Here is a 115,343-nt window from a genome sequence, read left to right as displayed (position 1 = left end):
ACGAGTTGGACGGTGCCCACCCAGCGGGTGCCGGCCAGGTTGGCGAGCGCCGGGAGCCACTGCATGGCCAGGGCCGCCAGGCACATGGACCACGTGTGGGCGCCGATGGCCGGGAAGAGGACCGAGAGGTAGCCGACCGATGCGACGGCGAGGGCCGCGTTGGACACCCAGGAGGTGATCCAGTAGGTCCAGGCCGCGAGGAAGCCGGCGAAGTCGCCGAAGGCGGCGCGGGCGTACACGTACGGGCCGCCGGTCTGCGGGAGGCGCTCGGCGAGCCGGCCGAAGACCAGGGCGAGGGCGATCGCGCCGAGCGTGAGCACGCCGAACGCGACCAGGCTGATGGTGCCGAACGGTGCCACGGAGGCCGGCAGCAGGAAGATGCCGCCGCCGATGATGTTGCCCATGACCAGGCAGGTCGCGATCGGGAGGCCGAAACGGCGGGCGTGCGGGCCGCCCGTGCTCCCCTCGCTGGTGTCGGGGGCGGGGGCGGGGGCCTGGGGGGCCGGGGCTATGGCAGGGGTGGTGCTCAAGGGGTCGCGCCTCGGGTGTTTCACATGCCGGACAGGTCGACACATGCTCCGGTACGGGGCAGGCCCCGCAAAATCAGCGGCTTTCGTCCGGTACGGACACCCCTGCGGACGGAAGGGTTCCGCTATGCGGGGCCTGTGACCGCGGATCCTTCACCAGACGTCTCCGCGACCCCGGCCGGCTCCCCCGGCTCTGCAAGCTCCGCAGGCTCCGCAATCGCTGCCGCCGCTGCCACTGCTGCCGCCGCTGCCGCCGCTGCCGTCTGCACCGGTCCCAGCGGCACCTGCGGCCCGTCCAGCTCCCGCAGCCAGCCCCGCAGGACGCGGTGCACGGCCTCCGCGCCCACCGGGCACGGCGGGTCCGGATCCGACAGCTCCACCGGCCACATCAGGAACGCCTGCCCCTGCTCCCCGCCCAGGCCGCCGTGCGAGCCGACCTGCTCCTCGAAGGCGTGCACCTGCCCGGTCTCCGGGTCGTACGCCGAGTTCACCATGATGTCGGGGACGTGCGGGAAGCCGTCGGTACGCCGGACCGCCTCGGCCGCCCCCGGCCCGAACGGGGCCAGCAGGGCCTCCGCCTCCCCCGGCTCGGCCAGCCGGGCCGTCGCCCCGCCCGGGCCCAGCACCTCCCCGTCCACCAGCAGGAACCCGATGCCCGGATGGTTGGCCAGAGTGGGCAGCAGGGCCGGGTGCGCCCGCTCGATCCGCTCCCGCGAGGCCCGGCCGCGCAGGTCCGGGAAGGAGATCACCCCGAGGTTGCCGGAGGCCAGCACCACCGGCTCCCGGCGCCCCGGCCGGGGCCGGTCCTCCTCGCCCTCCTCCACCGGCCGGTGCAGGGCCGCCAGCACCGCCGCCCGGGCCTCGGCCCCGCTCGGCGTGCGGCCGGCCCGGCGGGAGACGGGCAGCCCGCAGCCCGCCCGGACCAGGTCCTTCAGGGTCAGCCCGTACCGGCTCAGGAAGGTCTCCCCCGGGCTCTGCCCGTGGTCCGACAGCAGCACGATCCGGTAGGTGCGCGGCGCGTGCTCGGCGACCCGCGCGAGGAGCGCGAGGCTGCGGTCGAGCCGGGCCAGCACCTGGTCCGTGTCCCGACCGCGCGGGCCCGAGTGGTGGGCGACCTCGTCGTACCCGACCAGGTCGGCGTAGATCGCGGAGCGGCCGGCGAGCATGTCGCCGATCACCGCGGCCACGACCACATCGCGCTCGACGACCGTCGCGAAGGCCCGGATCAGCGGGTACAGGCCGCCCCGGGACACCCGGGGGCCGTCGCCGCGCAGCCGCGCCCGTACCGACTGGACGATCTCCCGGCCGACCTCGGCGACGAAGGAGACCGCGGTGCGGACGGCGTTCGCCGGGTCGGAGAAGTACGCGAAGTAGCCGGCCCGCGAGCGGTTCGCCCGGCCCCGGCGGGCCGAGACCGACAGCACCAGTGCCAGCTGGTCGGCGCCGCCGCTGAACAGATTGCCGCGGCTGGCCCCGTCCAGGGTGAGCAGCCCGCCGTCCCCGGTGCGGGCGACGGCCCGGCGCTGGAGTTCCGCGGCGCTGGTGGGACGGTTGCAGACCATCACCTCGCCGCTCTCCTTCTCGTACCAGCGGAAGGCGGGCACGTCGAAGGCGGAGCCGTGCAGGATGCCGAGCTGGCTGGAGCCGGTCTGGCTGGACCAGTCGGTGCGCCAGGGCGTGATGCGGTGGCTGCGCTCGAGCCAGTCGGCCACCGTCGGCATCACCCCGCCGGCCGCGGCCTCGCGCAGCACCCGGTGGCCGACGCCGTCGAGCTGGAGGAAGACCAGGCCCGGCGGCGTCGGCCGGGCGCCGGCCGCGCCCGCCCCGCGCCGGCGCCGGCGCCTCCGGTCGGCGAGCCGGTAGAGGCGCCGCCGGTACGCCTCGTCGTCGCGGACCGCGAGCGCGGTCGAGGTCGCCGAGGCCACGGCGGACATGACCGCGGCCACCACGACCGCGGTCTCGGGGGCCGCCTCCCCGTGCCCGGACGGGATCAGGCGGAGCGCCATCAGCAGCAGGGAGCCGTTGAGGAAGAACACGAGCAGGCCGAGCACCAGGGCCGGCACCAGCAGCAGGGCCCGTACCAGCAGCGGCCACACCAGCGCGCTCAGCAGGCCGAACGCCCCGGCGCCCCAGGCCGCGGTCAGGCCGACCTGGGTGATGCTGTCGCCGTCGCCGGACTGGAGCCGGAAATCGGGCAGGATGCCGGCCAGCGCCAGCATCGTCAGGGTGGACACCGCCCAGACCACGATCACGCGCAGCAGGGCGCCGCCCGAGCTCCGCAACCGTCCTCGCCGCACGCCGCACCCGCCTCGTGTCGCCCCCGGCCACGGCCGGGAGGCACCCCGGGCCCGCGCGCGTCTCCCGCGGTCCCCGCCGCCTCGTCCAGCGTCGCACAGCGGGCGCCCGGGCGTGGCGGGGTGGGCCGGGCCGGTCGGGTGCGGCCCTGCCGGTCAGGTGCCGCCCGGCCGGTCAGGTGCCGCCCGGCCGGTGAGGTGCCGCGCGGCCGGTCAGGTGCCGTCGTAGCCGGCGGTGGGCATGGAGAGCCGGCGGTGCACCTCGGCCTTCATCGCCGAGGTGTACTGCGGCTCGTCGAGCCCGGCGGTCTCCAGCCGTACGCCGCGCCGCCGGCACTCCGCGGTGAACTCCTCGACGGAGCGCAGTGCCCGGGCGAGCACGCGGTGGTTGGGGGCGACGAACAGGTCGACCTGCCCGGCGTCGACGTCGCTCCACAGCGCGCAGTGGTCGGGGCGCAGCCCGTAGACGAGCAGCTCCCTGGTGACGACGTAGCCCTGGTCGGCGGCCCAGCGGTCGCACATGGCGCGCTGGCTCCGGGTGTCCACGGCGAAGGGGTCGGTGTCCAGATCCTCGAGCGGGGCCAGGCTGGCGATCGCGGCCACGCGCAGCTCATCCATGCCGCCCGACCCTACTCCGATCCGCGGCCCGGGAGGAGGGGTGCGGGCGGTTTCGATTGCGGGCGCCCGTACCGGGCAGCATCCAGGCGGGGCCGCGACAGGACGGGGGTGCCGGGTGCCGGTGGACATCACCTGGTGGGGGCATGCCGCGTGCACGGTCGAGGACTCCGGGGTGCGGGTGCTGACGGACCCGCTGTTCGCCCGGCGGCTGGCGCACCTGCGGCGGCGGCGCGGGGCTCCGCCGCCGCCGGAAGCGGCCCGGGCGGACGTGGCGGTGGTGTCGCACCTGCACGCCGACCACCTGCACCTGCCCTCGCTGGCCCGGCTGGCGCCGGGGACCCGGCTGGTCGTGCCGCGCGGGGCGCGGCGGGCGGTGCCGGGGCTGGCCCGGCTGGCCGGGGTGCGGTCCCTGGCGGTGACGGAGGTGGCCCCGGGGGACGAGGTGGGCGTGGGTCCCGGGGTGACGGTGCGGGCGGTCAGTGCGCGGCACGACGGGCGGCGGCTGCCGTTCGGGCCGCATCTGGCGCCGGCGCTGGGGTACGTGGTGCAGGGCGCGCGGCGGACGTACTTCGCCGGGGACACGGGGCTGTTCGCGTCCATGGCCGAGGAGGTCGGGCCGGTGGACGTGGCGCTGCTGCCGGTGGGCGGCTGGGGCCCGTACCTGGGGCCGGGGCACCTGGACGCGGTCCGGGCGGCCCGGGCGCTGGCCTCGCTGGCGCCGGCCGCGGCGGTGCCGGTGCACTACGGGACGTACTGGCCGATCGGGCTGGACGCGGTGCGGCCGCACGAGTTCCATGCGCCGGGCGAGGACTTCCTGCGGCATGCGGGGCGGCTGGCGCCGAAGGTGGCGGTCCGGGTGCCCGGCCACGGGGAGCGGGTGCGGCTGCCGTGATGTGGCCCGGGCTCGCGGCGGCGGCAGCGGCGGTCGGGCAGGTTCCGCCGGAGACCACCCAGCAGGCGGTCGGCTACCCGGCGCTGTTCGTGCTGGTGGCCTTGGGCGCGCTGGTGCCGGTGGTGCCGACGGGGGCGCTGGTGAGTTCGGCGGCGGTGGTGGCGTTCCATCAGCAGTCGCCGCCCCTGGGGGTGCTGCTGGTGTTCGGCGTGGCCGCGCTGGCGGCGTTCACCGGGGACGTCGTCCTGTACTGGCTCGGGCAGCGCGGGGTGCGGTCCCCGGGCGGCTCGCGGCGGCTGGAGGCGCTGCGCGGACGGGCGACGCCGGAGCGGCTGGAGCAGGCCCGGCGGCGGCTGGACGAGCACGGGGTGCTGGTGCTGGTGCTGTCCCGGCTGCTTCCGGCGGGCCGGATCCCGGTGATGGTGGCCTGCCTGCTGGCGCAGCTGCCGCTGGGGCGGTTCGCGCGGGGCGACCTGCCGGCCTGCCTGGCGTGGGCGGCGACGTACGGGCTGATCGGGATCGCGGGCGGGGCGCTGTTCGCGGAGCCGTGGAAGGGTGTGGTGGCGGCGGTCGCGCTGGCCCTGCTGGTGAGTGCGGCGCCCGCGGCGTGGCGGCGGCTGCGGCCGCCGGAGGCGGAGTAGCGGCGGCGGGCGGGGCGGGCGGGGGCGGTCACCAGGTGCGGGACGCCCCGATGGGTCATCCGGGGCGGGGTGGCGAGGATCCGGCGGGCGTGGCCGCGGTCCTTCGCCGATCGGCTCGGGGGACCCGGTCAGGTGGCCAGCCCTGCCAGGACCGAGTCGAGGAGGTCCAGGGAGGCGCGAATCTGCGGGAGTTCGAGGGGGTGCGGGGCGGTGAGCGCGGCGAGCCGCTCCTCCGGGTCCGTGCCGAGCAGCGGGCCGGTGGACAGGCGGACCCGCAGTTCGCCCAGCTCGTCCGCGAAGCGCTGGCCGCCGGGGGTGGGGGCGCCGAGCCGGGCTCCGAGCCAGTCCTCCAGCTCCATGGCGTCGCGGACGCCGTGGCGGGCGAGCCCGGGCCGCAGCGGCGTCAGGTCGGCGTATACGTGGCGGCCGGCCTGCGGCGGGCGGGCCAGTACTCCGGCCGCCAGCAGGTGACGGTGGACGGCGGCGGCGACCGCCCCGTGCAGGGCGGCGGCGGCGCGGGTGCGTTCGGCGACGGAGTCGGGTTCGTGGAGGGCGTGGGCCGCGGCGGCGGCGACGGGCGCCGCGACCAGGGCGCCGGTGGCGGCGAGGATGTCGAGGGTGCCGGCCCGCAGCCAGGAACCCTGCGGAGTGCCGGGAAAGCGGGCGACGGCGGCGGGCCAGCCGGCGGGCAGCAGCGCACCGGACAGGTCCAGGAGTACGGCGGCCCGGTCGGGCAGCATCTCGGCGGGGCTGAGGACGAGGGTGTCGTGCGGCCGGTGCACGGTGTCGCGCCAGCTCTCGTCGCTGACGACGAACAGGTCGGCGGTGACGGCCGCCTCGCAGGCCTCGAGCAGCAGTTCGGGCGGCGGCACGGTGGCGGTCGGGTCGTCGGCGACGGACAGCAGCAGCACCCGCGGGTCGCCGCCCTCGGCCCGCACCCGGCGTACGGTCTCCAGCAGGGCGTACGGGTCGGGGACGCCCCCGCACTCGGCCGGGGTCGGCACGTGGTACGCCCGCCGCCCCAGCATCCGGACCTGCGGGGTCCACCACGCCGGGCACGGCCGGGGCAGCAGCACGTCGCCCCCGTACGCACCGATCAGCGCCACCAGCAGCGCGGGGGCGCCGGGCGCGGCGGCCACGTGCTCGGGGTCGACGGCGAGGCCGCGCCGCTCCCAGTACCGGCAGGCGGCCTCGCGTACGGGTGCGCCGCCGCCCGGGGGCTCGGGGGCGGAGCGCTCGGCGGCCGCGGCCATGACGGCGGTGAGCTCGGGCGGCACGGGCAGCCCGGGCGGGGGCGCGAGCGGCCCGAACCGGACCGGCCCCCGGCCCTCCGCCGTGCGCCGCATCCCCTCCACCTGGCCCTGCCTTCCCCGGCTCGCCCTGACGCGTCCGTACTGCTCCGCCGACCGACCGCACCCTTCAACCGATCACGCCCTTTATATGATTGTCTGCTGGAATCTGCCCGTTGTGTCAGCCCTTCCGGCCGACCAGCGCCAGCAGCCTGGTCTGGGCGTCGGCGCCCGACGGGACCTCCAGCGGCGGCGCGTACATCCCGCCGGCCGCGAGCCCGTCCGCGTACGGCATGACCTCCTTGAGGGAGAACTCGACGAGCCCGGCGGGCAGCCGGTCGTCGGCGCCGATGGCCCGCGCGAGATCCCAGGTGTGCACGACGCAGTCCGCGGTCAGCTCCGCGCAGTACGCCGCCCCCTTCGCAGGCCCGTACGACAGCGCGACGGTGCGCTCCAGCGCCCCGGGCGCGGCGAACGCGGCGTGCGCGGCCTCGGCGGCCCGCTCCCAGGCGGCGACCGGGTCGTCGCCGAGCACGTCGCCGGAGAAGCGGTCGCCGACTTCCGCGACGGTGCTGCCGTCGGTGACCAGCGGCGGGATCCACAGCTGCTCGCCGGTGACGTGGTTGACGAGGTCGCGCACGTTCCACTCCGTGCACGGGGTCGGGGCGCCCCACTGTTCGTCCGCGACGGCGCGCACGCGCTCGCCGAAGAGCCGGAGCGCGGCGGCGTGCTGTTCGAGCAGCGTCTCGGGCATGGGTCTCACCGCCTCCTGCGTGGGCGTGCTCCCCTCCAAGCCACTCTCCTCGCCCCCGTCCCGCCCCGCCACCCAAGGGCGGGCACACGGCCCCGGCTTGCGGGCGGCCCGCCGCCGAGGACGCCGGAACGCCCCGACGGCCTACCTCAACGCGGCGGGCGCATGCGGAAGTTGTACGCCGGCGGCAGCGGGCGGTCCGTGATGCGGGACCAGACCTCCGCCAGGACCTCGTCGCCCTCCCTCAGGTCCGGGAGTTCGAAGCCGTCCTCGAAGACGCGGCGGGCCGCGGCCATGTGGCCCTCGGCCGCCAGCAGCAGCGCCGCCAGCAGGCGGAAGCGGGGCTGCTCGCGCAGTACGGGGCGCAGCCGGTCCCACACCGCCCTGGCCTCGGCCGGGCGGCCGGTCTCCAGCAGGGCGGTCATCACCTCCCGGCCCAGCGCGGACTCGGCGGCCTCCCGGACGGTGCCGCCGCGGCTGTCCTGCGCCAGGTCGGCGAAGGCCTCCGCGTAACGCCGGGCCCCGCGCACCGGGTCGCCGGACAGGGTGTCCGCGGCCGCCAGGCAGCGCAGCAGCGGCCAGCGCGACGCGGCCCGGCCGAGGCCGCGCTCCCAGCTGCGGACCGCCTGGGCCACGTCGCCCGCATGCCACTGGGCCACGCCCAGGTGGTACTCGGTGAGCGGGTCGGCGGGGGCCGTCTCGAGCGCGTCCCGCCAGTGCGGGGCGACGAGGCTGGGCCCCGGGGGCGCCGTACTGCCCGGGTCGGGGAAGACGCCGCTGCGCCACAGCTCCAGCCAGGGCCGCTGCTCCTCCCCCAGGTCGGATTCGGCGAAGGGGGTGCCGGGGAGCTTGTGGCCGCCGCACAGGACCTCCAGGGCTCCCCATCCCGAGCCCCGGGCCAGCCGCTCCCCCGGCTCGGTGTCGGCCGCGCCGCGCCAGGCCGCGTACGCCTCCTCGACCCGGTCCCGGGGCAGGGCCGCCTCCAGGGCCCGCCCCGCCTCGGCGCGGGCCGCCGCCCAGTCGGATCCGTGCACGGCCGCCGGGTCCGCGGTCAGCGAGCCGTACGCCTCCAGCCAGCTCAGCTCCGCCCCGGCGTCCAGGCGTACGTGTTCCAGCTGGGTCCGGGCCAGCCCTGCCTGGATCTCGGCGTAGCCGCCGGTGCCCGGCTCGGTCAGCCAGTCCTGCCAGCGCCGGCCGCCCGCGCCCGCACCCCACACGAAGAGCTTCCGGCCGCGCAGCCCGTCCGTGGACGTCTGGACGAGGCCGCTGCCCGAGGCGTCCAGGGCGGCGATCCAGGGGCGCGTGCGGGCCCCGCCGGCCGGGTCCACCTCGTAGAAGAAGTCCGCCGCGTACTCGCTGCGCAGCGGGTACGTGCGGTCCACGCCCTGCCATTCGGGGACCGGGATGCGGCGCAGGGTGCGCTCGTGGCCGACCGGGGTGCCTCCCGCACCCTCGGAGCCGTGGGGGAGCCAGGCCTCGTCGGCGGGGGCGAGGACGCGGGTGGAGTGGTCCTCGGGGACGGCGGTGTTGGACCACCAGTAGACGGGGGCGGGCCGCTCGTGCGGGTTGCGGACGCGGACGCCGACGTACAGGAACTCCGAGTCCTCCGGCAGCCACAGGTCGACCTGGAACGGCAGGTCGCGCAGCCGCTCCCATTCCCACAGCCGCAGCATCACCCCGCCGTCCGGGGCCGGTACGGTCGCGGCGTGCAGCGGGGCGCAGGACAGGGTGGTGTGGCCGGTGGCGCCGATGTTCCATTCGATGCCGCCGGAGAACCAGGCGCCGTTCAGGGCGAAGTTCGCGGGCTGGAACACCGGGTTGCGGTAGAGCAGTTCGCGGCCGGTCGGCACGTGGACGAGGGAGTGGACGCGGCCGCCGAGGCCGGGCAGGACGGTGGCCCGCAGGTGGGCGTTCTCCAGGACGAGCGCCTCGAACTCCCGCTCCTGCCGCCGGCGTCCGTACCCGTCGAGGATCCGGACCGGCAGCACCGAGCGCAGCGGCCCGTAGCCGACCTGCCGGGCCATGTCGCGCGGCAGGCCGGCCCGGGTGCGCTCGTCGAGTACGGGTACGCCGGCGGGCGCGCCGAGCGCAGGCAGCGGGTTCTCGGGCCCCAACGGGGCGGCGGGCAGGGTCAGTACGGCGCGGCGGACGATGGTGGCCATGCGGCACATGGAACACGCCGCGGCAGCCGGTGCACAGGGATTCCGCGGATCACCACCGGTCAGGATTACGCAAAGCCGTGGCCAGGGCCGTCCAGCGAAGGCACCGGCGCCGAGCCGGCTCGGCCGGCCCTGCCCGCACAGGGCTCCGGCGGGCTCGTACCCGCCGGGCACGGTGCCGGGTGCGGGCGGGCGCAGTCCCGGGTGTGCCCTCATCCTGCGCCACGGCGGGCGCGGGGTGAAGGCGGGCCGGCCGGGCCGGGGACGGTCATCTCGGCGGTGATCGCCCAGCGTTCGTGGTCGCGCCAGGCCCCGTCCACGAAGAGGAAGTCGGGCGACAGCCCCTCCAGCCGGAAGCCGCGGCCGCGGACGAGGGCGATGGAGGCGGTGTTGCCGGGCTGGATGTTGGCCTCCAGGCGGTGCAGGCCGAGGCCGGACCGCTCGGGGGCGAAGGCGTGGCCGAGGACCAGGTCGAGGGCCTCGCCGAGGAGCCCGCGCCCGGCGGCGTGGGCGAACGCCCCGTATCCGAGGGCGCCGCACTGGAAGGCCCCGCGGACGATGTTGTTGATGTTGACGAATCCGGCGATGGCACTGGTGGCGAGCTCGCAGACGAGGAGTCCGGCGCAACTGTCGCCCTCGGCCAGCCGGGCCGCGTACGGCTCGTACTCCTCGAGGGTGGCGGGCGGGAACAGCCAGGGGCGGTGCAGGTCCCGGCTCTCGCGCGCCCGGGCGGTGAACTCGGGGCCGTCGGCGGTCCGGAAGGGGCGCAGCCCGACGCGCTCCCCCTCCGCGACATAGGTGGGAATTCGCATAGTGCCAGGCTAAGCGGTGTGTGATCATGCCCTTGTGATCACCATCCCGAACACCGAGGAACTCCTGCACGCGGCGGCACGCAACAACGCCGCGTGGTGCGCCGCGGTCTGCGCCGGCGGCGAGTTCACCGCGGACGCCTGGACCAGCGCGCGCCGCACCCCGCCCTACTACCCGGACGCGGTGACCCTGACCCGGGACGTCCCGGCGGCCGCGCTCGCGGCCGCGCTGGACACGGACTCCCCCGGCTGCTCGGTCAAGGACAGCTTCGCCGTGCTCGACCTGGCCCCGGCCGGCTTCGAGGTGCTGTTCGAGGCGCGGTGGATCCACCGCGCGGCGGGCGCCCCGGCCCCGGCGGGGACGGCCCCGCCGGCCCTGGCCTGGTCGCGGGTCGGGGACGCCGCGGAGCTCGACCGGTGGGAGGCCGCCTGGGACGGGGAGCGCAGCTCGGGGCTGTTCCACCCGGGGCTGCTGACCGGGGACATCGCCTTCCTCGCCGGGCGGGGCGCGGACGGGCGGATCCTGGCCGGGGCCGTGGCGAACGCGGCCGCCGGCGTGGTCGGGGTGTCCAACGTGTTCGCCGCGGACGGGGTCGGGGACGACGAGGCCTGGGCGGGTGCCCTCGCCGGGATCGCGGAGCTGTGGCCGCGGCTGCCGGTCGTGGGTTACGAGAGCGGGGAGGACCTCCGGACGGCCGCCCGCCACGGCTTCACCGAGCTGGGCACGCTCCGCGTCTGGCTGCACACGGCGCAGACGGCCGCCTGAGAGCCGCCTGAGGGCCGCCCGAACCGCGACCCACGGCCGGGGCCGGGCCGGGAGCGTCAGCTGGTGTCCAGGCGGAGCGGCGGCACGTCCGTCCGCTCGATGCCGAACACCTGGGCGTACAGGGCGAGTTCCGCCTCCAGGGCGCGGATCATGGTGTCGGCCCGGCGGAAGCCGTGCCCCTCGCCCTCGAAGGCCAGGTACGCGTACGGCACGCCCCGCCCCCGCAGGGCGGCGAGCAGCCGCTCCGCCTGGGCGGGCGGGCAGACCGCGTCGTCGAGGCCCTGGAGCAGCAGGAACGGTGCGGTGATCCGGTCGGCGAGGGCCACCGGGGACCGCTCGCGGCTGCGTACGGCGAGGGTCTGCGGCGGCCCGGCCAGGGCATCGACGTAGCGGGATTCCAGGTCGTGGGTCTCCTCGGCGAAGCCCTGCAGGTCCAGGACCGGGTAGCGGATCGCCGCGCACGCGTACACGGAGGTCGCGGCGAGCGAGGCCGCGGCCGTCCAGCCGCCGGCGCTGCCGCCGCGGATGGCGAGCCGGTCCGGGTCGGCGGTGCCCTCGGCGGCCAGGGCCCGGGCCACCGCTGCGCAGTCCTCGACGTCGACCACGCCCCACTGCTCGCGCAGCCGCTCCCGGTAGGCGCGCCCGTAGCCGGTGGAGCCCCCGTAGTTGACCTCGGCGACGCCGATGCCCCGCGAGGTGAAGTACGCGATGTGCAGGTCGAGTACGGGCGGCACGTGGTCGGTGGGGCCGCCGTGCACCCAGATGACGTACGGGGGCAGTTCGTCGGCGGGGGCCCGGCGCGCCGGATGGTGCGGCGGGTAGACGTGGGCGTGGATCTCGCGGTCGTCCGGGCCGAGGAAGGTGCGGGTCTGCGGTTCGGGGTAGTAGGCGGGGTCGACCGGGTCGACGCCCGCGGCGCCGACCACGCGGGCGTGGCCGCTCTCGGTGTCGAGCTCCACCACCTCGTAGGCGCTGCGCGGGCTGGCGGCGACCCCGTAGACCCGGTGGCCGCGGGCGGCGAGCGTGGGCTGCCAGGCGGTCCAGGGGCCTGCGGCGTCCACCAGGTCGCCGCTCTCCGGGTCGAGGACGCCGAGGACCGAGGAGCCCTGGCCGTGCAGGACGGCGACGAGCCCGTCGGGCAGCGGGGCCAGCCAGCTCAGCCCGGGCTTCCACAGCGGGCCGCCGAACTCCTCCTCGCGCGGGCACAGGTTGACGGCGGCGCCGCTGTCCGGGTCCACCCGGTACGGGTTCCACCAGCCGCTGCGGTCGCTGACCGCGAGGAGGCTGCCGTCGGTGCCCCACGCGACCTGGGCCACGGCCTCCGCGGGCCCGCCGAGCACGGTGCGGGTGCCGGTCAGGGTGCCGTCCGCGGCGATGGCGGCGAGCCGCAGCTCGGTCCCGTCCCAGGGCATCCGCGGATGGTCCCAGACCAGCCAGGCCGCGTGCCGCCCGTCGGGGGACAGCCGGGGCCCGGTGCTGAACCGGTGCCCGTCGTCGGTCAGCTCCCGTACGCGGGAGCGGTCGCCGGCGGCCGACCCGTCCAGCGGTACGGCGGCCGGCACGCGGCGGACGTCGGTCGGCGCCGGCCCGGTGAACTCCTCCAGGACGCACCACACCTCGGCGCCCCGCAGCACCGGGTCGGCCCAGCGCAGCCCGCCGCCGACCGGGGAGAGCGGGGTGAGCGGGCGCGGGGCGGGACCGCCGGGCGCGTCCGGCTCGTACGCGTACATCCGCTGGTCGGCGAAGTGGACGAAGACCACCAGCGGTCCGCCCTCGGGCCGCTCGGTACCCGCCCAGGGGCAGCCGCCGTACTCGGTGAACCCGCTGCGGACGTTCCACGGGGCGGGCAGGGCCTGGGCCCCGGGGCCCCCGTCGGGCCGGCGCACCAGGGTGCGGCGGCCGGCCTCGGCGGGCCGGGGCTCGGTCCACCACACCTCCGGGCCGATCGTGCCGACGTACTCGGGCCGGCCGTCGAGGGCGGCGGCGAGCTCGGCGCCGAGGGGCGAGGGCCAGCTGCCGTAGGGCTCCTGCGCGGCCGGCGGCGGGAGCGGAGCCGGGGATGCGGACGCGTTCGCGGACGGGGACGGGGATGCGGACGGGGGCGGGGATTCGGAAGCGGCGCCGCCCGCGGCGTCCGGCCGGGCGGGCCTCACGGGCTCCCCATCACAGCGTCCGCAGCGCGTGGTCGAGGACGCGCACGCCGAAGTGCAGGGCGTCGACCGGGACCCGCTCGTCCACGCCGTGGAAGAGGGACCAGTAGTCGAAGCCCGGCGGGAGTTTGAGCGGGGAGAAGCCGTAGCCGGTGATCCCGAGGCGGGAGAACTGCTTGGCGTCGGTGCCGCCGGCCATGCAGAACGGCACGACCCGTCCGGCCGGGTCGAAGCGCTCCACGGACTCGCGCAGCACGGCGAAGGTCCGCCCGTCGACGGGGGCTTCGAGGGCCACCTCGCGGTGGTGGAACTCCCAGGTGACGTCGGGGCCGGTCAGCTCGTCGAGGGTGGCCAGGAACTCCTCCTCGCCGCCGGGCAGCGTCCGGCCGTCCACGTACGCCGCGGCGGTGCCCGGGACGACGTTGACCTTGTAGCCGGCGTTCAGCACGGTCGGGTTGGCGCTGTTGCGCAGGGTCGCCTCAACGAGCGCGGCGGCCGGGCCGAGTTTGGGCAGGAGCCGGTCGAGGTCGGTCCGCGGGCTGTGCGGGTCCACCGACAGGCCCTGGAGGGCGGCGAGTTCGGTGATGCAGGCGGCGACGGTGTCGGTGAGGCGGACCGGCCACCGGTGCTCGCCGATGCGGGCGACGGCGGCGGCGAGTCGGCTGACGGCGTTGGCCGGGTTGGGCTTGGAGCCGTGCCCGGTGGTGCCGCGGGCGGTCAACTTCAGCCAGGCGGTGCCGCGTTCGCCGGCGGCGATGGGGTAGAGGGGCTGCCGGGGACCGGTGTGCACGGTGAAGGCGCCGGATTCGCCCAGCCCTTCCGTGCAGCCCTCGAAGAGGCCGGGGTGGTGGTCGGCGAGGAAGCCGGAGCCGTCGACCGCGCTGTCCTCCTCGTCGGCGGTGAAGGCGATCACGATGTCCCGGCGGGGTGCCGCTCCGGCCCGCGCCCAGGCCCGTACGACGGCCAGCACCATCGCGTCCATGTTCTTCATGTCGACGGCGCCGCGGCCCCAGACCACCCCGTCGCGGACCTCCCCGGAGAAGGGGTCCACGCTCCAGTCGGCGGCCTCGGCCGGGACCACGTCGAGGTGGCCGTGGACGAGGAGGGCGTCGGCGGACGGGTCGGTGCCGGCGATCCGGGCCACCACGTTGGTGCGGCCGGGGGTGCGTTCGAGGAGTACGGGCTCCAGCCCGGCGGAGGCCAGGAGGCCGGCGGCGTACTCGGCGGCGGGGCGCTCACGGCAGTCGCCGCCGCCCCGGTTGGTGGTGTCGATGCGGATGAGCCGGGAGGTGAACTCGACGACCTCGTCGAGGGCCACCCGGTCGACCGGGGAGCCGCCGACCGGGGACCTGTCGGCCGGTGGCCCGCCGGCCGGGGACCCCCCGGCAGGCGGCTCCCCGGCCGGGGTCTCCCCGGCCCGGTGCTGGGGCGTGGCTACGGACATGTCAGCCATACTGCTCCTCCACGGCCGCGGAGACGACCGTCGTGACCGCCTTGAACGTCCGGATCCCCTCGTACATCGCATTACTGGTGTACGCGACCCTGCGCTCCCCGCTGCGTGCGACGCCCGGGACGAGGGTGGCGGACATCGCCAGGTGCTCGGCGTCGAACTCCAGCTCCACCGTGTACGGGCCGCCCCGTACCGGCTCCCGGCGCACCGCGAGGGACGCGGCCTCCTTGGCGGCGGCCCGGATCTCGGCAGCGGTGCGGGCGGGGGTGCGGCAGACGGCGGCGTAGCGGGAGACGTGGTCCTTCACGGCGACGGTGACCGCGTCAGGGGCGTACCCGGCGGCGTCACGGCAGGTCAGGTCGTCGCCGGTGACGAGGACGACCGGCACCCCGTACTCGGCGACGACGTGGGCGTTGAGCAGGCCCTCGCTCGCGCGGACGCCGTTCAGCCAGACCCCGGTGATCGAGTTGGCGAGGTAGGTGTGGGCGAGGACGCCCTCGGCTCCGGCGCCGGTGTGGTAGCCGACGAAGGCGATCCCGTCGACGTCCCCGTGCTGGACACCCTCGACCATGGACAGGGTCTTGTGCCGCCCGGTGAGCATCTCGGCCCGCTCGTCGAGCTGTTCGAGGAGGAGGTTCCGCATGGTCCAGTGGGCCTCGTTGACGAGGACCCGGTCGGCGCCGCCGTCGAGGAAGCCGAGGACGGCCGCGTTCACGTCGGAGGTGAACATCGGGCGGCAGCGCTCCCACTGGGGGGTGCCGGGCAGGACGTCGGCGGGCCAGGTGACGCCGGTGGCGCCTTCCATGTCGGCGGAGATGAGGATCTTCATCGGGCCCCCGGAGGTCGGGTGCGCACAGCGCGGCGGCGGCGCGGACGACGCGGATCGGTGCCGTCCACGCGGGTTTCCACCCTAGCTTTCCGGGCGCGCCGGGGCCCGCCGGGCGCGCAGACGCTCCGTGATCCGTGTGCAGGTGTCGGAGACGGGGCAGCCGGGCGGCACGACCCGGCCGAGCTCCGGCCAGTACAGCGCGGACGCCTTCAGCCGGTTCTCCTCGCGGAAGTGCATGTACGGGTAGTACAAGCCGTGCCGTAGCACTGTCGCCCCCGGCCGGCCGTGCTCGATTCACCCGATGTGGTGAGGCCGTTCCCGGCCTCACCGGCCACCCTATGGCTCAGGCCTCGACTTCGCGGGCCAGGTTCTCCAGGACCGCGTCGTAGATCCGGCCGAGGCCCTTGGGGGCGAAGGTGCGCTCGAAGAAGCCGCCGATGCCGCCGGCGCCGTTCCAGACGGTGCTGACGACGGCCTTGGACCTGCCCTCGCCGGCCGGGGTGACGGTCCAGGTGGTGACCATGGAGGAGTTGCGGTCCTTCTCCACGAGCTGGCCGTCGGTGGGCTCGGTGACCTCCAGCAGGCAGTCGCGGACGCGCTTGCTGGTGGCCTGGAGCTTCCAGTGGACGAGGGTGCCCTCGCCGTCGCCGCCCTCGCGCACCTCGTACTCGCTGAAGTGCTCGGGCAGCAGCTTGCCCCGGGTGCCGGTGTAGTCCGCCAGCGCATCGAACACGGTGTCCGCGTCGGCGGCGATGATGCGCTCCGTGGTGGCCTCGACCTGCGCCATACCTGTTCCTCCAGCAGTTGTGTTGCCTCGTCGGCGGCAAGCCAACCACTTCGGGGGCGGCGTCCCAAAATCGGCCCCCGGGGGGCGGCGGACGTCACCTCTCCCGGCGCCCGGATCGGCCGCCTCCTCGCCGCGTCCGGGGCGACCTTCCGTGACACCCCCGGTACTCCATCTGCGGCCGGGGGCGCACGAGTGGTTCACCGCCCCCCGGGGCGGTATGCGCGGGTGTACGCGGGCGGGGCGTACGCGCCCGCCCGGTGCCGGGGCCGGACCGTCCGCCAAGTCCAGGAGCTCGCGGCGGAATTCGGCGGCGGCCCGGCCCGGCGGGGGGACGCCCGGACGATCGCCCGGTCGGAGCGGCCGGCCCGGCGCCCGCCCACCCTGCCGTGAGCGCCGGCGGCGCCTGAGCGGCCGTCACCCCGCCTCATCCCATCGGGCCAATCAGGGGCCCAATCCCGTTTTCCGGGCCGCGCTTCCGGGACGATTCCGCCCAGAACCCTCGGCTGGGAGGCCCCATGACCCGTCCCTTGAAGAAGCGCGCCACCGTCCTGCTGTCGATCGCCACCGCCACCGCCGCCGCGGTGGCCGGCCAGCTCGGGGCCGCGCCGGCCCCCGCGACCGCCGCCACCACGCCGGCCCCCGCATCCGCGGCGCCCGCCGCGCTGCGCTGGACCGGCTGCGCCACCAGCCGCTACCCGACGCTGCAGTGCGCCTCCCTCAAGGTCCCCCTCGACCACGCCCGGCCGTCCGGGCGCCAGATCACCCTGGCCCTGACCCGCGTCCCGCACACCGCCGCCAAGAGCCAGGGCCCGCTGCTGGTCAACCCCGGCGGCCCCGGCGGCAGCGGCCGGGGCCTCGCCCCGTACGTCGCCTCCGCCCTCCCGAAGGACGTGGCCGCCCAGTACGACGTGATCGGCTTTGACCCCCGCGGGGTCGGCGAGAGCGAGCCCGCCCTCGACTGCGCGACCGGCCACTTCACCCCCGTACGCCCCGACTCCGTGCCGTACGCGGGGCAGACCGAGCAGGCCAACCTGAAACGGGTGCAGGCCTTCGCCGAGGCCTGCCAGGCGAAGCACGCGGATGTGCTCCCGTACATCGACACCGTCTCGACCGCCCGCGACATCGAGGCGATCCGCACCGCCCTGGGCGCGCCGAAACTCAGCTACTTCGGCTACTCGTACGGCACCTACCTGGGCGCGGTGTACGCCAAGCTGCACCCGGACCGCGTGCACCGCATGGTCCTGGACTCCGTCGTCGACCCGGGCGGGGTCTGGTACGACGACAACCTCGCCCAGGACCGCGCCTTCGACGCCCGCCACAAGGCGTTCCTGGCCTGGGTGGCCGAGCACGACACCGCATACCGGCTCGGCACCGACCCGGCCGGGGTCGAACAGCGCTGGTACGCCATGCGCACGGCCCTGCGCGCGGAGCCGGCGGGCGGCAAGGTGGGCCCGGCGGAGCTGGAGGACACCTACATGCCGGGCGGCTACTACAACGGCTACTGGCCGAACCTGGCCGAGGCGTTCTCGGCGTACGCGGTGGACGGGAACGCCGAGCCGCTGGTGGCGGCGTACGAGCGGTTCGGCGCGGTGGAGCCCGCGGCGGGCAACGGGTACAGCGTGTACGCGGCGGTGCAGTGCCGGGACGCCGCCTGGCCGAAGGACTGGAACACCTGGCGGACCGACATGTGGCGCACGCACGCCGAAGCACCCTTCATGACCTGGAACAACGCCTGGTACAACGCCCCGTGCGCGTTCTGGAAGGCGGAGCCGCTCCAGGCGCCGGACGTGTCCAACGCCGACCTCCCGCCGGCGCTGCTGCTCCAGGCCACGCAGGACGCGGCGACGCCGCTCGGGGGCGCGCTGACCATGCGGGACAAGCTGAAGGGCTCGGCGCTGGTGGTGGAGGAGGGCGGCGGGAACCACGGGGTCTCGCTGAGCGGGAACACCTGCCTGGACGAGAAGGTGTCGGCGTACCTGCGCACGGGCCGGGCGGCGGACGCGACCTGCCCGGCGCAGCCGGACCCGAAGCCGGCGTCGGCCGGCAGCGCGGCGGCGCCCTCGGCGGGCGGCGCGGCCCTGCACGGGCTGCTGGGCTTCCGCAGCTGACCCGGCGTCCGGGGCGGGGACGCGGCGGGCCGCCGCCCCGCACCGCCCCCGGCCCGGGCCGGGCCGGGCGCGCCCCGGAAGCCGCCCCGGGTGGTCGTGCCGACGGCACCACCGGCATGATCATCCACCATGACCGACCACCAGATCACCCGCATCGCGGCGCCGGAGGGCGTCGCCCCCGGCACCGGCTACGCCCATGTCGTCATGGGGACCGGGACCTTCGTCGCCGTGTCCGGACAGTGCGCGTTCGACGAGAAGGGCGGCATCGTGGGGGCCGGCGACCCCGATGCGCAGGCCCGGCAGGTCTTCGAGAACCTGCGCCGGTGCCTGGCCGCCGCCGGGGCGGGCTTCGGCGACGTCGTGAAGCTGACCTACTTCGTCACGGACATGGCCCACCTCGACGCCCTGCGGGCCGCCCGCAACGAGGTGATCGCCCCGGACCGCCTCCCGGCCTCCTCGGCGGTCCAGGTCGCGGCCCTGGTCCACCCGGACCTCCTCATGGAGGTGGAGGCCTTCGCCGTGGTCCCGGGGCCCGCACACTCCTGACAGCCGCCGTCAGGGCAGTGCGCGCAGGGCCTGGGTGGCGGCCACCGCCAGGCGGGGATGGGCCTGGGCGCGGGTGAGGACCTCGCGGGCACGCGGGTCGGACAGTGCGCCCAAGCCCTCCACGCAGGCCAGGGCCACCCGCCAGTACGGGTCGTGCGGCGCGAGCCGCCGGGACAGGGTGCGGATCAGGGCCGGGGCGGACTCGGGGGCGCGGAGCGCCACCAGGAGGCGGACCGGCTGGAGGGCGTACGCCGTGCGCAGCTCGTTCGTGGCCAGGGCCGCGGCAGCACGCGCGGTGCGCGGGTCACCGAGCGCCGCCAGCGCCTCGGCGGCGGCCGCGCAGCGCGCCGGGTCGCGGTGGTTGAGCAGCAGGACCAGGGGTTCGAAGGCCCGGCGGTCGCCCGCGAGCCCCAGCCGGTACGCGGCCAGCTCGCGGGCCCACAGCGGCAGTCCGGCCGACATCAGGGAGGCCGCGAGCGCGTCCGGGTCCGCGTCGAGCAGTTCCCGGTAGCGGGGGGAGCCGTCCGCTTCGGCCCGCAGGCGTTCCAGTACGCCCTGTCCGCCCTGTCCGTCCCGTCCGTCCTGTCCGTCGCTCACGCGGCCCACCCTAGGGGCTGCCGGGGCGGCCCGTTCGGCGTTCTCCCGCATTGGCTGCCATCCCATGGCCAAGGCGACAAAGGGGACCTGACGGCACGACGGCCCGACCGGCCCCGATCCGAATCACCCCGGCCCGTCCCCTGCCGCCCGGGATGAGCATCCCGCCCGGGTGGGCGGCGTACGTCACACCGGCCGTCTCCTCCCGTGCTCTGGCCAAGGAGTTACCGACGAGTTAGTCTCGCTGCAACACGTACGAGGCCGGCCTGGTGACGCAGCCGCCTCGTGCAGTCGGTCCGGTACCCAGGTACCGCACAGCAGCACCGGTACCGCCAGGTACCGCTCGCAGCACGCGGCCGTCAGCCGTCCGCGGACTGCGCTTCACGTACGGCGTGGCCCCGGGACAGGGTCCGCCGCTCTCCGCCCCGCCCGATCACGGCGCTCCGTGCGGACATCTCCCGCTTCTCCTGTTTTCTTGCGCTTTTTCGTTCCTGCGTTCTTCCGGCCGTGCGTCGTGCGCCGCGCGCCACCCTCAGTCGTCACCCTCATCCACTGGAGTCCCGCGATGGACCTTCCGTCCACGTCCAGTCAGTCCACCCTCCAGACCATCGCCGTCGTCGGCCTCGGCACGATGGGCACCGGCATCGCCGAGGTCCTCGCCCGCGCCGGCCGCGAGGTCGTCGGCATCGACAGCAGCGAGAGCGCCATCCGCCGGGCCACCGCGTCCCTGGCGGCCGCCACGGCCCGTTCGGTGGCCCGCGGCCGCCTCACCGAGGAGGAGCGCGAAGGCGTGCTCGCCCGGCTGCGGACCTACACCGAGCTGGAGGCGGCCGCCGGCGCCGACCTCGTCATCGAGGTCGTCCCGGAGGACTACGAGCTCAAGCACCGGATCTTCACCGAGCTGGACGCGATCGTCCGCCCCGACGCGATCCTGGCCACCGGCACCAACGCCCTGTCGGTGACCCGGCTCGCCGCCGAGTCGCAGCGCCCCGAGCGCGTCCTCGGTCTGCACTTCTTCAACCCGGCGCCCGCGATGAAGCTCGTCGAGGTGGTCTCCAGCGTGCTGACCGCCCCGCCGGCCGTGGAGGCGGTCACCGCCCTCGCCCGCGAGCTGGGCAAGGAGCCGGTGTCGGTCGGCGACCGCCCCGGGTTCGTCGCGGACGGCCTGCTCTTCGGCTACCTCAACCAGGCCGCCGCCATGTACGAGTCGAAGTACGCCTCCCGCGAGGACATCGACGCGGCGATGCGGCTGGGCTGCGGTCTGCCCATGGGCCCGCTCGCCCTGCTCGACCTGATCGGCGTGGACACCGCGCGGACCGTCCTGGAGGCCATGTACGCCTCCTCCGGCGACCGGCTGCACGCCCCGGCCCCGATCCTGGGCCACCTGGCCGAGGCCGGCCTGACCGGGCAGAAGTCCGGGCGCGGCTTCTACACGTACGCGGAGCCGGGCAGCTCCGAGATCGTCCGCGACGCGCAGACCCCGCTGGAGGGGGCCCGGCTCGGCGACGGCCGCCCGGTCTCCTCGGTCGGCGTGGCCGGCTCGGGCACCATGGCGAGCGGTATCGCGCAAGTCTTCGCGCAGGCCGGCTACGCGGTGGTGCTGGCCGCCCGCAGCCAGGAGAAGGCCGAGGCGGCGAAGGCCGCCATCGGGAAGTCGCTGGGCCGCGCGGTGTCGAAGGGCCGGCTGACCGAGGAGGCGGCGGCCGGGACGCTGGCGCGGATCACCCCGGCCGGGTCGCTGGAGGCGTTCGCCGAGGTCGACCTGGCCGTGGAGGCCGTCGCGGAGGACCTGGCGGTCAAGCAGGAGCTGTTCGCGACCCTGGACAAGGTCTGCAAGCCGGGCGCGGTGCTCGCCACGACGACCTCCTCGCTGCCGGTGATCGCCTGCGCCCGCGCGACCTCGCGCCCGCAGGACGTGATCGGCATGCACTTCTTCAACCCGGCGCCGGCGATGAAGCTCGTCGAGGTGGTCCGGACCGTCCTGACCTCGGACGACGTGCACGCCACGGTCCGCGCGGTCTGCACGAAGGTGCGCAAGCACCCCGTCGACTGCGGCGACCGGGCCGGCTTCATCGTGAACGCGCTGCTCTTCCCGTACCTGAACAACGCGATCAAGATGGTGGAGCAGCACTACGCCGGCATCGACGACATCGACGCGGCGATGAAGCTGGGCGGCGGCTACCCGATGGGCCCGTTCGAGCTGCTCGACGTGGTCGGCCTGGACGTCTCCCTGGCCATCGAGAAGGTCCTCCACAAGGAGTTCCGCGAGCCCGGCCTGGCCCCCTCCCCGCTGCTGGAGCACCTGGTGGCGGCGGGCTGCCTGGGCCGCAAGACCGGCCGCGGATTCCGTGAGTACGCCCGCCGGTAAGCCGAGCCCGGCCCACGGGGCCCCCGATCCGGATGCGTGGGGAGGGCTGCTCGGGTCTGCCGCACCCTCACGGCGGACCGTTCCCTCCGAGCCCAGTGCGGGCCCTCCCCCGCATCCACCCCCGTACCGCCCCCCTCAGGCGCGCGCCCCGGCGCGAATGAAGTACTTTCGCTCTATGTCCCAGCCCGCCAAGACCTCACCCCGCGCCACAGCGGCCTCCGACAGTCCGGAGAGCGCGGCCGGCAGCAAGGCGGCCGCGCAGCGGCTGAAAATGCGCCGCGAGCTCGCCGCCGCCGCGATGGAGCTGTTCGCGACCAAGGGGTACGAGGCCACGACGGTCGACGAGATCGCCGCGGCCGCGGGGGTGGCGCGGCGGACCTTCTTCCGCCACTTCCGGTCCAAGGAAGAGGCGATCTTCCCGGACCACGACGACACGCTGACCCGCGCCGAGGCCGTGCTGGACGTGGCCCCGGCGCACGAGCACCCGCTCGACACGGTGTGCCGCGGGATCAAGGAAGTCATGAAGATGTACGCCGCCTCCCCGGCGGTGTCGGTGGAGCGCTACCGGCTGACCCGGGAGGTGCCGGCGCTGCGGGAGCGGGAGATCGCCTCGGTGGCCCGGTACGAGCGGCTCTTCACCCGCTACCTGCTGGCCCACTTCGACGAGACCGAGCCCCACGACGGCAACGACGACCCGCTGCTGGCCGAGGTGGCCGCGTCGGCGGTGGTGACGGCCCACAACCACGTGCTGCGGCGCTGGCTGCGGTCGGGCGGCCAGGGGGACGTGGAGGCGCAGCTGGACCACGCCTTCGCCATCGTCCGCAAGACCTTCGGCACGGGGATCGGCGCCGGACGGGCCCTGAGCTCCGCTCCCGCCCCGGCGGCGGCTCCGGCGGCCGCGGTCCGCGCGCAGGACGAGGTGCTGGTGGCGGTGGCGCGGACGGACGCACCGCTGGAAGAGGTCATGCGGACCATCGAAGAGGCGCTGCGCAACACGTAGCGAGCAACACCTGGCGCGCAACGCCTGGCGCGCAAGACCCGGCCGGCCCTACCCGGCCAGTCGAGTTCGGCGTCCAGAGCGACGCGGAGAACCACGCGAAGCGACGCTCGTCACAGCGGCCGCTCCCTTCCCGGGAGCGGCCGCTTCTCTTTGTCCGAGTTGCCCCTACTCACCGGTAACTCTGATCGATCATCGCTCATCTGCGCAGGTCAATCGGCAAATGAGAGAAAGTTTTGGCACGCGGTGCCTTGCTGAGTGACACGGGGTGCCATACGTTGAATCCCGTCCGGATGTCCCCGCGGTCCACGCCCACTCGGCACGGAACGCGCCCCGGACGCCTGCGTCACCAGGCACCCGCGCGCCGCACCACAGGCGCCGCTCCCGCACCACCGCTCCGCCGGACCGACGGCACCACAGCACCGCCCCACGTATCCGAACGCACTCCGCGCACCCCTCAGGCGCACCCTCATCCCGTGCTCTCCCCCCGGCTCCGCCCGGGAGGTCCCCCAGGAGGCAACACCGTGAAGGACATCCTGGACGCCATCCAGTCCCAGGCCGCCACCACCGCCGACTTCGCGGCCCTGCCGCTCCCCGACTCGTACCGCGCGATCACCGTGCACAAGGACGAGACGGAGATGTTCGCCGGGCTCCCGTCCCGCGAGAAGGACCCGCGCAAGTCCCTCCACCTCGACCAGGTCCCGGTGCCGGAACTCGGCCCCGGCGAGGCCCTGGTGGCCGTCATGGCCTCCTCGGTCAACTACAACTCCGTGTGGACCTCGATCTTCGAGCCGCTGTCCACCTTCGGCTTCCTCGAGCGCTACGGCCGGCTCAGCGAGCTCACCAAGCGCCACGACCTGCCGTACCACATCATCGGCTCCGACCTCGCGGGCGTCGTCCTGCGCACCGGTCCGGGCGTCAACTCCTGGAAGCCGGGCGACGAGGTCGTCGCGCACTGCCTCTCCGTCGAGCTGGAGTCCTCCGACGGCCACAACGACACGATGCTCGACCCCGAGCAGCGGATCTGGGGCTTCGAGACCAACTTCGGCGGCCTCGCCGAGATCGCGCTCGTCAAGTCCAACCAGCTGATGCCGAAGCCGGCCCACCTGAGCTGGGAGGAGGCCGCCTCCCCGGGCCTGGTCAACTCCACTGCCTACCGCCAGCTGGTCTCCCGCAACGGCGCCGGCATGAAGCAGGGCGACAACGTCCTGATCTGGGGCGCGAGCGGCGGCCTCGGCTCGTACGCCACCCAGTTCGCCCTCGCCGGCGGCGCCAACCCGATCTGCGTGGTCTCCTCCCCCGAGAAGGCCGACATCTGCCGGAGGATGGGCGCTGAGGCGGTCATCGACCGCAACGCCGAGGGCTACAAGTTCTGGAAGGACGAGCACACCCAGGACCCGCGGGAGTGGAAGCGCTTCGGTGCGAAGATCCGCGAGCTGACCGGCGGCGAGGACGTGGACATCGTCTTCGAGCACCCGGGCCGCGAGACCTTCGGCGCCTCCGTCTACGTCACCCGCAAGGGCGGCACGATCGTCACCTGCGCCTCCACCTCGGGCTACAACCACGAGTACGACAACCGCTACCTGTGGATGTCGCTGAAGCGGATCATCGGCTCGCACTTCGCCAACTACCGCGAGGCGTGGGAGGCCAACCGCCTCATCGCCAAGGGCAAGATCCACCCCACCCTGTCGAAGGTCTACTCCCTCGAGGAGACCGGCCAGGCCGCGTACGACGTCCACCGCAACCTGCACCAGGGCAAGGTCGGCGTGCTCTGCCTCGCCCCCGAGGAGGGCCTGGGCGTCCGCGACCAGGAGATGCGCGACAAGCACATCGACGCCATCAACCTGTTCCGCAACGTGTAGCGGAGCGGACCCATCCAGCCAGCCGCACCATCTGACACCTGAACCGTCGTCGGACCGATCAAGGGCCAAAGGGACAGCCTGAGATGACAGAGCGCCAGAAAGACCGTCCGTGGCTCATGCGGACATACGCCGGCCACTCCACGGCCGAGGCGTCCAACGAGCTCTACCGCCGCAACCTCGCCAAGGGCCAGACCGGCCTGTCGGTCGCCTTCGACCTGCCGACCCAGACCGGCTACGACCCCGACCACATCCTCGCCCGCGGCGAGGTCGGCCGGGTCGGGGTCCCGGTCTCCCACCTCGGCGACATGCGGCGGCTGTTCCAGGACATCCCCCTGGAGCAGATGAACACCTCGATGACGATCAACGCCACCGCCATGTGGCTGCTGGCGCTCTACCAGGTGGCCGCCGAGGAGCAGGGAGCGGACGTCTCCAAGCTCCAGGGCACCACCCAGAACGACATCGTCAAGGAGTACCTCTCGCGCGGGACGCACGTCTTCCCGCCCGGGCCCTCGCTCCGCCTGACGACCGACATGATCGCGTACACGGTCAACCACATCCCGAAGTGGAACCCGATCAACATCTGCAGCTACCACCTGCAGGAGGCGGGAGCCACCCCGGTCCAGGAGATCAGCTACGCCATGGCCACCGCCATCGCCGTGCTGGACTCGGTGCGCGACTCGGGCCAGGTGCCCGAGGACCGGTTCGGCGAGGTGGTCGCCCGTATCTCCTTCTTCGTGAACGCGGGTGTCCGCTTCATCGAGGAGATGTGCAAGATGCGCGCCTTCGGCCGCATCTGGGACCGGATCACCCGCGAGCGGTACGGCATCGAGGACCCCAAGCAGCGCCGCTTCCGCTACGGCGTCCAGGTCAACTCGCTCGGCCTGACCGAGGCCCAGCCGGAGAACAACGTCCAGCGCATCGTCCTCGAGATGCTGGCCGTCACCCTCTCCAAGGACGCCCGCGCCCGCGCCGTGCAGCTGCCCGCCTGGAACGAGGCCCTGGGCCTCCCCCGGCCCTGGGACCAGCAGTGGTCGCTGCGCATCCAGCAGGTCCTCGCCCACGAGAGCGACCTGCTCGAGTACGACGACATCTTCGCCGGCTCGCACGTCATCGAGGCCAAGGTCGACTCGCTGGTGGCCGACTGCCTCGCCGAGATCGACCGGATCCAGGAGATGGGCGGCGCCATGGCCGCCGTCGAGTCCGGCTACCTCAAGTCCCAGCTGGTCGCCTCGCACGCCGAGCGCCGCGCCCGGATCGAGACCGGCGAGGACAAGATCGTCGGTGTGAACTGCTTCGAGCAGACCGAGCCCAACCCGCTCACCGCCGACCTGGACACCGCGATCATGACGGTGGACGGGGCGGTGGAGGACACCATCGTCGAGCGGATCGTGCGCTGGCGCGCCGAGCGGCAGGAGTCCTCGGACCGGCAGGGCGGCGGCGACCCGTTCGTCTTCCCCACCGCCGGGCAGGCCCTGGACCGGCTGAAGGAGGCCGCCGCCGGGACCGAGAACCTGATGGAGGCCACCCTGGAGTGCGCCCGGGCCGGCGTCACCACGGGCGAGTGGGCGAACGCCCTGCGCGAGGTGTTCGGCGAGTTCCGGGCGCCGACCGGGGTCTCCTCCGCGCCGGTGGCCGTCGCCGCCGAGGAGGGCACGCCGCTGGCCCTCGTCCGCGAGAAGGTCAGCCGGACGGCGGAGGACCTCGGCAGCGGCCGGCTGCGCCTGCTGGTCGGCAAACCCGGCCTGGACGGGCACTCCAACGGCGCCGAGCAGATCGCCGTCCGGGCCCGCGACGCCGGCTTCGAGGTGGTCTACCAGGGCATCCGGCTCACCCCGGAGGAAATCTCCACCGCAGCCCTGGCCGAGGACGTGCACTGCGTGGGCCTGTCCATCCTGTCCGGCTCGCACAGCGCGCTCGTCCCGGAGGTGCTGGAGCGGCTGCGCACGGCGGGGGCGGGTGACATACCCGTCGTCCTGGGCGGCATCATTCCCCAGGCCGACGCCGCAGAACTGAAGGCGGTCGGCGTCGCCGCCGTGTTCACCCCCAAAGACTTCGGCATCACGGAGATCATCGGCCGTATCGTCGACGAGATCCGGAAAGCGAACAAGCTCGCCCCCCTCATCAGCACGGAGGTCCTCGCATGACCACGCCCACGTCCCCGTCCCCGGTGAACCGGCTGCGGCCGCGCCGCTCCTGCCTCGCCGTCCCGGGTTCGAACCCGCGCTTCCTGGAGAAGGCCCAGGGCCTGCCCGCGGACCAGGTCTTCCTGGACCTGGAGGACGCCTGCGCCCCGCTCGCCAAGCCCGAGGCCCGCCACACCATCGTCAAGTTCCTGAACGAGGGCGACTGGACCGGCAAGACCCGCGTGGTGCGGGTGAACGACTGGACCACCCACTGGACCTACCGCGACGTGGTCACCGTGGTCGAGGGCGCCGGCCAGAACCTGGACTGCATCATGCTGCCCAAGGTGCAGAACGCCGAGCAGGTCGTGGCGCTCGACCTCCTGCTGACCCAGATCGAGAAGACCATGGGCTTCGAGGTCGGCAAGATCGGCATCGAGGCGCAGATCGAGAACGCCCAGGGCCTGAACAACGTCAACGCGATCGCGCAGGCCTCCCCGCGCGTCGAGACGATCATCTTCGGCCCGGCCGACTTCATGGCCTCCATCAATATGAAGTCGCTGGTCGTGGGGGAGCAGCCGCCCGGCTACCCGGCGGACGCCTACCACTACATCCTGATGAAGATCCTGATGGCGGCGCGCGCCAACAACCTCCAGGCGATCGACGGCCCCTACCTCCAGATCAAGAACGTGGACGGGTACCGCGAGGTCGCCGGCCGTGCCGCGGCGCTGGGCTTCGACGGCAAGTGGGTGCTGCACCCGGGCCAGGTCGAGGCGGCCAACGAGGTCTTCTCCCCCTCCCAGGCGGACTACGACCACGCCGAGCTGATCCTGGACGCGTACGAGTGGTGCACGTCCGAGGCGGGCGGCAAGAAGGGCTCGGCGATGCTCGGCGACGAGATGATCGACGAGGCGAGCCGCAAGATGGCCCTGGTCATCGCGGGCAAGGGCCGGGCCGCCGGCATGCAGCGCACGTCCAAGTTCGAGATCCCCGGCAACTAGAAAGGCCCTGACCCCATGCAGTTCGGACGCACGTACGAAGAGTTCGAGGTCGGGGCGGTCTACAAGCACTGGCCCGGGAAGACGGTCACGGAGTACGACGACCACCTCTTCTGCCTCCTCACCATGAACCACCACCCGCTCCACATGGACACGAACTACGCCGAGAAGACGACGGACTTCGGCAAGAACGTGGTCGTGGGCAACTACATCTACTCGCTGCTGCTCGGCATGTCCGTGCCGGACGTGTCCGGCAAGGCCATCGCCAACCTGGAGATCGAGTCCCTGCGGCACGTCGCCCCGACCTTCCACGGCGACACGATCTACGGCGAGACCACGGTCCTGGACAAGACCCCCTCGAAGTCGAAGAGCGACCGCGGGATCGTCTACGTCGAGACCAAGGGCTACAAGCAGGACGGCACCCTCGTCTGCGTCTTCCGGCGCAAGGTGATGGTCCCGACCGAGACGTACATCAAGGAGCGCGGCGGCGAGCAGCCCGGCCGGCCCGAGCTGAAGGAACAGGGGAAGTAGCCATGGCACGACTCGCCCAGACCGCCGGGCTGACCGACGTCCAGCAGGAGATCCTCAAGACCGTCCGCGAGTTCGTGGACAAGGAGATCATCCCGGTCGCGACCGAGCTGGAGCACCGCGACGAGTACCCGCAGCAGATCGTGGACGGGCTCAAGGAGCTCGGCCTGTTCGGGCTGATGATCCCGGAGGAGTACGGCGGTCTCGGTGAGTCGCTGCTCACCTACGCGCTGTGCGTGGAGGAGATAGCGCGCGGCTGGATGTCCGTCTCGGGCATCATCAACACGCACTTCATCGTCGCGTACATGCTCAAGCAGCACGGCACGCAGGAGCAGAAGGACCACTTCCTGCCGCGCATGGCGCTGGGCGAGGTCCGCGGCGCGTTCTCGATGTCCGAGCCGGGGCTGGGCTCCGATGTGTCGGCCATCACGTCCAAGGCGGTCAAGGAGGGCGACGAGTACGTCCTGAACGGCCAGAAGATGTGGCTGACGAACGGCGGCACCTCGACGCTGGTGGCCGTGCTGTGCCGGAGTGACGAAGGACACCCGGAGGGCACGGCGCCGCACAAGTCGATGACGACCTTCCTGGTGGAGAAGGAGCCCGGCTTCGGCGAGGTCCGGCCGGGCCTGACCATCCCGGGCAAGATCGACAAGATGGGCTACAAGGGCGTCGACACGACCGAGCTCATCATGGACGGACTGCGCATTCCGGCCAATCGGGTCCTGGGCGGGGTCACCGGCCGAGGGTTTTACCAAATGATGGACGGCGTCGAGGTCGGCCGGGTCAACGTGGCGGCGCGTGGCTGCGGCGTCGCGCAGCGCGCCTTCGAGCTGGGCGTCTCGTATGCCCAGCAACGTCATACTTTCGGCAAGCCGATCGCCCAGCACCAGGCGATCCAGTTCAAGCTGGCCGAGATGGCTACCAAGGTCGAGGCCGCTCATGCCATGATGGTCAACGCAGCTCGCAAAAAGGACTCCGGGGAACGAAACGACCTCGAAGCAGGGATGGCGAAATACCTCGCCTCCGAGTACTGCAAGGAGGTGGTGGAGGACGCGTTCCGCATCCACGGCGGCTACGGCTTCTCGAAGGAGTACGAGATCGAGCGCCTCTACCGCGAGGCTCCGATGCTGCTGATCGGTGAAGGTACTGCCGAGATCCAGAAAATGATCATTGGGCGACGCCTGCTCGAGGAGTACCGACTCCAGGGCTGAAAGTCCCTTTTGCGGCGAATCCTCCGAGGGTTCGCCGCAAAAGAATCACTTGCAGTGACTGGCTGACGGGCATCGACTCGGCTTCTGGCTTGCCCAGTTGTCGCGCGCAACCGATAGCATTCCAGAAAAGCCGCCGTCCCGTCCCCCTGTTTGCGGCGCGGCAATCCACCGCTACGAAGGTCATCCATGCCCCACAGCCAAACCTCTGCACCTCGCGACAGCCTCCTGGGCGTACGCCTCGCGCGCGGAGCATCGCCGTGGCTCCTGCCGACCGTCGCCACCGCGGCGCTCAGCCTCGCCCGGGCCCGCAAGTCCGGACGCTGGGCCGCCGCGGCCGTGCCCGCCACCGCGCTCGCCGCGGGCATGCTGTGGTTCTTCCGCGACCCCGAGCGTGAGATCGCCCAGGGCCGCGTCATCTCGCCCGCCGACGGTGTGGTGCAGAGCATCATGCCGTGGAAGGACGGGCGGACCCGCGTCGCGATCTTCATGAGCCCGCTGAACGTCCACGTCAACCGTGCGCCCCTCGCGGGCACGATCACGTCCGTGGAGCACATCCCCGGCGGGTTCGTCCCGGCGTTCAACAAGGAGAGCGAGAACAACGAGCGCGTCGTCTGGCACTTCGACACCGAGCTCGGCGACATCGAGATGGTGCAGATCGCGGGTGCGGTCGCGCGCCGCATCGTCCCCTACCTGCCGGCCGGAACCAAGGTGGAGCAGGGCGAACGCATCGGTCTGATCCGCTTCGGCTCCCGCGTCGACATCTACCTCCCCGAGGGCGTCGAGGTCGCGGTCGAGGTCGGTCAGGCCACCACCGCGGGGGTGACCCGAATTGACCGTGACTGACCCTGAGACTCCTGCCGCGGGCTGGGTGCCCGAGGCCGCCGAGGAGGAGGCCGCCGAAGACGACATGCCGCTCTCGCTGCGGCTGTCGATAGCGGACACCCTCACCCTCGGCAACGCGACCTGCGGATTCATGGCGGTGTACTTCACCACCACCGGAATCCTCATCCCGCACCTCACCGGCAGCGGCGAGTCCGGCATGGCCCGGCACAGCGCGGCGACCGCGGTGATACTGATGCTGCTCGCGGCGGTCTTCGACCTCTTCGACGGCATCGTCGCCCGCAAGCTGCGCAGCTCCCCCATGGGCGCCGAGCTGGACAACCTGTCCGACCTGATCAGCTTCGGCCTCGCGCCGGCGTACTTCGTGCTGGTCTACGGCATGGTCGCCGACGACGCCCACCAGAAGGTGTCGGCGCTCGCGGCGATCGTCGTGCTGCTGGCCGTGGTGCTGCGGCTCGCGAGGTTCAGCTGCGTGACGATGAAGGACGGCATGTTCCAGGGCATGCCGAGCCCCTTCGGCGCGCTCACGGTCGTCTCGGTCGTACTGCTGGAGCTGCCCTTCGTCCCGACGCTGCTGGCGATCATCGGCGTCGCGTGGCTGATGGTGAGCCGGGTCGAGTACCCGAAGCCGCGGGGGGTCCTCGCGGTGGCGATGCTCAGCTGGATCATCTCGGCCATGGGCCTGCTGGCGGCGTGGGCGTTCGACGCCCCCGGCGGCCAGCTGCTCCTCCAGACCGGCTGCGCCCTCCAGATCGCGCTCGCGGCCACCATCCCGCTGTTCGCGACCACCCGCCGGGCGAACACGTTCCGCCACAACCGGCGCGAGGCGCGGGCTGCCCAGCTGCCATAGCGCTGCGCCGGCTGTACCCGTACGAAGGCCCCCGAGCCACCTGGCTCGGGGGCCTTCGCGCTACCCGGCCCGGCGACCCCGGCCCAGCCGAAGCGGAGGTCCGGGCCCGCGCCCGGGCGCCCCGAGCATGCCCCGTACGGCTTCGGGGCGACACGCCGGCGCCCCGGCCGGGCGGCGCCTCTGACCGGGCCCGCCCGACGGCAGCGCGGACGCCGCAGGGCCCCAGGCGGCCGGGGTGCTCGGGCCGGGGCGCCGGCCGACCCGAGCCCGTACGCGGGACGCGCGCACCCCGCCACGCGGGCGACCCCGGCGGGCTCGGACGGCGGCGCGGCAGTGTGCCGGAGCCCCGCCGGGCGCTTCGGGCGGGGCCGGGTGCGGCGGCGGGAGGTGCCGTCGGGGGGAACGCTGCGAGCCGCCGACCGCCAGCCGCCGGCCGGGGCCTTCGGGCCTGCGGCGAGCGGGGGCGGCGGCCCGGGCCCTTGCCCATCGCGGCGAGGCTGACAATCCGTGGGCTGCATCCGTCCGCTGTCCGGGAGGGCCCGGGGTTGCGGCCCTCGGCGGGCTTGCGCAAGGGCGGGCGGGTGTCGGGGATCCAGATCCGGCTGCCGCGGTGGGCGGGCCGCCGGCCCGGCGCCCACGGCGGGGTCCCCGAGGTCGGCGGCGTAAGGTTGGTGTCGGAAAACCGCCAGCCCGGGTGGCCGGGGGCCGGGATGCTGGAGCCATGTACACCGACACCGAGCGCTGTGTGCGGGCCGTGCAGTCGAAGGACGCCCGGTTCGACGGGTGGTTCTTCACCGCCGTCCGGACCACCGGGATCTACTGCCGGCCCAGCTGTCCCGCCGTGCCGCCGAAGGTCGAGAACATGACCTTCCTGCCCAGTGCCGCCGCCTGCCAGCAGGCCGGGTACCGGGCCTGCAAGCGGTGCCGGCCCGACACTTCCCCCGGCTCCCCCGAGTGGAACGCCCGCGCCGATGCCGTGGCCCGGGCCATGCGGCTCATCCGGGACGGTGTCGTGGACCGCGAAGGCGTCCCGGGGCTCGCGGCCCGGCTCGGGTACTCCACCCGGCAGGTCGAGCGGCAGCTGAACGCCGAGCTCGGGGCGGGACCGCTCGCCCTCGCCCGGGCCCAGCGCGCGCAGACCGCCCGGCTGCTGATCGAGACCTCGGCGCTGCCGATGGGCGACGTGGCGTTCGCCGCCGGGTTCTCCTCCATCCGGACCTTCAACGAGACCGTGCGCGAGGTGTACGCCCTCGCCCCCGGTGACCTGCGCGCCCGTGCCGCCGGCAGGGGCGGCCCGCCGGAGCCGCGGATTCCCGGGTCGATCAGCCTGCGGCTGCCCTACCGGGCCCCGCTCAACCCGGACAACCTCTTCGGCCACCTCGCCGCCACCGCCGTCCCCGGCGTCGAGGAGTGGCGGGCCGGCGCCTACCGCCGGACCCTGCGGCTCCCCTACGGCACCGGGGTCGTCGCCCTGACCCCGCAGCCCGACCACATCGGCTGCCAGCTGGCCCTCACCGACCTGCGCGACCTCACCCTCGCCATCAGCCGCTGCCGCTGGCTGCTGGATCTCGACGCCGACCCCGAGGCGGTGGACGGGCAGCTGCGCTCCGACCCGCTGCTCGCCCCGCTCGTGGACAAGGCCCCGGGGCGCCGGGTCCCGCGGACCGTCGACGCGGCCGAGTTCGCCGTACGGGCCGTCCTGGGCCAGCAGGTGTCCACCGCGGCGGCCCGAACGCACGCCGCCCGGTTGGTGACCGCGCACGGCGAACCCGTGGCCGACCCCGACCCCGAGGGGGGGCTGACCCACCTGTTCCCCTCACCGGAGGCGCTGGCCGCCCTGGACCCGGAACAGCTCGCCCTGCCGCGCAGCCGCCGCACCACCCTGACGACCCTGGTCGCGGCGTTGGCCGACGGCTCGCTGCCGCTGGGCGTCGACAGCGACTGGGAGGCCGCCCGCGCCCGGCTCGCCGCCCTGCCCGGCTTCGGCCCGTGGACCACCGAGGTCATCGCCATGCGGGCGCTGGGCGACCCCGACGCCTTCCTGCCGTCCGACCTGGGGCTGCGGAGGGCCGCCGCGGAGCTCGGGCTGCCGTCCACTCCCGCGGCGCTCACCGCGCGCGCGGCCGGCTGGCGGCCCTGGCGCGCGTACGCCGTCCAGTACCTGTGGGCCACCTACGACCACCCCGTCAACCACCTGCCCGCCTGAGGAGCACGCAGCACCATGTCGCACATCAAGCAGCACACCGTCGTCGACAGCCCCTACGGGCCGCTCACGCTCGTCGCCACGGACGGGGTCCTCAGCGGCCTGTACATGACCGGGCAGCGGCACCGCCCGGCCGAGGAGTCCTTCGGGGAGCGGGTCGCCGCCACCGAGGAGCCCTTCCCGGAGGTGGCGCGGCAGCTCACCGCCTACTTCGCCGGGGAGCTGACCGAGTTCGACCTGCCGATGCGCCTGGAGGGCACCGAGTTCCAGCGCAGCGTGTGGGCCCAGCTGGTGCAGATCCCGTACGGGCAGACCTGGTCGTACGGGGAGCTCGCGGCCCGGCTCGGCAAGCCGAGCGCCTCGCGGGCGGTGGGTCTGGCCAACGGGAAGAACCCGATCGGGATCGTCGTCCCCTGCCACCGTGTGATCGGCGCCTCGGGCAGCATGACCGGCTACGGCGGCGGCGTCGACCGCAAGGTCCGCCTGCTGGAGTTCGAGTCCGGCCGGGACGCCGCCGCGGGGCCGCAGGGCCTGTTCTGAGCCGGCCCGCGCCTCAGCGCGGACGGCCGATCCGCGCCTCCAGCACCGCGCCGAGCAGCGCTTCCTCACCGGGCGCGGTCAGCAGCCGCTTGGGCAGCGCCAGCGCACAGCGCTTGCCGCCGGCGCGGCCCACGAGCACGAACAGCCGGTCCGTCTCGTGGTGGCGGGTGAAGCCGCTCCACGGGATCCTCAGGGGCTCCACGCCGTCGCGGGCGGTGACGACGCCGGTGTCGTCGATCGTGTAGCGGTGGGTCCCCTTGGCCCGCTCCGTGCGGAAGGAGCGGGCGGCGAGCGCCGGGGGAACGAGCAGCCCCAGCACCGCGTACGCGGCCCCTGCGCACAGCAGGGCGGCCACGGTGTACGGCGAGTCCCCGAGGGCGAAGAGTGCCATGCCCGTCGCCGCGAGTGCCAGCGCGGTGGCGATGACGGAGCTGCGCCAGCTGCGGAACAGCCCGGACGCCCGGACGCCCTCGCGGTACTCGTCGTCGTTCAGGTTTCCGGTGAGGGTGAGGGTGACCGTGAGGCCGGTCTCGCGTATGTCGTGCACAGGGCGAACGCTACCGCCGCGGCGGTTAGACCACCGCCAGGGGCACCAGCAGGGCGAAGGCCGCGCCGGCCTCCACCGCGTACGTGAACAGCGAGGGGTGCTGGACGGGGGCGGCGAGCAGGACCACGCTCTGCCGGGCGGTGGCCGCCTCCACCCAGTCGGCGTCGGCCCCGAGGTTGCCCTGGTACCAGCCCTCGCAGGGGCCGGGGCCGGAGACGGCGAGCAGGTCGTCCTCACGGCGGTAGAGGGCCCGCCAGCCCTCGGCCGGGGTGGCCCAGCCGTCGAAGTCGGTGAACAGGGCCCAGCCGCCCTCGCGTATCGCGGTGTCGAACAGCCACACCGGCGTTCCGTCGGGGGTGACCTCGCCGCCCTCCTGGCGGTCGGTGGTGAAGTGGACCATGGGCAGGGCGTCCGGCCCGTCGGCCGTGCTCGGCCAGGCGTACATCGTGATCATCAGCTGATTGTGTCCTGCTCTGGATAAGCCCGGTGTCACCGACCCGGTGTCAGGAGGCGTCCGGACGGCGGCCGTTCTCCAGCTCCACGGTGCCCTCGCCGGACTCCAGGACCCGGCAGGCCTCCAGGACCCGCAGGCCGAGCGAGCCGAGGAGGTGGGCGGGGAGCTCGGCGGGCTCGACGAGGCGCCAGGAGAGCAGCTCCTCCTCCTGGAGCCGGATCGCGGCGAGCTGGGCCTCGTCGAGGACGCCGCCGTCGTAGAGGTAGGCCACCAGCGGCGGGCGTCCCGGGCCGAGCGTCCAGTCGACGGCGAGCAGCCGGCCGAGCGGCACGTCGAGGCCGATCTCCTCGGCGGTCTCACGGCGGGCGGCCGCCCGCGGGGACTCGCCCCGGTCGGACTCGACGGTCCCGCCCGGCAGTGCCCAGCCCTCGCGGTAGTTGGGCTCGACGATCAGCACCCGCCCGTGCGCGTCGCGGAAGAGGGCGGCCGAGCCGGCCAGGACCCGGGGCAGGCTCGCGATGTACGTGGCGTAGTCATCGGTGGTGGTCACCCGGCCACCCTACCGAGCGCCGGGCGTACGGGATCACGGCTGCGGCCGCGGATCGTCCCGTGGATCCGGACCCACTCAACCCGGTATGCAGATGTATGTCCTCATTTACTGGCATCACATGCCTGATGTGACCCAGGCCACCCATGGGCATAGGAGGATCCTCCGGATAGGCTCATGGGGGCGCGACTGCACTGTTCGAAAGCAAGGGATAGCAAGGTGACGGACGGAGCAGTAACTGAGGCCGCGCGCGTGCTCATCGCCGCGGACAAATTCAAGGGCTCGCTCACGGCCGTTCAGGTCGCGGAGCGGGTGACGGCCGGCCTCCGCAGGGCCGTACCGGGCGTGGAGGTCGAGACCCTCCCCGTCGCGGACGGCGGCGACGGCACGGTCGCGGCCGCCGTGGCGGCCGGGTTCGAACGCCGGGAGGTACGGGTCACCGGGCCCCTCGGCGAGCAGGTCACGGCCGCCTTCGCGCTGCGCGACGGTACCGCCGTGGTCGAGATGGCGGAGGCCTCCGGGCTCCAGCTGCTGCCGCCGGGTGTCTTCGCGCCGCTGACGGCGACGACGTACGGCTCGGGCGAGGTGCTGAAGGCCGCGCTGGACGCGGGCGCGCGCACGATCGTCTTCGGCGTGGGCGGCAGCGCCACCACCGACGGCGGCGCGGGCATGCTGGCCGCCCTGGGCGCGGTCTTCCTGGACGCGGAGGGCAGGCCGGTGGGCCCGGGCGGCGGCGCTCTGGCGTCGCTGGCCTCGGCGGACCTGTCCGGCGTCGACCCGCGCTTCGCGGAGGTGGACTTCGTCCTCGCCGGCGACGTGGACAACCCGCTGACGGGCCCGAAGGGCTGCGCGGCCGTGTACGGCCCGCAGAAGGGGGCCTCGCCGCAGGACGTGGCGACGCTGGACGCGGCGCTGGCGCACTACGCGCTGGTGCTGGAGGACGCGATCGGCCCGAAGGCCACCGAGCTCGCCGCCTCCCCGGGTGCGGGCGGCGCGGGCGGCATCGGCTACGGGGCGCTGCTGCTCGGCGCGAGCTTCCGGCCCGGCATCGAGCTGATGCTGGACGTACTGGGCTTCGCCCCGGCACTCGAGCGGGCGACGCTGGTCATCACCGGGGAGGGTTCGCTGGACGAGCAGACCCTGCACGGCAAGGCCCCGGCCGGTGTCGCGGCCGCGGCCCGCGCGGCGGGCAAGGAGGTCGTGGCGGTGTGCGGGCGGCTGCTGCTGGAGCAGTCGGCGCTCCGGGCGGCGGGCATCCGCCGGGCGTACCCGCTGACGGAACTCGAACCGGACCCGGCGAAGTGCATCGCGAACGCCGGTCCGCTGCTGGAGCAGGTCGCCGCCAACATCGCCGCCGACCTGCTCTGACCAGCCGTCCCGCGTATCCGCCGGAGCCCGGCGTCCCCGTCGGGGGCGCCGGGCTCCGGCGGATACGGCCCGCCCGCCGCAGGCGGTGGCGGATACGGGTGCCCGGCGGCGTCGGCGGCGTTGGGCGGCAGGCTGGGCGGTCCGTGGCCGCGGGCCCGGTACGAGGCCTCCCCCGGCACCGGCCTGGGTCTCGGTCTCAGGCGCGGGGTGGTCGGCGGCGTCGGTGGGGTTGGGCGGGCGCTTTGTTCGGCGAGCCCGGTCAGGGCGCGGGCCCGGTCAGGGCGCGGGCCGGTCAGGGCGCGGGCCGGTCAGGGCGCGGGCCGGTCAGGGCGGGGGTCGTGGGGCGTAGCCCGACCGGCCCACTGGTGGCGCGGGCCCGTCGTCCGGGACACCGGGGGCGGGCCGGAGAGGGCCGCGCCCTGCCTGGCCATGCCCCATCCGGCCTCGCCCCATCGCCTCACCCCATCCGGCCGTGCCCCATCTGTACGACCGGGGGCGGTCGCCGGGTCAGGCCGGGCTCGCGGGCGGGCGGGGCGGGCGTGCGGGCGTGCGTGCCGGCGCGGTCGGTGGCACGGTGGCACGCAGTTTCTGCGGCGTCGCGGGCGCGGCCCCGTATCGCCCCCACTGCCCGGCCCGCCGCCGGAACCACCCGCAGCCGGTGGGTTCCAGCGCGGGGCGGGTCACCGGCGCGGCGCGGATCTCCGGCGGGGCGAGTCGCCGACGCGGGGCGGGGCTCCGGCAGGGGCGAGTCGCCGGCGCGGGGCGGGGCTCCGGCGGGCGGGGCTCCGAAGGGGTGCACGGCCGGTTACCGGCGGGGGGTCGGCTTGTGGCGGAGGGGGCGGTGTGTGGGGCCGGGTCCGCGGCCACGCGCGAAGCACCATGACAGTGTTAGAAATGGCTCATGGCCGGACGTTTTGGTCGACCTCCCGGGGAGTCACCGCCCCGGCTGTCGGCCGAGCTCGACCCGGGACTGCTCGCGCGCCTCTCCCGGGGTGCCCACAGCGTCGCCGGTCAGGTCTTCGCGCTCCAGGCTTCCCTCGTGCTGCTGCTGATCACCGCCGCGGCGCTGGCGCTGGTGTTCCAGGCGCGCTACGACAGCGAGCGCGACGCCAGGAACCGGTCCCTCGCGGCCGCCGAGGCCTTCGCCCATGCCCCCGGCCTGCCGACGGCCCTCGACTCGCCCAACCCCACGCGCACCCTCCAGCCGCTGACGGAGGCCACCCGCCAGGGCGCCGGCGTCGACTTCATCGCCGTGATGAGCACCAACGGAATCCGGTACACCGACTCGCGGCCGGAGCTGATCGGCGCGCGCGCCGGCGGCGACCTCACGCGCGCCGTCTCCGGGGAGTCCTTCACCGAGGTGTTCCGCGGCGAACCCAGCAACGCGGTCCGGGCGGTGGTGCCCGTACGGGACGCGCGCGGGATGGTCGTGGGCCTGGTCGCGACCGGGATCGAGGTCGAGAACGTCTCGGACGCGGTGGAGGGCCAGCTGCCGCTGCTGCTGGGGGCGGCGGGGGCCGCTCTGCTGCTGGGCACGGCCGGCGCGGCGCTGGTCAGCCGGCGGCTGCGGCGCCAGACCCGGGGCCTGGGCGCGGCCGAGATGGCCCGGATGAACGAGCACCACGAGGCGGTGCTGCACGCCGTCCGCGAGGGCGTCCTCATCATCAGCGCCGACCACCGCCTGCTGCTGGCCAACGACGAGGCGCGGCGGCTGCTGGACCTGCCGCCGGAGGCCGAGGGCCGCTACGTCACCGATCTCGGCCTCGACGCCCACACCACCTCGCTGCTGTGGTCGGGGCGGGTCGCGACGGACGAGGTGCACCTGGCGGGCGGCCTGCTCCTCGCGATCAACGTGCGCCCCACCAAGCCGTACAAGGGGCGGCCCACCGGCAGCGTCATGACGCTGCGCGACTCCACCGAGCTCGCCGCGCTCTCCGGCCGTGCCGAGGTGGCCCGGGAGCGGCTCCAGATGCTGTACGAGGCCGGGGTGCGGATCGGGACGACGCTGGACGTGGCGCGCACGGCGGAGGAGCTGACGGAGGTCGCCGTGCCCCGGTTCGCGGACTTCGTGACGGTGGAGCTGCTGGAGCCGGTGCTGCACGGGGACGATCCCGAGCTCGCCGCCGGCATGTACTCGGAGATGCGGCGGGCGGCCCTGGGCGGGGTCCGCGCCGACCACCCGCTCCAGCCGGTGGGGGACCTCATCCGCTTCGACGTGCCGACGGCCCCGATGGCCGCGGCCCTGGACGCCGGCCGGGCGGTGCTCGCGGCGGACCTCGATGCGGCGATGGGCTGGCGGGCCCAGGACGAAGCCGGCACCCGGGAGGCCCTGGAGTACGGGCTGCACTCGCTGATCTCGGTGCCGCTCCAGGCCCGCGGCGTGGTGCTGGGCATGGCGAACTTCTGGCGGGCCGCCGCCACGCCCGACGCGTTCGACGAGGAGGACCTGTCGTTCGCGGAGGAGCTGGGGGCCCGGGCGGCGGTCTCCATCGACAACGCCCGCCGCTACACCCGGGAGCACGCGACGGCCGTCACCCTCCAGCGCAGCCTGCTGCCGCGGGTGCTGCCCGACCAGAGCGCCGTGGACGCGGCCTTCCGGTACCTGCCGGCGAAGGCCGGGGTGGGCGGGGACTGGTTCGACGTGATCCCGCTGGCGGGCACCCGGGTGGCGCTGATCGTCGGCGACGTGGTGGGCCACGGGGTGCACGCGGCGGCCACGATGGGGCGGCTGCGGACGGCCGTGCACAACTTCTCCACCCTCGACATGCCGCCGGACGAGCTGCTGGGACACCTGGACGAGCTGATCGACCGGATCGACCAGAACGAGTCCGCGGCCGCCGCCGGCCCGGACGGCGAGGACGCGGCGGCCGCGGGCGAGGCGGCCTCGGTCACCGGCGCGACCTGCCTGTACGCGGTGTACGACCCGGTGTCCGGGAGCTGCACGATGGCGAGCGCGGGGCATCCCGGGCCCGCGCTGGTGTGGCCCGACGGCCGGGTGGAGTTCCCGGAGGTTCCGGTCGGCCTGCCGCTCGGGGTGGGCGGCATGCCGTTCGAGGCCGTGGAGCTGCGGCTGCCGGAGTCGAGCCGGCTGGTGCTGTTCACCGACGGCCTGCTGGAGGGCCGCGACCGGGATTTCGACACCGGCCTGGCGCTGCTGGCCGAGAACCTCGCGCGGCCCGGCCGCAGCCCCGACCAGGCCTGCGGGGACGTGCTGGACGCGCTGCTGTTCCCGGCGCCGAGCGACGACATCGCCCTGCTGATCGCCGACACGCGGCTCCTGGAGGCCGACCGGATCGCGGAGTGGGAGGTGCCCGCGGACCCGGCGGCCGTCTCCCGGGTGCGGGGGGCGAGCGCGGGGCAGCTGGCCGCGTGGGGGCTCGAGGAGATCGCGTTCACGGCCGAGCTGATCCTCAGCGAGCTCGTCACCAACGCCATCCGGTACGGGAACGCGCCCATCCGGGTGCGCATGCTGCGGGACCGCAAGCTGATCTGCGAGGTGTCCGACGCCAGCAGCACCTCCCCGCACCTGCGGTACGCGGCCACCACCGACGAGGGGGGCCGGGGACTGTTCCTGGTGGCCCAGTACGCGGACCGCTGGGGGACCCGCTACACCGAGCGCGGCAAGGTGATCTGGGCCGAGCTGCCGCTCACGGACGGCGCCGAGCCCGCCGTCCCCGCGCCCGACCTGGACGCCCTGGAGGACCTGGCCTGGTGACCCGCCCGACGCCCCCGGCCGGTGCCGGGCGGGCCGCGGCCGCGGGCGGTGCTAGGCGGGCGGCTGGGGCCGATCGGGGGTGGTGCGGGCCAGCAGGAGGGCCACGTCGTCCTGCGGGGCGGTCGGCAGCAGGCGGGTCAGGACCGCGTCGCACAGCCGGTCCAGGGGCACGGCCGGGTCGCGCAGGACCCAGCCGAGCTGGGCCATGCCCTGGTCGAGGTCGCGGTCGCGGGCCTCGATGAGCCCGTCGGTGTAGAGGACCAGGAGGCTGCCGGCCGGCAGGGCCACCTCCTCGGTGCGGAAGTCGTGGCCGCCGGCGCCCAGGGGGGTGCCGGGCGGGCCGTCGAGGAAGGTGACCTGCCCGCCGGCGGCGGCCACGGCCGGCGGGGGGTGGCCGGCGCGGGCGATGGTGCAGCCGCCCGATGCCGGGTCGTGGACGGCGTACACGCAGGTGGCCATCTCGTCCTCGCCGAGGTCGGCCACGACGGCGTCGAGGGAGCGCAGCAGCCGGTCCGGGGGCACGCCGTGCCGGGCGAGGGTGCGGACGGCCGTGCGGAGCTGGCCCATGACGGCCGCGGCGTGGATGCCGTGCCCCATGACGTCCCCGATGACCAGGCCGGTGCGGCCGCCGGGCAGCTGGATGGCGTCGTACCAGTCGCCGCCGACGTCGTGGTCGCTGGCGGGCAGGTAGCGGCCGGTCAGCTCCAGGCCGGTGACCCGGGGCAGCGCGCTGTTGCTGAGGCTGCGCTGGAGGGTGAGGGCGGCGCGGCGCTGGTTGGTGTACATCCGGGCGTTGTCGATGTTGAGGGCGGCGCGGGCGACGACCTCGTCGATCAGGATGCAGTCCTGCTCGTCGAAGGGCTCGCGGCTGGCCAGCCGGGTCACGGTGACCGCGCCGAGCACGGTGCCGCGGGCGACCAGGGGGATCAGCCGGGCCGAGCCGAGGGTGGCGAGGTAGGCGCGCAGCGGCTCGGCGCGCGGGTCCGGGATGAGGGCGGGGATGTCGGCGCGGTACAGGTTCATCGGCCGGCCGGCGGCGATGACCTGCTCGTACACCGTCCCGGCGGGGATCTTGAAGGTCTGGCCGGGCAGCAGCTTCGCGGTGGGTGCGCCCGGGTCGGGGAAGACGGCCGCGAGGCGGCGCAGGACGCCGTGGTGCGAGCCGGCCGCGTCGTCGGGGGCGAGGACGGCCTCCAGCAGCTGTACGTCGGCGGAGTCGGCGAGCTGCGGCACGAGGACCTGGGCGATCTCCTCGGCGGTCTGCCGCAGGTCGAGGGTGGTGCCGATGCGGGTGCCGGCCTCGGCGAGCACGGCGAAGCGGCGCCGGGCCCGTTCGGCCTCGATCTGGGCCTGCTGGCTGTCGGTGATGTCGATGAGGGAGGCGATCACGCCGAGCGGGCGGCCGGAGGCGTCGAGGAGCGGGGCGTACGAGCAGGACCAGGTGTGGTCGTGGTCGGGGTCGGCGGGGGTGCGGCCGGTGCGGCGGACGTCGACGACGCCGGTGCCGCGCTCCAGGACCTGCCGCATGGTCGCCTCCAGCGCGGCGGCGTTGACGCCGGGGACGACCTCGGTGAGCCGCTTGCCGAGGTGGTCGGCGGGGCTGATGCCGTTCATCCGGGCCAGGGCGTCGTTGACCCGCAGGAACCGCAGGTCGGGGCCGAGGGTGGCGAGCCCGATGGGCGACTGGGTGAACAGGCTCTGGAGGGCGGCGAGGGAGTCCCGCATGCGCAGGACCTCGGAGGTCTCCACGGCGATCAGCATGGCCCCGGTGCGTCCCCGGGCGTCGGCGGCGGGGACGATCCACATCTCCATCGTGACGCGGTGGCCGTCGCGGTGGCGCACGGGCAGGGTGCCGACGACCGTCTCGCCCGCCTGGACGCGGCGGGTCAGCTGGTGGGCGAGCTCCTGGTTGGCGTCGGGGACGAGCACTTCGGTGCCGGGGCGGCCGAGGATGTCCTGGGGGCGGTGGCCGAGCAGGTCCTGGGCGGCCAGCGACCACTCCACGACGCGGCCGTCGGCATCCTCCCGCCACAGGGCGATCGGCAGCAGTTCCCGGAGCACACCCGCGTACCCGACGGCCGCGGCCGGCTGCTCCGGGACCTCGCTCGTCGACTGGTAAGTGTCCACCGCACCGACCTCACCCCGGGGGGTCCAATTCGTACCGGTTCACCCTATCCGAGCGTCAAGGGGAGGGCCCTGCGTCCTCACCCCGGGGGCGCGGCCGGGGGTACAGCCAGGGCAGGACGAACGTCACCCAGAACAGCACGGCGTACAGGACCAGCGCGCCCCACCAGCCGCCGAGCGGGCCCCGGCCGAACTGGATCAGCGCGGCCACCGCGCCCGCGGCGCCCGCCGCCGCGAGCAGCTGCTCCCGCCGGTCGGAGCCGACGTCCAGCAAGGCCCCCGCGGCCAGGGTGAACGCGGCGCCGACGATCACGGTGCGCCAGCCGCCGCCGACGTCCGGCGGATGCTGCCCGCGCAGCAGCCACAGGGCCAGCGGCGGGCCGGCCGCGAGGACGAGCGCGGTGATCCTGCGCGGCGAGGCCGGGCGGACCAGCCGCCACGCGGCACCCGCCAGCGCAGCCATGGCGTACAGGCAGACGGGGACGTGCCCGAGGAGGGAGGACCACCGGCCGGTGCTGAAGGCGACGCCGGTCCACATCAGCGCGGCGGCGGCCAGCATGTGCCAGGGCGCCAGGACCGCGCACAGCAGCGGCAGGCAGACCAGCGGTTTCAGCGCCCCGAGCACCGTCTGCACCAGGCGGGCGCCGGCCCGGCCGGTCGGCTGGAGGGCCGGCCAGGCGATGAGGCCGGCGCGCAGGGCGGCCCGGCGCGGGTCGCGGGCCCGGAGCAGCCGGCCGACGCCCTCGGCGCCGATCTCGCGGAAGGCGCCGAGCGCGCCGTCGAAGGCCCCGGGTTCCAGGGGCGGCGGGGCGGGCGGCGGGTCCGGCGGGCGGTTGCCGCCGTGCTCGCCGGCGCGGTGCAGGTCGGCGATGAGCGGCAGCTCCTCGTCGAGGATCTCGCGCTGCCTCAGCTGGGTGAGGACGCCCCGTACGCGGTCCCAGGGCGGCAGGTCGGGGGCGGTCACGACGTCCGCGGCCCAGGCCTCCATGAACGCCGATCCGAGTCCGGTCGCCTCGGCGACGCTCTCCCCGAGGGCCGTGAGGTCCTCGATGCCCCCGAAGCCGTCCTCCAGGCGCCGGTCGGTGGCGACCACGGAGACCAGCGAGGCGGCGCCGTCGAGGCGGCCCCAGGTCCAGTCGCTCATCCGCCAGCGGGCGCTGAGGAACGCGGCGAAGTTGTTGAGCTGGTTGCCGCTGAGCTTGGCCCTGACCAGGTCCTTCGGGGAGTGCGGGGCCACCCCGCGCAGGACCGTGGCGGTCGCCCAGCTGGTGTTGGCCGCGGAGACGGTGTGGAAGGAGATGTCCGTGGCCTCGGCCAGCGGGCCCGGGCGCAGCGGGCCGAGCAGCACCTCGGCGAAGGCCAGGGCGTCGGCCATGGTCGGGAACCCGGCGACCGCGGCCTCGTCCAGGGCCTCGTAGCCGTCGATGCCGGCCGGCAGGGCCGCACCGATCGCCTCGGCCAGCTCGGCGAGCCGCTCCCACAGGCCGGCGTAGACCTCCGCGAGCGGGACGGGGGCGGGGGCGGCGCCCGGCGCCACGGGAACGGGTGCGGGGGCGGGGGGCGGCGGGCCGCCGGTCGCGGCCTGGGCCAGGTTGACCGCCCAGGTGTCCCACTGCGCCGGGTCGGCACCGGGCGGCGGGAGGGCCGGCATCATGGCGCCGAGGCTGCTGGTGGCGGCCCGGTACGGGGCGGCGGCGTCGGCGGGGACCAGGCCCAGGGCGAGCTCGTCGCGGTAGGCGGCGAGGAGCAGGCGGTCCCGCGCGGCGATCAGCGTGGCGACGGCGAAGCGGAACGCGTAGAGCCGCCGCCGCAGGTCCTCGGCGACGGCCGGGTCCACCGGTGATCCGCCGGACTCCCAGGCCCGTACCCAGTCCATGAGCAGCCGCACCGTACGGGCCAGGGGCAGCGGGGAGTGGCCGGGTTCGGGGAGCGCGCCGGGCCCCTCGGGCAGTACCAGCCCGCCCGCGGTCTCCGGCCGGCGCAGCCGCCCGAAGAGGGTGACCGAGCCCTGGCCGACGGCGTCCAGCGGCTCCAGCGGGCCGGGGCCGGCCGGCAGCGGCAGCGCATCCGGGCCGGTGACCTCGGCCGGGTCCTCCAGCAGCCGGATCAACCGGGTGGCCTCGGCCGCTCCGACCTTCACGCGGTACGCGGGGAGCCGGGCCAGCGCCGCGCCCTGGAGCTCCTCCAGGGCCAGGGGCAGCACCCCGCCGGCGCTCTGCCGCTGCTGGGCCGCGGCCTCGGCGGCCCGCAGTTCGAGCGCGTCGTCGCGCAGGGACTCGGTGCCTGCCTTGACCGCCAGCGAGGCCACGGCGGTCCGCACGAGCCGCGGGACGCGCCGGCCGGTGCCCCGCTCCGGGGGCGGCGGGAACGGCGGGACGGGCTGGAGGAACAGCAGCCACCGGTCGGCCGGGCGGTCCGCGGGGGCGGCGGCGACGGCCCGGACCGCCCAGGCGACGGGGATGTTGTCCAGCAGTCCGCCGTCCATGAGCTCGATGCAGCCGCCCAGGTTCTCGTCCGGGTAGCCGGTCTCGCTGCTGACCCCCCGCATGTCCACGGGCAGCGGGTCGGTGAACGGCTGGGCGCCGTTGCCGACGTACACCCGGCCCGGTTCGAAGGCCCCGGGGAAGGAGGAGGTGGTGCGGGCGGCGTAGGCCAGCCGGTGCAGGGCGGTCTCGCGGGCCGCGCCGGTGGCGTCGTCGGGGAAGTCCGTCAGGGCGCTGCGGTGCCGGAAGCGGAAGTAGGCGTGGGACCGGCCGACCAGCAGCGGCCGTCCCAGGGTGGGGCGCACCCAGTCGCGGCGGGGCCGCAGCCGGGTCGCGGTCAGGATCAGCCGGAGCGAGGCCGGGGCCTTCCAGCCCGGCGGGGCCTGGTCGACGAGCGTGCCGAGGGAGGCGCGCAGCTCCCGGTAGAAGACCTCGTCGCCGCGCAGGAGCGAGGCCGGTACGCGGAACGGGATCGAGTGGCGGAGCAGCCCTTCGAGGTCGCCGAGGCGCAGCCACAGGTCGCGGACGCCCTTGCCGAAGGGCATTCCGTACACGAGGTGGCAGGCCATCAGGACGCCGTTGAGCCCGCCGGCGCTGGTGCCGACGAGGACGTCGACGTCGACGTGGTCGTAGCCGCAGGCCTTCAGCAGGCCCCGGTAGACGCCCGGCCCGGGGCCCTGCGCCGGGGCCGGGTCTTGGTCCCGGCCTTGGCCCTGGTTTCGGCTCTGACCGCGGCCTCGGCTCTGGTCCCGGCCTCGGCTCTGGTCCCGGCCAGGGTTCCCGCCGTCCGGGGTGCCCGGCTCCGGGGCGGCCTCCGGCTCCGGCGCCGCCGCCGGAGCCGCCGCCCTCAGTGCGGCCGTCTCGCAACACGCCCCGCCCATCCACACGGCGAGGCTGACCCCGCCCCGCATCGCGAGGGCGAGCCGCAGCTCGGAGCTGCGCCCGCCCTGTGGGTCGTCGCTCATGCCCCCAGCTTGGCCCGGGATCAGGCGTGCCGCACCCGGGCGGCGAGGACCTCGCGGGAGCGGGTGGCGGTGCGGCAGAAGTCGCGTATGAGCGCCGAGAGTTCACCCCCCGGGTCCACACCGAGTTCGCGCCGGAGGAGGTTGCGGTAGGTGTCGTAGGCCCGCATGGCCTCGACCAGGTTGCCCTCCGCCAAGTGCGCCTGTATGAGGGCCCGCTGGGCGCTCTCGCGCAGTGGCTCGGCACTGACCGCGACCAGTGCGGACTCCACCGCCTCGGCGTGCCGTCCGACACGGCCCAGTTCGCGGCTGAGCGCCTCCAGGGCGTGCAGCAGCCGCTGGCGGACCCGTTCGCGTTCGAGCAGCACCCAGTCGTCGTACCAGCCCGGCAGCAGGTCGAGGGCGTCGGTGCGCCATTTCAGCGCGGAGAGGTCCTGGGCGGTGGCGGTGCCGTTGATGAGCCGCCCGGCCCACCCGTACAGCACGTACAGGTCGACCACCGTGTGCTCGCGCACGGAGAGCGAACACTTGTCGGAGTCGAGCAGATCTATGCCGGCGGCCTTGAGCCGCCACAGCGCGGACCGCAGGTTCCCCGCCGCCCTCAGGTCGTCCCCGGACGGCCACAGCGTGCCCGCGGCGTGCCTCCGTTCGACCCTGCCCCCGTTGAGCGCAACGAACGCGAGCAGTCGCTTCCCCCCTTCCGGAACGTCCAGCCATCTCCCCTGGTGGACCACGCGCGGGCCGCCGAGGAGATGGAGCATCGGCGGCTCACCCGCCCCGGGGGCACGGGACGGAGACTCGAGGAACTGCTGGTTCATAGGCGGTCCTCCCGCAGAGAAGTCCGACCGCCATGCTATGCGCAGACCGTCACGGATCAGTCACCGAGTGCAACAGTTCACCCCCGGTCTCCGGCTGCCCCGTCTGCGGCCTCCCCGGCCGCGGGCCGCCCGCTCGCGGATTCCGCGGCGGCGGCCGCCGTGCCGCCGGGGCTGTAGCAGATGCGGCGGCGGCTGCGGACGAAGGCGACCCAGTCGCCGGCGGGCTCCCCCTCGTCGTCGACGGGCACCAGGATGTCGAGGGAGGAGGGGGCGTCGAGCCGGATCCGGTCGCGGTTGCGGGCCTCCTCGACGGCCTCGGCGATGTCCGCCGGACCGCACCGGCAGTACCGCAGGTACGCCTGCTGCCCCAGCAGGGTCTCGATCCGGCCCGGCACGCTGCGGTCCCCGCCGCCGTCTCCGTCCCCGCCGCCGTCTCCGTCCCCGTCTCCGTCTCCGTCTCCGTCTCCGTCCCCGTCTCCGTCCCCCTCCTCGGGTTCGTCGGCGCGGACCGGCAGGTAGCCGGCGGGCGGCAGTTCGACGATGCCCAACTGCTCAAGGGAGTACGGGCCTTCGGCCGCCGCCGCGGCAGCCGCGGCGGCCATGGCGGGGCCGCCGTGCGCGCCGAGGCCCGCGACGATCCGGGCCACTTCCCGGCCGAGCTGGTCCTTGGTGTGGGTCCTCAGGAACTGCCGGTCGCCGAGCAGGGCGAGCTGCTCCAGCAGCGGCTCCAGTCCGGGACCGGCGGCCGCGGGCCCCGCCCCCGTCGCCTCCCGCGACCCTTGGGCCCCCTGCGCCGCCTGCGCCTCTCCGGCCGCTGCCTGAGCCCCCAGCACCTGCGCCAACTGGCTCTGGAACTGGAGGATCTGGGCGGTGTAGACGTCCCAGGGGCGCATGCCGAGCCGCGACTGCCAGTACCGGTACGGCGGGGCCGCGCCCCGGTCCCGGCGGGCGGTCCACACGTCGGCCTCGAAGCCGTCGGCCGTACCCGGGACGCGCAGCAGCACCGCCAGGCGGACGGCCGTCGGCCGGCTCGGGGCGGTGGCCGGCGGCCCCCAGGTGCGCGGCAGGGTGGCGGCTGCGGTGCCGTGCGGCCAGCCGGAGTGCGCCGTGCGCTCGGCCCGGAAGACGCGTGAGGCCAGGAAGTTGCGGCGGGCGGCGGGGAGTTGGCTGTCGAGGCCGCGCTCGCTGTCCTCGACGAGCCGGATCCGCACCCCCTCGGCGGTGTACGGGTGCCGGGTCGTGCCCGTCCCGGAGCACGGGTCGTCGCAGTAGCTGCCCTGGACCGGGGCCTCCCCGTGGTCCCGGGTGGCGGGGACGACCTCGACCCACCAGAAGCCGTCGAGCCCCGGCGTGAGGCCGGTGAGCGGGAGCGTCACCAGCCGGTCGGAGCGCAGCGGCCGCCCCTCGGCGTTGACGGCGAGGCCGGCGCCGACGCGCAGCGTGCCGTCCTGGACGGTGACCTCGTAGCCCTCGACGGTGCCGGGGCCTGCGCAGGCGCCGACGGCGAGGGCGAGTTCCCGGGCGTAGTCCTGGATGAGGTTGAGGTGTTCGGCGCGCAGGAACAGGCCGTCGAAGGCGTTGAGCCGGTCGATCCCGCCGTCGGCGGTTCCTTCGGTGATCGTCATTCCTCGGTCCTTTCGGGGGCCGTCCCGCGCGGGAGATGGACGGTGACGACGGCGTCGTGGCCCTCGTCGAGGGTGCCCGGCGGCCCGCCGACCGGGCCCGCGAAGGGTGCGCGGGGGGCGTCTCCGTACAGCGGTGTGGGGCCGGTGCCGCGGATGCGGATGCGTACCGTCTCGTACGCGGGCCGCTGGTCGAGGTCGACCCGCACCCGGCGGCCGTCGGCGGAGATCCCGATCCCGGCGACCTCGTCGGTCGCCCAGCCCCGGCCGGTGTCGGAGAGCGAGGTGATCTCGACGCCTCCCGGTTCCGCGCAGCCGGGGGCGAGGGGGGCGCTGACGTCGAAGGTGAGCACGGTGTGCTCGCGGCTCCAGGCGACGGAGTCGCGGATCAGGCGGGGGCCTCCGGCATCCGCCTCGGGCAGGGCGCCGACCAGGCCGGGGGCGAGCCCGCAGGCCAGTTCCTGGAGGGTGGTGGTGGGCAGGACGGCGGTGCGCACGGAGGGGTCGACGCTCACCTCCTCGACGCGTACGCAGCCGTCGTACTCGGTGAACTCGACGGTGAGGCGGGCGAGCACGACCGCCGCGTGGTCCTCGGTCACCGGCGCCCGGGGCGGGCAGGCGTCGCCCTCCTCGCACTGCGGCGCCTGCTCGGTGGCGTCGGCGGCGGCGAGCCGGCGGAAGGCGGCGAGCAGGGCCGGGGCCCGCAGGTGGGCGGGGACCCGGGCGGCCTCGGCGGCCTCGCGGAGCGCCTCGCGGCCGGCGGCGTCGCCCTCCCCGGCCGCGTCGAGGCCGAGGAGGACCCGTACACGGTGGTACGGGCGCCAGGGCTCGGGCGGACGGGAGCGGAGGGTGATCGCCGCCGTCTCGACGGTACGGGAGTAGTCGTCGTGGCGGCGCGTCACGTCGCAGGGGTCGGCGAGGGCCGGTACCGGGCGGTCGGGGCAGGACGCGAACTCGGCGACGATCCAGGCCTCGGCGATGCTGCGGCACGGCGGGCAGGGCTCTGCGTCCACGACGGGCCCGGCGGGACGGGCAGCGGGCCCGGCGGCGGGTTCGGCCGACGGCTCGGCGGGGCGGGCGGTGGGTGCGGCCGGCGGCTCGGCCGGGCGGGCGGTGGGTGCGGCCGGCGGCTCGGCCGGGTGCTGCTCGGCCCAGTCCCTCGCCCACCGGCTCAGGGAGAGGCACCACCGCGCCTCCAGGTTGAGTTCGCGGCCCAGCCCGTCCACGGCCAGCCCGGGCAGTACGGCCAGTTCGTCGCCGTCCCGGGCGACCCCCAGGCCCCAGATGACGCCCGGGCCGTGCAGCCAGGCGTTGTGGAGCATGAGCTTGCCGCGCGGATTGCCCATCAGGACGCGGAAGTCGTCCTCGCCGAGGAGCATGCCGAAGGCCACGCGCAGGGCGAGGAAGGGGTTCGAGGGCAGTTCCTCCCCGCCGCAGGGGCCGGGTCCGCAGGGGCCGGGCCCGCTTCCGGGCGAGGGTCCGGTGGGCAGGTCCGGGGCGGACGCGCCGCCGCAGCCGCACGGGGTGCCGCCGGTGCCGAGGGCCGTCATGGAGACTCCTTCCGGGTGAGTGTGTCGCTCGCCGTGTCTGCCGCCGCGGCCAGTGCCTGCGCGGCCCGGCGGTCCGCGCCGGCGCCGCCCGGGGTGACCGGGTCCCCGGGGAAGGGCCGGCCCGCCTTGCCGTACTCGCGCCGCATCGCGTCGGCCAGGTGGGCCTGCCGGACCTGCCCGGCCTCGTCGGCCGCCCGGAACGCCGCCCCGATCGCGGCGTTGCGGATCCAGCCGCCCGGTACCGGGTAGCACTGCGCGAGGGCGGCCAGGTCGACGTCGGCGTGCCGCAGGGCGCGGGGCAGGTGCAGGTCCCACATGCGGTGCCGGCCCGCCTCGTCGGGCAGCGGGAACTCGACGACGAAGTCCATGCGGCGGATGAAGGCCGCGTCGATGTTCTGCCGCAGGTTGGTCGTCAGGACGGCCAGACCGTCGAACCGGTCCAGCCGCTGGAGCAGGTAGGCGGTCTCCATGTTCGCGAAACGGTCGTTCGCCTCGGAAATCTCGGTGCGGGAACCGAACAGGGCGTCGGCCTCGTCCAGCAGGAACACCGCCTGGGTGCGCTCGGCCGCCTCGAAGCAGGCGGCGAGGTTCTTCTCCGTCTCGCCGATGTACTTGGAGACCAGCTCGGAGCCGTCGACGACCAGCAGGTCCCGGCCCGCCTCCGTGGCCAGCACCTCCGCGGCCAGCGACTTGCCGGTGCCGGGCGGCCCGGTCAGCAGGAGCCGTACGCCGCGCGCGGCCCGGGCGGCCTCCCGCAGCCGCCAGTCGTCGAGGACGAGCGCCTGGTGGCGCAGCCGCGCGACGGCGTCCCGCAGCTGGCCGTCCGCCTCGGCGGAGAGCACGAGCCGCGACCAGCGGGCCCGCGGGCCGACCAGGTCCACACCCGGCGGCAGCAGGGCCCCGGCCCGGGCCCGGATGGCTCCGGACACGTCCGGGCGACCGCCGTGGCCGGGGCCGGCCAGGGCGGCGCGGCTGCGCACGTCGAGGGCGACCTGCGCGGTGAGCGCCGGGTCCAGGGGGTGGCGGGCCGCCAGCTCCGGGGCCTGGTCGGGTACTTCGGGCAGCGCCGCCTGCCAGGCCCGGCGCCGGTCCGCCACCCCGACCGGACCGGGGGGCACGGTGAGCACGGGCCGCTGCGGCCCGGGGCGTACGGCACCGGGCGCGGCGCAGACCAGCAGCGGGCCCGGGATGCGGTCCACGGCGGGGGTGACCGGGCCCGCTCCGGCCGGCGGCGCGGCCACCGCCAGCAGCGGCACGGCCCCCCGTACGGCGGCGTGCAGCCCCAGCAGGCCCATGGCCGCGTGGTCGTCGGGGCGGGCACGGGCGGCGAACACGCCGAGCCCGGCGGCTTCGGCGAGGGCCGCGCAGCGGCTGAGGGCGACGGTTTCGTCGCGGGCGCCGACGAGGAGGGTGCGGGGCTCGCGGGAGCGGAGCGCGGCGACCGCCCGGACGCTCTCGGGCAGGGCGAGCCAGCCGTCGAGCCCGGGGACGGGCGGGCCGGCGTCGACCGGCTCCAGCGCGGCAGGCCGGGCGGGGTGGCCGTGCAGGGCCTCCCACAGCTGGTCGGCGAGGGTCAGGGAACGCTCGTGGAAGGGGCCGTCGCCGGTCAGCGCGAGCAGCCCGGCGCGCACGGCGGGGCCCTCGTGGAGCAGCCGGCGCAGCGCGACCCGGTCCGGGGCGGCGGTACGGGCGCCCGCGGCAGCGGTGCGGGCGGCGCAGTCGATGAGCAGCCCGGCGAGGCCGACGCTGGGGTGCGGGGCGCCGGCCGGGTGCATGGTGCGGAACGTCCGGGCGAGGCCCTCGTGTTCCTCGGGGAGCCCCGCGAACAGCACGAGTTCGGTCTCCAGGGCGCCGAGCCCGTAGCAGCGCACGAGCCGGTCGAGCGGGGTGCGGTCGGGGGCCTGGCCGGGGGCGCGGCGCTCGGCCGCCGCGGCCCAGTCGCGCAGGAACGCGGCGGGCTCGGCGCCGGCCTCCGCGCTGCACGTGGTCTCCAGCAGCTCGGCGACCCGCACGGCGACGGCGGCGGCCCGGACCGACAGGTCACGGCTGATGCGGTCAGACATAGCGGTACCTCACGACGGCCCCGAGCCAGCCGACCCAGCCCGGATCGAGGTCCAGCCCGGCCCGCCGGACCCGCGGATCGGCATCCCCGGCGGCCAGCACCGCCTCGATCCACCCCGCCTCGGCCACCACCCGCCCCCGCCGCCGAGCCACCGCCGCCACCACCCGAACCGCCTCCGCCGCGGCGGACGGTGCAGGCCGCCCCGCAAGCGGCCCGGGCGGGCCGGCCGTTCCCGGACCCGCCGGTGCGGCCGCGCCGGGCGGTGGGGTCGTGGAGCCGGGGGCCGCGGTCGGCCGTGCGGGTCGGGGCGGATCGGCGGGCCCGGACCCCGCCACAGGCGCGGTCGGCCCACCGGCCGAGCCCGGACAGGCGGCCGTGGAGGACGGGGCCGTGGTCGGCGGTGCGGGGCGGGCCGGATCAGGGGGGGCGGACGGCGCAGCAGGGGTGGCGGGCTCGGCCGCCGCGGCCAGGCGGGCGGCGGTGGCCCGGGCCCAAGCGGTGGCGAGTGCGCCGATCCGGGCCTGCTCGGCCGGTGCGGCCGGCTCGGCGCCCAGGACGCGGGCGGCCCGGGTCCGGTCGAGGCCGGCGAGGGCCAGCGCGGCCGGGTCGCCCACGGGAACGGCGGGCACGAGGGCGCGCGCGGCGTGGTACAGCACCCAGGGCAACGGCCGTGCGGCCAAGGCGGGGTCGTCCAGGACCCGGTGCGGCAGGCCGGCCTCGCCCGCTGTCGCGAGCAGGAACAGCAGCCCGGCCCAGTCGGTCGGCACGCCCTCGGCCGAGGGCCCTGCTGCCGACTCGGGGGCGGGCTCCCCGGACCGCTCCTCCGCCGGGGGTTCCTCGGGCCCCGGGGTGTGTACGGCTGCCCGCTCGGCGGGGGCGTCGGGCACCGGGGTGCGGCGGCCGCCGCCGACCGCGCCGGGCACGGCCGGCGGGGCGGGCGGGGCTCCCGCGGCCTCCTCGACCGCGTCCCGGGACGGCGCCTCGCACCCCGTCGGCCCGGCAGTCGAGGGACGGGCGGCACCTTCCGGCTCCCACTCCGCTGCCGACCGCCACGGTTCGGCGTCACGCCGCGCAGAGGTGCCGCCAGGCGCGCCCAACGCCTCGGTGAGCAGGCGGTGCAGGCCGGGGCGGGCCCCGGGCCGGTCGAGTGCGGCGGGGTCGGTCTCGGCGAGGACGAGCACGGCCCAGGCGGCCGCGGTCGGTTCGGCCGGGCGTAGCCGGGCGGCCCGCAGGAGGGCGGCGAACCGAGATCCGGCCAGCAGGGTCCGGGCCAGCGCGCGGGTGGCGGGGGCGGGGGCCGTGCCGCCGGGCGCGGCAGGGGCGTTGCCGGTCGCGAGTGCGGCCAGCCGCTGCCAGCCGCGGCGCCCGAGGGCCCGGTCCAGGGGGGCCGCCCCGCACCGTTCGGCGGCGCGGAGAACGGTCGCGGCGGCCTGCCGCGGGTGGCGTTCCAGCACCGCGAGCACCGCCTCGCCGGGTGCCGCCCCGGGCGCGGGGTCCTCGGGGCGTACGAGGCCGGTCTGGCGCCAGGCCCACAGCCGTTCGAGGCGCCCGGTGGCGAGGCCGGTGACGGCGTCGGCGAGCAGGTCGGCGTCGCTTCGGTAGTGGACGGCGGCGCCGCGGTCCTCCCGCACGGTCCGCGCGATCGCGGCGGCGACGGCCCGGGACCAGTCGCGGGCGAGCGCCGAGTCGGGGCGGTCCAGGTCGAGGGGCAGGGTCAGGTCGAGCCGGGCGAGGCACCAGTGCCCGGGCGGCAGCGCGAAGGCGCGCAGGGCCGCCTCCAGCTGGCCCTCGAAGGCATGCCGCAGCGGCCCGCGCAACCGGTCCGCCGCGGGCGGCACCGCTCCCGGGTCGTACCGCAGGGTGGCGGACAACCGCCCGACGACCAGCTCGGGCCCCGCCGCAACCCCCGGCTGCCCCTCGCTCACCGCACCCACCCCGCCCCGGCCACCGCTTCGGCTCCGACGACTCCCCCGCCCGCCCGAACTGCCGCGCGCATCAGGCCGGTACGACACGAGCCCGCCGAGCACCCCGAACACTCCGCCCCCGGAATCCCGCACGTCCGGCCCATCCGGTGGACACCGCAGGCCTCCCCCGGGCCGCCGGGTACGCCCGCGCACCGCGAACCGCCCCACCCGGTCGGCACGCCCGGCACGGAGGAGCACCCGCCTGCGGCACTCACAGAGCCCGCGCCGGTCACCTCACGCTGCCCGCCGAGTCCGTCCGCGCCGCACTCACCCGAGCGGCACCCCCTGCCCGGCGTATCCGGGCCGCCCGACACGGGCAGGGCGCGGAATCCGCCCGCGCCGGTTGCCTCGTCCGGCCCACCGTGCCCGTGGGCAGAGCTCGGCATGCAGCAACTTGCAGTCCTTGCAAGCTCGTTCGGCGGAAGGGCTGCCGCCGGCCGGTCCGGCGCGGCCGGGCCGTGGGCGACGTGGCCGACGCGTGCGGCCGTGCCGTGTGGGCCCTCCGTGGCCGGTCGGCTCGGGCCGGCTGCGCAGCCTGCGTCCGAGCCGGCGGAGCCGTGCGGGGCGCGGGGCCCGCACGCATCGCCGGGCAGCGGCGTACCGGCCGCCCCCTCCCCCGGCCCGGCCGGGGTATCGGTGCCGCCCCGCACATCCGAGGGGGAGCCGTACCCGCGGCCGGGCAGCCGGGCAGCGGCCTGCTGCCCCGATCGGGCCGGGACGGGGACGGGGACGGGGGCGGTTGCGGTTGCGGCGTCGCGGGCGGCCGCGGCGCACCGGTGGGGGGTCATCCGACGCGCACCGCCCCGGGGATGGTGGTTTCGCCGATGCGGGAGCCCTGGGCCGGGACGCCGACGACGCCGTTCGCGCCCAGCGTGATGTGGCCGGCGACCGCCGGGGCCCAGGCTGCGCCGGGGCCGACGACCGAGGTGAGGCCGAGGTGGAGGGTGCGGCCGATGCGCATGCCGGTGCCGAGGGGGCAGATGTCGACGCGGGTGTGGGCCGGTTTGTGGGCTTCCACGATGGCGCGTACGACGTCCAGTTGGGCGGAGGTCGGAGCCGCGGGGATGAGGACGCTGAAGCGGTGCGCGGTGGCGGTGTAGCCGTCCTCGCCGGGCCGGGTGCCGCCGACGGTGAACCGGCCGAGCGCCCCGGAGGTGGCGGCCGCGCCGCCGACGGCGGGGGCGGGCGGCCCGCCGGGGTCGGTGCCGAGGACGGCGCCGGCGAGTCCGCGGAGCCGCCAGTGCTCCACCACGCTGACGGGGACGGGCAGGTAGAGGCGCAGGATGCGTTCCAGGCAGGCGGCGGTGCCGCGGATGCGGAAGAGGTCGTACGCCTGGGCGATCAGCTCGCGGCGGGCGGCCACGGGCCAGCGCCGGTCCAGGGCGAGGCCGAGCAGCCCGGCCAGCCAGCCGAGGGCTTCCTGCGGGGTGGTCCGGGGGTCGAGGAGCAGGGTGCGCAGGGCGGCGCGGGAGTCCATCTCGTGCAGCAGTCCCTCGGCGGGGGCGAGGAAGCGGTGCAGGAAGGCGGCGTCGGCCTCGTCGCGGCTCCAGGCCCGCGGCAGGGTCGCGGACAGCCGGTGTCCGGGCCGTTCGACGCGCAGGGCCCGGACGCGGGGGGTGAGGCGGAGGGTGCCGGTGAGCCGGAGCACGATCCACAGGTAGCGGCCGGGCGGGGCCTGGACGGGGGCCTCGTACGTCTCGTAGGCGTCGTCGGGGTCGATCTGCGCCCAGGGCAGTTCGCGTCCGGTGGGCCGCCGGTACAGGGGGGCGGGGGCGGGGAGCCGGGCGGAGTGTCCGGCGCGGGAGGGCAGGGGCGGGGTGAGGTCGGGGCGGTGGACGGCACGGGGTCCGCGGACGGGGGGCTGCCAGGGCAGGGGGTCGGGGACGGTGTCCTCGTCGTCGGTGAGGAAGCTGACCCGGACGTCGGTGCCGGGCGGGATGCAGGCGTCGAGGAAGAGGCGGCCCCAGCGGGTGCGGTACTCGCCGGCGTCGAGGCGGTAGCAGATCACGGTGCCGGTGGGGGTGTACCGGGCGGCGGGTCCGGCGGTACGGGCGGTGCCGGCGACGGTGGTGAACGCGGTGCGGCCGTCGGGGTCGACGGTCATGGCGCCGCCGTCGTAGTCGGGGGCGCGCAGGGGTTCGAGTTCGGCCCAGGCGGTGGTGCCGTCGGGACGGAAGCGGTGGAAGGGCCGGCCGGGGGTGCGGGCGACGACGAGGGTGCCGTCGGGGGTGAGGTCGAGGTCGGTGGCGCCGTCGACGGTGAGCGGGCGGGTGCCGTCGGCGCGGGCGATGACGGCGCGGCCGCCGGCGGGGCCGGTCCACAGGACGTGGAGGTGTCCGGCGTGGTCGGCGATCCGGGTGGGGCGCAGGCCGTCGGCGCCGGGCGGGCGGTGCAGGGCGGGCCCGCGCAGGGGGCCGCGGCGGCCCTGGAGGAGGACGATGCCGGCGGGCCGGGTGACGAGGACGGCGACGGCGCCGCAGTGGGCGGTGATGTCGAGGGGGCGGCGGTGCGGGTGGGCGGGGGTGCGGAGGGGGACGCGGCGCAGCAGCCGTTCGCCCCACAGGTCGACCACGTGGACGGCGGCGCCGCCGGATTCGGCGATGTGGAGGCGCTGGCCGGCGTCGACTGCGAGGCCGCGGGGGACGCAGAGGGTGCCGGGCCGGTGGGGGGCGGGGCCGGGTGCGGGGGCGGCGGCGGTGGCGCCGCGGGGGATGACGTCGACGCGTCCGGCGCGGGGGTGGGAGCGGTAGGCGCGGCCCCAGCGGTCGAAGGCGAGCCCGGCCGGGCCGTACCCGGGGCCGGCCCCGGCCGCCGCGGATGCGGGCCCCTCCGCGCCGGTCCCGATCCCGGTCGCGGTCCCGGTCCCGATCCCGGTCGCGGCGGTCCCGGTCGCGGGTTCGGTCTCCGGTTCCCAGGCCAGTTGGACGCCGCCGCCGCCGAGGAGGGCGGTGGACTCGTGGCGGCAGCGCACCCACTGGTCCGGGTCGGCGATCAGGGCGGTGGTGCGGTCGCCGTGCATCAGCACACCTCCGGGGGAAGCGGTACGACGACGGGGTCTCCGGGCGGCGGGGGCGGGGTGCCGTAGCCGGCGCCCACGGGCAGCGGGCTGCCGGTGACCACGGTGATCTCGGCGAGCCGGGGCACTTCCCACGGGTTCAGCGGGACGAGCGGCAGCGGGGTCCAGCCGGCCGGGCCGCGCCGGGCCAGGGCGAGTTCGCCCTCGAGGTACTCCAGCCCCTCCACCTGGACGGCGACGGCCTCCAGCTCGGCGCGCCGCACGGCCCGGCCGAGCGGCCAGCCCGCGCCGTCGGGCCCGTACGGCGGCAGCGGGGCCAGGTACTGGCGCAGGATCAGCTCGGTCCAGCGGCGTACGGCGTCGGGCTGGTAGCCCTCCCGGGTCCGGATGCCGGCGGAGACGGCGATGTCCACGTAGGTGGGCGGGATGACGTACAGCTCGGCGGTGACGAGGCGCCGGGGGTTGAGGTACGCGGCCACCTGCCGCAGCAGCGCGAGGTCGGGCAGCGGGGCGCCGGGGTCGCGGAGGTCCTCGGCGGGGAAGACCAGCACGCTGACGACGCCCGCGGCGGGCTGGGCGGGGGTGTCGGGGTGGAGCAGGGGCAGGGTCTCGGCGCGCCGTACGCCGGGGACTTCGAGGGCGAGGGCGCGGTAGTCGTCGGTGGTGACGGCGCGGTCGCGGCGGTGCACCTCGGCGGGAAGGGCTTCGAGGGCGTCGGCGAGGGAGGCGGGGTCGGCGCCGCCGGCGGCGGGCAGCGGGTTGCCGGCCCGGACGCCGGAGACCCCGGTGAGGGCGGTGATCGCGCCGGCCGGGACGTTGCCTGCGGAGCCGCCGCCGTACCGGTAGCCGAGGACCCGGATGCGTTCGCCGATCCGGGGCAGCCGGCAGCGGGTGCCGAAGCGGACGGTGCCGGCGTCGGGGTCGAGGGTGTAGTGCCGGTCGAGGGGGCCGCTGGCGGCGAAGTCCTCGACCTCGGTCCAGGGCTGCCAGCCGTCGGGCTCCTCGACCTCCAGGCGGACGCTGCCGGGGAGGACGGGACGCTGGGTGAGCCGGTGGACCTGCCCGGCCTCGGCGGTGCCCGTGCCGAGGAGTTCGGGGGCGGCGCTGCGGGCCTGGACGGCGCCGACGGCGTTGACGCCGACCCAGCGGATGCGGTGGATGGCGTCGTTCTCCCCGGCGGGACGGCGTACCCGCAGCCAGCCGAGGACGCGGGCGGCGGTCCGCTCGTCGTCCAGCAGCGGGGGGCTGTGGAGCCCGCCGGTGCCGGCCTGGCCCTGCGGGTGGGCGGGGAAGGCGGCGGGCAGGGCGACGCTGACGACGCCGGCGGTGGTGAGGCCGCGGGTGGTGTCGCCGAGCACGGCGAGGGGGGTGAAGGGGGTGCGGGCGCCGGGCCCGTTCCACAGTTCCCACTGGAAGCCGGGCGGGGCGCTCAGCAGGTCGCCGGCGCGCAGCCGGGCGGGGTCGCGGGGGTCGCGGGCCACCAGGTCGTAGGGGCGGCGGAGTTCCTCGTCGGGGACGACGCCGAGGAAGACGGTCTGGCCGCGCAGCCGGGCGGGGTCGGTGGTGGGGCGGGCGAGGAGGGCGATCCACAGGCTCTGGTCGAGGGTGGTGCTGACGTCGAGGGGCGGCCGGTCGGGGTCGAGCGGATCGGCGGGGACCTCGGTGGTGGTGTAGAAGGTGACGGGCGCGCCGGCGGCGACGCGGTCGCGTTCGGGCTTCGGGAGGGCCTCGACGGCGTTGTCCCGGCGGCGGCTCTCCCCGCTGCCGGGCGGGGCGGGGGCGAGGGGGGTCTTGCCGGCGGCGAGGGTGTCCAGGGGCCAGGCGACGGTCTCGTTGTCGGTTTCGAAGGGGACGGCGCCGGCCCGGGCCTCGGTGCCGCGCAGCACCTGGACCCCTTCGGGGCGTTCGGTGCGCAGGGCGAGGAGGGTGCGGGCGGTGAGCGCGGGGCGGGGGCGTACGCCGAGCAGCCGGAGGAAGGCGACCTTGGTGGCGTCGGGGACCTGGTTGAAGCGGAAGAGCAGCGACTCGCCGAGGTGGGCGAAGAGTTCGAGGAGGGCGATCCCGGGGTCGCCGGCGTTGTGGTCGGTCCACTCGGGGGCGTAGACGGGGATCCGTTTGACCAGCTCGTCGCGGAGCTGTTCGAAGGTGCGGTCGTCGAGGATGGGGCCGATCAGCGGCATTCCGTCGTCACCCGGCCTCTATCGCAGGTAGAACGGGTAGACGAGGTTGTCCGGGCGCAGGTCGAGCAGCCGTACGTAGGCGATGTCGATCCACACCAGGGTCGGCTCCTCGCCCGGGGTCACGGAGACCTCGGTGACCTGGATGCGGGGTTCCCAAGCGGTGAGGGCCTCGCCGATCTCGGCGGCGATCGCGGCGCGGGTGGCGGGGGTGTTGGGGGCCATGAGGTGGCGGCGCAGGCCGCAGCCGAAGGTGGGGCGCATGACGCGTTCGCCGGGCTCGGTGTCGAGGATGGTCTCCACGGACTGGCGGATCGCGGCGGTGCCCGCCACCCAGCCGAGCCGGCCGCCTGAGCCGCTTCGACCACCTGGTCCGCCGGGGCCGGCGTCGCCGCCCTGCGGCCGCAGCGGGAACCGGATCCCGGTCCCGGACCAGGCCTCGCCCGCGGGCCCGGCCGCGGGGAGCGGGCCGCCGCCGGGGGCGGATGTCAGGGCGTCAGATGCTGCCATGGCTCCATGCTGCGCGGCGGGCGTCACCGCGCCGTCTCCCCCGCTGCCACGGGCCGCCACCGGTCACCACCAGCCCTCGGCGCGCAGGGCCGGCTTCATCTCGTTGAGGGCGCCGTCGTACTTGGCGCCGAACTTGGACCGGATGTCCTTGATGTCCAGCTGGACGGCCTGCTTGAACCGTTCGGCCTCCATCAGCTCCAGCTGCCGGGCACGGTGCTCCTTGGACTCCCTCCAGCTGCCGGTGCTCAGCGTGCGCGGCTGGGAACTCCAGTTGCCGTCGGGGTTCTTGCGGCCGCGGTGGTCCTGGCGGTCCATCTGGATGGCCGGGCCGCGGCCGTACGGGAGGCTGCCGACCTGCTTGGTGACGCTGTGCGGGGGGATGTGGTTGATCTCGGTGCCGGCGTGGTTGAGGCCGGTCTTCGGGTTCTTCAGGTCGTCGTAGCGGCCTCCGCGGAAGGCGGGCAGCTCCGCCGGGTCGCGGCGGTCGACTCCCACCTTGCCGCCCTCCTCCTGCGAGCCCTTCGCGGCGCCCTTCCCGGCGTCCTTCGCCGCATCCTTCGCCGCATCCTTCGAGGAGCCCTTCGAGGCCGCGTCGATGGGCGGGAGCCGGTGCGCCTTCGGGCTCATGGCGGCCGTGACGTGCCACTTGCCCTCGTGCAGCTCGGGTTCCAGCACGCTGAACCCGTACGTCCTGCGGACCCCGGCGAGTTCGGCGCGCAGGTCGGCCTCCTCGTACGGGTGGGCGTGCGACTTCTCCGCGATCCTCCCCAGGGCCTGGAGGCCCGAGAGCCAGCGGGCCTGCTTGGCCGGGGACGGGATGTCCGCGGGGTCCTTGCGGGGCGCGGCCGGAGCGGGGCCGGGGCCGGCGGCCGGGGCGCGGCGGGCGGTCGGCCGGGAGGGGGCCGCGGGGGCCTTGGCGGGGGCGGCGGCCGGGGCAGCCGGGGCCGGGCCGGCACCCGGAGGAGCACCGCCGGGGGTTGCCGGGGTGCCGGGCTCCTTCCAGGCGCCCTTCTTCTGGTCGTCCTTGGCCGACTTCGCCGGGACCTTGTCGTTGACCAGGTCCGTCATGAACTTCTCGGGGCTGAACCTCACCTCGCCGAAGGCGATCTCGGGGACCTTCCCGGAGCCGAGGACGTGCTCGACGTCCGCGCCGATGCCGAACTCCCCGGGCAGCGGGTACTCCAGCTGCCCGACCGGCCAGTTCCACCGCTTGTCCGGGGCCGGGGACCACCACGGGCTGTCCAGTTCGACGAAGAGCTCCCCGCCGAGCGCCAGGAACGGCTGGGCGGCGATCTCCATGTGCCCGGCGAGGAAGAACTCCCCGCGCTTGCCGGCCTTCGGGTCGGCGACCTCGCGGAATCCGATCCGGGGCGTGGCCTCCACGTAGCCGCGGACGCCCGCGAGGGCGTGCAGCCCGACGCCCGCCTTGATGTCGTGGCCGAGGAGCTGGAGGCCGGCTCCGCCCTCGGCCTTCAGGCGCAGCCCGGCGAAGGCGGAGACGTTGAGGGTTCCCGTCAGGCCGAAGTCCTTGAGGACCTCGGGTTTGGTGGACCAGGTGCCGGTGAGCTCCATGCGGTCGAGGGTGGCGGGCCCGATCTTGGCGATGGCCTCCAGGCCGATGCCGGCGAAGAGGAAGACGTTGCCGACGAGCGGGATGCCGTAGAGGGTGCGGACCTCGAACCGGGCGAGCTGTTTGACGTACTCCTTCTGCTCGAAGAGCGGTTTGTCCATTCGCGGCACGATCTTGCCGACGACGGTCACGTCGCCCCGGTGGTCGACGACGACCAGGGCTTCACCGCTCAGCCAGTCGGCCAGCCGGACGGTGACCGTGCCCCAGCCGGCCAGCACGCGGGGGGCGGGGCGCGGCCCGGCGGCCCCTTCGGGGGCCCCGGCGGCGGCCGCCCGTGCGGGAACCGGCTCGCCGGTGACCGCCCTGGCGGTCTTCACCTGCTCGGCGAGCCGGCTGTCCGTCAGTTCCCGGGCGGTCGCGGGGTCGGTGGCGACGAAGGTCACCTGGCCGTCGAACCGGTCGTTGGAGTAGCCGGCGGTGCCCCGGACGTCCACCGCCCCGCCCGCGTACGCGGCCGTCACCTGCCCGGTGAAGCCGCGCAGGACCACGTCCACGGCCGCGCTGCCGGACAGCGCGCCGTCCGGGCCGCGGACCACCGGGACCTCCACCGAGCCGAGGCCGGCGACCGTGCCGCGGGCGACCGCGTCGAAGGTGACGGTGTCGCCGGCGAGGCCGAAGCTGCCGGAGGCGGCGAGGAAGCCGCCCAGGGTGAAGCTCATGCCGGTGGCCTTCACGACCAGGGTCGGGCCGCGCAGTTCGTTCTCCGTGCCGGGCAGCTTCAGGCCGCTGACGCCGAGCCAGCCCAGGGCCCGGGTGCAGGTCTCGATCCGGTCGAGGAGGGCGCGGGGGCCGCCGAGCAGGGCGCCCTGCACCACCGCCGAGGCGTGGCCCTGGAGGACGCCGTCGTGGACGCGGACGGCGAGGACCGGCTCCACGCCGGCGTTCCGCAGCGGCAGCAGGAACGGGAGCAGCAGCGGGACCGGCTGGAACGCGCCGCCCGCGGCCGTGGCCGGGCCCCGGTCGGTGCTGCGGAGGTGCAGGATGCCGGCGGCGGAGTGGCCGAGGCGGACGCGGACCGGCCCGCCCGCCGGGCCCTTGCGCTCCAGGTACGCGGCGACGGCGGGCGGCGGGGTGAGCGGGGCGCCGCCCTCCAGGGCCAGCTCCTCCTTGGGCATGTCGGGGGCGGGCAGGGCGCGGGCCAGCTCGTCCGCGAGCCGGGCGGGCGGTGCGGCCCGGCCGGGGGCGGCGGGCGCGGGAGCCCCCGGCGCCGGGAGCCTGGGTGCGGGTGCGGGTGCGGGTGACGGTATCGGCGCCGGTACGGGGGCCGCCCGGCCGCTCATCCCCCGCTCCCGCACAGCGGGTCGCGGACCGGCGGCTCCGGTTCGGGGCGTACGGGCACGGGGGCCGGGTCGGGCGGGGTCACGGTCTCGAAGAGGTCCCTGCCGTCCTCGTCGCGGAAACCGCCCTCGCCGGCCTGGAGCCGGGCCGCGGCGCCCCGGGCGCCGAGGAGTCCGTCGAGGGCCTCCCGTTCGGCGGCCCCCATGTCGCGCAGCGTCAGCCCCGCGTCGAAGTGGGCCTTGAGGGCGGCGATCGCCGTGGCGGAGGGCGGGAGGCAGAACCGCAGGGCGAGCAGCCACCACAGCTGGAACAGGAACACCACGATCGGCAGGAACATGCTGAAGAGGAAGAACGCCACGATCATGAAGAGTTCGAGGGCGAAGGTGCAGATCCGGGGGGCCGTGCCGCCGACCGAGCCGCCGCTCGGGGTGCCGCCGCCGGGGTCGAAGGACAGCTGGGATCCGGGCGGGCTGGTGACGGCGACCCCGCCGGGGCCGGGCGGCGCGCCGGCCCGGGCGGCCAGCGCGCGCAGGTCGGGCAGGGTGATGGACGTCCGGCGGTTCTTGGTGCCCTCGGGGTCGTAGAACGGCGCGAGCCTGAACGGTTCGGTGGGCTCGCTCCACGAGACCTGCGGCGGGCAGTGCGCGTGTCCCGGCGCGGGGGTCCGGCGGACGAAGCAGCGCAGCTCGTACACCGACCGGTCGTCGAGCTTGGGGGCCCCCTGGTCGTCGTGGTCGCCGGAGCAGGTCGGCACCACCCCGAACCACAGGGACCGCTCGGGCGGTTCCGGGCCCTGCGGGCAGTCGCCCGACCGGGGCGGCAGCCGCCACATCGGGAGTTCCTGCTCCCGGTCCGGGGGGCGGCCCCCGGGCGGCGGGGCGCCGACCCTGCGCCATCCGGCGCCCGCCGGGCCCTCCATCCACGCCTGGACTTCCGTCTCCAGCCCGACCCGGTCGATCAGTGCGCGGTTCGCGTCCTCGAAGTCCGCCCGGTGCGCGAGGTCGGCCCACAGGATGTCCCGGACCTCCGAGGCGTACGGGGCCGCCCCGGGCGGCGGGGCGTCCGGCGGGCCATGCGGCGGGGCGTCCGGCGGTCCGTCCGGCGCTCCCGCCGCGCGCTCGGCGGCGGCCAGTCCGGCCGTCAGCCGGTGCGCGAGCCGGCGCAGCACCGGGGGCGGGGCGGACATCTCCACCTGCCGGCGCCGCATCACGAACCCGACCTCCAGCCCCTCGGCGGACTGCGGGCGGGGCCACCCGGGCCGGTCGCAGAAGAGCTCGACCACGACGGCGTAGAAGCGGTCGTGGCCGGGCTGGTACAGCTTGCGCAGCCGGGTGCGGTACAGCCGGTGCGTGGCGAAGCGGGCGCGGCCCGGGCCGCGTTCGGCGACGGGGACGGGCACGGGGCAGGACCACACGTCCTCGGCCGGGTCGAAGCGCAGCGAGTCCCTCGGGTCGGCGACGAGGGCACGGACGAACTCGGGCGAGGCGTACTTCTGGAGGGCGGGGGTGCGGGCGGCGGGGGCGAAGCGGTCGAACCCGCCGCGCTCGCACACGTACCAGGGGGCGAGGAGCTTGAAACCGTGCCCGGCGGCGGTGCCCGCGCTCACCAGATGTTCCCGGCGCCGGGCGTGTAGGCCGGGGAGACCACCATCTGGTCGGTGACCAGCGTCGCGCACTTCACGAGTCCGGTGAAGGTGGACAGCGGGGCGTTCACCGTGACGGTGGGCGCCTTGACGTCGACGGAGGCGTTGGCCTCGACCTGGACCGCGGTGGGGGTGAGGCGGACGGTGCAGCCGCCGCTGTGCCGGACCACGACCTGCCGGGCGGCGTCGTCGAGGACGACCTCGTGGCCGGAGGCCATGGTGATCCGCACCCGGGCGGCGCCGGCCGTGTCGTCGAACTCCAGGCTGCTGCCGGCCCGCGACCTGAACTGGCGCAGGTTGTTGGCCGGTTCGGGTTCGTGCGGCAGGGCGGCGCGGCCGTTCCAGGCGGCGCCGAGGACGTACGGGCGGCGCGGGTTGCCCGCCTCGAAGGCCACCACGACCTGGCTGCCCACCTCGGGCAGCGCGAGCAGTCCCTGCCGGTCGTCGGCGTACGGGGAGCAGAGCGTGGCCCAGGCCCGGACGTCGCGGTCGCCGTCCCGGCCGAGCCAGGGGAAGCGGACCTCGATGCGGCCGAGCCGCTTCTCGTCCACGATGTCGGTGACGAGCGCCGGGTAGACGCCGAAGTAGCCGGGCGCGGCGCCGTCCGCGGGCGTGGGCAGGGACATCACAGCACCTCGTTCAGGGACGGGCGTTCGGCGTCGAAGCGGGTGCGGAAGCCGTGGTCGGGGTCGAAGGTGTGCCGGACCCGGGTGACGTGGTAGCCGTCCCCCTCGAAGGGCCCGCCGACCGAGCGGAGGGTGAGCCGGCCGCCGACGACGAGGTCGGGGCTGCCGTTGGTGGTGCCGGCCACGGTGACGAACCGGCGGCCGCGGCGCAGCATTTCGGCGCGCGCCCAGCTCTCGGCCTCCTCGGTGGTCAGGGCCGCCTCCCGGACCCGCAGGCTGGTGGCGGGCCCCATCGCGCGGGCCAGCAGCCGTGCGCCGGTGCGGCCGCCGCCGGCCGTCTCGGCCTCGACGACCTCGGGGCCGGCCCGTTCGTCGATGGGTTCGCGGCGTTCGGCGTCGTAGCCGGTGACGACGACCTCGCTGCGCTGGTGCGCCAGGTCGGCGGCGAGCCGCACCGCCATCAGCTGGTTGCCGTAGACGAGGGTCTGGGCGGGGGCGGCGCGGCTGCCGCGGGGCCGGAAGTGCACGGTGGTACCGGTCGCCCACAGCTCCGCCTGGACGAGCCGGGCCCGCTCGCGCAGGAAGGCCAGGTCGCTCTGGTTGAGCTGCTGGACGACGTCGTAGCGGGGGCCGGGGACGTCCGCGTCGGCGTCGAGGCCGTGCTCGCGGGCCACTTCGCGGGCGACGTCGGCGTCGGTGGCGTCGCGGTACGTGCGCAGGCGCCGGGTCATCCGCAGCCGCATCAGCGCGTCCTCGGCGTGGACGAGGACCAGCGGCGGCTCGCCGTCGCCGAGGACGAGCTCCACCGCCGAGACGACGCCCTCGAAGACGTACCGCCGGGCCGAGGGCGGGCCGAGGGACACCCTGAGGGTGCTGCCGAGGCCCGCCGTGGACCCGTCCAGGTGCAGCAGCCGGTCCTGCGGGCCCGTCGCGCCGGGGCCGACGGCGAGGAAGTGGGCGCGCAGGGTGCGCAGTCCCGCCGTGCCCTCCGCCACCTCCAGGCGCACGCAGTCCCGGGCGAGGTCCCGTACGAGGGTGCCGCCGACCTCGAAGACGGGCGAGACGGCTGCGACGGCGGCATCAGTCATCGAAGCCCTCCGCGGCGGTGCGCGCGGTGAGCCAGGCGGCCCGCTCGGCGGCCTCCCGGTGGCGTTCGGCGGCCGCCCACCTGCCGCCGGAGCCGGAGCCGGTGCCGTCGCCGCGGGCGGGGGCGGGCGGGCCGCCGCTGCCCGCGGGCACCACTTCGGTGTGCAGCTCTCCGATGTACACGCTCATGGCGGGCCTCCTCGCGGTGTCCACCCCAGGGTGGTGGGGCCCGCGTCACGGCCGCGTTGCTCGCAGTCGGCCGCGGCCCGGCCGGGCGGGTCGGGCGGCAGCCGCTCCCAGGGCGCGGCCCCGGGGTCCGGGGCGGGGACCTCCTCGCGGCGGGCCCGGTCGGCGAGGCTGCGGCCGCCGCCGGCGCGGACCTCGGCGAGGGTGCCGGGGTCGGCGCGGGCGCGCAGGGGTATGCCGCGGCCGTACGTGGTGGAACGCGGGTCGGGGCCGTCCGGCGCAAGGCCCGGCGCAAGGCCGGGCGGAAGGCCCGGCGGAAGGCGTCCGGGCAGGGGCGCGAGGCCGGCGGCGGGCACCTCGAAGGAGCCGCGGGCGCGCCCGGTGGCGAGATCGACCGCGGCGGCGGCCACCGCCTGCGCGGCCGCGGCGATCCCGCCGCCGGCGCTGAGCACGAAGCCGGCCCGGGCCGCCGCGTCCGGGCCGCCCGGGGGCACGGTGCCGGGGCCGCCCGGGGCGCCGGGGCCGCCGCCCGGGACGCGCGGGCCGCCCTGCGCCGCCGGGCCCCCCGAGACGGCGCCGGCCGGTGCACCCCCGGCCGGCGGGCCGGCCCCGGCTCCGGCCGTGATACCGAGGGCGGCGGCCAGGCCCGCGGTGGAGGTGGCCGCCGCTTCCCCGGCGTACCCGGCCGACAGGCCGATGCCCGCGGACGCGGCCAGGCCCGCCTCGGCCTCCGCGCCCAGGACCACGCCGGCCCCGGCCGCCAGGCCGAGCGGGCTGTCGAGTCCGCTCATCGCCCCGCGCCAGGCCGCCGGGTCGAGTCCGGCCCGGGACAGCAGCTGCTGGGCGGACTCCCCGCCGAGCGCCCGGACCACCTGCCGGGGCCGGCTGGTGCCGGCGGTGCCGGGCGCGGCCCCGGCCCGCCGGTCGCCGGCCTCGGTGGCGGCCCCGGCGTCCCGGGCGCCGGGGCCCTCGGCGTTCGCCTGGTAGGCGAAGTTCTGCTCGACGATGGTCACCGCGACCTTGGCGCGCAGCGGCGTGCCGTCGGGGGCGAAGTGGTCGAGCTCCTCGTTGACCTGGGTGACGATGCCGTTGTAGCGGAGCGTCCCCCACACGAAGCGGACGGGCGGCGGCGGATCGGCCGGGCGGTCCGGCGGCGGCTCGACGAACTGCCGCACCAGGGCGGTCCACTGCCGTACGTCGGCGTACCGGCCGGCGCCTCCCTGCTCGGCGGTGTCGAATTCCAGGTCGAAGGTGAGCGTGGACCCCTCCTGGGCGGGGTGCTGCACCTTCTGGGTGCGGGTGGTCGCCCCGCCCCGGTCCACGTTGTTGTTGCGGGAGATGCGCAGGGTGGTGGGGTTGAACTGCACTTCGAGGGGGATGCCGACCTCCTCGGCCCGGGGCGTGCTCTGCGGGCCCTGCCGGCCGGTCACCTTCAGGCGGGTCAGGGTGGCGTGGGCCGTGGCCGTCACGGGGTGCGCTCCAGGCGCAGGCCCTCGTGGGCGATGTGCAGTTCCTCCACGGCGATCTCCCCCGTCCTCGCGTGGAGCGCCGGCCCGGTGATCTTCAGGGGCAGGCCGCGGGTGAACGTCCAGCGCGCCACCGTCCGCCGGCCGGTGGCGTCGAGCACCGCCACGTCGCCGTCGTAGCGGGGCACCGGGGCACCGCCGGCGACCATGCCGTGCAGCCAGTCCCACAGGGCGGTGTCGGCACTCCCGCCGTCGGTGGCGACGAGCATGCCGCGCCGCAGGACCAGCGGCTGGAGCCGGACCCGGCCCACGCGGCGCACCACCGCGTCGTTGGCGCCGCCCTCCGCGTACTCCCGCAGGTCGGCTTCCAGGCCCAGCCCGGAGCACTCCTGGAACCCGCCGTCGCCCAGCCGGTCGGGGGCGCGGTCCGGCCCGCCGGGGCCGGCGGGCCGGCCGGCCGGAGCCGGTGCCGCCCCGCGCCGGTCGGGGCCGCCCTCGGAGAGCGGACCGGGGAGGCGGGGCGGCGGCAGTGCGGTGCGCCCGGGCGCGGTGCTGCGCAGGAGGCGGATCCGGAACCGGAAGGCCTGGACGAGTTCGGGCGGGTGCTCGGGCACGGCGGGTCTCACCTCACGTCAATGGAGCCGTCGGCGTCCTGCGCGATCCGCAGGACGAGGTATTCGAGGGGCTGCGCGGGTGCCACGCCGATCTCGGCGACGAGCCGGCCGAGCCCCTGCGACCAGGCGGGGTTGAGGCGTTCGTCGCAGCGTACGAAGAAGGCCTCGTCCTCGGTGTCGCCGGCGAAGGCCCCGGCCCGGTACAGGCCGCGCAGCAGTTGCACGACGGAGCCGCGCAGTTCGTCGCGCAGTTGCGGGGTGTGGGGTTCGAAGGCCAGGGCCTGCGCCTGACGGTCCAGGGTGAGGCGGAGCGCGGTCATCAGCCGGCGCACGCCCAGCTGGCGGTGGTCGGGGTCGTGGGAGAGGGTGCGGGCCGAGGCGAGGCGAAAGCCGTCGCGCTCGGCGCGGAACACGTCGATGCCGAGCAGGTGGAGCTCGTCGCAGTCGGCGTCGCCGAGCGGCTGGACCGCGGTGACGGCGTCGGCGGCCAGGGCGTTGGCCGGGCCCCAGGGCACACCGAGGCGGCGCTCGCGCTCGGCGATGATGCCGGCCGCGAAGCCGGAGGGCGGTACGGGGACGGCGCGGCGGTCCGGGTCGTCGGGGGCCACGACGCCCAGCCAGGGGTGGTAGGCCGCCGCGTACGAGCTGTCGAAGGCGGCGCGCCAGCGGGCGACGGCGCGGACCGGCAGCCCGGGCGGTACGTCGAGGAGGGCGACGAACCGGCGCCCGTGCTCGGCGAGGGCGACGAGCCGCTGCTGGCGGCGCAGGATCTCGGGCAGCCCGCCGGCGGAGTCGAGCAGCAGGGGGCGCGGCCGGGCCGGGGCCAGGGTGAGGGGGGCGGCGGGCGGCGGGCAGGGCGCGAAGCGGCCGCCGACGGGGCGGGGCGGCGTCTCGGTGGCGGGGGCGTTCTCGCCGTACTGCCACAGCAGGTCGGGGGCGGACAGCAGCCCGATCTCGGGGACGAGCGCCATCCGGTCCGCACCGACGGCCGCGCCCGCGGTGCCGCCGTCCGCGTCGGCGGTGCCGGGCAGCAGCTCGACGGGGAGCGGGCCCTGGAAGCTGTCGGCGCCGATGGAGGCGTACCGGTCCGCGCCGGGGCGGACGGGGCGGGAGAGGGCGGAGGTGAGGAAGGTGTCGGGCGGGAGCAGGGCGTCGGGCCACTCCCCGTCGGGGGTGACCAGCAGGGACTCGGCGGCGAGTACGCCCGCGGCATGGCGGGGGTGCCCGCGGCTCAGCCCGAGCCCGGCGAACCGCTCGCGGCGGGGGTGGGCGGGGTCGCCGTCGGCCACGGTCACCTCGGCGGTGACGACCTCGGCCTCGACGGCCGCCGCCCGGGACCCCCCGCCGCCGTAACCCGCGCCCGCGCCCGCGGCGGGGGCGGGGGCCCGGTCGAGCAGGGCGACCACGGCCGGCGGCCCGAAGCCGTTCCTCCGCTCGGCCAGTTCGAGGATGCGGAAGAACGACCCGGCAGGCGGCAGCCCGGCGCCCCGGACCCGCAGCACCGATCCGGCGGGCGGGGTGCGCCCGGGCGGCAGGGCCAGCTCCCGCCCGTCGGCCGCGGCCTCGAACCGGTCCGAGGCGGTGAAGTCCCAGCGCACCGACAGCCGTCCGCCCCAGCCGCCCTCGTCGCGGGCGCGCAGCCCGAGCTCGTACGGCGCCCCGCCCGGGCCGGCGCCCGCGGGCCCGTCCGCGCGCACCAGCGCGACCCGGTGCAGGGCGCAGGCCTCCAGCGCGGCGGGGTGCGGGGCCCGCGGCAGCGGCGCCACCCGCAGGACGTACGCCAGGGCCCCGCCCTGGGCGAAGAAGGCCCGTACCGCGTATGGCAGCAGCCCGGGCCCCTCGAACCCGCCGAACCGGCGCACGTAGTCGGACCAGCGGTCGACGGGCACCGGTTCGTCGACCGGCCCGCGCGGGGCCACGCCCACGAAGCCCGCGATGTCGAGCCGGACCGGCGCCGGTGCGGGCGGCGCAGGCCGGGCGTCGCGGTACACGCCCGGGGCCCCGAGCCGCAGTCCGGACCCGGTCACAACGACTGGAAGTCGATGCGTTCGGCGACGAGGTGGAGTTCCTCCATCGCGACCTCCCCGCCGCCCTTGCCGGTGAGGGTGGGTCCGACCCACTTCTTCGGTTGGGCGGCGTGCAGCACCCAGGCGCAGACGGGGGTGCGGCCCTCGTCGTGGAGGGTGACGGTGACGGTGCGGGCGTCGTGCGCGCCCTCGCGGACCGCCTTGATCCAGTTGAAGAGGCGCAGGTCGCCGATGATGCCCCGCTTGAGGGTGACGTCGTTCGTCGTGTTGGTGTTGGCGATCTTGCGGACGTGGTTCTCGGGATCGTTGCCGTTGCGGTACTCGGAGTACTTGACCTCGTTGCCGGCTCCGCTGAAGTCGGAGAAGCCGCCGGCGATCTGGTCCTCGCCGCCGGTGTCGCCGAGTTTGACGAGGAAGTTGAAGGCGCCGTACGGGTTGTTGCGGGTGGCCATGGGGGTGTGTCTCCCGTTCTGGGGCGGGCGGGTCAGCTGCGCCGGGCGTCGGCGGTGAACTGTCCGATGCGGAACACGACGAACTCGGCGGGGTAGGTGGGGGCCACGCCGACCAGGCAGATCAGCCGCCCGTTGTCGAGGTCGTTCTGGGTCATGGTGGTGCGGTCGCAGCGGACGAAGAAGGCCTCCTCGGGCTTGGTGCCCAGCAGGGCGCCGGTCCGCCAGGTGGCGAACAGGAAGTCCTCGACGGACTGCCGGACCGACGCCCACAGGCGTTCGTTGTTCGGCTCGAAGACCGCCCACTGGGTGGACTTCTCGATGGAGTGCTCCAGGTAGATGAAGAGCCTGCGGACGTTGACGTACTTCCACTCGGGGTCGGAGCTCATCGTGCGGGCGCCCCACACGCGCCGGGCGCGGCCCTCGAAGAAGCGCAGGGCGTTGATGCCCTCGGGGTTGAGGACGGACTGCCGGTCGTAGGTGACGTTGACGGTGAAGTCGTCGACTCCGAGGAGGACTTCGTTGGCGGGGGCCTTGTGCACCCCGCGCTCGGCGTCGCTGCGGGCGTAGACGCCGGCGACGTACCCGGAGGGCGGGACCTCGAGGACGGGGGCGGGGGCGCCGGGGTCGGGGCGCCGGGTCGGGTCGGTGATCCTGACCCACGGGTAGTAGAGGGCGGCGTACTTGCTGTCGAACTGGGCGCGGAACCTGCGGACTTCGGAGATCGAGCTGCCGCGGGGCGGGTCGACGACGGCGATCCGGTAGCGGAGCTTCTCGCAGTGCCCGATCAGGTGGTCGACCGCGGTCTTCTGGTCGGCCGGGGCGAGGGTGACGGTGTCCGGGGCGGCGACGACGGCGATGTCGTCGATCTCGGCGAGCGCGCCGAGCCCGAGCGCCGGGTTGGCGAGGCTGTCGGGGTCGGCCTCCCGGCCGGCCAGGTCCTCGGCTCCCAGCGGGTCCCCGTCGCCGCCGTCGGTGAGGTGGAGGCCGCCCTGCCCGGGCAGGAGCAGGGCGGCGAGCCGCGCGCCGGGGGTGATCGCAGGCGCCCCCGGCGCGGGCGGTACGGTCTCCAGCCAGACGAGGGAGAACTCGTCGGCCGGATCGGCGGCCTGGAGGACGTTGCCGACCGAGCGCGGGTGCCGGTCATCGAGTTCGAGCTCGTTGTACACGTCGGCGCGGCCGTCGAGGCGGACGGTGACGGCGAGGGTCAGGTGGAAGGCGGCGGTGCCGGCGGCCACGGCCTCGAAGCCGCCCTGGGCGTCCCGGTATCCGAGCACGCCGTCGGCGCGGCGGGCGACGACCCGGACGTTGCCGGGCTGCGGCGGGACCGTGTCGGCGATGACCGGTGGTGCTCCGGCGGCCAGCGGCGCGACCTCCACGGCGGCGCCCTCCTGTACCCCGGTGAGGCGGGGGGTGCCGCCGGGGCCGGTGACGAGGATGTTCTTGCCGCGCCGGAAGGTCACCGCGACGCCGATCCGGGCGCCGGCGGAGCCGGGCCAGCGGGCCCGCCAGCGCAGCAGCGGGGTGCCCTGGGCGGGCAGGGCCAGGGAGGCGAAGCTGCGGGGGACGTCGACGGCGCCGGCGGCGGTGCGGGGGAAGCGGAAGACCCGGGAGACGTAGAGCCGGCGGCCGCCGTTGGCGAAGAAGGCGCGGGCGGCGAGGGCGAGCGGGCAGTCCCCGTCGCCGATCCGCAGGCCGCCGAAGGCCCGTTCGTACTCGGTGAAGCCGGTGACGAGGACCGGTGCGGGGAGCACGGCGGGGCCGCCGGGCAGGGCGTAGGGCACGGGGCCGTACTCGGTCCGCCCGGCCATGCCGAAGGTGCTGGTCGGCACCCCCTCGATGGAGCGGGATCGGAAGCTGGTCTCCTCGACGTACACGCCGGGGGTCAGGTACTCGGGCATCGGGCGGCTCTCCTCGGTCGCGGGTCAGGCGGGGGTGTGGGGCAGGTCGGCGGCGTGGACCACCTGACCGACGGTGAGCGTGCGGACGGTGTCGGCGGCGCCGGTGCGGTACCCGGCGGGCCGGGCGGTCCCGCGCAGCACCGCGTTGTCGAGGTCCTGCGGCCGGGGCGGGGAGGTGCTGCGGACGACCGGCTCGGCGACGAGGCCGGCGAGCGGGTCGGGGGGCGGGCCGGCGGCCGGGGCGGCGGGCCCCCCGGCGGGCGGGGCGGCGGCCGGGTCCGGAGCGTGGGTGCGCAGTGCGATGTCGAACCGGGACGGCGGCGGCGAGGGCAGGACGCCCACGCCGTCGATCAGCAGCAGCACCTGGCCGTGCTCGTCGCCGTGCGCCCAGCCGAGCGGGACGCCGCCGGGCCCGAAGGCGTCCACCCGCGGCCAGCGCACCGGCGTCCCGGCGGCGGTGACGCGCAGCCGGATGCCGGTCGTGCCGAGGGGCACGGGGTAGGCGGGGCCGGGCAGCAGCCAGGGCACCAGCAGCCGGGCGTCGGCGCGGACGTACGGGGCGGAGGGCGGCCGGGCGTCGGCCCCGGCGAGTTCGGGCCGGGTCCACAGCGGCACGCGGAAGCGGCGCGGGATCCACCGCCGGGCGGGGTCGTCGACCCGTACGGTCACGGTGTGCGGCAGCCCACCGGAGGTGCCGTGCCGCAGGACGAACCCGGTCGCTCCGTGGCCTTCGAGGGGCCGGAGCAGGGCGCCGGGGCGCGGCCGGCGGCCCGGGACGGGGTCGTACTCGCAGCCGACGCGCAGCCCGGGCCCGGCCGGGGCGCGGGTGCGGGCGTCGAGCGGCCGGACGGCCAGGGCGAGGCGGTGCAGCACCTCGGCCGTCCCGGCGTCGACGGTGATCGGGTCCTCCCGCACCGCCGGGAGGCCCTCCCGCTCGGCGGCCCGGCCGGTCATCGCGCGCGCTCCGCGGAGACGGGGCCGGCGGCGACGGTCGTGACCGCGCCGGGAGCGGGGCCGGCCGGGCCGTCGATGCGGACGACCCGGGCCAGGTAGGGCAGGCAGAGCCGGTAGTCGGTCGTCATCGCCTGGAAGGCCTCGCTCATCGAGTCCATGGCCAGCTCGTCGGGGACGATCTGCACCGAGTCGCCCGGGAGCCAGTCCCCGCTGGGGTGCAGGAGCGGCCCGGAGAGCAGGGCCTCGGCCTCGAGGATCCGGGCGACGAGCCCGAGCCATTCCAGCTCCGCCTCCACGAACTGGTCCCAGGCGGCGACCATCAGGTGCATCCGCAGCGGCAGCCGGGGCAGCCCGTCCTGGGCGGCCAGCGCAGCGAGGGCGGGCCGGGTCTCCCGGTCGATGCTCAGGCGGTAGCAGTACACGGAGACCGCGGGGTTGCGGATGACGGAGCCCGGGGTGTCGACCTTGTCGAAGTCGACCGGCCCGGCGAGGACTGCCTCCGGGCGGCGCCCCACGGGGATCTCCTCGGCGAAGCGCCGGTTGAGCAGCGCGACGACGCTGCGCCCGACGGCGGCGAGAGCCCGGTATCCAGCCATGGGCCGATGCTGCGGCCCGCCGCGTCACGCCCGCGTTGCCGGCCCGGGCCCGGGCCCGGGCGCGGGCCGGCGGCGCCCGGTGCGCGATGGCCGGGCGACGAACCGGTGACACCGTCCGGCGCACACTCGGGTCGCGCCTGCCCGCATCGACCAGGAGAGCCACATGAGCAGCACCGCGCACACCCGACCGGCCGGCAGCAGCACGGGCGGCTGCGACCCCGGCGCCATCGACGAACTGGCCTGCATCGCCACGGGAATCCAGCGCCGGGCCGAGGTCACCCAGGAGCACCTGCCGCAGCTGCGGGAGTTCCAGGAGAAGTTCAACGGGGCCCGGACCCGGTACACCCGGGCCCGGCTGGCCGCGAAGGCGGATCTGGACGAGGCGGCCGCGACGCTCGGCAAGGTCCGCGAGCAGATCCGCTGCCGGGTCGGGCACGAGCAGCGCCACTGCCTGGCGCAGGCCGTGGACCGGGTCTTCGACGACATCCGCAGGTGCGCGGGCGGTTGGGGCTGCTGTGCGGACGACTGCGGGTGCGATTTCTCGGACACGGTCCACCCGGACGACACGGTCGCCTCCCTCGCGTCCCGGATCGCCCGGTACACGCAGGACACCCAGAAGGCGGCGGCCTGTTTCACGGCGCTGGAGGGCGAGGTGGCGGCGCTGCCCGAGCGGGCGGTGAAGATCAAGGCGGATGCGGTGCAGCTGCTGGCCGACGTCTGCGACCCGGTGCTCGGCCAGGACGTCGTACGCCTCTACGCGCGCCTGCTGGTGCTGCTGCGCCGGATCGCGGAGGCCTTCCGGGGCTTCGCCACCGTCTCGGAGTTCGTCGACTGCCTGTGCAAGGCGCTGCTGTGCGTCCTCAAGGGCTGGCAGGCCATCGCCGTGCTGGAGGGCGCCCGGGCGGAGCTGCTGTGCAAGGAGGAGACCCGGCGCGCGGCGTGCGAGCGCAAGCAGCGGGAGACCGTCGAGGAGGTGATGGCCGAGTACACCCGCCTGTGCCCCCCGCCGTGCCCGGCCCAGGGCGAGCCGGCCCACGAGGACGCCACGGACTCCGAGGAGGCGGAGCCCGCACCGGCCGCGGCCGGGTAGCCGACCCTCGCTCCCGCCTCCCGGTGTGCGAGCCGGCCGCCGGGGGACCGCGTCCGGGTGGGCCGGCCGGGTCACCTCCCGGGACGCCCGGCCCCACCCGGCGCGTGAAGCCCGGGCGCGTTAAGATACATGCATGCATGTACGTAATGAGCAACCGGGCCGACCGGCCGTGCCGGTTACGGCAACGCCTCGCCGCCCCCGACAGGCCGAGCGCAGTGCCGCGTCCCGCAGCGCCCTGCTGGAGGCCGCCGCCCGCGGCCTGTCCCGGTACGGCTATGGCAATCTCGTCCTGGCGCAGGTGGCCGCCGACGCCGGTTACACCCGCGGCGCGCTGTACCACCAGTTCAAGGGCAAGGAGGAACTCACCCTCGCCGCCCTGGGCTGGGTCCTCGACACCTGGGAGCGGGAGGTGGGCGTCCTCGTCGGACGCGAGCCGGAGCCCGTCGCGGCGCTGCTGGCCATGGCGCGCGGTCACGCCGTGTTCTGCCGGCGCGACATCGCCCGCATGGCGCTCGCGCTGCGGCTGGAGTTCAGCGGACAGGACCATCCCGTGGGGCGCGCGGTGGAGGAGGGCCATGCCTCGCTCGTCGCCGACTGCGAGCGCCTGATCGGGTCCGGCCGGGCGTCGGGAGCGATCCCGCCCGGCCCGCCGGCCCACACCCTCGCACTCGCCTTCGTCGGCGCCCTCGAAGGAGCCGTCGTATCGCTGGCCGGCCAGACGCCGTACGACGAGGTGCTCGCCGAACGCGCCGCGGCCGGCGTCCTGGGGATCCGCCCCACGGGCCGGACGGAGGAGCAGCGATGAGGATCCCGAGGACCGCCCACGGGTCCCGCCCCTGGCGCATCCACGACCTGGCCCGGGACTTCCGCGTCGAGGACGTCTGGGCGCTGCCCACGCCCGGCGGCCCCGGCGACCTTCCGCTGCTGGTCGAGTGGTTCACCGAGGACGACGGCCCGAACCCCTTCTCCGGCGCCGCCCGTGTGCTCTTCTCGCTCCGCATGCGCCTGGGGAAGCTCCTCGGCTGGGAGGCGGACGGAGCGGGTGTCGGCTCGCGGGTGCCGTCGCTGCGGACCCGGCTGCCCGAGGACCTGCGGGCGGGGCCGCGCGGCCCGGACCTGCCGTCGCTTCCCTTCACCTCCGTCTTCCTGACGGACACCGAGTGGGCGGCCGAGAGCGCCAACAGCACCGTGCACACCGTGCTGCACGTCGGTTGGGTTCCGGACGGAACCGGAGGCCACCACGGTGAGATGACGGTACTCGTGAAGCCGAACGGCCTGCTCGGCAGGGCCTACATGACCGCGATCGCGCCCTTCCGGCATCTGATCGTCTACCCCGCGCTGATGCGCATGGTCCGACGGGACTGGCGGGCGAAGACGGCGCCGGCAACCGGCCGGCCGGCAGCCGCGCGGGCGGCCGCCGCGCCACCGGAGGTCCGCCGACAGTACGAGATCCCCGCGGAAACACGGGCCCTCGCCGGTCCCGGGAAGGCCGGCTACGCCGACGTCTTCACCCTCACCACGGACGGGACGACCTCGTCACCGGAGCACTGGGCCCGCGCCCTGTTCGAGGACGTCGCCGGACTCCAGGGCCAGTTCGTCTGGCGGGTGCTGCTCGGCCTGCGGCTGCGCCGGCGGGCGTCACCGCAGTACGTCGCCGGCTGGCGGATCGCCGAGCGCCGCGACGGCCGGATCCGGCTCGAAGCCCATTCCCGGATGCTGACCGGCCACCTCGTCGTCCAGGTCGACGACGACCGGGTCTCGCTGGCCACGGCCCTCCGCTACCGCCGGCCGCCGGCGGCATGGGTCTGGCCACCGCTGGCGGCCGTCCACCGGCGGCTGGCGCCCGGCCTCCTCCGGGACGCCCACCGGATCCTGCACCCCGGCGTCGCCCGGCAGGCGCCCCGAGGCGAGTCACAAGATCCGCCGCACGCCCCTGGCTGAGCGGCCTCGGGGAGGCCGCTTAGTCCCAGTCGTCCCAGGGCGGGTCCGTCTCCTCGGGGTCGAGGGGCGGCTCGTCGTCCCACGGCTCCTGTTGCCCGGTCCGGCCCGGGCCGGCGGGGGCGGCGGCCGCCGCCGGCCCGGCTGCCGCTGCGGGTGCGGCGGCCGGGGCCGCGGCCGTCGGCGTGTCGGCGGCGGATTCGGCGAGGGCGTCGAGGATCCCCTCGGCGTACTTGGCGAGCTTCGCCTCGCCTACCCCGCTGATCGTGCCGAGTTCCGCGGCGGTGGCGGGCAGCCGCGTCGCGATCTCGCGCAGGGTCGCGTCGTGGAAGACCACGTACGCCGGTACGCCCTGCTCGCGCGCCGTCGCGGCCCGCCAGGCCCGCAGGGACTCGAAGACCGGTACGGCGGCCGCCGGCAGATCGGCCGGGACGCGGGCGCCCTTCCCGGAGCGGGCTCCGGACTCCTTGCGGGCCCGGCTCGCGGCGGGCGCGGTCTCCTTGCGCATCGACACGGTCCGCCGACCGCCCAGCACCTCGCCGCTGGCGTCCGTCAGCACCAGCGTGCCGTAGTCGCCCTCGACCGCCAGCAGGCCCTGCGCCAGCAGCTGCCGTACGACGCCGCGCCATTCGCCGGCGCTCAGGTCGGCGCCGACGCCGAACACCGACAGCGTGTCGTGGTCGAACTGGATGACCTTGGCCGTCTTCTTGCCCTGGAGGATGTCGATGATCTGGCCGGCGCCGAACTTCTGCCGCCGCTCCCGGGCCAGCCGCCACACCGCCGACAGCAGCTTCTGCGCGGCGACCGTCCCGTCCCAGGACTCGGACGGGGTGAGGCAGGTGTCGCAGTTGCCGCAGGGCCCGGACTCCTGCCCGAAGTAGGCGAGCAGCCGCACGCGGCGGCATTCGACGGTCTCGCACAGGGCGAGCATCGCGTCGAGGTGGGCGGTCAGCGAGCGGCGGTGGGTGTCGTCGCCCTCGGAGCCGTCGATCAGCTTGCGCTGCTGGACCACGTCCTGCAGGCCGTACGCCAGCCAGGCGGTGGCCGGTTCGCCGTCGCGGCCGGCGCGGCCGGTCTCCTGGTAGTAGCCCTCGACCGACTTCGGCAGGTCCAGGTGGGCGACGAAGCGGACGTCGGGCTTGTCGATGCCCATGCCGAAGGCGATGGTCGCCACGACGACGATGCCGTCCTCGCGCAGGAAGCGGGCCTGGTTCGCGGCGCGCGTGGCAGCGTCCATGCCCGCGTGGTAGGCGACGGCGTCGATGCCGTGCTCCACGAGGGCGGCGGCGGTCTTCTCCACGGAGGCCCGGGAGAGGCAGTAGACGACTCCGGCCTCCCCCTCGTGCTCGGTGCGGATCAGGTCCAGCAACTGCTTGACGGGGTTGTTCTTGGCGGCGATCCGGTACTGGATGTTCGGCCGGTCGAAGCTGGCGACGAAGTGCCGCGCATCCTGGAGGCCGAGGCGGGCCGCGATCTCGGCGTGCGTGGCCGGGGTGGCCGTCGCCGTCAGGGCGATCCGGGGCACCTTGGGCCAGCGCTCGTGCAGCATGGACAGCGCGAGGTAGTCGGGCCGGAAGTCGTGGCCCCACTGGGCGACGCAGTGCGCCTCGTCGATGGCGAAGACGGAAATCTCGGCGCGGTCGAGGAGCCGCTGGGTTCCCTCGGTGCGCAGCCGCTCGGGGGCCAGGTACAGCAGGTCCAGCTCGCCGGCGAGGAGGAGCTGCTCCACGGTGCGCCGCTCGTCGAGGCCCTGCGTGGAGTTGAGGAAGCCGGCCCGCACGCCGAGCGCGGTCAGCGCGTCCACCTGGTCCTGCATCAGCGCGATCAGCGGCGAGATCACCACCCCGGTGCCGCCTCTGACGAGGGCCGGGATCTGGTAGCAGAGCGACTTGCCGCCGCCGGTCGGCATCAGCACCAGGGCGTCGCCGCCGTCGGCGACGTGCTCGATGATCTCCTTCTGCTCGCCGCGGAAGGAGTCGTACCCGAAGACGCGGTGAAGCACCTGCAGGGCATCGCTGGTCTCGGGGGACGCGTCCGAAAGGGTCATGTCCGGCAGCCTACCGACCTCCTGCGACACCCCGCTCCGCCCTGTGGAAAACCAGGCCCGCGGGACGGTGGCCGCGCGGGCGGTCGACGGCCGCGGCGGGGCACCACAGGCGGGCCGCGGCGGCGGCCGAGACGGCGGCGACCGCACCGAGGACGGCGACGGCGGCGGTCAGGCCGGCGGCGGCGCCGGCCCAGCCGGCCAGCGGGTAGGTCAGCAGCCAGCAGGCGTGGGAGAGGGAGAACTGGGCGGCGAAGGCCTCGGTGCGCCGCTCGGCCGGAACGGTCTGGCGGATGAGCCGGCCGGCGGGGGTGAGCACCAGGGCGCCTCCGGCCCCGAACGCCGCCCAGGCCGCCAGCAGGGCGGGCCAGCGCCAGCTGCCGGAGCCGGCCGCGGTCAGGGCTCCGGCGGCGGCGAACACCGCGGTCAGGCCGAGGGCGCCGCGCAGCATCACCGTTCGGTCGGCGACCCGGTCCAGGACGCGGGGCAGGAGCAGGGCCACGGCCATGGAACCGGCCCCGTAGGCGCCGAGGGCGAGGGCCACGTCCCCGGTGGGGCGGCCCAGGTGGCCGGCGACGTAGACGACGGTGTTGACGATGACGAGCGCGCCGGCCGCGGCCACGGTGAGGTTGAGCAGCAGCAGGGCGCGCAGCTGCGGGGTGGCGAGGAAGAGCCGGGCGCCGGCGGTGGCGGCCGCGTACGCCCGCCGGCCGCGCCGGGAGGCACCGGGGCCCGCGTCGGAGCCGGCAGCGGCCGCCCCCGTGCCCGCTGCCCCGGCCGCTGCCCCGGCAGTCGCCCCGGCCGTCGCCCCGGGCAGGACGACGGAGGCGACCAGGACCGCGGAGCCGAGGAAGCCGGCGGCGGTCCCGAGGAAGAGCCGGTCGTAGCTCACGACGGAGAGCAGAGCGGCGGCCAGGGCGGGGCTGAACAGGCTCTCCAGGTCGTAGGCCAGCCGGGACAGGGACAGCGCCCGGGTGTAGTCGCGCTCCGCGGGCAGCACCTCGGGGATCACGGCCTGGAAGGCCGGGGTGAACACGGCCGAGGCGGCCTGGAGCACGAAGACCAGGACGTAGACCTGCCAGACCCGGTCGACGAACGGCAGGGACGCGGCCACCGCGGCGCGCCCCAGGTCGGCGCCGATCAGGAGGGTGCGGCGGGGCAGCCGGCGGGCGACGGCGCCGACGGCGGGCGCGATGGCGACGTAGGCCACCATCTTGATCGCCAGCGCGGTGCCGAGGACGGATCCGGCCCGGGGGCCCGCGATGTCGTAGGCGAGCAGGCCGAGGGCGACGGTGGCCAGGCCGGTGCCGGTCAGGGCGACGGCCTGGGCGGCGAACAGGTGCCGGTAGGTGCGGTTGCGCAGGACGGAGAGCATGCGGCGGCGGCCTTCCGCGCGGCGGTGGTCACCCCTCCACCGTATCGTCATGTGCGCAGATGCGCACATGACGAAGGGGCAGCTGCCCGTCCGCCCCCGGCCCGAACCCCACCGCCCCGCTCCCGCTGTCTACGCTGTCCCCATGCCCCTGAGCGATCCCCTGCCACCTGCGACCGCCTCGCACCTGCGCGCCCCCGACGGCGCCCGGCTGGCCGAGGCGGCGTCGGTCTTCGCGCTGCTCTCGGACCCCACGCGCCTGCACCTGCTGTGGCTGCTCGCCCAGGACGAGTCCGACGTCGGCACCCTCGCCGAGCAGTGCGCCGCCTCGCGCACCGCGGTCAGCCAGCACCTGGCCAAGCTGCGGCTGGCCCAGCTGGTGGAGTCCCGCAAGGAGGGGCGCCACGTCCACTACCGGCTCCGCGACGGCCACCTGCGCCGCCTGGTCCTGGAGGCGCTGAGCCACGCCGACCACCGGGTGAGCGGAGAGGCACCCCACGACTGACGGCCGCCGTGGCAGGCTGGGGCCATGCCGTCCCGAGATGTGGTGCCCGCGGTGCCCGAGCTGGTACAGCTGACGACGCTGGCCGGCGTGCCGCCCGACACCGCACGGCAGCTGACGGACTGCTGGACGGCCGTGGTCAACGCGGGCGGGGCGGTGATCGCCCCCGAGCTGCCGATGCCGCCCGTGACCGCGGCCGATGTCGCGCCCGCGGTGGACCGGCTCGTCCGCGGACTCGATCCGGTGCGCTGCCGGATCCTCCTCGCCGTCAACGACGGGACCCTGTCCGGCTGGCTGGTTCTGCGCCATGACCCGCACCCGCTGGTGGCCCACTGCGGGGTGGTCAACCACCTCCAGACCCTCCCCGGGCTGCGCGGCCGCGGCATCGGCACCGCCCTGATGACCGGCGCGGCCGGCATCGCGCGCGACGAGCTCGGCCTGGAACGGCTGCAGCTCAGCGCCCGGTCCGGGAACGGGCTGGAGGAGTTCTACCGGCGGCTGGGCTGGGTGGAGGTGGGCCGGTGGCCTGGCGCGCTGCGCGTGGCGCCCGGGGACGACCGGGACGACGTCCTGATGAGCCTCACCCTCTGAACCGGCCGTCCCGATCCGGCCAACCGCCCCCGCGTGCTCCCACGCCCCCTTCAGCTGCGGCAGGCGGGGAGCGATGATGGGCGGAGCCGTACGAGTGATCGCGGATGCGGGTCCGCACGTGTCGTCGGGGAGGGACGGCCGGGATGAGCGACGCCCCTTTGTACCTGGAACCGCGGCTCACCTCGGGCCCTGCGGCCCTGCTGCGCTCCGGGCCGTTCCTGCACGGCCTCGTGGACGCCCTCGGGTCGCCCCTGAACGTCGTCCTGCCGGAGGAGCTCGAGCGCAACGCGGAGGCCTTCGCCGAGGTCCTGCGGCGGCACCGGCTGCCCGGCCGGATCTGGTTCGCCCACAAGGCCACCGGCTCCAGCGCCCTGGTCCGGCACGCGGCCGCCACCGGCACCGGGCTGGACGCCGCCTCCGTGGAGGAGCTCCAGCACGCCCTCGGCGCCGGTTTCACCGGCGCCGACATCATGGCGACCGGGCCGAAGGACCCCGCCTTCCTCTGGCTCGCCGCCCGCTGCGGGGCCATCGTGAACGCCGACGGGCCGGGCGAACTCGCCGAGGCCGCCCGGCTGGTGCGCACGTACGGCCTGCCCCGGCTGCGCGTCGTCCTGCGCCTGTCGGAGTTCGGTGCGGCCGGACCCCGCACCCTGGCCCGGCCCACCCGCTTCGGCACCCCCGAACGGAACCTGGCCCGGCTGCTCGACCTGCTCGACACGCTGCGGGACGCCCTGGAGCCCGTCGGCGTCGGCTACCACCTGGACACCACCAGCGCGGACGAGAAGGCCGTCGCCCTGGAGGGCTGCCTGCGGGCCGTGGACGGGCTGCGGCTGCGGGGCTTCCAACCCCGGGCGATCGACGTCGGCGGCGGCTTCGGCGTCAGCTACCTCGCGCACGCCGCCCAGTGGGAGCGCTGGACGACCGCCCTCACCGAGTCCGTGCTCGGCCGCCGCGGACCGCTGGCCTGGGGCGGGAACGGCTACGGGCTGCGCGTGGAGAGCGGCGTCCTCAAGGGCGCGCCCGCCCTGTACCCCGCGTACCGGCCGGCCACCGGCGCCGCCTACCTCGACGAACTGCTCTCCCGCCCGGCGCCGGGACTGGGCCGCCCGCTCGGCACGCTGCTGCTGGAGAGCCTGTGCGACCTGTACGCCGAACCGGGCCGCGCCCTCGTCGACCAGTGCGGGCTGACCCTCGGCCGGGTCACGGAGGTCCGCGACGACGCCGGGGGCCCGCCGCGGGTGCGGCTCGCGCTGAACGCGGGCGACGTGGGCCTGGAGGAGCACGGCGTGCTCGTGGACCCGGTCCTCGTCCCCCGCGGCGGCGGCCCGGCCCTCATCGGTGGCGCCGACGGTGGCGCCGACGACCCCGCCGCCGGCCCGGCCCCCGGCCCGGCCCCCGGCCCCGTCGGCGTGCACCTCATGGGCAGCCTCTGCCTGGAGGCCGACCTGATCACCCGCCGGACCGTCTTCCTGCCCCGCCTGCCCCGCCCCGGCGACCTGCTGGCCTTCCCCAACACGGCCGGGTACTGCATGGACTTCACCGCCACCCGGGCCCAACGCCAGCCCGTGGCCCGCAAGGTGGCCGTCAGAGCCGCCGCAGCCGGCACCGCAACCGACGCCGGAGGGGAGGGCGGAGCCTGGCGCTGGTGCCTGGACGAGCAGTACTGGCCGGTCACGGAAACGGGGGGATGAGGCACATGAGGTACGACAGCATCACCGACGCCATCGGCAACACCCCGCTGGTGCGCATCGATCCGGACGTGCACGGACTGCGGAACATCGATCTCTACGCCAAGCTGGAGATGCTCAACCCGTTCGGCTCGCTCAAGGACCGGCCCGCCTGGAACATGGTCCGCCAACGGCTGGCGGAGGCCGCGGCCGGCGGCGAGACGGTGGTCGAGCTGTCCAGCGGGAACACGGCGAAGGCCCTGGCCCTGATCGCGGGCCTGCACGGGTTGCCGTTCAAGAGCGTCACCAACCGCATGCGCGTCCCCGAGATCAAGGACCTGCTGCTCCTGCTGGGCGCGGAGATCGAGGAGCTGCCCGGGCAGAGCGAATGCCTGGACCCGACCGACACCGCCGACCCGCTGACCCTCTTCCACCGGGAGCTCAGCCTCCCCGGGAGCTCCCACCTCCACACCGACCAGTACTTCAACCCGCTGAACGCCGAGGCCCACGCGCAGGGCACCGGCCCGGAGATCATCGCCGACCTGGACGGCCGCGCACCCGACTGGTTCATCGCCTGCGTGGGCACGGCCGGCTCCTCCACCGGGGTCGCCCGGGCGCTGCGCGCCCACGACCCGGCCGTGCGCGTGATCGGGCTCGTCGGCGCGAAGTCGGACTTCATCCCGGGCATCCGCACCGCCGACGAGGTGCAGGAGGTGGGCCTGTTCGACCCGGCCGCGTACGACGCGATCGAGGCGGTGAGCGCGGACGAGGCCCTCGACGGGATGCTGGTCCTGCTGCGCCGCTGCGGGCTGCTGTCCGGCCCGACGGGCGGGGCCGCCTACCAGGGTGCGGTCCGCCACCTGCGGCCGCTGGACGCCGCACTGACCGAGCGCCGGACGGCCGTGTTCATCGTGTGCGACCGGGCCGAGAGCTATCTGGGCTACGTCCGGCAGCGGCGGCCCGAGCTGCTGGGCCGGCCCGCCGTGCGCAACTCCGCCGCCACCGTCACCGCGGCCGAACTGGCCGCCGTCCACGCGATGGACGTGGCCGAGGCCCGCAAGTGGGTCGAATCGGGGCAGCCGCTGGTGGTCGACCTGCGCGGGCCGTTCGCGTACGGGGCGCTGCACATCGACGGCTCGGTCAACATCGTGGACGAGCTCTTCGCGGAACTCGTGCGCGGCGGGCTGCCGTTCAGCACCAGTCGGCCGGTGCTGCTGGCCTGCCCGGTCGGCGAGCAGTCCCAGCGGTACGCGGCCCTGCTGACCCGGATGGGGCATCCGGACGTACGCAGCCTCGCGGGCGGCATCATCGCCTGGCGGGACGCCGGCGCCCCGCTGGTGCGCGACTGATGGCCGGCCCGCCGACCGCGCCGGCCACGCCGGATCCGCGGGCGGAACTGCGGGAGCTGGCCGCCTGGCAGCGCCCGCTGCGCGCCGGGTTCCCCATCGTGGCCGGGCACCCCGGCCAGGCCTACCTCGACAGTGCCGCGACCGCGCAGAAGCCGCAAGCGGTCCTGGACGCCGTGCACGCCTACCTCACCACCTCCAACGCCAACTCCGCCCGCGGCTCCTACCCGTGGGCGAACGCGACGACGGCGCTGGTGGAGGACGCCCGCGAGCAGGTGAAGGCGTTCCTCGGGGACCCGGACCCCGAGCGCTCGTCGGTGCACTTCACCAGCGGGGCCTCGGAGGGCCTGCGCACCGTCGCCCGCGACTGGCTGCCGGAGCTGCTCGCCGACGGCGACGAGATCGTCGTCCCCTTCGGCGACCACCGGGCGAACCTCGACCCCTGGCTGGAGGCGCGGGACCTGCTGGCCGCGCGCGGGGTGCGGATCACCGTCCGGGAGCTGCCCTGCCAGGCCGGGTCCGGGGACTACGACCCGGCGGCCCTGGCCGGTCTCGCGGGCCCGCGCACCCGGTTCGTGGCCGCGACGCACGTCCACCACGTGTACGGCGCCGACATGAACGTGCACCGCGTCCGCGAGGCGGTGGGGCCGCACGTGCCGATCTGCCTGGACGCCGCCCAGAGCGTCGGCCACCAGCCGGTCTCCCTCGCCGAACTGGACGTGGACTTCCTGGTGTTCTCCGGGCACAAGGCGCTCGCCCTGCCGGGGACCGGCGCGGTGTGGGCGCGGGGTGCGCGCGGCCCGGCGTTCCGCCCCGGCGGCTGGCCGGGTACGCCCAACACCGCGGGCATCGCGAGTCTCGCGGCGGCCCTGGACTGGCTCCGGGCTGCCGACGTGGGGCGGATCGCGCGGTGGACGACGGCACTGGCGGCCGTGCTGACCGACGGGCTGGCCCGGCTGCCCGCGTACGAGGTCCTCGGCTGCCGGACCAGCCTGGCGGCCGAATCCCGCGTGCAGCGGCGCTGCGGCATCGTGACCTTCCGGCACCACGGGATCGGCTCGCAGGACCTGGGGTTCATCCTGTACAGCCACGGGTTCATGGTGCGCTCCGACGAGCACTGCCAGGCCGGGCGAAGTGTACGGGACGGGTCGGTACGCGTGAGCCTTCACGTGTACAACACGCTCGAAGAGATGGAGGAGTTGCTGACGGTGCTCGCCAACCTGCAATGATTTTCACTATGGATATGAGCGCAGTCACGGCCGCGCGCTGGGTGGAGCGCTGGGAGTGCCAGCAGCAGCGGTACGCGGTGGACCGCGAGGAGCGGTTCACGGTCATCGCGGACGTGGTCGAGCACGTCACGCACACCGCGTCCGGCCGCCGCCTCCTCCTCGATCTGGGCAGCGGTCCGGGCACGCTCGCCGCGCGCCTGGCCGACCGGCTGCCCGGCTCCGAGGTGCTGGCCGTCGACGCGGACCCGCTGCTGCTGGAGCTGGGCCGGGCGCACTTCGGGGACCGGCTGCGGTACGTGCGGGCCCTGATCGGCGCGCCCGGCTGGCTCGACGCGCTGGGCCTCGACCGGCCGGTGGACGCGGCCGTCTCCACCACGGCACTGCACTACCTGGACCGGGCCACGCTGGGCGGCGTGTACCGGGACCTGGCCGAACGGCTGCGCCCGGGCGGGGTGTTCGTCAACGGCGACAACATCGCACCCGACGAGGCGCCGCTGCGCGCCCTCGCACACGACATCGGCCGCCGCCACAGCGAGCGCAACCTGGCCTTCACGCACGAGGACTGGTCGTCCTGGTGGTCGGGGGCGGCCGCCGACCCGGAGCTGGCCCCGCTGCTGTCCTCCCCCGGCTCCGCCGGCCATCCGCCCTGTGCCGCCGACGACCTGCCGGTGTCGGCCCATGCCGCGCTGCTGCGCGAGGCCGGCTTCCGCCATGTGGGCACGGTCTGGCAGTACGGCAGCAGCCGGGTCCTGGCCGCCGTACGCTGACCCGCGCGCGGGCGCGGGCCGCGGGCGGGGGCGGAGGTCCGGGGGCCGTCACGGGCCGGGGGCCGGGGGCCGTTGCGCGGGCCGCACCAGGTCCCCCGCCCCGCCCCGGGTGACCGCGGTGACGGGGATGCCGGCCCGGTCGAGGAGGCTGGCCGCGATGGTCGCCCGGCGGCCGCTGCCGCACACCGTCCAGACCTCCCGGTCCCGGGGCAGTTCCCCGAGCCGCCGGGGCAGTTCGGCCAGCGGCACGGCGAGGGCGCCGGGGACGCCGCCGTCGGAGCGCTCGGGCCGGACGTCCAGGATGCGCTGGCCGGCGAGGTGCCCGGCGAGTTCGGCGGCGTCGGCGGTCCGGAAGGACCGCAGGGGGCGGCCGGCGGCGGCCCAGGCGTCGACGCCTCCCGCCAGGTGCCCGGCGATGTTGTCGTAGCCGATCCGCAGGAGCTGGCGCACCGCCTCGCGGCCCGCCTCCCCGGGCGGCTCGGGCAGGACGAGGACCAGGCGCGTGCCGAACGGGACGACCTCGGCGACCAGGCTCGCGAACCGGTCGTCGAGCTCCTCGCAGATCGATCCGGGCAGGTGGCCGGCGGCGAAGGAGGCGCGGTCGCGGCCGTCCACGATCTGCGCGCCGCCCCCGGCCAGCCCCTCCACCGCGGCGGGGGTGAGCGGCCGCAGCGCGGGCAGGCCGCCCAGGACGGGCGGGCCGGACCGGTTCACCGGGGCCATGTGGTGGTAGTAGGCCGGGTACGGCGACAGGCCCGCCATCCGCCCGCTGACGAACTCCTCCTCGTCCGCGGCGGTGAGCGCCGGGTTGGTGCGCCGCTCGGCGCCCACGGTGCTGGTCCGCTCCGCCGCCGCCGGGCCGGCCGAGCAGGAGCTGCCGGCGCCGTGGGTGGGCAGGACGCGGGTGGTGTCGGGCAGCAGGGCCAGCCGGCGCAGCGAGCGGTACTGGGCGCGGGCCAGCTCCTCGGTGTGGTCGGCGCCGGAGAGGTCGGTGCGGCCTGCGGTGCCGACGAGCAGGCTGCCGCCGGTGAACACGGCCGCCAGGTCGGGGCGGGGGCCGTCGAAGACGAGGTAGGAGGTGTGCTCGGCGGTGTGGCCCGGCGTCTCCATCGCCCGCACGGTCGCGTCCCCGATCGTGATCTCGTCGCCCTCGGCCAGTCCGAGGTGGTCGAAGGCGTACGGCGCCCGGGCGGGGCCCGCCACGGTGGCCCCGGTGGCGGCGCGGACCTCCAGGGCCCCGGAGACGTAGTCGTTGTGGACGTGGGTCTCCAGCGTGTACCGGATGCGTACGCCGCGTTCGGCGCAGGACTCCATCAGCTCCCAGCTGTCGCGCTGCGGGTCGACCAGGGCGGCTTCGTCCCCGCTCACGAGGAGGTAGCTCGTGTCGCCGAGCGAGGCGGTGGTCATGATCTCGATCTCGGTCATCGGGTCACCGGTCCTTCAGACGACGACCACGTCCACGCGGGCCACAGGGTTGCAGCCGTAGCCGTGGGCGTTCCAGGGTGCACCGTCCGGCTGGGTGTCGCCGCGGGCGTCGGTCGCCCGGGACAGCAGCCGGTAGGGGCCGGGCCGTACGGGTGTCCACCGGTACGACCAGGCGGTCCAGGCGTAGGGGCCGGCCGGGGCTTCGAGGCGGGCGTGGTGCCAGCCCGCGCCGGGGCCCCGGGCTCCGGCATCGCCGGCGGGGCCCTCGGCGTCGGCGTCGTCCCCGGCGTACTCCGCCCGCACCACCACCCGGCGCACGGGCACGCCGCCGCCCGACCAGGCCCGCCCCTGCACCAGGGTCTCGTGGCCGCGGCGCAGGTCCGCGTCCGGTTCGGGGGCGGTGATCAGCGATTTCACGCGGACGGTGGTGACGGGCCCTTCCGGGGTTCCGCGGGAGTCGGTGTACAGGTACTCCTCGGCCTGGAAGAGCCCGGTGAACGGTTCGGTCACGGCGCGGGCGCCGACCAGCCACTTCACATCGGCGACCGCGTACCGGCCGGGGACTACCAGGCGGACCGGCGCCCCGTGCTCGGGGGTGAGCGGCTCGCCGTTCATGTGCGTGGCCAGCAGGGTGTCGGGGTGGAGGGCCACGTCGAGGGGGAGGCTTCGTTCGAAGGCGACGGGGCGGCCGTGCACGGTGCCGGAGTCGGCTCCGGTGAAGACGATCTCGACGGTGCGCGGGTCGAAGCGGGCCCGGGCGGCCAGGACCGCGAAGGGCACCCCGGCCACGCGGGTGCAGCCGACCGCCCGCTGGTCCCACGGGAGGCCGGGCGGGCGGGGCGTCATCAGGGCGCGGCCGTTGCCTGCACACTCCATGAGGACGTCGAGCTCCCTGCGCTCCACGGCGAGCAGTTCCCCGTATCCGAGGCTGAAGGGCGCGGCCGCGGCGCCGCCCAGGTGCAGCTGCCAGCGGTCGGGCGCGGTCTCGGGGATGCCGAAGTGGTCGCGGACGAACAGGGCGGCGACGGGCGTCACCGGTTCGGCCAGTGCCGCCGCCGGCGTCTGGGCGTTGTACGGGTCGGACGTCACCGTCTCCGGAGCCCAGCCGGTGGCACCGGACCCGAGCGGAATGGACCATGCCGTCATCGCGGAACCTCCGTCGGGCCGCTGACCTGACACGACGCGGGTCGCCTTCAGTTTACGTCCGGGGCCGTCGGCCGAAAATTCCGGCATAACTCTTGACTCATGACAAATCGGGAGGAAAATATTCTCTACACCGGAATACCAGAAAGAGCCACACCGCCTCTCGGAGACGTCCGGGAGCCCGCGTGACACTTGTCTAGGCTCTGGCCAGGCCCCCGGCAGAGACTGCCGACCAGGGAGTCATCGGCGACGGCTGATGCTCTCAGGATCGACAAGGCTGCCGGGGACTGCTGTGTGCGCCTGCCTGCTGTGTGTGCGCCTGCCCGGGGCGGCGGCCCCGCTGTCAGGCGTTCTGCCGGGGGGCCGTGAAGGTCGTGAAGGCGCTGCGCTTCGGAAGCCGGAAGGCCTCGCGGCCGGTGACGGCGTTCAGGATCGTGGCGTTGCGCACCGCCCCGATGTCCAGGTTCGGCGCCGAGACGCCGTGGCTGTGCACCTCGGCGTTGGCCACGAAGATGCGTCCCGCGATGCCCTCGGCGAGCTCCACGGAGTGGTCGAGGCGCACCCGGTAGCGGCCGCGGCCGTCCCGCAGCAGCAGGTGCTCGACGGGGTCGAGGAAGGCGGGCGGGCGGTTGCGGTAGCCCGTCGCGGCCACCACCAGGTCGGTGGTGTGCTCGAAGACCGCCCCGGTGTCGCGGTGCCGGCAGGACAGCACCGCCCGCCCCGCCGCGTCGACGGCGGCGGACTCCACGGTGATGCCGAAGCGCAGCTCCACGTCGGCGAGGCCGTGCTCCAGCTGGCGCCGGTACAGCAGCTCGTGGATCTGGTCGAGGGTGTCGGTGGAGATGCCCTTGTAGAACTGCCACTGCTCGCCGGCCAGCCGGTCCCGTACGTGCTCCGGCAGGGTGTGGAAGTACTGCATGTACGCCGGCGTGGTCATCTCCAGGACCAGCTTGGTGTAGTCCAGGGGTGCGAAGGAGGGGGTCCGGGTCAGCCAGGCCGCCGCCGGGCCGCCGTCCACGTTGCGGCCCAGCAGGTCCACCATGACCTCGGCACCCGACTGACCGGAGCCGACCACGGTGACCTTGCCGGCGTCCTGCACGTCGGCCGTCCGGTACAGGTACTCCGACGTGTGCAGCAGCCGCTCCCGGGGCAGGCCGGCCAGCGCCTCGGGCACGTGCGGCGCGGTGCCGATGCCGAGGACGAGGTTGCGGGCGGCCAGGTGCAGCCGGGTGCCGTCGCCGCGTACCACGTCCACGGCGAAGAGCTCGGGCCCGGGCTCCCAGCGGACCTCCTCGACGCGGTGGGAGAAGCGGACCGCGGGCAGGCGGGCCGCGGCCCAGCGCAGGTAGTCCTCGTACTCCCGGCGGGAGGGGAAGAAGTTCTCCCGCACGGTGAAGGTGTACAGCCGGTCCATGTCGTGGAGGTAGTGCAGGAACGACAGCGGGTGGCCGGGCGCGACGAGCGTGACGAGGTCGGCGAGGAAGTTCACCTGCATCGAGGCGTCCGCGAACATCATCCCGCGGTGCCAGGTGAATTCGGGCTGTTCCTCCAGGACCAGCAGGTCGAGGCCGTCCACGGACCGGGCGAGGGCGGCGAGGCCCAGGTTGAAGGGGCCGCAGCCGATCGCGATCACATCGTGTGCGGTCATCGGGGCAGGTCCTCCTCGCGGCGTGGCCGGCAGAGCAGGACGGCGGTCTTCTCGGGGAGCGTGATCTCCCGGACGCGGCGGTAGCCGGCGGCGCCGAACGCCCGGAGGGAGGCCGTGTTGGCCACGTCCGGTTCGGCGACCACCCGGCGGCAGGCGGGGTCGGCGGCGAGCAGCCCCTCGGCCAGGGACCGCAGCAGCGTCCGGCCCAGGCCCTTTCCGGTGCGGCCCTCCTCTCCGACGGCGATGTGCACACCCAGGTCGCGGGGGTGGTACGCGTAGTGCTCGGTCAGCCGGTCCCGGAGCACGCGGTACACCTCGACGTAGGCCAGCGGCTCGCCGTCGAGCGCGACGAGGACGGGCCTGATGGCGACGCCCTCGAGGTGTCCCGCGATCTCCTCGTGCCAGCGCTCGCGGGGCCAGGCCTGGTGCCAGAAGGCGTCGATGTGCGGGGACTGCATCCAGCCGTGGACCAGGTCGAGGTCGGCTCCGTCGGCGCGGGCGGTGCGGGCGGACCAGGGTCCGGGCAGCAGCGGCAGCGGCGGGCCGGGGACCTCGGCGTCCGGCCGGTCCGTCTCCGGCGGCAGCGGATGGGCGGACGTCATACGGCGGCCTCCTGAAGCGGGTTGGGGGCGTCGAGGTAGACGGACTGGGCGTCGAGCGGGGCGAGGACCTCGTCGATGCCGTGCAGCCGGGTGAGCAGGTTGGCCTTGCCGGGCAGGGTGGGGGCCGTCAGCCAGCGGCGCGCCAGCCGGTCGCCGTCCGGGCCGGCGGCGGCGAGGGCGGGCAGGGCGGCCCGCAGCCGGTCGGCGAGCACGGCCAGGAGGTCGGGTTCGGCGGCGAGTCCGTCGACGGCCAGGCTGCCGACGACCGACAGCGCCTGGTTGCGCAGGAGGTAGTAGGAGAGGCGGTCGTCCACGAGGGCGTCGTCCACGACGGCGAGGGTGGAGGAGTCGGCGCCGCTCCGCTTGAGGAGTTCCGGCAGGCGGGAGGCGGCCAGGTAGTAGCCCTGGTTGTCGCGGAAGGCGCTGCCGGCCACCCGGCCCTGCGCGTCCAGCCGGACCAGGGTGTTCTGCTGGTGGGCCTCCAGGCCGATGCCGGTGGCGGCGTACAGGTGGAGCATGGGCACGAGGACCCGGTCGGCGTAGTCGGCCGTCCACTGCTCGGCGGCGCCGGGACCCTGGGCGGACACCAGCTCGCCGAGCGCGCTGCGGCCGAGGCCCGGGCGGGGGGCGACCAGGCCCACGAGGCAGCGCAGGTCGGCGATGCCGTGCGGGACCTCCCGTACGGCGACGTCGAGGCCGGTCACCTCCGGGCCTTCCGGGCGGCCGGGTTCGTCCACGGCGATCCAGGCGGGGTCGCGGGTGATCGTGAACCCGGGGTGGGCGAGGAAGGTGCTGTCGGCGTGTCCGGCGTCGAGCAGCCGGTTGACCTCCAGGCCGCGGCGCAGTTCCGTACGGGTGGACTCGCGGCGGGAGTTGGTCAGCCGCAGGCCGAGGGAGAGCTTCAGCATGACCTCGGCGCCGGGCCGGTACACGGTGCGCAGGCTGGACGTCGGCCACCAGGCGGGGCCGAGCTCGCCGAGCGGTTCCAGCGCGCCGGAGGCGACGAGGGCGGCGATGCGCGGGCGGTGCAGCAGGTCGCGGGCCTGCCAGGGGTGGGCGGGGATCAGGATCCGGCCGTCGGTCCGGGGCTGCCCGGCGAGGTCGGCGAGGAGGGCGGCGGTGTCCCGGCCGGCCAGGGAGGGCGCCCCTGCGACGGCGTCGTGCGAGACGACCGACGGGTCGGCGGCGAACCAGTGCAGGCGGAACGAGCCGCGCAGTTCGGGCGAGAAGGCGGCGGTGTCGTGGTCGGAGATGCCGTCGCGGCTCTTGGGGGCCGGGTGGTTCAAGTGGCCGAGGAGGAGGGCCTGTTCGGAGTCGAGGAAGCCGTCCGTGCCGGGTGGCGGGGCCGGGTCCGCGCGGCGGTGGGTGAGGAACGCGGTGACGCGGCGCACGGATTCGGCGGTGCGCTCGACCAGGTCGGCGGCCTCGCCCGCGGGGACCCCGCCGGGGCGGGCGCCGCCCCGTACGGCCGCCTCCGCGGCGAGCAGGGCGACGGCCGTCACCGGGTCGGCGGGGTTGCCGAGCGGGCCGCCGGGGCCTTCGAGGCGTACGGGGGCGAAGCGGTGCCAGCCGGTGGGCGAGCAGTGGGTGACCTCGGTGACGAGGGCCAGTCCTGCGGTGGGCAGCTCGACCCGCAGCGGGCCGGGGCGGACGGGGGTCGCGGTCTCGAGGAGCCAGCAGCGCAGCAGGGCCTCGGTGTGGGCGTGCTCGGCGGCGGTGCGGGCGTCGGGGGCGTGCAGGGGGTCGGCGGTGTGCGGGGGGCCGGCCGGTGTGGTGGGGGTTGCAGCCGCGGCGGTGGTCGTCATGCGGCGGTCTCCTCGTTGAGTCGTTCACAGGTGCGTCCGGCCTCGAGGACGGTGTCCACGAGGCCGTCGATGTCGTCGGCGGTGGCGGACGGGTTGAGCAGGGTGAACTTCAGGCAGACCCGGTTCGGGGCGCCGGGTCCGTCGACCGGGGCCTCGGTGCGGCCGATGAGGGCGCTGCCCGACTGGAGCAGGCGGCGGCGGACGGCGCCGTTGAGGGCGTCGGCGGCCGCCGGGTCCGCGCCGCCCCGGTAGCGGAACACCACGGTCGTCAGCTCGGCCGGGGAGACCAGCTCCAGGTCGGGCTCGGCGAGGATGCGCCGTTCGGCGTGCCGGGCCAGGTCGTGGCAGGTGTCGACCATGCGGCCCAGGCCGCTGCGCCCGTATGCCAGGAGCGTGGCGGCGGCTTTGACCGCGTCGGGGCGCCGGGTGGTCTGGAGGCTCCGCCCGAGCAGGCCGCCGTAGCCGGCCTCGGTGTCGTCGGCCGGGTTGAGGTAGGCGACCTCGCGGTCGAGCGCGGTGAAGGCGCTGCTGTCCGAGACCAGCAGGGCGCTGGCGGCGGCCGGCTGCCAGCCCAGCTTGTGCAGGTCGAGGGTGACGGAGTCGGCCAGGTCCAGTCCGGCGAGGCGGTCGGCGAGGCGGTCGGAGAACAGGGCGCCGAAGCCGTACGCGGCGTCGACGTGGGTCCACATCCCGTGGTCCGCCGCGATCTCCGCGATCTGTGCGAGCGGGTCGACGGAGCCGAAGTCGGTGGTCCCGGCGGTGGCGACGACCGCGACCGGGGTCTGGTCGGGGCGCAGGGACGCCAGCGCGGCGGCGAGGGCCTCGGGCCGCATGCGCCGGTGCTCGTCGGCGGGCACGGGGCGTACGGCCGCTTCGCCGAGTCCGAGGGTGGCGCAGGCGCGGTGCGTGGAGAAGTGGGCGTACGGGGAGCAGAAGACCACCGGTGCGGGAAGTGCCGCCACGCCCTGTTCGCGGACGTCGATGCCGCGGCGAAGGGCGGCCGCGTCCCGGGCGAGGAGCAGCCCCATCAGGTTGGAGAGGGAGCCGCCGGGGGTGAGGACGCCGTCGGCGCGGTCGCCGAGCCCGGCCAGGCCGGTGAGGGCTGCGATCAGCCAGCGTTCGACGGCGATGGCCGAGGGGCCGGAGTCGTAGGTGTCGAGGGAGGCGTTGCCGGCGCCGGCCAGGGTGTCCGCGGCGATCGCGACGGCGAGCGGCGGGGGCTGGAGGTGGGCGGCGGCCCGGGGGTGGGCCAGGTCGAGGCCCTGTTCCACCAGGACGGCGGTCAGCCGCTGGAGGGCGGCCTTGGCGCCGAGTCCCTCGTCGGGGAGGCGGGGCGGTCCGAGTGCCTCTGCGGCCGCGGCGAGGACGTCGGCGGGGTTGCCGGGCGGGATGGGTCCGGCCGGGCGGGGGGTGGCCGCCAGGGTGTCGATGATCTCGCCGAGCAGGCCGTGGACCTCGTCCAGCCCGTCGAGGCAGAGGGCGGGCGACGGCGGCGACGAGGGGGGCCGGGGCGGTAATGCGGTCAGCGGTATCACGCTCTGGCCTCCTCAGTCGGCAGCAAGCGGGCTGGGATGGGTGCCGTTCGGGTACAGCGCGTGGCGCAGGGCCCGGTCGCCGTAGCGGGTGACCACGATCCGGTCGCGGTTCAGCCCGTACCGCGGGATCTCGGGGGTGAGCAGGTCGTACTCGGCGAACCGGTCGGACAGTTCGGGGAAGCGCTTGTGGAAGTCGAGGATGGTCTGCCGGACGAGTCGCCAGAAGGTCCGCTCCGGTACGCCGAGCTGGTCGGCGCAGAGCGGTGCGAGGTAGCGGAAATGGCCCACGAAGACCTGGTCGACGACGTGCTGGCGGATGACCGACGGGTGCTTGCGCGGCAGGACGTGCTCTTGGCCGTCGGGCTCCGGGCCGCGCTCGGGCACGTCGGTGAAGGACACGCACACGTCGTCGACGAAGTCCTTCAGGTACAGGCGGGCCGGCACGTCGTTGTCGTCGTAGCCGATCAGGGTGTTCTGGCCGTGCGGGTTGAAGGTGATCCCGTAGCGGTAGAGGACGTGGAGGATCGGCACGAGCAGGGTGTCGAACAGGCGGCGCAGCCAGTCCTGCGGGTCCAGGCCCGAGGCGCGGACGAGTTCGGCGGCGAACGCGCGGCCGGTGTGGTCGGTGTGCAGCAGCGAGGCGAAGGTACGGACCCGCTCGTCGGGGTCCTTGCGCGCCGACACCGATTCGCGCCAGATGCAGCCGAGGGTCTCCAGGTACTGGTAGGGAGCCCCGTCGAGCCGGGAGAGGTAGGGGTGGTGGACGGTCACCGAGGCGACCTCGCCGAGGAAGACGGTCCGGCATTCCTCCGTCAGGAACGGGTCGCGCTCGACCAGTCCGCGCAGCCACTGCGTGACGACGGGCGCCCCGGCCGTGCAGTGCGGCGGGATGCCGCGCCAGACCAGGGTGTTGAGGATCTTCAGGGGGAGTTTGACGTCGTACCGGTCGGGGGCGGTGACGTTGGCCATCGTCCGGATCGACTGGCCCGGGAGGTACGCGTCGGGGCTCTCGCCGAGCGGGACGATGCGGCGCTGCGCCACGTCGGCGGCGTGCAGGACCTGGACGGCGTGGTCCCACTGCCAGGGGTGCACGGGCAGCCGCACGTAGGCCTCGGGGTCGACTCCGGCCCGTTCCAGGACGGCGGTGAACCGTCCTTGCGTCTCCTCGTCCAGCTCCCGCGCGAGGATCTCGCGTTCGGACAGCTCGGAGGTGCCGCGGAACTCGGCGAGGCCGCGGTGCACGGCCACCCACTGGAGCTTGAGCGGCTGCGCGGACTCGGGTGCGTAGCGGCGTACGTCGGTGGCGGAGAAGCCGATCCGGCCCTTGTTGGCGACGAGCAGGTTGTGGCCGGTCATCCGGCACTCCAGCTCGGTGTGGCCGAGGGCGCGCAGCTCGGCCGCGGTCTCGCCGCCGTGCGTGAGGCGGGCGGCGTCGACGGCGAGGGTGGCGGAGAGCTCGGTGAGGTAGGTGGCGACCGTCGACGGGTCGCTGTCGATCGTCGTGGCGGCCTCGATGAGGAACTGCTGGACGTCCCAGGCGGGTTGGGCGATGGAGTTGCCGAGCATGCCGGTGGCGGTGCGGGTGACCGAGTCCGGGTCGACGCGCAGCCAGCCGTAGGCGCCGGGTTCGGCGCGGAAGGCGTAGGTCGTGCCGCTCGCGAGGTCGACGCGGTAGCCGTCGCCGGTTTCGACCGCCTTGAGCATGTCCTCGAAGCACCATTCGCCGAGGGCCTTGGCGAGGAGGCGGCGGTTGGCTTCCCGCCAGGCGGCGGGGGATACGTCCGGCAGGTCCGGCACGGGGTGGTCGGGGGGCAGGGGCATCGGGGCGGCTCCTGTATCCGTCTCGTGGCACCCGGAGGCAATCCGTCCAGGCGAGGCAAGATTAGGGAAGGCTTACCTAATTTACAATCGCAACTTTCGGCCATATGGCGGCAACTGACATTCCCTCATGAATGAACTTAGGTTAGGCTTACCAATCCGCATGCCCGTTTCAGCTCTATGCGCTCGGGGTGAATCAGTGGCGCCTTCCCGCAGTGGCTCTCCGCGATGGACGTTCGCTCTGGTCAGCACCGGCGGCGTCATGATGACGCTGGACGTCACCGTGGTGAACGTCGCGCTCGCCGACATCGCCGGATCCCTGGATGTCGGCCTCGCCCGCGTGCAGTGGACCGTTTCCGCCTACTCCCTCGCCTTCGGAGCGCTGCTGCTCACCGCGGGCGCGCTCTCCGACCGCATCGGGCGCAAGACCGTGTTCGTGGCCGGAATGACGCTGTTCACGGTGGCATCGGCCGTATGCGGTCTCGCGCCGGACGCGGGCACGCTCGTCGCGGCGCGCGCCGCCCAGGGGCTGGGCGGCTCCCTGGTGTTCGCACCGAGCCTCGCCCTGCTCGCGGCCGCCTACGAGGGCGCCCGCCGGCAGGCCGCCATCGCCGCGTTCGCCGCCGTCGCCTCGGCGGCCGGCGCCCTCGGACCCGTGGTCGGCGGCCTCTTCGTCAGCGGGCTCGGCTGGCGCTGGATCTTCCTGGTGAACGTGCCGATCGGGGTCCTGGCCGTGGCCGGGGCGCTGGCCCGCATGCCCGGGGCACAGGCACCGCCCGCCGCGGGGGCCGCCCGGCGCCGACTCGACCCCCTGGGCGCGCTGCTCGCCGTGGGCGCCCTCCTCGCCCTGCACTATCCCCTGACCGCCGGGCCGGAAGCCGGCTGGACCTCGCCCCGCGTCCTGCTGCCGGCGGCCGCCGGGATCGCGCTCACCGCCGCCCTGGTGGCCGCCCAGCGCCGCGGGGACGGCCTGATCGACCTGGCCCTGTTGCGCATCCGCGCGCTCTCCGGCGCCGCCGCGCTCGGGTTCCTCGCTCGGATGTCCAGCCTGGGCGTACTGGCCTTCACCACCCTGTGGCTCCAGAGCAGCCATGCGTACTCCCCCCTTCAGGTCGGGCTGTACCTCCTCCCGCTGACCGGCAGCCTGCTGCTGGCCGGCCTGTTCGTGGCCCGGCTCCAGCGGTCGTTCACCCCGCACGCCCTCGTGGCGGGCGGCTTCGGGCTCCAGGGGCTGGGCCTGCTGGCGCTGGCCGCCGCCGCGTCCGGCGCCGCCGGGACCGCCGGCCAGGACGGGGCGGCCGGGCCCGCCACCGCGGCCGGGCTGGTGCTGCTCGGCGTCGGGGGGGCCGTCATCTTCCCGCCGTTGATGGGCGTCGCCGTGGGCGCTGTGCCCGAGGACCGGGCGGGCCTGGCCTCCGGGCTCACCAACGCCTGCTACCCGCTCGGCACCGCGACCGGCGTCGCGGCCTTCGGCGCCCTGTTCGCCGCCCGCCTCGACGCCGGGCTCGGCGGCGCGGCGGGGGGCGCGGCGCGGGACGCGGTCGGCACCGGGCGCCTCGAACTCCTCGACCCCGCGCTCCGGCCGCTCGCCCGGTCCGCCTTCTCGGGCGCCTACACGGCCGTCTGCCTGGCCTCCGCCGCCGTCTGCCTGGTCGGCGTCCTCGCCGCCCGTACGCTCCGGGACGGCGCGCCCGGGGCCGCCGCCGGCCCGGCCGGGAAGCCCGCCCGGGTCCGTACGGCTCAGACCTCCTGAGTCCGGCGCAGCAGCCACACCAGGTACGGGGCGCCCACCAGCGCGGTCACCACGCCCACCGGGATCTCGGTCGGCGCGAGCAGCCAGCGCCCCAGCGCGTCCGAGCAGACCACCAGCAGCGCGCCCAGCACCGCGGCCATGGGCACCATCCGCGCGGTGTGGCTGCCGACCAGGCGGCGCGCCAGGTGCGGGGCGACCAGCCCGACGAAGCCGACCGCGCCGACGGCGGCGGCGGTGCCCGCGGCCAGCACGGCGCCCGCGCCGAGGACGAGCAGCCGGGCGCGGCCCAGTTCCAGGCCGAGGGAGCGCGGCAGCTCCTCCCCCAGCGCGAGCAGGTCCACCGGCCGCGCCGCGACCACCAGCAGCACCGCAACCAGCGCGGGCAGGGCCAGCCAGCCCAGCGCCGAGAGGTCACGGCCGTAGGTGCTGCCGGCGAGCCAGCCGAGGGCGGCCGAGATGTTCATCTGCGCGCCCACGACCAGGATGTTGACCAGGGCCATCGCGGTGGCGGCCGCCCCGAGGCCGACCAGCACCACCCGGGTCGGGTCCAGTCCGGGGCGCCCCCCGCCGGTACTCCCCCGAGCGACGAGGACGACGACGACCAGCATCAGCAGGCCCCCGGCGGCCGCGGCGGCCGGCAGCGCGGCCAGCGGCGCGGACGGGACGGCCAGGATGACGGTGACCGCACCGAGGGAGGATCCCGCGGTGACGCCGACGAGTCCCGGCTCGGCCAGCGGGTTGCGTACGACGGCCTGCACCGCCGCACCGGCCACGGCCAGGCAGGCGCCGGCCACGGCGGCCACCAGGATGCGCGGCAGCCGGTAGCCGACCACCGCTTCGGTGATCTGCTCGGCGGACCCGGAGAGCAGCGCGCCGAGCTGGCCCCAGCCGATCTCCACGTCGCCCAGGCGCAGGGACACCACGACGGCCGCGGCCAGCGCGATCAGCCCCCCGCCGAGCACGGCCGCGAAGCCGGGGGCGCGCCGCCGGTCGGAGACGGCGACGGCCGCCCCGGTGTCCGCGTCACCGGTGCTGATCCGGCGCGCCAGGGCCATGAAGACCGGGCCGCCGAGGAGCGCCGTGACCACCCCGACCGGGATCTCCGCGGGCTGCGTGGCGGACGGGGGCGCGATCAGCTGGGCGGCCGCGTCCGCCGCGAGGACCAGGGCGGCGGCCAGCAGGGCCGCGGTCGGGATGAGCTCGGCGTGCTTGCGCATGCCCAGCTGCCGTACGGCGACGGGGGCGATGAGCCCGACGAAGCCGATCGGCCCGGCCAGTGAGACCGCGCCGGCGGAGAGCAGCACGGCGACGAGGAAGGCCGCGGGCCGGATCCGCTCCACGCGGACGCCCATCGCCTGGGCCGTCTCGTCGCCGAGGGCGAGCAGGTCCAGCGGGCGGGCCAGGAACGGGGCGCACAGGGCGCCGGCGAGGACCAGGGCGCCGAGGGTGAGCGGCCGTTCCAGCCCGGACTGCATGAGGGTGCCGTTGCCCCAGAAGAACAGTCCCCGCGTCGCCTGCACGTCGAGCATCTGGAGGAACTCCGCGGCCGCCGTGCCGGCGAGGGCGACGGTCGCCCCGGCGAGGAGCACCCGCCCGGGGGTCATCACGCCCCCGCCGGTGAGCAGCTGGACCACGGCCACGGCGAGGAGCCCGCCGAGGAACGCGGCGCCCCCGGCGGGCAGCGGCCCGAGGCTCAGGCCGGTGAACGCCACCAGCACGACGGCGAGGTAGGCGCCGGCGTTGACGCCGAGCGTGTCGGGCGCCGCGAGCGGGTTGCGGGTCGCGCCCTGGACGAGGACGCCGGAGACGCCCAGCGCCACGCCGACGACCAGCCCGGTCAGGGTGCGCGGCAGCCGGCTGCCGAGCAGGATGTCGGCGGTCCGCGGGTCGCCGCGGCCCAGGACCAGGTCCGCGATGTCGGCGAGCCCCACACCGGACGCGCCCTGCCCGAGGTGGACCAGGGCGACCAGGCACAGGACCAGCGCCAGGGCGCCGCCCGTGAGCAGGGCGCGCGAGCGGCCCCCGGCGGGCCGGCGCGCCGCCGGCCGGGGGCCGGCGGCTGCCGTCAGGGTGTCCGGGGCCATCAGACCTTCAGGGCCTTGCCGGTCTCGTCGAGGATGTGCAGCGCGGAGAGCGGGCCGCCGAAGAGCCAGGTGCCGGGGTCGAGCGGGACGGCCTTGTCGTTCTTGACGAAGTCGAGGCCCTTCCACACGGCGTTGGCGGCGAGGGCCCCGGTGAACGGGTTGTCCTTGTCGGCGGCGACGTAGAGGAAGGTGGAGTCGCCCTCCACCTTGGTCAGGCCCTCGACGCCGACCGTGGTCATGCCCCAGGCGTCGGGCTCGCCCTTCCAGCCGTTCTTCAGGCCGGCGAGGTTCAGCACCTGCGGGGCGATGGCGTCGTCGGTGAGCATGCGGACGGTGGCGGTGCCGTTGGCGGTGAAGCCCTGCCCGACGGCGTACTTCAGGCCGCCCTTGCCCGCCTTGTCGAGGCGGGCCTTGAGGTCGGCGGCCCGGGCGTCGATCTGCCCGGTGACCTCGGCCGCCTTGTCCTGCTTTCCGACGGCCTTGGCCAGCTCGGCGAAGTTCTTCTTCATCGTCTGGAGCTGCGGCTTGGTGGTGTACGTGAACGACACCACCGGGGCGATCTCCTGGAGCTGCTTCAGGTTCGCCTTGGAGCGGTCGTTGTCGATCACGATGAGGTCCGGCTGGAGCGCCCGGATCTTCTCCAGGCTCGGCTCATTGCGGGTGCCGACGTCGGTGACGTTCTGGGGCAGGGCGGCCCCCTTCGCGGTGATCCAGGTGCCGTAGCCCTTGTTGTCGGCATTCCCCACCGGGGTGACCCCGAGGGCGACCAGCTCCTCGGTGTACGTCCATTCCAGCGTCACCACCTTGGTGGCGGGCTTGTCCAGGGTGACCTTGCCCTGGGCGGTGTCGAGGACGATGGCGGCGCCCGCGGGCGCGTCCCCGCTCTTCTTGGGGTCCGCGGTCTCGCCGACCGTTCCGGACCCGCAGGCGGCCGCGGCCAGCATCAGTGCCAGGGCGGCCCCCGCCGTCGTCAAGGCGCGCGACATCCTCTGCATGGCGAATCTCTCCTCAGTGAAGGAACGGGGTGGTGCGGTCGGAAGGGGTGGCGTGCGCGCCGGCCCGGCGGCGGTCTCAGACGGCGGGCGGCACGGCCTCGGCGGAGGACACGGCCTCGGCGGAGGAGGCCGAGGACACGGCCTCGCCGGAGGACACGGCCTCCGTGGAGGGCACGGCCTCGGCGGGCGGCCGCTGCGGGAAGCAGGCGAGGTACCCGGTGGCCGGGTCGCGGACGACGCTCACGCGCAGGCCGAAGGCACGGTCGATGACCTCGGGGGTCAGCACGGCGGCGGGATCGCCCGCTGCCGTGATCCCGCCGTCGGCGACGACCACGACCTCGTCGGCGTAGGCCGCGGCCTGCATCAGGTCGTGCAGCACCACGCCGCAGGCGATGGCGTGCTCGCGGGCCAGCCGGCGTACGACGTCGAGCACTTCGAACTGGTGGCGCATGTCGAGGTAAGTGGTGGGCTCGTCCAGCAGCAGCACGCCGGCCCGCTGCGCCAGCACCATGGCCAGCCAGGCGCGCTGGCGCTCGCCGCCCGAGAGTTCGTCGAGCCGCCGGTCGACGAGGGGGGCGGCGTCGGTGACGTCGAGGGCCCAGTCGATCGCCTCGGTGTCCTCGCCCGTGTGCCGGGAGAGGGCGCCGCGATGGGCGTAGCGGCCGTGGCGGACGAGCTCGCGTACGGTGACCCCGGCGGGGGCCTGCGAGGTCTGCGGAAGGAACGCCAGGCGCTGGGACAGCGTCCGGCGGCCGAAGGAGCGCAGCGGTGCGCCGTCGATGCGCACCTCGCCGCCGATGGGGGGCAGCAGTCCGGCCACCGTGCGCAACAGCGTGGATTTCCCACAGCCGTTGGGGCCGACCAGGACCGTGATCGCGCCCGAGCGGAGCGCGAGGTCCACCTGCCCCAGTACCGGGCGGCCCGCATGCCCGACGTCGAGTCTCTCCGCCACCAGCCGGACGTCGCCTAATGCCACCGCTTCCCTCCCCGTCCCGGATTCTCGAACGCCACCATACAACTTAGGTAAGGCAGCCCTAAGATCCATTTCGGAAACCCGGGGGACCTGTGACCATGTCGAGATCCTGCGCACCACCACACACCCCCGACACACACTCACCACCCCTTGCGCGGAGGGGAGTTGGCCGGTAATGACGCATGGCCCCCGGCCTGGCGGGGGCTACGCCCGGCGGCGTCCCACGGCCTCCCGGATTCCGTAGGCGGCGGCTCCGGCGGCGAGCACCGCGGCCCCGGAGGCCACCGAGGAGGCCGGCAGGGCGAAGGCCAGGACCAGGCAGCCGGCCAGTCCGAGGACGGGGACGATCCGGGGCGGCCGGCCCTCGTCCCGGGTGAGGGTCCATGCGGAGGCGTTGGCGACGGCGTAGTACGCGAGCACCCCGAAGGAGGAGAAGCCGATGGCGCCGCGCAGGTCAGCCGTCGCCGCCAGGACCGCGACGACACCGCCGACGAGGAGCTCGGCCCGGTGGGGGACCTTGAACCTCGGGTGGACGGCGGCCAGGGCGTGCGGCAGGTGCCGGTCCCGGGCCATGGCCAGGGTGGTGCGGGAGACGCCCAGGATCAGTGCCAGCAGCGAGCCGAGCGCGGCCACCGCCGCCCCGGCCCGGACGACCGGCACCAGCCGGTCGGCGCCCGCGGCGCGGGCCGCGTCCGACAGCGGGGCGGCGGAGTCCGCCAGCCCCTGCGCGCCGAGCACCGCCAGGACCGCGAGCGCGACCAGGGCGTACACGGCGAGGGTGATGCCGAGCGCGATCGGGACGGCCCGCGGGATCGTGCGTGCCGGGTCGCGGACCTCCTCGCCGAGGGTGGCGATGCGCGCGTACCCGGCGAACGCGAAGAACAGCAGGCCCGCGGCCTGGAGCACGCCGCCGGGACCCGTGCCGGTGCCGATGGCGAGCCGGGCCGCGTCCGCCGCCCCGGAGGTGAGGGCGGCTACGGCGACCGCGGCGAGCACCGCCAGGACGACCGCCACGATGACCCGGGTCAGCAGCGCCGACTTCTGCACCCCGGCGTAGTTCACCGCGGTCAGCGCCACCACGGCCGCGACGGCGACCGCGTGCGCCTGGCCGGGCCACAGGTACGAGCCGACGGTGAGGGCCATCGCCGCGCAGGACGCGGTCTTGCCGACCACGAAGGCCCACCCGGCGAGGTACCCCCAGAACTCCCCGAGCCGCTCACGGCCGTACACGTAGGTGCCGCCGGATGCCGGGTAGCGGGCGGCGAGGCGGGCGGAGGAGGTGGCGTTGCAGAACGCGACCACGGCCGCCAGGGCCAGGCCGATCAACAGCCCGGAACCCGCCGCGCGGGCGGCGGGGGCCAGGGCGGCGAAGATCCCCGCGCCGATCATCGACCCCAGGCCGATGACCACCGCGTCGGTGACCCCCAGCCGCCGCCGCAGCTCGTCCGGTCCCCCGGCCCCGGCCACCGGCTCCGCCATGCCCTGCTCCCCTCGCCGCGGGGCCCCGTCCGGGCCCCGACCGCGGCAGACGATAGCGGGCGGGCGTGAACGGGCCGGGGCGTCGCGGGGCGGGCCGGGGCGGGGCCGGGCGCGCGGGGCGTGCGGATCCCGCGGATCCCGCGGACCGTGAACCGGCTTCCGAGCCGGGCGGGTGATTCCGGCGGGCCGTTGCGAGGGGCCGAGCCGGGGCCCGCCGGACGCCGACTACGGTCGATCTTGATCGGTCCTGCCGGACCGGCCCAGCACCCGAGCACACCACGAGGACGGGCACTCATGAGCCTGAGCATCCGCAACCGGATCCCCGGCACCGTCACCGCCGTCACCGCGGACGAGGCGATGGCTACGGTGAAGGTCCGACTGGACGGCGGCCAGAACATCACGGCCGCCATCACCGCGGGGGCCGTCAAGGACCTCGGCATCGCCCCCGGGGCCTCCGTGAACGCGCTGGTCAAAGCCACCGAGGTGGCCCTGGCCACCAGTCATGTGGACGGCATCTCCATCCGCAACCAGCTCGCCGGCACCGTCACGGGCATCGCCGTCGGCGGCGCCATGGCCGCCGTCACCGTGGACGTGGAGGGCGGCGGCCTGACCGCCGTGATCACCAACGAGGCGGTGGAGGCGCTCGGCCTGGCAGCCGGCTCCCCCGTCGTCGCGCTGATCAAGTCGACGGAGATCCTGCTCTCCGCCACCTGATCCCCGCCACCGGCTGAGCACGCCGAACCGGACGACGGCGACGGCGCGTCCCCGGCGGCGGCACCCTGAGGCGGCACCGCCGCGGTGACCGCCCGAAGGCGACACCTGAACGCCGGCCCCGGAGGGCTTGCCGCGCCCACCGGGCAGGGTGCGCGACCGGGGCCGGTCAGGCCAGGGCGGCCTCGAACGCGGCGTAGGCCGGGGCGTCGAAGAGGACGAAGCGGACCTCTTCCACCGAGGTGGCGGCCGCGCGGACGGTTTCCACCGCGATGCGGGCGCCGTCGTCCATCGGCCAGCCGTAGATGCCGGTGGAGATGGCCGGGAAGGCGACCGTACGGGCGCCCAGCTCGTCCGCGACGCGCAGCGACTCGCGGTAGCAGGAGGCGAGCAGGGCGCTGCGGTCCTCCGTGCCCGACCAGACCGGGCCCACGGTGTGGATCACCCACTGGGCGTGGAGGCGGCCCGCGGTCGTGGCGACGGCCCGGCCCGTCGGGAGGCCCTTGCCGTAGCGGGAGGCGCGCAGGGCCCGGCAGGCCTCCAGGATCTCCGGGCCGCCGCGCCGGTGGATGGCTCCGTCCACTCCCCCGCCGCCCAGCAGCGAGGAGTTCGCGGCGTTGACCAGCGCGTCCGCCTGCTCGGCGGTGATGTCGCCCTGGACGAGGGTGATGCGGACCATCAGGAGGCCTTTCGCAGGTGCCGCCAGACCGCCTTGGCCGCGTTGTGGCCGGACATGCCGTGCACGCCGGGGCCGGGCGGGGTGGCGGAGGAGCAGAGGAAGACGGCGGGGTGGGGGGTGGTGTACGGGGACAGGGACAGTTTCGGGCGCAGCAGCAGTTGGAGCCCGGATGCCGCGCCGCAGGCGATGTCCCCGCCGACGTAGTTGGGGTTGCGGGCGGCGAGCTGCGGCGGGCCGGCGGTGGCCCGGGCGAGCACCAGGTCGCGGAAGCCCGGTGCGAAACGCTCGAGTTGGCGTTCGACGGCGTCGGTGAGGTCGCCGTCCCAGCCCGCGGGGACGTGCCCGTACGCCCAGAAGACGTGCTTGCCCTCGGGTGCCCGGCCCGGGTCGGCGAGGCTGGGCTGAGCGGTGATCAGGAACGGGGCGCGGGGGGCCCGCCCACCGGAGGCGAGCTGGAGGGCGGCGTCGATGTCGCGGGCCCGCGGCCCGATCTGGACGGTGCCGGCCCGGCGCGGGGCCTCGGCGGTCCACGGCACGGGCCCGGACAGCGCGTAGTCGATCTTGAAGACGGAGGCGCCGTACCGGTAGCCGTCGTACGCGCGCCCCAGGCGGGCGATGCGGGCCAGCGCGGTCGGCGAGGTGTCGAAGACGTACGCGCGGGCCGGGGGGAGGTCGTCGAGGCGCTTGACCTCGAAGTCCGTGTGGATGCTGCCGCCCAGGTCGGCGAGGTACCCGGCGAGGGCGTCGGAGACCGACTGGGAGCCGCCGCGCGCCATGGGCCAGCCGCCCGCGTGCGCGGCGAGGGCGAAGACGAGGCCGACGGCGCCGGTGGCGATGCCGTCCAGCGGTGCGATGACATGGGCGACGAGCCCTGCGAACAGGGCCTTGGCCCGCTCGTCCCGGAACCGCCGCAACAGCCAGGTGGAGGGCGGCAGTCCGGCCAGCCCGAAGCGGGCCAGGGTGACCGGGTCGCGGGGCAGGGCGGTGGCGGGCAGGGACATGAAGTCCCGGGCCAGGGTGTCCCATCTGCCGAGGAACGGCGCGACCAGCCGCCGGTACGCCCCGGCGTCGCGCGGCCCGAGGGAGGCGGCGGTCTCGGCGACGGAGCGGGAGAGCACGGCGGCCGTGCCGTCGTCGAAGGGGTGCGCCATCGGCAGCGGGGCGTGCACCCATTCCAGCCCGTACCGCTTCAGCGGCATCGCGGCGAACGCCGGGGAGCCGACGCCCAGCGGGTGGACCGCCGAGCAGGGGTCGTGCCGGAATCCGGGGAGGGTGAGCTCCTCGGTCCGGGCCCCGCCGCCGACGGCCTCCGCGGCTTCGAAGACGGCCACCGAGAAGCCGCGCCGGGCCAGTTCGACGGCGGCCGTCAGCCCGTTGGGCCCCGCCCCCACCACGACCGCATCGAGAATCGACGGCACTTTGCGACTCCTTCGTCCGGTGGCGCCACCGCCCCCAGGATATTCGGACCGCCTCCGCGGGCTCGGGGTACGGCCGCGGCGGCCCCCGGGTTCGTCAGATCGGGACGCCGGTCAGGCGCCGCGCAGCAGCTCGCGGATCCGTACGGCCGTGGTTTCGTCGCGGCCCACCGCGAAGGGCAGCTCGTTGTCCCGGTCGACCCGGAAGGGGACCCCGGCGACGGTGCCCTGCGCCCCGCCGGCCTCGGCGACGAGCAGCAGCCCGGCCGCGTGGTCCCAGGCCGAGGGCCAGGTGAAGGCGAGGCCGTCCACCTCGCCGCGGGCCACCTTCAGGTACTCCAGCCCGGCCGAGCCGCAGGGGCGGGGGGCGACGCCCGGCACGTCCAGGCGGGACAGGATCCGCTTGTCGCCGTCGGTGGTGTACAGCGGGTGCGCCACGGCCACGCGCAGGTCCGCGCCCGGGTCCGGGGAGCCGCAGTGCAGGCGTTCCTCCCCCAGGTACGCGCCCTGCCCGCGCACGGCGGTGGCCATCTCGTCCAGGGCCGGGGCGAAGGTCCAGGAGGCGAGGATCTCCCCGTGGTGGGCGAGCGCGACCAAGGTGCAGAAGTGGGGGTCGCCGGAGACGAACTGCCGGGTGCCGTCGACGGGGTCCACGATCCAGACCGGGGCGTCGCCGCGCAGCGCCCCGTACACGGTCGGGTCGGCGTGCACGGCCTCCTCGCCGACGACGGCCGAGCCGGGCAGCAGCCGGGTGAGGGAGGCCGTGAGGTACTCCTCGGCCTTGCGGTCGGCGACGGTCACCAGATCGTGCGGACCGCTCTTCTCGTCCACCTCGTGCTCGGCGAGCTGCCGGAACCTCGGCATGATCTCGGCGGCGGCCGCCTTGCGGACGGCCTCCTCGACGGCGGACAGGTCACGGGCCAGGAACTCTTCGATCGCTTCGATCATGCCCCCATCACATCACGCCCGGCCCGCGATCCCCACCGCAATTGCGGACCGGCGGCTGTCCCCCGGGTGGCCATCGGGTGAAGACGCGTGGGGGCGTCGACGCACCCGGGGGCGCGCTTCCCGGACGCGTCGGGGACGCGGCCGAGCCGCTGTGGAGGTGCCCGATCGTGCGAGCCGGTGCCGAGCGGAGCACGGTGAACATGCCGAAGTCGTCCGAGATCGGCAAGTAGGACCGGGACGCTGTGCTTCGGCATCCTGAGCTGATGCCATGAGGTGGTCGCTTTCCTCCGTGGAGAAAGGAGCTCTCACAGGATGCGGACCACAACACTGGGTAGGGACGGGCCGGTCGTCGGCCGGCTGGGACTGGGGGCGATGGGCCTTTCGTACCGCTACGCCCCCGCCCTGAAGGACAAGGGCACGGCGGTATCGCTGGTCCAGAAGGCGATGGACCTCGGAGTCAACCTCGTTGAGACGGCGGGCGCCTACGCGGCCGGGGACAACGAAAGGCTGATCGGTGAGGCCATCCGCGGGCGCCGGGACGAAGTGGTGCTGTGTACCGGCGGCGGCCTGCTCGGCGACGCGGACGGCGTGCTGCGGCCCGCGGGCGGTCCGCGGGAGCTGAGGACCGCGGTCGACGAGAGCCTGCGCCGGCTGCACGTGGACCACATCGACCTCTACCTGCTGCGCCGCGTCGATCCCGGCGTACCGCTGGAGGAGAGCTGGGGCGCGCTGGCCGAGCAGGTCTGGGCGGGAAAGATCCGCATGCTGGGGCTGCCCGTCGTCACCGTGCAGGAGGCCCGGGCCGCCGAAGCCGTGCACGAGGCGGCGGCGATCGCCGCCGAGGTGTCGCTGTTCACGCGCTGCGGTCTCGACGACGTCGTGCCGTACGCGGTGGAGCGCCGGATCGCGCTGCTGGCCGGCGCCCCGCTCGGCCGCGGCCTGCTGGCCGGTGCGCTGTCCCGGTCCGACGATCTGCCTCCGGGCGACTGGCGGCGTACCCAGCCCCGCTTCGCCCCGCGCGCCATCCGCCACAATTTCGCGCTCACGCAGGCCGTCGCCCACGTGGCCGCCCGGCACGAGGTCACCCCCGCGCAGGTCGCCCTGGCGTGGCTGCTCCGGCTCGGCGAGCACGTGGTACCGCTGCCCGGCACGAGGGCGCCGGACCACCTCGCGGAGAACCTCGGCGGCGACCGGCTGCACCTGACCGAGCAGGACCTGACCGACCTGGAGTTCCTCCCCTACCCGGCGGGTGCCCCAGAGGTATGAGCAGGTATGAGCCCCACTCAGCTCACGCCGCTGTCCCCCACTGCCCACCTCTTCTGGAGTGCTTCACATGACGACCTCTCTGGTACAGCAGGTCCTCCTGCGGCCGGGGGCGACGACGACCGGCGTCCACGGAACGACAGCGCCCGGGTTCGCCTCCGTGCGCCACCTCTTCGAACGGGCCTGCCAGGACGCGGGTCCGCCCGGTTCCCAGGGAGCCGCGCTGGCGGTCGTACGGGACGGTGAACTGGTCGTCGACCTGTGGCACGGCACCGCCGACCCGGTCACCCGGACGCCGTGGACCGGCGACACCCTCCAGCCCGTGCTGATGGGCTCCCACGCGATCCTGGCCACGGCGGTCCTGCTGCTCGCCGACATGGGCGCGCTCGAACTGGACCGGCCCATCGCCGACTACTGGCCGGAGTTCGCGGTGCGCGGCAAGGGCGCGGTGACGCTGCGGGACGTGCTGACGTTCACCGCCCGCCTGCCGGGCATGGCGGTGGGCCTCGACCAGCGGGACGTCGAGAACCCGCGCATGATGGCCACGTTGCTCGAAATGCACAGCCTGGAGGACGACCCCCGGGCCGGCGGCGTGCTGCACGGGCCGTGGACCGCCGGGTGGGTCGCCGCCGAGGTGGTACGCCGGGTCGACGGCCGCGATCTCGACCTCTTCTTCCTGGAGGAGATCGCGGGCCCGCTGGGCCTCGACGTCCATTTCGGCCTCGTCCCCGATCAACTGCCGCAGGCCGCGCGGATCTCGTACGACGCGGGCTTCCGCGCCCGTTTCCCGGCGCCGGCCGACGGGGCGGGCGACGGCGAAGCGGAGCTCATCGGGCGGGTGTGGAACAACCCGTCCCCGTTCCCCGCGGACGCCGGGATGTGGAGCGAGACCCGGCGGCGCCACGCGGTCATCCCCTCGTTGGGGGCGTACGCGTCGGCCCGCGGTCTTGCCCGGTTCCAGGGTGTCCTGGCCGCGGACGCCGTACGGGCCCCGGGTGAGGAGCCGCTGCTGTTGTCGCGGCGCACGCTCGACCAGGCGCGGAGCTTCTGGGCCGAGGGCCTGGATCCGCTGCTCGGCGGGATCAGCGCGTACGGCGAGGGCGGCCTCCAGCTCCTCGACGAGGGCCTCCACCCGGCCGTCCGCTCCGGCGCCTTCGGTCACCAGGGTCCCGGCGGAGTCGCCTATCAGGCCTGGCCACAGGTCAGGGCCGGGGCCGCCTGGGTCTGCAACCGGCTGACAGCGGTCCCCGGCGCGGGGGTTCTGGACGAGGTGGCGAGGGCGCTGCGGACCGTCTGACACCGCAGGCCACGGCCGGCGTGGGGGGGGGGGGGGGGGGGGGGGGGGGGGGGGGGGGGGGGGGGGGGGGGGGGGGGGGGGGGGGGGGGGGGGGGGCGGGGGGGGGGGGGGGGGGGGGGGGGGGGGGGGGGGGGGGGGGGGTGGCGAAGCGCGACCGAACCCCCCGAACACAAAACCCCCCCCCCCCCGCCCCCCTCCCCCCCCCCCTCTCCCCCCCCCCCCCCCCCCCCCACCACATCGCGGCTGCCCGGCCCGTCCGATCGGCGACGAGGCCGTGGAGGACGATGTCCCAGACCGCGTCCCGGGGCGCGTCGTGGGTGGCCATGGCGCCCTCCGCGAGGTGCGCCAGCAGGGCCACGGCGTCCTCGGGGGACACGCCGGGACGGAGCCGGTGCGCGCCATCGGCGCGGTCGAGCAGGCGTCGGAGTACGGGAAGCCAGGCCTCGGCCAGCGGCGGTACGCCCTCGGGGCGGTCGGCTTCCAGGCGACGCGCAGCGCGTACGAACGGGTCCTCGTGCGCCAGCCGGGCCAGACAGCCGATCAGGGTGCGCAGCTGCCGCAACGGGTCCGCGGCATCCGCGAGGTCCTCCAGGCAGCGCCCGAAGCGGGCGCGCCCGGCCCTGCGCACATCCTCGGCCAGGACCCTCTTGGTCCCGAAGTGGAAGGTCAGAGAGCCGATCGAGGTCGCCGCCCGCAAGACGACCCCTTGGAGGGAGGCGCCTTCGTAGCCGCGCTCGGCGAACTCGTCGGCGGCTGCTTCCAACAGGGCTTGGCGCGTCTTGGAGGCCCGTTCCTGCATGCGCCTTCTCCTTAGACCTTGGCAAGTAGTCGTATTCTGCCGAGAAAATATAACGAACGTTCTCTACGTTTGCTAATCTTGACGGAGACGGCTCACCTGGGAGGGACCTGCAGTGACGACGACGCACGAGATGCCCGACGTGGCGGCCGGCCGACCGCCGGGCGACCTGCCCCGGCGCCTGTTCGGCCATTTGCACCGCTCCGACCAGCAGCGTTGGGGGCATGTGTACCTGCAGGGGCTGATGCGGACTCAGGGGAAGAAGACCGTGCGCCGCATGGCGGCCGTCGTGACCGGATCGGAGGCGGCGTCGACGTCACTCCACCAGTTCGTCAACGCCAGCCCCTGGGAGTGGGCCCGGGCGCGCGGCGAGCTGGCCCGCTGGGCGGCTCAGTCGCTGCCGGTACGGGCCTGGACGCTGGCGCCGGCGGTGCTGCCCAAGCGCGGCAGCCACTCGGTCGGCGTGCACCAGCGCTTCCTGCCGGAGTCCGGGCGCACCGTCAACTGCCAGCTGGGATTCGGCCTGTTCCTGGATGTCGGGCGGGCCCACGTACCGGTCGACTGGAGGCTCTTCCTGCCTCCCCGGTTCACCCGCGACGAGGCGGTGCGCGATCGGGTGAAGATCCCCGAGACGGAGGAGGCCGAGCCGCTGTGGGCCCACGCCCTGCGCCTGGTCCAGGAGGTGACGTCATGGTCGAACGGGCGGACGGCGCCGGTGGTGGCCGACCTGACGGCCCTGTGCGACGTCGTGCCGCTGGCGCGGAGGCTGCACGGCAGCGGGCACTCCTTCGTCCTCGCCATCCCGGGCCAGACCACCCTCGCCGACCCGGAACTGCCTCCAGGCGAAAAGGAGTCGGTCCGCGGCCTGCTGCTGCGCCGGGGCGTACGGCACCCGGCGGGGGCGGGCCCGCAGGTCGTCTCGTACGACACGCCGATGCGCGGGCTGCGCCCGGACGGCGAGCCCGGTCGCGCGGCGGGCCGGCTGCTGGCCGAGTGGGACGCGAGCGGCGGGCGCCCGGGCCGGATCTGGCTGACGAACATCACCGACCGCCACCCGGCCGAACTGCTGGAGCTGGCCCGTTCGCCCCGGGGAGCGCAGGCCGCGATCCACCGCATGGGGGAGGACTTCGGCCTCCTCGATTTCGAGGGCCGGTCCTTCCCCGGCTGGCACCGGCACATGACCCTCGTCTCGGCCGCCTACGCGTGCAGCACCCTGGAGGACATGGAACGCCGACCGATTGCTTGACTCTACAATTTTATCGCGGTACGGGTCGCCCTTTGCGGCTCCTGACACTCCCCAGATTGTTGCATGGGCATGTATCTTGTGCTGGAGAGCAGTCAGAAGGGAGCCGTTCCATGACGAGCCACCAGCAGCCGCGCGCAGCCTCCGATCATGCCATGTGGGAGGCCGTCCTCGGCCTGCACGCCTTCGTGGAGCGCCAGCTCGCGCACACCCTGCAGCGACGCCACGGAGTCGGCCTGTCCGAGTACCGGGCCCTGGAGGTCCTCACCCAGGCCGAGGCGGGCGAATGCCGCATGCAGGAGCTCGCAGACCGCATCGGTCTGGGTCAGAGCTCGGTGACCCGCCTGGTGGGGCGACTGGGCGGCGCCGGCTACGTCTACAAGGACAACTGCGCCGACGACAAGCGCGGCGTCTTCGCCGTCATCACGGACGAGGGCCGCAAGCGCTACCAGGACGCCCGTACCACGTACGCCGACGTCCTCAGCTCGGCCCTCAACACCGCGAGCGCCGACGACCGGTTCGCTCGCGCGGTGCAGGCGCTGCGCAGCGCCTGACGCGATCACGACAGACGGCGGGAGGCGCCCGGGATAACCCGGCCCCCGCCGTCTTTTGCATGTTCGAGCTTCTTTCCGGCACACGAGCCAGTGACCTGGATCACATCCCGCTCGATATTTATATGCTTGACCATGCAAATACGTACCCGTAGATTCTCTCTCGTAGCCAAGAACACGCCAATCTCCACGAGGGGGGACCGTTGCCTTCGCCTCGCCTGTTAAGGGCAATCAGCCGGCACGTGCAGGAACAGCCCGACAGCACGGCGCTCGTCTTCGCCGGCCGACAGGTCACCTACGCGGACCTCGAGCGGCTGACCCGCCGCGCCGCCGCGGACCTCGACAGCGCCGACTTCGGCCCCGTACGCGCCCTGTGCGTCCCGGCCCACAAGTCACCGGAGACCATCGCGCTGCTGCTGGCGGCATGGCGGCAGGGGATCAACACCCTGGTCCCGTCGCCCAGCCTGGGCGCCGCCGCCCTGTCCACACTCACCGCCCAGGCCCACGGCCCGCTGTCCGCCGCCGCGGTCCCCGGCGGCGGCGTGACCCTGTCACGGGAGGAGGCCGACCCCGCGCTGTCGGAAGGCTTCAGCGCCCCCGACCCCGAGGAGTCGCTGCTGACCCTCACCACCTCCGGATCCACCGGCGTACCCAAACTCGTCCCGATCGGCATCGAGGCCTTCGACCGCTTCGGCGCCTGGGCCACAAGGAAGTTCGGGCTCGACGGCGGCACCAGGTCGCTGAGCTTCTCGCCGCTCAACTTCGACCTGGCGCTCCTCGACGTCTGGGCGGTGCTGGAGGTCGGCGGCACCGTCGTACTGGCCGACGCCGGAGCCAGCGGGGACGCCGGCTACCTGCGTGACCTCACGCAGAGCAACGAGGTGACCCTGGTCCAGGGGGTGCCGCTGCTGCACCGGCTCCTGGCCGCGGACGACGCCCGCTACCCGGCGGTCCGTACGGTCGTGTTCACCGGGGAGGCCGTTTCCGAGCAGGGACTGCAGGACGCCTTCGCCGCCTGTCCGGCCGCCCGCTTCCACAACGTCTTCGGCTGTACGGAGACCAATGACAGCTTCATCCACGACATCGACCCGGCCGCGTACGTGCATCCGCTGCCCATCGGCACCCCGATCGACGGCACGGACACCGTGCTGCTGATCGAGGGGGCCGACGGCACCGAGGTCCTGCGGGGTCCCGGCACCGGCGAACTGCTGGTGCACACCCCCTTCCAGACCCGCGGCTATCTGGAGCAGGCCCGCAACGCGCACGCCTTCATCCCGGACCCGCGCGGCGGCGACGCCATGTTCTACCGAACCGGCGACCTGGTCCACCGCGACGCCGGCGGCAGCTTCTTCCTGCAGGGGCGTACCGACTTCCAGGTCAAGGTGCGCGGTGTGCGGACCAACGCCCTGGAGGTCGAGACCGTCCTCGAGGCACATCCGGACGTCGTCGAGGCCGCCGTCGTCGCGCTGCCCTGCCCCGAGGCCGGCAATCGGCTGCACGCCGAAGTGGTGCGCCGGGACGGCACCTCCCTGAGCTCGCTGGCCCTGCGGGCGTACGCGGCGAAGCACCTGCCGCGGCACGCCGTGCCCAGCTCGGTGGGGCTGGGCGGCGCTCCGCTGCCGAAGACCCCGACCGGCAAACCGGACCGCAATTCGATCAAGAACACCCAACTGAACGGAGGCTCTTGATGAGCACCGGCACCAACGATCCGATCCGCGACTACATCGTCCAGGACTTCCTGGCCGGTGAGGACACCGAGGACCTGACCGATGACTTCGACCTCATCGAGAGCACCGTCGTGAACAGCCTCGGTCTGGTCCGCCTCATCTCCTGGATCTCCGAGACGTACAGCATCCCCGTCGACGACATCCCGCTGGAGCCGGATGTCTACCGCACGCTCGCGGACATCCGGGGCTTCGTCAGCCAGGCCGCTGCGACCAGAGTCTGACAGGCCGTTCTCTCTCCCCCCACACACAGCACAACCCGCACCACCCGCACACGCCCAGAACACAGCGATGACAGGAGTACACGCCATGATCGTCCGTTCCCTTTCCGACGTCCCCGCGGTCGAGTGGGGCAGCGGCACCAGCCACCGCCTGCTCACCGAGGCCGACGGTATGGGCTTCACCGTCTGCGAGACGCTGGTCCGCCAGGGCACCTCGAGCGGGCTGCAGTACCTCGGCCACCTGGAGGCCTGCTACTGCATAGGCGGCTCGGGCGAGGTCGTCGCCACGGACGGTACCCGCCACAAGATCACCCCCGGGACCATCTACGCCCTGGACAAGAACGACGCCCACCACCTGATCGCCTCCGACGACGAGGACCTGCTCCTCGTCTCCGTCTTCAGCCCGGCGCTGCGTGGCGACGAGAAGCACTCGCTCTCCGAGGACGGATTCTCCCGCTACTGATCCGCGATGCCGGGTGCGGGGGGGGGGGGGGGGGGGGGGGGGGGGGGCGCCCCCCCCCCCCCCCCCCCCCCCGCGGCGGCCTTCGCCCGCTCCTCGGCGCGTTTGCCGCCCGTGCTGCTGCAGCC

At 75.4% G+C, this 115,343-nt stretch carries 90 protein-coding genes and 1 pseudogene (1 of these 91 running past the window's edge); 36 read left to right on the top strand and 55 right to left on the bottom strand.

The genetic code is table 11. The features are described from left to right. The 3 genes from AC068A_RS21760 to AC068A_RS21750 all read right to left on the bottom strand — a co-directional run. Positions 1–575 carry the 5' portion of an amino acid permease gene (locus AC068A_RS21760; protein ID WP_478587222.1) on the bottom strand. It extends 865 nt beyond the left edge of the window, so 575 of the gene's 1,440 nt are visible here — the first part of the coding sequence; the start codon lies at positions 573–575; its stop codon lies beyond the left edge, outside the window. A gap of 77 nt (positions 576–652) precedes the next feature. After that, positions 653–2,746, bottom strand: a complete 2,094-nt coding sequence (locus AC068A_RS21755) for an alkaline phosphatase family protein (protein WP_478587257.1) — start codon at positions 2,744–2,746, stop codon at positions 653–655. 288 nt (positions 2,747–3,034) lie between these two features. After that, on the bottom strand, positions 3,035–3,439 hold the full coding sequence (locus tag AC068A_RS21750) for a recombinase family protein (RefSeq protein WP_478587220.1): 405 nt from the start codon (positions 3,437–3,439) through the stop codon (positions 3,035–3,037). A gap of 115 nt (positions 3,440–3,554) precedes the next feature. Here AC068A_RS21750 and AC068A_RS21745 point away from each other — a divergent pair, with 115 nt between their 5' ends. Beyond that, complete coding sequence (locus AC068A_RS21745; RefSeq protein WP_478587218.1) at positions 3,555–4,331, top strand: MBL fold metallo-hydrolase; 777 nt, start codon at positions 3,555–3,557, stop codon at positions 4,329–4,331. Next, positions 4,331–4,972 carry a DedA family protein gene (locus AC068A_RS21740; RefSeq protein ID WP_478587255.1) on the top strand — a complete coding sequence of 214 codons (642 nt, stop codon included), beginning with the start codon at positions 4,331–4,333 and terminating at the stop codon, positions 4,970–4,972. Before AC068A_RS21745 ends, AC068A_RS21740 begins: the two co-directional genes overlap by 1 nt. 128 nt (positions 4,973–5,100) lie before the next feature. Here the strand turns inward: AC068A_RS21740 and AC068A_RS21735 are convergent, their stop codons facing one another. From AC068A_RS21735 to AC068A_RS21720, 4 genes are all read right to left on the bottom strand, one after another. Continuing rightward, positions 5,101–6,318: an aminotransferase class I/II-fold pyridoxal phosphate-dependent enzyme gene (locus AC068A_RS21735; protein ID WP_478587216.1), complete on the bottom strand. Its 1,218-nt coding sequence runs from the start codon at positions 6,316–6,318 to the stop codon at positions 5,101–5,103. 124 nt (positions 6,319–6,442) lie between these two features. Beyond that, the gene (locus AC068A_RS21730; protein ID WP_478587215.1) at positions 6,443–7,015 is read right to left on the bottom strand and encodes a TIGR03086 family metal-binding protein; all 573 of its coding nucleotides are present in this window, start codon (positions 7,013–7,015) and stop codon (positions 6,443–6,445) included. A gap of 146 nt (positions 7,016–7,161) precedes the next feature. Continuing rightward, positions 7,162–9,174, bottom strand: a complete 2,013-nt coding sequence (locus AC068A_RS21725) for a DUF5107 domain-containing protein (protein WP_478587213.1) — start codon at positions 9,172–9,174, stop codon at positions 7,162–7,164. Positions 9,175–9,383: 209 nt separating this feature from the next. Then, a complete protein-coding gene (locus AC068A_RS21720) occupies positions 9,384–9,983 on the bottom strand; it encodes a GNAT family N-acetyltransferase (protein WP_478587211.1) in 600 nt (199 codons plus the stop codon). 37 nt (positions 9,984–10,020) lie between these two features. Here AC068A_RS21720 and AC068A_RS21715 point away from each other — a divergent pair, with 37 nt between their 5' ends. Then, positions 10,021–10,746, top strand: a complete 726-nt coding sequence (locus AC068A_RS21715) for a hypothetical protein (protein ID WP_478587253.1) — start codon at positions 10,021–10,023, stop codon at positions 10,744–10,746. A 56-nt stretch (positions 10,747–10,802) separates the two neighbouring features. Here the strand turns inward: AC068A_RS21715 and AC068A_RS21710 are convergent, their stop codons facing one another. The 5 genes from AC068A_RS21710 to AC068A_RS21690 all read right to left on the bottom strand — a co-directional run bounded on the left by AC068A_RS21710 (position 10,803) and on the right by AC068A_RS21690 (position 15,962). Next, on the bottom strand, positions 10,803–12,899 hold the full coding sequence (locus AC068A_RS21710; RefSeq protein ID WP_478587209.1) for a prolyl oligopeptidase family serine peptidase: 2,097 nt from the start codon (positions 12,897–12,899) through the stop codon (positions 10,803–10,805). A gap of 10 nt (positions 12,900–12,909) precedes the next feature. Then, the gene (locus tag AC068A_RS21705; RefSeq protein WP_478587208.1) at positions 12,910–14,340 is read right to left on the bottom strand and encodes a M20/M25/M40 family metallo-hydrolase; all 1,431 of its coding nucleotides are present in this window, start codon (positions 14,338–14,340) and stop codon (positions 12,910–12,912) included. Between the two features lies 1 nt (position 14,341). Next, a complete protein-coding gene (locus AC068A_RS21700; protein WP_478587206.1) occupies positions 14,342–15,175 on the bottom strand; it encodes a M55 family metallopeptidase in 834 nt (277 codons plus the stop codon). 81 nt (positions 15,176–15,256) lie between these two features. Continuing rightward, entirely contained in the window at positions 15,257–15,412 is a 156-nt protein-coding gene (locus AC068A_RS21695; protein ID WP_478587204.1) for a hypothetical protein, read from the bottom strand. A gap of 106 nt (positions 15,413–15,518) precedes the next feature. Beyond that, entirely contained in the window at positions 15,519–15,962 is a 444-nt protein-coding gene (locus AC068A_RS21690) for an SRPBCC family protein (RefSeq protein ID WP_478587202.1), read from the bottom strand. A 515-nt stretch (positions 15,963–16,477) separates the two neighbouring features. Between AC068A_RS21690 and AC068A_RS21685 the strand changes: the two genes are divergently transcribed. Beyond that, the gene (locus tag AC068A_RS21685) at positions 16,478–18,070 is read left to right on the top strand and encodes an alpha/beta hydrolase (RefSeq protein ID WP_478587201.1); all 1,593 of its coding nucleotides are present in this window, start codon (positions 16,478–16,480) and stop codon (positions 18,068–18,070) included. A gap of 129 nt (positions 18,071–18,199) precedes the next feature. Next, positions 18,200–18,616, top strand: a complete 417-nt coding sequence (locus AC068A_RS21680; RefSeq protein ID WP_478587199.1) for a RidA family protein — start codon at positions 18,200–18,202, stop codon at positions 18,614–18,616. 9 nt (positions 18,617–18,625) lie between these two features. Here the strand turns inward: AC068A_RS21680 and AC068A_RS21675 are convergent, their stop codons facing one another. Then, positions 18,626–19,213: a HEAT repeat domain-containing protein gene (locus tag AC068A_RS21675; protein WP_478587198.1), complete on the bottom strand. Its 588-nt coding sequence runs from the start codon at positions 19,211–19,213 to the stop codon at positions 18,626–18,628. A 562-nt stretch (positions 19,214–19,775) separates the two neighbouring features. On the opposite strand from AC068A_RS21675, the gene AC068A_RS21670 reads away from it, so the two are divergent. From AC068A_RS21670 to AC068A_RS21620, 11 genes are all read left to right on the top strand, one after another. Next, positions 19,776–21,578, top strand: coding sequence for a 3-hydroxyacyl-CoA dehydrogenase family protein (locus AC068A_RS21670; RefSeq protein ID WP_478587196.1), 1,803 nt, complete (start codon positions 19,776–19,778; stop codon positions 21,576–21,578). A 175-nt stretch (positions 21,579–21,753) separates the two neighbouring features. Further along, complete coding sequence (locus tag AC068A_RS21665) at positions 21,754–22,578, top strand: TetR family transcriptional regulator (RefSeq protein ID WP_478587194.1); 825 nt, start codon at positions 21,754–21,756, stop codon at positions 22,576–22,578. Between the two features lie 521 nt (positions 22,579–23,099). After that, complete coding sequence (gene ccrA / locus AC068A_RS21660; protein WP_478587192.1) at positions 23,100–24,437, top strand: crotonyl-CoA carboxylase/reductase; 1,338 nt, start codon at positions 23,100–23,102, stop codon at positions 24,435–24,437. Positions 24,438–24,520: 83 nt separating this feature from the next. Further along, entirely contained in the window at positions 24,521–26,581 is a 2,061-nt protein-coding gene (locus AC068A_RS21655; RefSeq protein WP_478587190.1) for a protein meaA, read from the top strand. Then, complete coding sequence (locus AC068A_RS21650; RefSeq protein ID WP_478587188.1) at positions 26,578–27,558, top strand: HpcH/HpaI aldolase/citrate lyase family protein; 981 nt, start codon at positions 26,578–26,580, stop codon at positions 27,556–27,558. Before AC068A_RS21655 ends, AC068A_RS21650 begins: the two co-directional genes overlap by 4 nt. A 15-nt stretch (positions 27,559–27,573) precedes the next feature. Continuing rightward, entirely contained in the window at positions 27,574–28,086 is a 513-nt protein-coding gene (locus tag AC068A_RS21645) for a MaoC family dehydratase (protein ID WP_226727006.1), read from the top strand. A gap of 2 nt (positions 28,087–28,088) precedes the next feature. Then, on the top strand, positions 28,089–29,294 hold the full coding sequence (locus tag AC068A_RS21640; protein ID WP_360631410.1) for an acyl-CoA dehydrogenase family protein: 1,206 nt from the start codon (positions 28,089–28,091) through the stop codon (positions 29,292–29,294). Positions 29,295–29,480: 186 nt separating this feature from the next. Further along, positions 29,481–30,137, top strand: a complete 657-nt coding sequence (locus tag AC068A_RS21635) for a phosphatidylserine decarboxylase (RefSeq protein WP_403558325.1) — start codon at positions 29,481–29,483, stop codon at positions 30,135–30,137. Beyond that, on the top strand, positions 30,124–30,984 hold the full coding sequence (pssA, locus tag AC068A_RS21630; protein WP_360631416.1) for a CDP-diacylglycerol--serine O-phosphatidyltransferase: 861 nt from the start codon (positions 30,124–30,126) through the stop codon (positions 30,982–30,984). Before AC068A_RS21635 ends, pssA begins: the two co-directional genes overlap by 14 nt. A gap of 721 nt (positions 30,985–31,705) precedes the next feature. Beyond that, a complete protein-coding gene (locus AC068A_RS21625) occupies positions 31,706–33,190 on the top strand; it encodes an AlkA N-terminal domain-containing protein (RefSeq protein ID WP_478587184.1) in 1,485 nt (494 codons plus the stop codon). 15 nt (positions 33,191–33,205) lie between these two features. Continuing rightward, positions 33,206–33,727: a methylated-DNA--[protein]-cysteine S-methyltransferase gene (locus AC068A_RS21620; protein WP_478587183.1), complete on the top strand. Its 522-nt coding sequence runs from the start codon at positions 33,206–33,208 to the stop codon at positions 33,725–33,727. 13 nt (positions 33,728–33,740) lie between these two features. Here AC068A_RS21620 and AC068A_RS21615 read toward each other — a convergent pair whose 3' ends face one another. Genes AC068A_RS21615 through AC068A_RS21605 form a run of 3 tightly spaced genes read right to left on the bottom strand, consistent with a single transcriptional unit; the run spans position 33,741 to position 35,278 of the window. Further along, entirely contained in the window at positions 33,741–34,274 is a 534-nt protein-coding gene (locus AC068A_RS21615) for a YcxB family protein (protein WP_478587181.1), read from the bottom strand. Between the two features lie 25 nt (positions 34,275–34,299). Next, positions 34,300–34,728, bottom strand: a complete 429-nt coding sequence (locus AC068A_RS21610) for a hypothetical protein (RefSeq protein ID WP_478587179.1) — start codon at positions 34,726–34,728, stop codon at positions 34,300–34,302. A gap of 49 nt (positions 34,729–34,777) precedes the next feature. Further along, entirely contained in the window at positions 34,778–35,278 is a 501-nt protein-coding gene (locus AC068A_RS21605) for an NUDIX domain-containing protein (RefSeq protein ID WP_478587177.1), read from the bottom strand. 216 nt (positions 35,279–35,494) lie between these two features. On the opposite strand from AC068A_RS21605, the gene AC068A_RS21600 reads away from it, so the two are divergent. Then, positions 35,495–36,643 (top strand): glycerate kinase, encoded by a 1,149-nt coding sequence (locus AC068A_RS21600; protein WP_478587176.1) that lies wholly within the window; start codon positions 35,495–35,497, stop codon positions 36,641–36,643. A 901-nt stretch (positions 36,644–37,544) separates the two neighbouring features. After that, the gene (locus tag AC068A_RS21595) at positions 37,545–40,358 is read left to right on the top strand and encodes a SpoIIE family protein phosphatase (protein ID WP_478587174.1); all 2,814 of its coding nucleotides are present in this window, start codon (positions 37,545–37,547) and stop codon (positions 40,356–40,358) included. A gap of 51 nt (positions 40,359–40,409) precedes the next feature. Here AC068A_RS21595 and AC068A_RS21590 read toward each other — a convergent pair whose 3' ends face one another. From AC068A_RS21590 to AC068A_RS21485, 22 genes are all read right to left on the bottom strand, one after another. Then, a complete protein-coding gene (locus tag AC068A_RS21590; RefSeq protein ID WP_478587172.1) occupies positions 40,410–42,485 on the bottom strand; it encodes a SpoIIE family protein phosphatase in 2,076 nt (691 codons plus the stop codon). Positions 42,486–42,540: 55 nt separating this feature from the next. Continuing rightward, positions 42,541–45,930 (bottom strand): DUF3376 domain-containing protein, encoded by a 3,390-nt coding sequence (locus AC068A_RS21585; protein ID WP_478587170.1) that lies wholly within the window; start codon positions 45,928–45,930, stop codon positions 42,541–42,543. Between the two features lie 20 nt (positions 45,931–45,950). Beyond that, complete coding sequence (locus tag AC068A_RS21580) at positions 45,951–46,745, bottom strand: AfsR/SARP family transcriptional regulator (protein WP_478587168.1); 795 nt, start codon at positions 46,743–46,745, stop codon at positions 45,951–45,953. A 77-nt stretch (positions 46,746–46,822) separates the two neighbouring features. Continuing rightward, positions 46,823–48,370 carry a hypothetical protein gene (locus tag AC068A_RS21575; RefSeq protein WP_478587166.1) on the bottom strand — a complete coding sequence of 516 codons (1,548 nt, stop codon included), beginning with the start codon at positions 48,368–48,370 and terminating at the stop codon, positions 46,823–46,825. Continuing rightward, a complete protein-coding gene (locus AC068A_RS21570; RefSeq protein WP_478587165.1) occupies positions 48,367–49,917 on the bottom strand; it encodes a hypothetical protein in 1,551 nt (516 codons plus the stop codon). The genes AC068A_RS21575 and AC068A_RS21570 overlap by 4 nt, the downstream gene beginning before the upstream one ends. Next, a complete protein-coding gene (locus AC068A_RS21565) occupies positions 49,914–51,980 on the bottom strand; it encodes an AAA family ATPase (RefSeq protein ID WP_478587163.1) in 2,067 nt (688 codons plus the stop codon). Before AC068A_RS21565 ends, AC068A_RS21570 begins: the two co-directional genes overlap by 4 nt. Then, on the bottom strand, positions 51,973–53,904 hold the full coding sequence (locus tag AC068A_RS21560) for a hypothetical protein (RefSeq protein ID WP_478587161.1): 1,932 nt from the start codon (positions 53,902–53,904) through the stop codon (positions 51,973–51,975). Before AC068A_RS21560 ends, AC068A_RS21565 begins: the two co-directional genes overlap by 8 nt. A gap of 823 nt (positions 53,905–54,727) precedes the next feature. Next, positions 54,728–56,962, bottom strand: a complete 2,235-nt coding sequence (locus tag AC068A_RS21555; RefSeq protein ID WP_478587159.1) for a phage tail protein — start codon at positions 56,960–56,962, stop codon at positions 54,728–54,730. Continuing rightward, positions 56,962–59,139, bottom strand: a complete 2,178-nt coding sequence (locus tag AC068A_RS21550) for a putative baseplate assembly protein (RefSeq protein ID WP_478587157.1) — start codon at positions 59,137–59,139, stop codon at positions 56,962–56,964. The genes AC068A_RS21555 and AC068A_RS21550 overlap by 1 nt, the downstream gene beginning before the upstream one ends. Before the next feature lie 18 nt (positions 59,140–59,157). Continuing rightward, on the bottom strand, positions 59,158–59,646 hold the full coding sequence (locus AC068A_RS21545) for a GPW/gp25 family protein (protein ID WP_478587155.1): 489 nt from the start codon (positions 59,644–59,646) through the stop codon (positions 59,158–59,160). 63 nt (positions 59,647–59,709) lie between these two features. Then, entirely contained in the window at positions 59,710–62,556 is a 2,847-nt protein-coding gene (locus AC068A_RS21540; protein ID WP_478587153.1) for a hypothetical protein, read from the bottom strand. Further along, complete coding sequence (locus AC068A_RS21535; RefSeq protein WP_478587151.1) at positions 62,553–64,160, bottom strand: hypothetical protein; 1,608 nt, start codon at positions 64,158–64,160, stop codon at positions 62,553–62,555. Before AC068A_RS21535 ends, AC068A_RS21540 begins: the two co-directional genes overlap by 4 nt. Next, on the bottom strand, positions 64,157–64,822 hold the full coding sequence (locus tag AC068A_RS21530) for a phage baseplate assembly protein V (RefSeq protein WP_478587149.1): 666 nt from the start codon (positions 64,820–64,822) through the stop codon (positions 64,157–64,159). Before AC068A_RS21530 ends, AC068A_RS21535 begins: the two co-directional genes overlap by 4 nt. Further along, the gene (locus AC068A_RS21525) at positions 64,822–65,910 is read right to left on the bottom strand and encodes a phage late control D family protein (protein WP_478587147.1); all 1,089 of its coding nucleotides are present in this window, start codon (positions 65,908–65,910) and stop codon (positions 64,822–64,824) included. The genes AC068A_RS21530 and AC068A_RS21525 overlap by 1 nt, the downstream gene beginning before the upstream one ends. Beyond that, on the bottom strand, positions 65,903–66,097 hold the full coding sequence (locus AC068A_RS21520) for a hypothetical protein (RefSeq protein ID WP_478587145.1): 195 nt from the start codon (positions 66,095–66,097) through the stop codon (positions 65,903–65,905). Before AC068A_RS21520 ends, AC068A_RS21525 begins: the two co-directional genes overlap by 8 nt. After that, entirely contained in the window at positions 66,094–67,563 is a 1,470-nt protein-coding gene (locus AC068A_RS21515; RefSeq protein WP_478587143.1) for a CIS tube protein, read from the bottom strand. Before AC068A_RS21515 ends, AC068A_RS21520 begins: the two co-directional genes overlap by 4 nt. Then, positions 67,560–68,174: a phage tail protein gene (locus AC068A_RS21510; RefSeq protein WP_478587141.1), complete on the bottom strand. Its 615-nt coding sequence runs from the start codon at positions 68,172–68,174 to the stop codon at positions 67,560–67,562. Before AC068A_RS21510 ends, AC068A_RS21515 begins: the two co-directional genes overlap by 4 nt. 8 nt (positions 68,175–68,182) lie before the next feature. Then, positions 68,183–70,201, bottom strand: a complete 2,019-nt coding sequence (locus tag AC068A_RS21505) for a hypothetical protein (protein WP_478587139.1) — start codon at positions 70,199–70,201, stop codon at positions 68,183–68,185. Continuing rightward, on the bottom strand, positions 70,198–70,653 hold the full coding sequence (locus AC068A_RS21500) for a phage tail protein (RefSeq protein ID WP_478587137.1): 456 nt from the start codon (positions 70,651–70,653) through the stop codon (positions 70,198–70,200). The genes AC068A_RS21505 and AC068A_RS21500 overlap by 4 nt, the downstream gene beginning before the upstream one ends. A 32-nt stretch (positions 70,654–70,685) precedes the next feature. Beyond that, positions 70,686–72,551, bottom strand: a complete 1,866-nt coding sequence (locus tag AC068A_RS21495) for a phage tail sheath family protein (RefSeq protein ID WP_478587135.1) — start codon at positions 72,549–72,551, stop codon at positions 70,686–70,688. Positions 72,552–72,575: 24 nt separating this feature from the next. Beyond that, a complete protein-coding gene (locus AC068A_RS21490; protein WP_478587133.1) occupies positions 72,576–73,505 on the bottom strand; it encodes a hypothetical protein in 930 nt (309 codons plus the stop codon). Next, the gene (locus AC068A_RS21485; RefSeq protein WP_478587131.1) at positions 73,502–74,101 is read right to left on the bottom strand and encodes a Pvc16 family protein; all 600 of its coding nucleotides are present in this window, start codon (positions 74,099–74,101) and stop codon (positions 73,502–73,504) included. Before AC068A_RS21485 ends, AC068A_RS21490 begins: the two co-directional genes overlap by 4 nt. 163 nt (positions 74,102–74,264) lie before the next feature. Between AC068A_RS21485 and AC068A_RS21480 the strand changes: the two genes are divergently transcribed. From AC068A_RS21480 to AC068A_RS21470, 3 genes are all read left to right on the top strand, one after another. Further along, positions 74,265–75,191, top strand: a complete 927-nt coding sequence (locus AC068A_RS21480) for a hypothetical protein (protein ID WP_478587129.1) — start codon at positions 74,265–74,267, stop codon at positions 75,189–75,191. A 133-nt stretch (positions 75,192–75,324) separates the two neighbouring features. After that, the gene (locus AC068A_RS21475) at positions 75,325–75,996 is read left to right on the top strand and encodes a TetR/AcrR family transcriptional regulator (RefSeq protein WP_478587127.1); all 672 of its coding nucleotides are present in this window, start codon (positions 75,325–75,327) and stop codon (positions 75,994–75,996) included. Continuing rightward, positions 75,993–77,132, top strand: a complete 1,140-nt coding sequence (locus AC068A_RS21470) for a DUF2867 domain-containing protein (protein WP_478587126.1) — start codon at positions 75,993–75,995, stop codon at positions 77,130–77,132. Before AC068A_RS21475 ends, AC068A_RS21470 begins: the two co-directional genes overlap by 4 nt. A 19-nt stretch (positions 77,133–77,151) precedes the next feature. On the opposite strand, the gene recQ is transcribed toward AC068A_RS21470, so the two are convergent. Both recQ and AC068A_RS21460 read right to left on the bottom strand, forming a co-directional pair. Beyond that, positions 77,152–79,176 carry a DNA helicase RecQ gene (gene recQ, locus AC068A_RS21465; RefSeq protein WP_478587124.1) on the bottom strand — a complete coding sequence of 675 codons (2,025 nt, stop codon included), beginning with the start codon at positions 79,174–79,176 and terminating at the stop codon, positions 77,152–77,154. Between the two features lie 10 nt (positions 79,177–79,186). Then, entirely contained in the window at positions 79,187–80,548 is a 1,362-nt protein-coding gene (locus AC068A_RS21460; protein ID WP_478587251.1) for an MFS transporter, read from the bottom strand. A gap of 142 nt (positions 80,549–80,690) precedes the next feature. Here AC068A_RS21460 and AC068A_RS21455 point away from each other — a divergent pair, with 142 nt between their 5' ends. The 6 genes from AC068A_RS21455 (at position 80,691) to AC068A_RS21430 (ending at position 86,647) form a co-directional block, all read left to right on the top strand. After that, positions 80,691–81,050, top strand: a complete 360-nt coding sequence (locus AC068A_RS21455; protein ID WP_478587123.1) for an ArsR/SmtB family transcription factor — start codon at positions 80,691–80,693, stop codon at positions 81,048–81,050. A 24-nt stretch (positions 81,051–81,074) separates the two neighbouring features. Next, positions 81,075–81,638 (top strand): N-acetyltransferase family protein, encoded by a 564-nt coding sequence (locus AC068A_RS21450; RefSeq protein ID WP_478587122.1) that lies wholly within the window; start codon positions 81,075–81,077, stop codon positions 81,636–81,638. Between the two features lie 143 nt (positions 81,639–81,781). Beyond that, positions 81,782–83,329: a type III PLP-dependent enzyme domain-containing protein gene (locus tag AC068A_RS21445; RefSeq protein ID WP_478587120.1), complete on the top strand. Its 1,548-nt coding sequence runs from the start codon at positions 81,782–81,784 to the stop codon at positions 83,327–83,329. Positions 83,330–83,334: 5 nt separating this feature from the next. Next, complete coding sequence (locus AC068A_RS21440; protein ID WP_478587118.1) at positions 83,335–84,654, top strand: pyridoxal-phosphate dependent enzyme; 1,320 nt, start codon at positions 83,335–83,337, stop codon at positions 84,652–84,654. After that, entirely contained in the window at positions 84,654–85,880 is a 1,227-nt protein-coding gene (locus AC068A_RS21435; protein WP_478587116.1) for an aminotransferase class V-fold PLP-dependent enzyme, read from the top strand. The genes AC068A_RS21440 and AC068A_RS21435 overlap by 1 nt, the downstream gene beginning before the upstream one ends. 8 nt (positions 85,881–85,888) lie before the next feature. Beyond that, complete coding sequence (locus AC068A_RS21430) at positions 85,889–86,647, top strand: class I SAM-dependent methyltransferase (RefSeq protein ID WP_478587114.1); 759 nt, start codon at positions 85,889–85,891, stop codon at positions 86,645–86,647. Positions 86,648–86,695: 48 nt separating this feature from the next. Here the strand turns inward: AC068A_RS21430 and AC068A_RS21425 are convergent, their stop codons facing one another. The 7 genes from AC068A_RS21425 to AC068A_RS21395 form a co-directional block, all read right to left on the bottom strand. Further along, the gene (locus AC068A_RS21425; RefSeq protein ID WP_478587112.1) at positions 86,696–88,072 is read right to left on the bottom strand and encodes an MBL fold metallo-hydrolase; all 1,377 of its coding nucleotides are present in this window, start codon (positions 88,070–88,072) and stop codon (positions 86,696–86,698) included. 15 nt (positions 88,073–88,087) lie between these two features. Further along, positions 88,088–89,218 (bottom strand): molybdopterin-dependent oxidoreductase, encoded by a 1,131-nt coding sequence (locus AC068A_RS21420; RefSeq protein ID WP_478587110.1) that lies wholly within the window; start codon positions 89,216–89,218, stop codon positions 88,088–88,090. A 340-nt stretch (positions 89,219–89,558) separates the two neighbouring features. Next, positions 89,559–90,863, bottom strand: coding sequence for a lysine N(6)-hydroxylase/L-ornithine N(5)-oxygenase family protein (locus AC068A_RS21415; RefSeq protein WP_478587108.1), 1,305 nt, complete (start codon positions 90,861–90,863; stop codon positions 89,559–89,561). Beyond that, positions 90,860–91,465, bottom strand: a complete 606-nt coding sequence (locus AC068A_RS21410; protein WP_478587106.1) for a GNAT family N-acetyltransferase — start codon at positions 91,463–91,465, stop codon at positions 90,860–90,862. The genes AC068A_RS21415 and AC068A_RS21410 overlap by 4 nt, the downstream gene beginning before the upstream one ends. After that, positions 91,462–93,270 (bottom strand): IucA/IucC family protein, encoded by a 1,809-nt coding sequence (locus AC068A_RS21405; RefSeq protein WP_478587104.1) that lies wholly within the window; start codon positions 93,268–93,270, stop codon positions 91,462–91,464. The genes AC068A_RS21410 and AC068A_RS21405 overlap by 4 nt, the downstream gene beginning before the upstream one ends. Next, on the bottom strand, positions 93,267–94,805 hold the full coding sequence (locus tag AC068A_RS21400) for a pyridoxal phosphate-dependent decarboxylase family protein (RefSeq protein ID WP_478587102.1): 1,539 nt from the start codon (positions 94,803–94,805) through the stop codon (positions 93,267–93,269). Before AC068A_RS21400 ends, AC068A_RS21405 begins: the two co-directional genes overlap by 4 nt. Before the next feature lie 12 nt (positions 94,806–94,817). Further along, the gene (locus tag AC068A_RS21395; RefSeq protein WP_478587100.1) at positions 94,818–96,626 is read right to left on the bottom strand and encodes an IucA/IucC family protein; all 1,809 of its coding nucleotides are present in this window, start codon (positions 96,624–96,626) and stop codon (positions 94,818–94,820) included. A 259-nt stretch (positions 96,627–96,885) separates the two neighbouring features. On the opposite strand from AC068A_RS21395, the gene AC068A_RS21390 reads away from it, so the two are divergent. Then, positions 96,886–98,376 carry an MFS transporter gene (locus tag AC068A_RS21390; RefSeq protein WP_478587098.1) on the top strand — a complete coding sequence of 497 codons (1,491 nt, stop codon included), beginning with the start codon at positions 96,886–96,888 and terminating at the stop codon, positions 98,374–98,376. On the opposite strand, the gene AC068A_RS21385 is transcribed toward AC068A_RS21390, so the two are convergent. From AC068A_RS21385 to AC068A_RS21370, 4 genes and pseudogenes are all read right to left on the bottom strand, one after another. Further along, the gene (locus AC068A_RS21385) at positions 98,364–100,460 is read right to left on the bottom strand and encodes an iron ABC transporter permease (protein ID WP_478587096.1); all 2,097 of its coding nucleotides are present in this window, start codon (positions 100,458–100,460) and stop codon (positions 98,364–98,366) included. The two genes, AC068A_RS21390 and AC068A_RS21385, sit on opposite strands and share 13 nt — an antisense overlap. After that, positions 100,460–101,455 carry an ABC transporter substrate-binding protein gene (locus tag AC068A_RS21380; protein WP_478587094.1) on the bottom strand — a complete coding sequence of 332 codons (996 nt, stop codon included), beginning with the start codon at positions 101,453–101,455 and terminating at the stop codon, positions 100,460–100,462. Before AC068A_RS21380 ends, AC068A_RS21385 begins: the two co-directional genes overlap by 1 nt. A 445-nt stretch (positions 101,456–101,900) precedes the next feature. Beyond that, positions 101,901–102,500, bottom strand: a pseudogene (locus AC068A_RS21375) (ABC transporter ATP-binding protein); the annotation flags it as partial. 132 nt (positions 102,501–102,632) lie between these two features. Beyond that, entirely contained in the window at positions 102,633–103,907 is a 1,275-nt protein-coding gene (locus tag AC068A_RS21370) for an APC family permease (RefSeq protein ID WP_478587092.1), read from the bottom strand. A gap of 294 nt (positions 103,908–104,201) precedes the next feature. Here AC068A_RS21370 and AC068A_RS21365 point away from each other — a divergent pair, with 294 nt between their 5' ends. Further along, positions 104,202–104,621 (top strand): TOBE domain-containing protein, encoded by a 420-nt coding sequence (locus AC068A_RS21365; protein ID WP_478587090.1) that lies wholly within the window; start codon positions 104,202–104,204, stop codon positions 104,619–104,621. Between the two features lie 166 nt (positions 104,622–104,787). Here the strand turns inward: AC068A_RS21365 and AC068A_RS21360 are convergent, their stop codons facing one another. The 3 genes from AC068A_RS21360 to AC068A_RS21350 all read right to left on the bottom strand — a co-directional run bounded on the left by AC068A_RS21360 (position 104,788) and on the right by AC068A_RS21350 (position 107,660). After that, positions 104,788–105,297: an O-acetyl-ADP-ribose deacetylase gene (locus AC068A_RS21360; protein WP_478587088.1), complete on the bottom strand. Its 510-nt coding sequence runs from the start codon at positions 105,295–105,297 to the stop codon at positions 104,788–104,790. Further along, positions 105,297–106,715, bottom strand: coding sequence for a phytoene desaturase family protein (locus AC068A_RS21355; protein WP_478587086.1), 1,419 nt, complete (start codon positions 106,713–106,715; stop codon positions 105,297–105,299). Before AC068A_RS21355 ends, AC068A_RS21360 begins: the two co-directional genes overlap by 1 nt. A gap of 111 nt (positions 106,716–106,826) precedes the next feature. Then, entirely contained in the window at positions 106,827–107,660 is an 834-nt protein-coding gene (locus AC068A_RS21350; RefSeq protein ID WP_478587085.1) for an inositol monophosphatase family protein, read from the bottom strand. Positions 107,661–107,972: 312 nt separating this feature from the next. Between AC068A_RS21350 and AC068A_RS21345 the strand changes: the two genes are divergently transcribed. Both AC068A_RS21345 and AC068A_RS21340 read left to right on the top strand, forming a co-directional pair. Then, positions 107,973–108,926 carry an aldo/keto reductase gene (locus AC068A_RS21345; RefSeq protein ID WP_478587083.1) on the top strand — a complete coding sequence of 318 codons (954 nt, stop codon included), beginning with the start codon at positions 107,973–107,975 and terminating at the stop codon, positions 108,924–108,926. 67 nt (positions 108,927–108,993) lie between these two features. Further along, entirely contained in the window at positions 108,994–110,220 is a 1,227-nt protein-coding gene (locus tag AC068A_RS21340) for a serine hydrolase domain-containing protein (RefSeq protein ID WP_478587081.1), read from the top strand. Here the strand turns inward: AC068A_RS21340 and AC068A_RS21335 are convergent. Then, a complete protein-coding gene (locus tag AC068A_RS21335) occupies positions 110,126–111,019 on the bottom strand; it encodes a TetR family transcriptional regulator (protein WP_478587249.1) in 894 nt (297 codons plus the stop codon). The genes AC068A_RS21340 and AC068A_RS21335 overlap by 95 nt on opposite strands. A 112-nt stretch (positions 111,020–111,131) precedes the next feature. On the opposite strand from AC068A_RS21335, the gene AC068A_RS21330 reads away from it, so the two are divergent. The 5 genes from AC068A_RS21330 to AC068A_RS21310 all read left to right on the top strand — a co-directional run bounded on the left by AC068A_RS21330 (position 111,132) and on the right by AC068A_RS21310 (position 115,218). Next, positions 111,132–112,262, top strand: coding sequence for an IS701 family transposase (locus AC068A_RS21330; RefSeq protein ID WP_478587079.1), 1,131 nt, complete (start codon positions 111,132–111,134; stop codon positions 112,260–112,262). Positions 112,263–112,372: 110 nt separating this feature from the next. Continuing rightward, positions 112,373–112,813: a MarR family winged helix-turn-helix transcriptional regulator gene (locus tag AC068A_RS21325; RefSeq protein ID WP_360630055.1), complete on the top strand. Its 441-nt coding sequence runs from the start codon at positions 112,373–112,375 to the stop codon at positions 112,811–112,813. 239 nt (positions 112,814–113,052) lie between these two features. Then, positions 113,053–114,498: an AMP-binding protein gene (locus AC068A_RS21320; protein WP_478587076.1), complete on the top strand. Its 1,446-nt coding sequence runs from the start codon at positions 113,053–113,055 to the stop codon at positions 114,496–114,498. Then, complete coding sequence (locus AC068A_RS21315; RefSeq protein ID WP_478587074.1) at positions 114,498–114,758, top strand: acyl carrier protein; 261 nt, start codon at positions 114,498–114,500, stop codon at positions 114,756–114,758. Before AC068A_RS21320 ends, AC068A_RS21315 begins: the two co-directional genes overlap by 1 nt. 85 nt (positions 114,759–114,843) lie before the next feature. Beyond that, on the top strand, positions 114,844–115,218 hold the full coding sequence (locus AC068A_RS21310) for an ectoine synthase (RefSeq protein ID WP_360630046.1): 375 nt from the start codon (positions 114,844–114,846) through the stop codon (positions 115,216–115,218). Positions 115,219–115,343: the final 125 nt, after the last annotated feature.

The organism is Streptomyces sp. NPDC043854, assembly GCF_056436005.1.
Note: the sequence above shows the minus strand (reverse complement) of the source record. Positions and strands in the feature narration are given on the sequence as shown.

Excerpts from the sequence above, each read along its gene's own strand:
- AC068A_RS21370 (WP_478587092.1), bottom strand. The coding sequence starts at position 103,907 with ATGGCGGAGCCGGTGGCCGGGGCCGGGGGACCGGACGAGCTGCGGCGG.
- AC068A_RS21350 (WP_478587085.1), bottom strand. The coding sequence starts at position 107,660 with ATGATCGAAGCGATCGAAGAGTTCCTGGCCCGTGACCTGTCCGCCGTC.
- AC068A_RS21360 (WP_478587088.1), bottom strand. The coding sequence starts at position 105,297 with ATGGTCCGCATCACCCTCGTCCAGGGCGACATCACCGCCGAGCAGGCG.
- AC068A_RS21720 (WP_478587211.1), bottom strand. The coding sequence starts at position 9,983 with ATGCGAATTCCCACCTATGTCGCGGAGGGGGAGCGCGTCGGGCTGCGC.
- AC068A_RS21730 (WP_478587215.1), bottom strand. The coding sequence starts at position 7,015 with ATGCCCGAGACGCTGCTCGAACAGCACGCCGCCGCGCTCCGGCTCTTC.
- AC068A_RS21380 (WP_478587094.1), bottom strand. The coding sequence starts at position 101,455 with ATGCAGAGGATGTCGCGCGCCTTGACGACGGCGGGGGCCGCCCTGGCA.
- AC068A_RS21585 (WP_478587170.1), bottom strand. The coding sequence starts at position 45,930 with ATGAGCGACGACCCACAGGGCGGGCGCAGCTCCGAGCTGCGGCTCGCC.
- AC068A_RS21565 (WP_478587163.1), bottom strand. The coding sequence starts at position 51,980 with ATGTCTGACCGCATCAGCCGTGACCTGTCGGTCCGGGCCGCCGCCGTC.
- AC068A_RS21635 (WP_403558325.1), top strand. The coding sequence starts at position 29,481 with ATGCCCCACAGCCAAACCTCTGCACCTCGCGACAGCCTCCTGGGCGTA.
- AC068A_RS21580 (WP_478587168.1), bottom strand. The coding sequence starts at position 46,745 with ATGAACCAGCAGTTCCTCGAGTCTCCGTCCCGTGCCCCCGGGGCGGGT.
- AC068A_RS21455 (WP_478587123.1), top strand. The coding sequence starts at position 80,691 with ATGCCCCTGAGCGATCCCCTGCCACCTGCGACCGCCTCGCACCTGCGC.
- AC068A_RS21640 (WP_360631410.1), top strand. The coding sequence starts at position 28,089 with ATGGCACGACTCGCCCAGACCGCCGGGCTGACCGACGTCCAGCAGGAG.
- AC068A_RS21740 (WP_478587255.1), top strand. The coding sequence starts at position 4,331 with ATGTGGCCCGGGCTCGCGGCGGCGGCAGCGGCGGTCGGGCAGGTTCCG.
- AC068A_RS21670 (WP_478587196.1), top strand. The coding sequence starts at position 19,776 with ATGGACCTTCCGTCCACGTCCAGTCAGTCCACCCTCCAGACCATCGCC.
- AC068A_RS21645 (WP_226727006.1), top strand. The coding sequence starts at position 27,574 with ATGCAGTTCGGACGCACGTACGAAGAGTTCGAGGTCGGGGCGGTCTAC.
- AC068A_RS21575 (WP_478587166.1), bottom strand. The coding sequence starts at position 48,370 with ATGACGATCACCGAAGGAACCGCCGACGGCGGGATCGACCGGCTCAAC.
- AC068A_RS21530 (WP_478587149.1), bottom strand. The coding sequence starts at position 64,822 with ATGTCCCTGCCCACGCCCGCGGACGGCGCCGCGCCCGGCTACTTCGGC.
- AC068A_RS21690 (WP_478587202.1), bottom strand. The coding sequence starts at position 15,962 with ATGGCGCAGGTCGAGGCCACCACGGAGCGCATCATCGCCGCCGACGCG.
- AC068A_RS21430 (WP_478587114.1), top strand. The coding sequence starts at position 85,889 with ATGGATATGAGCGCAGTCACGGCCGCGCGCTGGGTGGAGCGCTGGGAG.
- AC068A_RS21550 (WP_478587157.1), bottom strand. The coding sequence starts at position 59,139 with ATGCCGCTGATCGGCCCCATCCTCGACGACCGCACCTTCGAACAGCTC.
- AC068A_RS21395 (WP_478587100.1), bottom strand. The coding sequence starts at position 96,626 with ATGCCCCTGCCCCCCGACCACCCCGTGCCGGACCTGCCGGACGTATCC.
- AC068A_RS21625 (WP_478587184.1), top strand. The coding sequence starts at position 31,706 with ATGTACACCGACACCGAGCGCTGTGTGCGGGCCGTGCAGTCGAAGGAC.
- AC068A_RS21610 (WP_478587179.1), bottom strand. The coding sequence starts at position 34,728 with ATGATCACGATGTACGCCTGGCCGAGCACGGCCGACGGGCCGGACGCC.
- AC068A_RS21655 (WP_478587190.1), top strand. The coding sequence starts at position 24,521 with ATGACAGAGCGCCAGAAAGACCGTCCGTGGCTCATGCGGACATACGCC.
- AC068A_RS21685 (WP_478587201.1), top strand. The coding sequence starts at position 16,478 with ATGACCCGTCCCTTGAAGAAGCGCGCCACCGTCCTGCTGTCGATCGCC.
- AC068A_RS21735 (WP_478587216.1), bottom strand. The coding sequence starts at position 6,318 with ATGCGGCGCACGGCGGAGGGCCGGGGGCCGGTCCGGTTCGGGCCGCTC.
- AC068A_RS21315 (WP_478587074.1), top strand. The coding sequence starts at position 114,498 with ATGAGCACCGGCACCAACGATCCGATCCGCGACTACATCGTCCAGGAC.
- AC068A_RS21475 (WP_478587127.1), top strand. The coding sequence starts at position 75,325 with ATGCATGTACGTAATGAGCAACCGGGCCGACCGGCCGTGCCGGTTACG.
- AC068A_RS21410 (WP_478587106.1), bottom strand. The coding sequence starts at position 91,465 with ATGACGTCCGCCCATCCGCTGCCGCCGGAGACGGACCGGCCGGACGCC.
- AC068A_RS21495 (WP_478587135.1), bottom strand. The coding sequence starts at position 72,551 with ATGCCCGAGTACCTGACCCCCGGCGTGTACGTCGAGGAGACCAGCTTC.
- AC068A_RS21445 (WP_478587120.1), top strand. The coding sequence starts at position 81,782 with ATGAGCGACGCCCCTTTGTACCTGGAACCGCGGCTCACCTCGGGCCCT.
- AC068A_RS21520 (WP_478587145.1), bottom strand. The coding sequence starts at position 66,097 with ATGAGCGTGTACATCGGAGAGCTGCACACCGAAGTGGTGCCCGCGGGC.
- AC068A_RS21545 (WP_478587155.1), bottom strand. The coding sequence starts at position 59,646 with ATGGCAGCATCTGACGCCCTGACATCCGCCCCCGGCGGCGGCCCGCTC.
- AC068A_RS21340 (WP_478587081.1), top strand. The coding sequence starts at position 108,994 with ATGACGACCTCTCTGGTACAGCAGGTCCTCCTGCGGCCGGGGGCGACG.
- AC068A_RS21405 (WP_478587104.1), bottom strand. The coding sequence starts at position 93,270 with ATGACGACCACCGCCGCGGCTGCAACCCCCACCACACCGGCCGGCCCC.
- AC068A_RS21750 (WP_478587220.1), bottom strand. The coding sequence starts at position 3,439 with ATGGATGAGCTGCGCGTGGCCGCGATCGCCAGCCTGGCCCCGCTCGAG.
- AC068A_RS21695 (WP_478587204.1), bottom strand. The coding sequence starts at position 15,412 with ATGCACTTCCGCGAGGAGAACCGGCTGAAGGCGTCCGCGCTGTACTGG.
- AC068A_RS21450 (WP_478587122.1), top strand. The coding sequence starts at position 81,075 with ATGCCGTCCCGAGATGTGGTGCCCGCGGTGCCCGAGCTGGTACAGCTG.
- AC068A_RS21440 (WP_478587118.1), top strand. The coding sequence starts at position 83,335 with ATGAGGTACGACAGCATCACCGACGCCATCGGCAACACCCCGCTGGTG.
- AC068A_RS21310 (WP_360630046.1), top strand. The coding sequence starts at position 114,844 with ATGATCGTCCGTTCCCTTTCCGACGTCCCCGCGGTCGAGTGGGGCAGC.
- AC068A_RS21680 (WP_478587199.1), top strand. The coding sequence starts at position 18,200 with ATGACCGACCACCAGATCACCCGCATCGCGGCGCCGGAGGGCGTCGCC.
- AC068A_RS21425 (WP_478587112.1), bottom strand. The coding sequence starts at position 88,072 with ATGACCGAGATCGAGATCATGACCACCGCCTCGCTCGGCGACACGAGC.
- AC068A_RS21500 (WP_478587137.1), bottom strand. The coding sequence starts at position 70,653 with ATGGCCACCCGCAACAACCCGTACGGCGCCTTCAACTTCCTCGTCAAA.
- AC068A_RS21620 (WP_478587183.1), top strand. The coding sequence starts at position 33,206 with ATGTCGCACATCAAGCAGCACACCGTCGTCGACAGCCCCTACGGGCCG.
- AC068A_RS21470 (WP_478587126.1), top strand. The coding sequence starts at position 75,993 with ATGAGGATCCCGAGGACCGCCCACGGGTCCCGCCCCTGGCGCATCCAC.
- AC068A_RS21490 (WP_478587133.1), bottom strand. The coding sequence starts at position 73,505 with ATGACCGGCCGGGCCGCCGAGCGGGAGGGCCTCCCGGCGGTGCGGGAG.
- AC068A_RS21345 (WP_478587083.1), top strand. The coding sequence starts at position 107,973 with ATGCGGACCACAACACTGGGTAGGGACGGGCCGGTCGTCGGCCGGCTG.
- AC068A_RS21570 (WP_478587165.1), bottom strand. The coding sequence starts at position 49,917 with ATGACGGCCCTCGGCACCGGCGGCACCCCGTGCGGCTGCGGCGGCGCG.
- AC068A_RS21365 (WP_478587090.1), top strand. The coding sequence starts at position 104,202 with ATGAGCCTGAGCATCCGCAACCGGATCCCCGGCACCGTCACCGCCGTC.
- AC068A_RS21540 (WP_478587153.1), bottom strand. The coding sequence starts at position 62,556 with ATGAGCGGCCGGGCGGCCCCCGTACCGGCGCCGATACCGTCACCCGCA.
- AC068A_RS21555 (WP_478587159.1), bottom strand. The coding sequence starts at position 56,962 with ATGCACGGCGACCGCACCACCGCCCTGATCGCCGACCCGGACCAGTGG.
- AC068A_RS21705 (WP_478587208.1), bottom strand. The coding sequence starts at position 14,340 with ATGTCCGTAGCCACGCCCCAGCACCGGGCCGGGGAGACCCCGGCCGGG.
- AC068A_RS21485 (WP_478587131.1), bottom strand. The coding sequence starts at position 74,101 with ATGGCTGGATACCGGGCTCTCGCCGCCGTCGGGCGCAGCGTCGTCGCG.
- recQ (WP_478587124.1), bottom strand. The coding sequence starts at position 79,176 with ATGACCCTTTCGGACGCGTCCCCCGAGACCAGCGATGCCCTGCAGGTG.
- AC068A_RS21385 (WP_478587096.1), bottom strand. The coding sequence starts at position 100,460 with ATGGCCCCGGACACCCTGACGGCAGCCGCCGGCCCCCGGCCGGCGGCG.
- AC068A_RS21595 (WP_478587174.1), top strand. The coding sequence starts at position 37,545 with ATGGCCGGACGTTTTGGTCGACCTCCCGGGGAGTCACCGCCCCGGCTG.
- AC068A_RS21700 (WP_478587206.1), bottom strand. The coding sequence starts at position 15,175 with ATGAAGATCCTCATCTCCGCCGACATGGAAGGCGCCACCGGCGTCACC.
- AC068A_RS21460 (WP_478587251.1), bottom strand. The coding sequence starts at position 80,548 with ATGCTCTCCGTCCTGCGCAACCGCACCTACCGGCACCTGTTCGCCGCC.
- AC068A_RS21650 (WP_478587188.1), top strand. The coding sequence starts at position 26,578 with ATGACCACGCCCACGTCCCCGTCCCCGGTGAACCGGCTGCGGCCGCGC.
- AC068A_RS21755 (WP_478587257.1), bottom strand. The coding sequence starts at position 2,746 with ATGCTGGCGCTGGCCGGCATCCTGCCCGATTTCCGGCTCCAGTCCGGC.
- AC068A_RS21325 (WP_360630055.1), top strand. The coding sequence starts at position 112,373 with ATGACGAGCCACCAGCAGCCGCGCGCAGCCTCCGATCATGCCATGTGG.
- AC068A_RS21335 (WP_478587249.1), bottom strand. The coding sequence starts at position 111,019 with ATGCAGGAACGGGCCTCCAAGACGCGCCAAGCCCTGTTGGAAGCAGCC.
- AC068A_RS21525 (WP_478587147.1), bottom strand. The coding sequence starts at position 65,910 with ATGACTGATGCCGCCGTCGCAGCCGTCTCGCCCGTCTTCGAGGTCGGC.
- AC068A_RS21665 (WP_478587194.1), top strand. The coding sequence starts at position 21,754 with ATGTCCCAGCCCGCCAAGACCTCACCCCGCGCCACAGCGGCCTCCGAC.
- AC068A_RS21420 (WP_478587110.1), bottom strand. The coding sequence starts at position 89,218 with ATGACGGCATGGTCCATTCCGCTCGGGTCCGGTGCCACCGGCTGGGCT.
- AC068A_RS21435 (WP_478587116.1), top strand. The coding sequence starts at position 84,654 with ATGGCCGGCCCGCCGACCGCGCCGGCCACGCCGGATCCGCGGGCGGAA.
- AC068A_RS21725 (WP_478587213.1), bottom strand. The coding sequence starts at position 9,174 with ATGGCCACCATCGTCCGCCGCGCCGTACTGACCCTGCCCGCCGCCCCG.
- AC068A_RS21390 (WP_478587098.1), top strand. The coding sequence starts at position 96,886 with ATGATGACGCTGGACGTCACCGTGGTGAACGTCGCGCTCGCCGACATC.
- AC068A_RS21415 (WP_478587108.1), bottom strand. The coding sequence starts at position 90,863 with ATGACCGCACACGATGTGATCGCGATCGGCTGCGGCCCCTTCAACCTG.
- AC068A_RS21480 (WP_478587129.1), top strand. The coding sequence starts at position 74,265 with ATGAGCAGCACCGCGCACACCCGACCGGCCGGCAGCAGCACGGGCGGC.